Source organism: Streptomyces sp. NPDC050564 (assembly GCF_044457265.1).
Lineage (GTDB): Bacteria > Actinomycetota > Actinomycetes > Streptomycetales > Streptomycetaceae > Streptomyces.
In genome coordinates, this window is the sequence record NZ_JBITGS010000012.1 from 167,285 (window position 1) to 275,773 (window position 108,489).

A 108,489-nucleotide genomic window follows, 5' to 3' on the forward strand; every position below is an offset into this window, starting at 1 on the left:
CTGGTGGGCTGCTCAGCCTCTTGAGCGGGGGGCTCACGTGACTGAGCGGTCAGGCCTCGGTGCCGCCGGTTTCGATCGCGTCCTGTACCTCCGCGACCCGCTCCCGCTCCTCCGCCGCGAACCGTTCCGCGTCCAGCTGCTCCGCGATCTCCTCGTCCTGGGCCATGAGTTGGTCGAGGTTCGCGTTGCCCATCTCGAAGACACCCATGTCGACGTAGGCCTGTTGGAGACGCTTGCCCCACAGGCCGATGTCCTTGACGCAGGGGACGATCCGGGAGAACAGCAACTGGCGGAACAGGGCGAGGAATTCGGACTGTTCGCTGTATTCCTCGGCCTCGGCCTTCGGAATGCCGAAGTTCTCCAGCACCTCGACACCGCGCAGGCGATCACGCATCAAGTAGCAGCCCTCGATGACGAATTCCTCGCGTTCGCGGAGTTCGGCGTCGGAGAGTTGTTTGTAGTAGTCGCGGAGCGCCATCCTGCCGAAGGCGACGTGCCTGGCCTCGTCCTGCATCACGTACGCCAGGATCTGTTTCGGCAGAGGCTTGTCGGTCGTGTCCCTGATCATGCCGAAGGCCGCCAGGGCCAGGCCCTCGATCAGGACCTGCATGCCCAGGTACGGCATGTCCCAGCGGGAGTCACGGAGGGTGTCGCCGAGGAGGGACTGCAGGTTGTCGTTGATCGGGTAGAGCATCCCGATCTTCTCGTGCAGGAAGCGGCCGTAGATCTCGGCGTGCCGGGCCTCGTCCATGGTCTGGGTCGCCGAGTAGAACTTGGCGTCCAGGTCGGGGACCGATTCGACGATGCGCGCCGCACAGATCATCGCGCCCTGCTCGCCGTGCAGGAACTGGCTGAACTGCCAGGAGGCGTAGTGCTTGCGCAGTTCACCCTTGTCCCGGTCGGTCATCTTCGTCCAGTACGGGGTCCCGTACAGCGTCATCGCCTCATCCGGGGTACCGAGCGGGTCGTACGGGTCCACTTCGAGGTCCCAGTCGATCCGCCTCTGGCCGTCCCACTGCTTGTCCTTGCCCTTCTGGTACAGGGCGAGCAGCCGGTCACGACCGTCGTCGTACTCCCAGCTGAAACGTGCTGCCCCGGAGGCCGGTACTTGCCAGAGCGGGTCTCCCGAGTCCTTGGCGTACAGCTCATGCGTCGGCATACATCGCAGGCTCACACGGGGTAGACGCGTCGTCAACAAGTCGGACGCAGGGGATTGACGAGCTTGCTGACAAGCAGTCTCATAAGTCGTGACCGCCGGTAACCCCTGTAGATCCCGTACAACGAGGTGGGAACAGTCATGACGACGGTGACGGAAGACGGACTCGATGGTCTCCGCGACGCGCTCGGTCTGCTCAAGGACCGGGAGCAGGTGGCCGAGCGGTTGCTCGACTCTTCCGCCAAGCACTCCTTCGATCCGGACAAGGAGCTGGACTGGGACGCGCCCTTCGAGGAGGGCAAGTGGTTCTGGCCGCCGGAGCTGGTGTCGCTGTACGACACCCCGATGTGGCGGCGGATGAGCGAGGAGCAGCGGATCGCGCTGTCCCAGCACGAGGCCGCCGCGCTCGCTTCCCTGGGCATCTGGTTCGAGATCATCCTGATGCAGCTGCTGGTGCGGCACATCTACGACAAGCCGGCCACGAGCGCGCATGTGCGGTACGCGCTGACCGAGATCGAGGACGAGTGCCGGCACTCCAAGATGTTCGCCCGGCTGATCTCGCACGGCGGGACGCCGTACTACCCGGTGAGCCGGGCCCACCTGAACCTCGGGCGGCTCTTCAAGACCATCTCGACCACACCGGGGTCCTTCACGGCGACGCTGCTCGGCGAGGAGATCCTCGACTGGATGCAGCGGCTGACGTTCCCGGACGAGCGGGTCCAGACGCTCATCCGGGGGGTCACGCGCATCCATGTCGTGGAGGAGGCGCGGCATGTGCGGTACGCGCGGGAGGAGCTGCGCCGGCAGATGGTGACGGCGCCGCGCTGGTCCCAGGAGTTCACCCGGGTCACCTCCGGGGAGTTCGCGCGCGTCTTCTCGGTCGCGTTCATCAATCCCGAGGTCTACACGAATGTCGGGCTCGACAAGCGTGAGGCCATGGCGCAGGTCAAGGCGAGCGGGCACCGGCGAGAGGTGATGCAGACCGGGGCGAAGCGGTTGACGGACTTCCTGGACGACATCGGGGTGCTGCGGGGGGCCGGGCGGCGCCTGTGGAAGTCGTCGGGATTGCTGGCGTGAGGCCTTCGCCCCCTCCGCCCCTGCCCGTCCCGTGACGGGGGGCTCTGCCCCCAGACCCCCCTGGCTGTTTCCGGGTGCTGGGGGGCCGGGGTTTGTCGCGCAGTCCCCCGCGGCCCGGACGGGGCGCTGCCGCCCCCGTCCGGGACGGAATCGGTAGGGGCGGCGGGGGCGAATCCATGGATACGCTGCCGACATGACCTCCGAGACTCCCACCCGCGCGTACCGACGGCTGAGTGTCGAGGAGCGGCGCAGTCAGCTGCTCGAGGCGGCGCTGTCCCTCTTCGCGCACCGCGCGCCCGAGGAGGTCTCGCTGGACGACGTGGCGGAGGCGGCCGGGGTGTCGCGGCCGCTGGTGTACCGCTACTTCCCGGGCGGCAAGCAGCAGCTGTACGAGGCCGCCCTGCGGTCCGCGGCCGAGGAACTGGAGCACTGTTTCGCGGAGCCCCCGCAGGGACCGCTCACCCAGCGGCTGTCCCGGGCGCTCGACCGCTATCTCGCGTTCGTGGACCAGCACGACGCCGGGTTCAGCGCCTTGCTGCAGGGCGGAAGCGTCGTCGAGACGTCCCGGACCACGGCCATAGTGGACGGGGTGCGGCGCGCCGCCGCCGAGCACATTCTCGATCATCTGGCGGTCGCCGATCCCGGGCCGCGGTTGCGGATGACCGTACGGATGTGGATCACCGCCGTGGAGGCCGCCTCGCTGATCTGGCTCGACGAGGACAAGGAGCCGCCGCTCGACGAGCTGCGGGACTGGCTCGTCGAACAGTTCGTGGTGGCGCTCGCAGCGACCGCGGGCCGGGATCCGCAGGCCGCGGGGGTGGTGAAGGCCGCGCTCGCGCTGGAGACGGCGGACGGGGCCGTGGGAGCGATGGCCCGCCGGCTGCTCCCGGTGATCGGGGAAGCGGCACACCTGCTGTGACGGCGGTGACCGTGGCGTTTGTGACACTGGTTGAGTGAAGAGCGAAGACACTCCCTTTGTAGGCGGCCCGCTGGACGGCCGTGTGCTGCCCGTCCTGCTCGGCCCCACCGGACATCCGCCGAAGACCTACCGCGTTCCGGTGCCGGACGCGAACGGCGGGCCGCCCACCGTGCTCGTCTACCGGCGCGTCCAGTCGAGCCGCAGCAAGCGGCTCGGGCTGCACCAAGGGTGGAGGTACGAGTACGACCCCGAGGGGAAGCAGGGGCGCGGCCTGAAGTGGCCCTGGTCGAAGACCGACGCCCAGGCCGATGGGCAGAGCGATGCCACGCCGGACCCCCACGCCGACGAGTGATCTTCTTGGGCTGAACCGACCAGCCCGCGCGCACTCGGAATGCGCGCACTCGATCCTGCCGGTGCGAGGTGGACGCACCACCCCCGCACCGGAGGTGACGATATGTCAGGAAGACTTCTGCGTCTGGTCTGTACAGCGGCGGTGACGGCCGGGGCGCTGCTCGCGCCCGCGCCCGCGATGGCCGCCCCGGCTCCCGGCCCGGCGACGGGCACAGCCGTCGATGAGCCCGGACAGCGGTCCGTCGCCGCATTGCTGACGGACCTTCAGCGGCTGTACCGGGATGCCGAGCGGGCCACCGAGACGTACAACGCGACCGCGGAGAAGCTGAAGAAGCAGCGCGCCGAGGCCGCCCGGCTCGACGCCGGCCTCGCCAAGGCCCGCCTCTCGCTGCACGACAGCCGCGGTGCCGCGGGGCGGCTCGCCCGGCAGCAGTACCAGAACAGCGGCGAGTTCTCCTCCTACGTACGACTGCTCCTCGCCCGCGATCCGCAGCACGCCCTCGACGAGGGGCACCTGATCGGGCAGTTGTCGCAGGAACGGGTCGAGACCGCGAAACGGGTGGCCGGGAGCGAGCGGAGGGCCGATGCGCTCGCGCGTGCGGCCCGGAAGGCGCTCGACGGTCAACTCACCCTCGCCGTACAGAAGAAGAAGGAGCGCGACACCGCACAAAAGCGACTCAAGGACGTCGAGCAAGTGCTCGCCTCACTGACCGTCGATCAGGTCGCCGACCTGGACAAATCCGAGAAGTCGGGGGCGGCCGAGACGCAGAAGGAGTTCATGGCCTCGAGGGCGCTCAGCAGCGAGCGGCGCCCCTCGCAGGAGGGCGAGGAAGCGCTGCGGTACGCCGTGCACCAGATCGGGAAGCCGTACCAGTGGGGCGCGGAGGGCCCGAAGTCGTACGACTGCTCGGGGCTGACCTCGCAGGCGTGGCAGCGCGCCGGGCAGCCCATCCCCCGCACCAGCCAGGAGCAGTGGGCCCAGCTCCCGAGAATCCCGCTGAGCAAACTGCGCCCCGGCGACCTGGTGATCTACTTCCCCGAGGCCACGCATGTGGCGATGTACCTCGGCGGCGGCATGGTCGTACAGGCACCGCGACCGGGAACGAAGATCAAGGTCTCGCCGATCGCCGCCAATCCACTGCTGGGCGCGGTCCGCCCCGACCCCCGCGGGGAGCCCGTGCGGCGCTACACGCCGCCGAAGCTCCCCCAGGCGGCCACGAGCGGATCGAACGCGGGCTACAGAAGCGCCCGGTAAGGGGCATGGGGGTCGTGACAGCACTCCGCCCCGTGAGCGCGACCGTCTCGCTCTGTTCGGCGACACCCGGACCACTCCCCCTAGGAATTCAACGTCCGGTTGTACCGTTATCGCCCATGAACACCCGGTTGCCGTTGTCCGCCGTGCCTCGACTTGCCGGTGCAGTGGTCGTCGGAGTGGCGACCGGCGCGACCGTAGGATTTCTGGCCGATGCCCTGCTGGGAATTCTCGCCGGCATCGCTGCCACGGAGACGTTTTTCGTCGTGACGGGCTTGAAGGTGTTGTGGCCGATGGACGCAACCACCACTCACCGAAATGCCCGCCGCGAGAACTTCCGCCCTCTGGCCGAGGAAACCATCGTTGTCACGGCGGCCCTGTTCGCGCTGGTCAGCATTATTGTCCTGCTCCTGCGCGGTAAATCCGCGGACAGTCACGCGGCAGCCGGGGCAGCGCTGGCGGGCGTGTTCATGGGCTGGGCATCACTGCACCTGATGTACTCCACCCGCTACGCGTATCTCTTCTACGCGAAGCCGACAGGTGGTATCGACTTCAACTCCGAACACCCACCCGCCTACGCCGACTTCCTTTATTTCAGTTACAACCTCGGGATGACCTACCAGGTCTCCGACACCAGCGTCTCGAGTGCACAAATCCGCACCGTAGTGCTCCGTCACTGCCTGCTGTCCTATGTCTTCGGCACCAGCATCCTGGCCACCACGATCAACCTTGTGACCGGAATCGTCACCAGCTGACCGCTGTACGCTCGAACATCTCGGAAACAGCCTAGCCGCGCGGTGACGGGGGAAGATTGTCGAGGAAATCCACGGTCGGTACATAAAAAAGGCAGCCGGTGGTGGCCTTCGAGTAGTCGAGGATCCGGTCGTGGATCCCGGGACGGTCGCCGAGAAACATGTTCCGCAGCATCCGTTCGGTTACCTCAGGCGTGCGCGAATAGCCGATGAAATAGGTGCCGAATTCCCTCTTTCCGATCGTCCCGAACGGCATGTTCTCCCGCACGATCTTCTGCTCGTTGCCGTCCTTGTCCGTGATGGTGTTGAGGGCGACATGAGAATCCGGGGGCTTCACGTCGTCGGGCATTTCGATGTTGGCCGACTTGCTTCGGCCGATGACGTTCTCCTGCTCCTGTGTGGTCAACGCGTTCCAGGCCGCGAGATCGTGGAGGTACTTCTGGACGATCACGTAGCTGCCACCCATGAAGTCCTCGTCCTCGGCACCGACGAACACCGCGTCGGCGGCCGCCCGGTCTCCGGGACTCTCGCTGCCATCGACGAAACCCAGCAGGTCGCGCTCGTCGAAGTACCTGAAGGCGTGCACCTCGTCGACCATCGTGACCGCTCCGACGAGGCGTGCGGCGATCAACCGGGCCAGTTCGAAGCAGAGGTCCATCTCGTGGGCGCGCAGATGGAAGAGGACGTCCCCCGGCGTCGACGGAGCCTTGTGGGCGGCCCCCTCCAAGGACACGAAGGGATGCAGGTCACGGGGGCGCGGACCGGCGAAGAGCCGGTCCCAGGCGTGGGAACCGACCCCGACGACACAGCTGAGCTCGGCATACGGGGCGCGATAGCCCACCGACCGCAGCAGACCTGCCACGTCTTCGAGCAGCTCACGGACGGTGGCCTCGCCGCCGGGGGCGATCGTCGCCACGAGGAACATGGCGGTCTTGGCCGGCGGAGCGATCACACGCTGCGACTCGAACACGAAGCCTGCCTCCTGCCTATCGCGCTAACGACGCTACGCCCTGTCGGCCGATCTCGCGCTCCGCAGCCGCCTGGTCACCAGCAGACGGGCAGGTCGGGGCCGACCGGGCTGGTGCGGCAAAACTGTGGCCGTTCGCGATCCGTCCTCGGACTGATCACAAACGGCCACAACGACCAGGAAGAGCGGCCGGGCTGCAGGTCAGGGGGTTGTCAGGCTCCGGTCACCGAGGCCAGGTACGCCTCGGTCTTCGCCGGCTCGAAGAAGAAGTTCTCGAAGTCGGCCGGGTCGTTGAACCCGTTGGCGAACCGATCCGCCACAGGGGGGAGCTGCCCCGCGGCACCGATCAGGTTGAGCACGTGCTCCGGAGGAACGCCGAGCATCGCGTTCGTCCACTTGGTCACGTGCTGCGCCGTGTCCCAGTACCGGTCGAACGCGGCCTGCATCCACTCCTCGTCGAAAGGCTTGTCGCCCTGTTCGAGGATCGAGGCGAGGTACGCGGCCGCGCACTTGGAGGCCGAGTTGGACCCCTGCCCGGTGATCGGGTCGTTCGCGACGACCACGTCGGCGACGCCCAGGACCAGACCGCCGCCGGGGAGGCGACCGATCGGGTTGCGGACGGTGGGGGCGTACCGTCCCGACAACGTGCCGTTCGCGTCGGTCAGTTCCACCTTCGTGGCCCGCGCGTACTCCCACGGCGTGAACCGCTCCATGAGTTCCAGGGTCAGGGAGAGGTGTTCGGCCGGGTCCTTGACGCCGTTGAAGACGTCGAGCGGGCCGCCGGGTATGCCCTCCCAGAAGAGGATGTCCGCACGCCCCGAGGTGGTGAGCGTCGGCATGACGAAGAGCTCGCCGACGCCGGGGACCAGGTTGCAGCGGACCGCGTCGTAGTCCGGGTGTTCCGGGCGCGGGCCCAGACCGTGGACGTACGCGACCGCCAGCGCCCGCTGCGGCTCGCTGTACGGCGAACGGGAGGCGTCCCGGCCGAACATGGACACGAGCTCGCCCTTGCCGGCCGACACCAGCACCAGGTCGTAGGTACGGGAGAAGTAGTCGAGGTCGGAGACCGCGGCACCGTGGATGACCAGCTGGCCGCCACGCTGCGCGAACGTCTCCATCCAGCCGGCCATCTTCACCCGCTGGTCGACCGACTGCGCGTACCCGTCGAGCCTGCCCACCCAGTCGATCGCCCGCTGGGTCGGACCGGGGTCGTGCGAGCCCGGGGCCGCGACCGAGACGCCGAGTCCCTCGATCTTCGGGGCCTGGGACTCCCAGAAGTTCAGCTGGAGATCGCGCTCGTGCTGGAGTGCCGTGTCGAACATGCACTGCGTCGACATGACGCGGCCGGTACGGATCTCGTCCGCCGTCCGGTTCGACATCAGGGTGACCTCGTACCCGTGCGACTGGAGGCCGAGGGCGAGCTGGAGTCCGGACTGGCCGGCTCCGACGACGAGTATCTTCCGCATGCGCGTCCTAACTCTGCGTACGTCTTATTCGGGGCTCACGTCGAGCGCGTGCCCCACCAGCGCGAGCAGGGTCTCGACAACCGAGATCCGGCGCCTGGCATCCATGATCATGACAGGTATGTGCGGGGGCACTGTGAGGGCCTCGCGTACGTCCTGGGGCTCGAACCGCTCGCTGCCGTCGAAGTGGTTGACGGCGACGACGTACGGCAGTCCGCAGCTCTCGAAGTAGTCGAGCGCCGGGAAGCAGTCCGACAGGCGGCGGGTGTCGGCGAGGACCACCGCGCCGATCGCGCCGCGCACCAGGTCGTCCCACATGAACCAGAACCGCTGCTGGCCCGGCGTGCCGAAGAGGTAGAGCACCAGGTCGTCGTCGAGCGTGATGCGGCCGAAGTCCATGGCCACCGTGGTGGTCAGCTTGTCCGGCGTACCGGTGAGGTCGTCGGTCTCCTCGCTGGCCTGGGTCATCAGCGCCTCCGTCTGGAGGGGCGTGATCTCGGAGACCGCGGTGACCAGCGTGGTCTTGCCCACGCCGAAGCCACCCGCTACAACGATCTTGGTGGCTATCGGCGCGCGGCTGCGATCCGTCTGCCAGGCCTGCAGATTCTCCTCTTCGTCGAGGAGGGGGGCGACGCCAGGCGCGGCGTCAGAGACGACGGAGTCCACTCAGCACCCTTTCCAGCAGAGCGCGGTCCGGCTGTCCCGGGCCGTGACCTGTTCCGTACACACGGATCTTTCCCTGGTCCGCCAGGTCGCTCAGGAGCACGCGGACCACGCCGAGCGGCATCCTGAGGAGGGCGGCGATCTCGGCCACCGTACGCATCCGGCGGCAGAGCTCGACGATGGCCCGCATCTCGGGCATCACCCGGTGGGAGAGCGGGCCTCCCCCGGTCAGCTCCTTGCGCTCGTCGGGGGCTTCGAGCGCCGCCACGAACGTCTCCACCAGGAGGACGTGCCCGAAGCGGGTACGGCCGCCGGTGAGCGAGTAGGGGCGTACCCGGGCGGGTTTGCGGTCGCCGCCGCGGACCGGCAGCTTGTTGGGGGTACTCATCGGGTGCTCCCCATTGACTCGGTCTCCAGGGATTTTCGGAGCTCACTGCGCAGTTCGGGGGTCAGGACGTGTCCGGCGCGGCCGACGAAGAGCGCCATGTGGTACGCCACCACGCTCATGTCGCAGTCCGGGGAGCCGTGCACGCCGAGCAGCGAGCCGTCGCTGATCGACATGACGAAGAGGCTGCCCTCGTCCATCGCGACCATCGTCTGCTTGACGTTGCCGCCGTCCATCAGCTTGGCGGCGCCGATAGTGAGGCTGCCGATGCCGGAGACGATGGTGGCGAGGTCGGCGGAGGAGCCCTTGGGGCCCGTGGGCCGGTCCGTCTCGGCCGTCCTCGCCTCCGCGTTTCTGCCCGGGTCGGAGGAGAGCAGCAGCAGGCCGTCGGAGGAGACGACCGCGACCGACAGGAGGCCCGGCACCTCCTCGACGAGATTCGTCAGCAGCCAGTGCAGATTGCGGGCTTCACTGCTCAGACCGAAGGTACTGGGCGCGGTCAACTGCTTGCCTCCTCGACTGTGCCCCCCGATGCTTCTACGTCCTGTGCGTGCGCGTTGGACGTGGGTCCTGCGGGCGCGTGCGCTGCCGGCCCCTGTGCTGCGGGTGCGTTCATCTCGGCCGTCTGTTCGGCGATCTCCGCCTCCACATCGCGGCGGCCCTCCATCGCGCCCCGGTGGAAACCGCCAAGCCTGCGGCGCAGGGCCTCGGCGTCCACACCGCCCGTGCGCGGCCTCGGGACCGGCGGGGGCGCGGAGATCTTGGGCGTCCGCTTGGGCAGGCCCTTGTCGGTGAGCCGCGGGCCCTCGTCCGGGACACGCTCGTGGGTGTCGGGGCCGATGGCGTACGGATCAGTGGTGGTCTGGGCGGGGATGCGGACTTCCGGGGCGGGCTGGACCGGGGCCGCTTCCGGGGCACGTTCGGGAGCGGGCGCTTCCGCCAGGAGCTCCGGGAGCAGAAGCTCCATCGTGGTCTCGGGAGCGAGTTCCGGCTCGGGCGTGGGCTCCGGCTCGGAGGCGAACTCCGGCTCGAGCGTGGGCTCCGGCTCGGACGGGGGTTCGTACGACGCCTCGGACTCGGCAGTCGCCGCTTCCGCGCCGGGCTCCTGGGCGTCCTCGCGTACCGCCTCTTCATCCGCGGAGGCCGCCCGTGGGGCCTCTTCCGCCGCAGCAGGCTCCCGTACCGCCTCTTCGTCCGCGGAAGCCTCCCGGACCGCCTCTTCCGCCGCGGCGATCAGGGGGTCCTCGTCGCCGGCGGGTTCCGATGCCGCCAACACCGAACGGCCCCGTAGGACATTGGAGTTGGCCTCCGCGTCGGCGCCCGGCAGCGACACCGAGGACGCGCTGCCGACCAGCCGGGTGGCCGTGGGGGTGGTGATCGCGGGCGCGGCGGCGAACATCGCCTTCGGCAGGACGACCACGGCGGCGACACCGCCCTGCTTCTGCTCGCGCAACTGCACCCGCACGCCGTGCCGGTGGGCGAGCCGGGCGACCACGTACAGGCCCAGCCCGAGACCGTCGCCGCCCTCCAGGTCGTACGCGTCCTCCGGGTCGAAGTCCGAGAGGCGGGAGTTGAGCTGGCTCATCCGCTCGGCGGTCATGCCGATGCCCTCGTCCTGGACGGAGAGCATCACCTCGCCGCTCTCCAGGAGCCAGCCGGAGACCTCGACGGCGAGGTCGGGCGGCGAGAACGACGAGGCGTTCTCCAGGAGTTCGGCCACGAGGTGACTGATGTCGTCGGCGGCGAAGCCGGCGAGGTGCGCGTGCGGCGGAAGCGCGGCGATACGGACCCGCTCGTACCGCTCGATCTCACTCACCGCGGCGCGCACGACGTCGACGAGCGGGACGGGACCCGCGTGGTGCTGGACGTGCTCGGCGCCCGCGAGGACGAGCAGGTTCTCGCTGTGCCGCCGCATGACGGTGGCGAAGTGGTCGAGTTTGAAGAGCGTGGCGAGGCGGTCCGGGTCCTGCTCGCGCTCCTCCAGTCCCTCGATGACGCCGAGCTGGCGCTCCACGAGGCCGAGGGTGCGCAGCGCGAGGTTGACGAAGGTGCCGTGGATGGTGCCGCGCACCTGCTCCAAGTGGGCGGCCGCATCCGCGAGCTCGGCACGCAGCCGGTCGCGCTCGTCGGCCATCAGCTGACGCTGCCCGATGAGGTGCTTGCGGTCGCCTTCGAGCGTCGCGAGCCGCTCGTGGAGTGCGGCGGCGTGCGCGTGCAGCGCGTTGACGGAGCGGACGACCTGCGCGAACTCGTCGTTGCGGCCGGTGAACTTGACCGGTTCCTGGGCGCCCGGGTCGGCGGCCAGGCGGGCCGAGCCGAGCCGCAGTACGGCCAGCGGGCGGGTGAGGCTGCGGGCCATGGCCATCGAGACGCCGACCGCGACGAGCAGCAGCGTGCCGATGAGGGCGATCCGGATCTCCAGCGCGGTGACGTCGTCGTCCCGCAGCCGTTCGAGGTCCTTGGTGCGGTGGTCGTTGAGGGAGGCCTCGGCGCCGCGCATCAGCTCGACACGGGCCGACAGGGCCGCGTCCAGCCTCTTGGTGCTGGTGTCGAGTTCGGCGTCGGAGAGCGTCGGCTGGTCGGTGAGGCTCGCGAGGTACTTGTCGGCACTGCCGACGTCGGGCCCGGTGACCGTGGAGTCGTACGAGGACGTGGCGGCCTTGGGCGCCGTCTCACGGAAGTCGGCGAGGGCCGCGTCCGAGCGGAGCCGGGCCTGCTGGGCCGCGGCACTCAGCGCGTCGCGCTGCTTGGTGTCGGCGGCCGAGGAGACGCTCGTGGTGGTCGGCAGACCGGTGACCGGGTTGATGGTGGTCTGGGTGGTGCGCGGGATGCTGAGGGCGGCCAGGAGCAGTCCGCGGGCGGCGGCGGACTGCTGGACCGCGGAGTCCAGCTCGGCGAGGGCGTGTGCGCCGGAGCCCGCTCGGGGCGGCAACTGGTCGGCCAGGTCCTCGGCGAGGGCGTGGAGTTCGCTGATGGCGCCGGAGTACGCCTGATGCGCTTCGAGAGCGGAGCTCTTTCCGGTGAGCGCCGCTCTGCGCAGGGAGGCGATGGAGTCGAGGTCCTTGAGCAGCGGTGCGGGGGCGTCCTCGTCCGCCCGCAACTCCTCGACCTGCCGGTCGACGCGGGCGCCGCGCTGCTCGGAGGGCGCTTTGGCCTTGGGCCTCCCGGCGGCGATGTACGAGGTGACCTCGTCCCGTTCGTCGGCCAGTGAGTGCGCCAGGGTCAGCGCCTGCTGGGTCCGCTGGGCGAGCGTCACCAGGTTCTGGGAGTCGTTCAGTTGCCCCGAGGCGGCCAGCACCGTGGGGGCTCCGGCACCGGCGATGGCCGCCGCGACGACCGCCACGGCAACGATCAGCCGGTTGCGTACGTGGGCGGGTCGGCCCCTGCCCGGGGAGTCGGCGATGTCGCCGGTGGCACCGCCCCCGGTTGAGCTGGAGGCCGTCTGCTTGCCTGTGCGCCTCGGCCGCGTCTTCTGCACCGGTGCTCGCATTCCTGACTCGTGTACCCATGGGCCCGGGTGATGACGTCCTGTCAATGGGGGCGTCCGCCCGGTACGGCTCCCGACCCTCCCAGTGCCGGTGGGCAGTGGTCCCGCATCATCTGGCCCGCCACCCGAAGGAGTGAACCTCGGACGGGAGTTGGCGGGCAAGTTCCTCCGGCGTGTTCGACAGCCTTGACCGGCGGGCCGGTTGGACGTCGGCGACGCGCTTTGGCAGTATTCGCCGTCACGCTTCACCGGAGTCGATCATTCCATGCCAAACCCGGCGCCTGAGCTGGTGGTCCGCACCTGTTCGGCAATGGATGCCAGCCTTTTGTGGACCTTGTGAAGGACTCGTGCAAACTGGCCGGATGCGCACTGAACTCGTCTCGGAGCCCGGTGACCCGGACCGCCCCAATGAGGACTTCGCATCGGTCGGCCTTCCCGCCTCAGGACAGGGGGGTTCGCTGGTCGTCCTGGACGGCGTGACGCCCCCTCGGGGCGACTACGGCTGTCTGCATTCCGTCGCCTGGTTCTCCGCACGCCTCGGCGGATCCCTGACCGAACTGTCCCTTTCCCGCCGGGATCTGACCCTGCCGGAGGTCCTTTCCGGGGCCATAAGCCGGGTGGCCGACGCCCATGCCGACACCTGTGACCTTTCTCACCCACGGACACCTCAGGCAACCGTGGTCCTCGCCAGATGGTCCGCCGCCGAGGTCGAGTACCTGGTCCTCTCGGACTCCGCCCTGCTGGTGGAGTCCCCTTCGGGCGAGGTGACCGCACTCCTGGACGACCGCCTCTCCCGGCTCCCCCGCGCCTCCCTCGCCACGGACGCCGTCGCCGACGCGACCGTTCGCAACAAGGAGGGCGGCTTCTTCACGGCGGCGGCGGATCCCTCGGTGGCCTCCCGCGCGGTGACCGGCACGCTGCCCCGCACGTCCGTCCGCACCCTGACCGCCCTCACGGACGGCGCCACCCGCTGGGTGGAGAAGTTCCACGAGGGCGACTGGGCCGCCCTGTTCACCCTTGTACGGAAGGAGGGCGCACAGGCGCTCGTCAACCGCATACGCGCACTGGAGACCGCGGACGCGGAGGAGAGGGTGCATTTGCGACGGAGCAAGACGCATGACGACGCGACGGTGGTGTTCGTGGAGCTGTGAGCCGACGGGCCCGGCCGCCCGGGCGGGGAAGCATGCGCCGGACCGGGGCGGCCCGGGAAGCCTGAGCCGGACCGGGGCCGTCCGCGGGGCGTGAGCCGGCCCAGGAGCCGTGAGCCGGGCCGGCGGGGCCTAGCGCTGCTGTTCCATCCCCGTGTTGAGCTGGTGCAGCAGCCTGGCCAGTTCCGCGACCTCGCGGGGGTCCCAACCCGCGAGCTGTCGGACGTAGCGGGCCCGGCGGGCCTGCCGGACCTTCCGGAAGCGCTCCCGGCCCTCCTCCGTGAGGTGGACGAGCCAGGCGCGGCCGTCGGCGGGGTCGGGCTCGCGGGCCACCAGGCCGAGGTCTTCGAGGGCGCGGAGCTGACGGGACATCGTGGCCTTGCCGACGCCGATGTAGGCGGCGAGCTCCGTGGCGCGCTGTCGGCCGCACTCCTCCAGCCGGAAGAGGAGCCCGTACGCGGAGGACTCCAGGTCGGGATGGACCTCGCGGGCCATCTCGCCGGAGGAGGCGCGGGCGCGCCGCAGGAACACGGTCAACTCGCGTTCCAGCGCCGGGAATTCCTGGTCCACACCACTTCCCGACGCCGCGGATTCGACACGCTGCCCGCCGTCGTTTCCGTTGTCGTGCACGTCAGCACCCCTGACCCGGTTTCCCGATACTGAAAGTTTCCGCCAAAATCCGCCATTGCCGCAGCTCCGCCAGTATTTCGCAGGCGTAGACCATCGGCAGCCTCCGGGCCCTCTTCCCACGCCGTCTTCTACGTGCGTAGCTTCTTTATCAGGCAATCAGTGGCATGCGCACGCCATCAACAGGTCGACGCGGACCTGACCCCCCACCCGAGCGTGCGCGTGCGTCAGCGTTCCCCCCACCGAGCACCACCGTGCACCACCGATCTCTTCGGAGGCACGACATGCCCGTGCACAGACACAGACCCGCAACAACCCACCGCCTGCGCCCGCTCGCGGTAGGAATCCTGCTCGCCGCCTTCTCCCTCCTCTTCACCCTCCCCTCCTCCGCGGCCGACACCCCCGCCCGGGGCTCCGCCCGCATGGGTGTGGGCGTCGTCGCGCACGACGGTCAGGACGGCACACCGAGCAGCTCGGACGCCACGCAGACGGAAGGCGTGGACGTCTCCGGCTACCAGGGCAACGTCGCCTGGTCGACCCTGTGGAGCAGCGGGGTCAGGTGGGCCTACACCAAGGCGACCGAGGGCACTTACTACACGAACCCGTACTTCGCCCAGCAGTACAACGGCTCGTACAACGTCGGCATGATCCGCGGCGCGTACCACTTCGCGACCCCGGACACCACGACCGGCGCCACCCAGGCGAACTACTTCGTGGACCACGGCGGCGGCTGGTCGAAGGACGGCAAGACGCTGCCGGGCACGCTCGACATCGAATGGAATCCGTACGGGGCCGCCTGCTACGGCAAGACGCAGAGCGCCATGGTCAGCTGGATCAGCAGCTTCCTCGCCCAGTACAAGGCGCGCACCGGGCGCGACGCGGTGATCTACACGGCCACCAGCTGGTGGACCCAGTGCACGGGCAACTACGGCGGCTTCGCCTCCGCCAACCCGCTGTGGATCGCGCGCTACGCCTCCGACGCGGGGACGCTGCCGGCGGGGTGGAGTTACTACACCATGTGGCAGTACACGTCGTCAGGACCGACCGTCGGCGACCACGACAAGTTCAACGGGGCACTCGACCGGGTCGTGGCATTGGCCAACGGCTGACACGGCCGCGCGCAGACACCGCGCGCACGGTGAAGGCCCGGGCCTCCCTCACGGGACCCGGGCCTTACCTTTCCGGTCGCGTCCGTCACGCCGCCACCGGAACCTCCGGCGTCGCGCCGTTCGTCGCCGGCGTCAGCGCCAACTCCAGGACCTGTCGGACGTCCGTGACGGCGTGGACGTCGAGCTTCTCCAGGACCTCGGCCGGGACGTCGTCCAGGTCGGGCTCGTTGCGCTTCGGGATGATGACCGTCGTGACACCCGCGCGGTGCGCGGCGAGCAGCTTCTGCTTCACCCCGCCGATGGGCAGGACACGACCCGTCAGCGAGACCTCACCCGTCATCGCCACGTCGGTGCGGACCGGGCGGCCGGACAGGAGCGAGGCCAGCGCCGTCGTCATGGTGACGCCCGCGCTCGGTCCGTCCTTGGGGACCGCGCCCGCCGGGAAGTGGATGTGCACGCCCCGGTCCTTCAGGTCACCGACCGGCAGTTCGAGCTCGGCACCGTGCGACCTGAGGAAGCTCAGCGCGATCTGCGCCGACTCCTTCATCACGTCGCCCAGCTGACCTGTCAGGGTCAGACCCGCCGCGCCCGTCTCCGGGTCGGCCAGCGACGCCTCGACGTAGAGCACGTCTCCGCCGGCGCCCGTGACGGCCAGACCGGTGGCGACACCGGGCACCGCGGTGCGGCGCTCGGCCGGGTCCTGCGCGGACTCGGGCACATGGTGCGGCCGTCCGATCAGACCACGCAGATCCGCGTCCGTGACCGTGTACGGCAGCTTCCGCTCGCCCAGTTCGTGCTGGGCCGCCACCTTGCGCAGCAGCCGTGCGACGGCCCGCTCCAGGTTTCGTACACCCGCTTCCCGCGTGTACTCGCCGGCGAGCTTGCGCAGTGCGCCCTCGTCCAGTGTGACCTCGTCGGACTGCAGACCGGCCCGCTCCAGCTGGCGCGGCAGCAGGTGGTCCCGGGCGATGACGACCTTCTCGTCCTCGGTGTAGCCGTCCAGGCGGACCAGCTCCATACGGTCGAGCAGCGCCTCCGGGATGGCCTCCAGGACGTTCGCCGTCGCGAGGAACACGACGTCGCTCAGGTCGAGTTCGACCTCCAGGTAGTGGTCGCGGAAGGTGTGGTTCTGCGCCGGGTCGAGGACCTCGAGCAGGGCCGCGGCCGGGTCGCCGCGGAAGTCGGAGCCGACCTTGTCGATCTCGTCCAGCAGGACCACCGGGTTCATGGACCCGGCCTCCTTGATGGCACGGACGACACGGCCGGGCAGCGCCCCCACGTACGTACGCCGGTGGCCGCGGATCTCGGCCTCGTCCCGTACGCCACCGAGGGCGACACGGACGAACTTGCGGCCCATGGCGTGCGCGACCGACTCGCCGAGCGAGGTCTTGCCGACACCGGGCGGGCCGACCAGCGCGAGCACGGCACCGCCGCGCCGCCCGCCGACCACGCCGAGCCCGCGCTCGGAGCGCCGCTTGCGCACCGCGAGGTACTCGGTGATCCGCTCCTTCACGTCCTCCAGACCGGCGTGCTCGGCGTCCAGGATGGCCTTGGCGCCCTGGATGTCGTACTCGTCCTCGGTCCGCTCGTTCCACGGCAGTTCGAGCACGGTGTCGAGCCAGGTCCGGATCCAGCTGCCCTCGGGCGACTGGTCGCTGGACCGCTCCAGCTTGTCGACCTCCTTGAGCGCGGCCTCGCGGACCTTCTCGGGGAGGTCGGCGGCCTCGACACGGGCGCGGTAGTCGTCGGACTCCTCCGCGTCCGAGGACTCGCCGTTCAGCTCGCGCAGCTCCTTGCGGACGGCTTCGAGCTGGCGCCGCAGCAGGAACTCGCGCTGCTGCTTGTCGACGCCTTCCTGGACGTCCTTGGCGATGGACTCGGCGACATCCTGCTCGGCGAGGTGCTCACGGAGCTGTTCGGTGGCGAGCTTCAGCCGGGCGACCGGGTCGGCGGTCTCCAGCAGCTCCACCTTCTGTTCGAGGGACAGGAACGGAGAGTAACCGGAATTGTCGGCAAGGGCGGAAACGTCATCGATCTGCGCGACGCGGTCCACGACCTGCCAGGCGCCGCGCTTGCGCAGCCAGCTGGTGGCGAGGGCCTTGTACTCCTTGACCAGGTCGGCGACCCGGCCGGGCAGCGGGTCGGGCACGGTCTCGTCGACCCGGGTGCCCTCCACCCACAGTGCGGCACCGGGACCCGTGGTCCCCGCGCCGACCTTCACGCGCCCACGGCCGCGGATCAGCGCGCCCGGGTCGCCGTCGGCCAGGCGGCCGACCTGCTCGACGGTGCCGAGCACACCGGTGCTCGCGTACGTCCCGTCGATGCGTGGCACCAGCAGCACCTGTGGCTTGCCCGGCGTCGAACGGGCGGCGGCCTGGGCGGCCTCCACCGCTGCGCGTACATCGGTGTCGTTCAGGTCCAGCGGAACCACCATCCCGGGCAGGACGACCTCATCGTCGAGCGGCAGCACGGGCAGGGTGAGCGGTGTGGACGTCGAAGCCATGATCTCCCCTTCGGCAGTCAAGTTGAGTTACACGCACTCAATGCATGTGCGCCTTGGATTGTTCCCCGGGGGTTGTTCGCTGTCAGCGATCACCGCTGCGATCACCTCTCCACACGCCCGGACATGGCTCGCGCCCGGGAATGAACGTCGCGCACGGCCCGGGCGTCACAGGTGCGGCGTCGGATTCGGCTCCACTCCACCGTCTGCCTCCGGGGGGCATCATGCGGTCCGTCAAACTGCTGGTCGTACTCGGCCTGGTCGCCGCCGCAGCCGTCGGATGCGGCGACGAGACGACACCCGGCGGGGGCGACAAGGTCCGTGACGGGGACACCGCCGCCGGCTCGGAGCGCGCCCGCCGGGTCGCCGCCGCCTGGGCGGGTTCCGAGGCGGCGCGGGTGTGGCAGCGGGGCTACCACCCGCTCGGCGATGCCGTGCAGTTGCCCGAAGGGGCGTTCCACAACGACGCCGACAAGCGCGCTTACCTCACCCAGAACTTCGAACTGCGCGGCTCTCTTCCCGACGCGCCGAAGAAGAAGGGAGAGATCCGGTGGCGCGACGGCTCATCGCTCGCCCTCCCGGTCACCTCGGCGCGAGCGGCGTACGAGAAGCTCGACCGGGGCGGGAACTCCGGTCCCGCCCTCACGGTGACCGGTGCCCGGCTCGGCGACATGACGCTGCTGACCAGCCGGGGGGCGGCGACGGTGCCCGCCTGGCACTTCACGATCAAGGGCTACGACACCGCGCTCAAGCGCGTCGCGGTCACCCCCGCGAAACTCCCCCGGCCCCCGATCGGGCCCGTGCGGCAGCAGACGGCCGAGCTGGGGCCGCTCGCCGGGCTGGACACGATCGCGGAGGACGGCCGGACGGTCACCCTGCGCGCCGAGCACGGAGCGTGTGACGACGGCCCCGCCGTCGACGTACTGGAGACCGCGGGCAGCGTGGTGTTCTCGGCCTCGGTCCGCGGCGTCTCCGACGGCCCCTGCACGTCCGAACTGCGCATCGAGAAGGTGACGGTGAAACTGGACCGCCCGGTCGGCGACCGCATGCTCCTCGACGCGTTCACGGGCAGGCCCGTGCCCCACGAGCAGCCCCGCTCCACCTCTCCGACCTGGAGCTGACTCCGCCCGGAGGGCACAGGGCGAGCCGGGCACCGTCACGCCTTCGCAAGGTCACCGCCACACCACCGCGACGGCGTTCACAGGCAACCGTTCCTACAGACTGAGCGGGAGTGAGTCCTGTTGCCAGAACCCATGCTCAGCCGAACGCCCCGAACGGTGTTGGGCGTTCTGATTCCCCGCGTTCGCTCCGCTGCCGGGCGGCACGCATCTGGTGCGTGGTCCGGGGATACGGGGGCGGGGTCCCTCACGCCGTCGGGCCTCCGGTCGGGCCTGGGCGGTCCGATGCCTGTATCCATCGCTCTGGTGGGTACGGGGCGGTGTCGTCCGTCGCCGGATCGGATGTCCGAGGGCGCGTCGCCCGATCGCGATGCAGGCCGCATCGTGCCGGGAAACCTTACGGTTGCTACTGGTCAAGGGTTGCTGCCAGTGCTGGGCGCCCCACCGGGAGGTGTAGGCGGGATCGACCGCGACAATCGTGATGTCCTGCTCGGCGGCCATCGCCACCAGCCGGGCCTTCAGCTTCGCGGTGGGGAAGCGGGAGATGAGGCGGCGGAAGCGTTTGTTGCGGCCGTGCTTCTCCCGGCAGCGGCCGTCGGTGAAGTCCAGGTCCTCGATCGCCACCGCCACCGCCCCAGTGGCGCGGGTGTGGTGCAGCAGCCTCGTCAGGGCATGCCGGATCTGCGCGTCACGGTGCGCGGCGGACCCGGTCAGGTCGTAGCAGAAGCGGTGGGGCTCGCCCACCGGGTTGCCGTGCACGTCGAGCCGCCAGGCGGCGAGGTGATCGTCGTTCATGTCCACGGCGACCACGCCCCGGGCCAGCGCCGCCTCCAGCGGCAGGACGGGGGCGGGGGTGCGTTGCCAGGAGGCGGTCACATACCAGCGGCCGCGCACCACGTCGTGGTGGATGCGGTAGGCCACCGCCCGGTTCGCGGTGATCCGGTCCAGCCACTCCTGGCCGCGGTGCCGGAACGTCACGGTCGCGTCCAGCACGTAGCGGCCGTGCGAGGCATTGGCCAGCTGTGCCAGCGCGGCCGGAAGCTTGAGGGTCAGCTGTCCGGTGTCGGTGATGGGGATGGTCTCGTTGCCGAAGCGTTTGCCCGACTCCCCGTCAGCGGCCAGGAACATCCGGGCCGCCTGCCACCGCTCCCTCCACCCCTGCTCGTCCAGCCCGGCCACCTCCAGGTGGTGGCGCAGCCGGGCGAGCCGTTTGCCGCCGCGCACCACGTGCACCCGGCCCGCCGCCCAGTCCGCCTCCACCCCCGCCAACCGGGACTTCAGCGCGTACAGGCGGCGGGACTTGGCATGCCACTCAGAACGGGACCCGTACCCCCGTGCCAGCCCCTCCCGCTTGTCCGCCTTCGCGCCCAGCGGACGCGCCAGCCGCGCCTGGATCGACGTGATCTGCCCGCGCAGCCACGCCATCTCCGCCGCCTGCCCGCGCCGGGCCAACGCCCACTGATCATGCGTGGCCTTCGTGAGACTGCCCGCCCACCTGGCCGAGGAGACCCCGGTCAACTCCCGCTTGCGGGTCGCCCACGCGGCCGCATCATGCGCCAGCCCCTGCCGGGAACGCACCGTGAGATCCCCGGCCGCGAGGGAACCGAGGAACACGCCGACCTCGCCCAGCACCGCCGCATCCGCCTCGGATACCCGCAGCCGGTCCCGGATCGCCACCCCCGCGGGGCCGGGCACCACGAACGGCGCCGCCAACGCCCGCAGCCCGCCCATCCCTTCACCCCCACCCGGCGTCGAAGACCCCCTCACCGCCTCCAACGAGCACCCTCCTCAAAGGTCACCCATTCGACATAAGAACTCTCGTTCCCACTCCAGAAGGCGTGCGCGCACGCCGCATCCAGATCACCGACGCTCACTCATGCACGCCAGAACACACTCGCACCCAGTCAAGTCGCAGCAGTTCCCAACCCCTGCACAGTGCAAGCTCATTCACAGCCAACGGGGACCGCACGACGGGGGCGAAGGCACCACGGGGGACGAAATGCGCGAGGAGCGTCCGGGCCGGCGCGGGGTGATCGCCGGAGCCGGGGCGGTGGTGGCGGCGGGGGTCGGCGCGGTGGCGGTCCGGGCGGCGGCAGGTGGAGACGGGGCCGGGGGGAAGCCTCTGGTGGCGCCTACGGCCTCGCCGGTCGTCGGCCGGGTCGCGCACCGGCGACAGCGCGGCGTTGGTCTTCCGCGAGTACTACGACCTGCGCCGCGACCCCTACCAGCTCACGAACGAGCTCCACGGGGCGAGCGCCGCTCGGGAGCGCCGACTCGGCATCCCGGAGCCGGCACGACGCCTCGCGGCGGTCCGGAAGGACTGACCGACGAGGGCATGCGTGCCGTCCGCCGGCGCCGCACCAGCGGCCACGTCGAAATGCCGATCGTCAGGGACATCAGGTGGCCCCAGTCGGTCATCGGGTCGGTGAAGGCGAGGAGATCGCCGACGAGCATCGCGGCGAAGCCGATCAGTACCGGCCAGCGCAGCCAGGGCGACAGCAGTCCCGCGAGCGCACCGACGCTCGCGGCGACGCCGAAGCTGATGCCGTAGTCGAGGCGGTGCAGGGAGCTGTCCGGCAGATGGCCGGCCAGCACCGCGAGCCCGACGGGCACTTCGGTGGCCAGCGTGGCGACCACATGCCCGAGCAGGAAGACAGCGGCCGCCCGCGTCCCGCCTGTCCGCCGCTCCAGCGCGGTCAGGACGACCAGGAACGCCACCGCGTACGGCGAGGTCATCCCGCCGACGATCCACAGCGCGCTCGCGACCAGCACCAGCACCGGGTGCTGCACGAGGTGCGCGACGTCCGTGCTGGATGCCTGGTGCAGCGCGTGCACGAGCGTGGGGTCCGCGTGCTCGGTGACGACCGAGGTGACGGCGAGGACAGCCGCGTACCCGAAAGTGAAGGGCGTCCCGAGGGGAGTGGGGAACAGCCGCCAGGGGCGGAGGGCCCGGAGCCGCCCGGCGAGCGCACCCAGGGCGGACACACGGCCGGCAGCCCGCCCGGCGGCCGGCTCGGCCGTCGCGACCGGAATCGGTGCCCCCGGGCCCAGTGCCGGCGTCGCGACGGGAACCGCTGCCGCCATGCCCGATCCGGGTGTCGCGACCGGAACCGCTGCCCCCGTGACCGGCCCGGGCGTCGCGACCGGAGCCGGTGCCTGCGCGGCCGCGCGGGAGGGCGGGGTGACCGGGCCGCCGCGCTGACGGGGCATCCCGTCCAGAAGATCGTCGAGGAGAGGCGCGCCCGTCTCGGGGTCGGTCGGCACGGCGTCAGCACGTGCGGTGGTGCTCCGGTCCACGGTGAGGCGCTCCTTCCGTCGCACCCCACCCTTCGTGTCCCACGCGTCGCTGTCTATGACCGACGCCACGCGAGAGCCGATTCACAGCAACTTCCAAGGCGTGTCAGGCATCCGCCGGCAGGCCGCCCCCGTCGAGCTCGCGGGGCTGCGCCTGCGCACCCCGTCCGAGAAGCGCCCCGGGGTCTTCGGGTCCTTCCTTCTTCCACCCCGGTTCGCTCGCCTTCCCCGAGGACGGGCTGTAAGGAGGTCCTGCGGCTCCTGAAGACGGTGCCGACGCTGGTGCGCGTCAACCTCGAACGACCCGCTGTACTCCCGGAGATCGCCGAGAAGGCGGCCGCCCTGGTCGCCGACCACGCGCCTCGGACGCCGCCCTGCTCGACGTCGCCTTCGGGCGGCAGGGGCCGAGGGGCGCCTGCCGTTCGAACTGCCGCGCTCCACGGCGGCGGTGGCGGCGTCCCGGCCGGACGTGCCCAACGACACCGAGGACCCGGTGTTCCGGTACGGGCACGGGATCGCGCTCAAGGGTCAATTCGGCTGCCCGTCCTGATGAAACTGCCAGGATGGGAGCCATGCCTGCCTCGTACGACACCCCTGTGGTCATCGACCGTCGCCAGGGCCCGTACGGCGAGGTCGTGCTGCGGCGACACGGCGCGCTGCTGCAGATCATCGCCAACGGGTGCTTCCTGATGGACACCTCCGACGGCCGCTCGGAGCGGCTGCTCGTGGACGCCGCGTACGACGCGCTGGACGGGCGCGCGCAGCCGAGTGTGCTGATCGGAGGTCTCGGCGTCGGGTTCTCGCTCGCGCACGCCGCCGCCGATCCGCGCTGGGGGCGCATCACGGTCGTCGAACGCGAGCCGGCCGTCATCGACTGGCACCTTCGCGGACCGCTCTCCGCGATCTCCGCCGAGGCCCTCGCCGACCCGCGCACGGAAATCGTCGATAACGATCTGGTCGCCTACGTCAATGAGATGTCCGCCACGTACGACGCGCTCTGTCTCGACATCGACAACGGGCCCGGCTGGACGGTCACCGAGGGCAACGAAGGCCTGTACTCGAAGGCCGGACTGGCAAGCTGCGCAAGGGTGTTGAGGCCCGGCGGGGTGCTCGCCGTATGGTCGGCACAGCCCTCTCCGGAATTTGAAGGATCCCTATGGAATGCCGGGTTCCAGCGGGTGCGTACCGAAGAGATCCCCGTTGCCCGGGGCGTTCCGGACGTCGTGCACCTCGCAGTCAGGGCTGGATAGCCGAGGCACGGTGACTGCCCGTACTCTGCTTCCCTGACGCCGATCATTCAAGCGTCAAGCGCAGTCATGGGATCACCCCACGGATTCCGGAAAGCACACTTCAGGGGCGGGCGATGGAGCAGACACACACCTCCCACAACGGCACGGCGGCGACCCCGGGCGCTCAACGCCGGGTGTTGGTGGTCGAGGACGACCCGACGATCGTCGACGCCATCGCGGCCCGCCTGCGTGCCGAGGGATTCCTGGTGCAAACCGCGGGCGACGGCCCTGCCGCCGTCGACACCGCCGAGGCCTGGCAGCCCGACCTGCTGATCCTCGACATCATGCTGCCCGGCTTCGACGGCCTGGAGGTCTGCCGCCGCGTGCAGGCCCAGCGCCCGGTGCCGGTGCTCATGCTCACCGCGCGCGACGACGAGACCGACATGCTGGTCGGGCTCGGCGTCGGCGCCGACGACTACATGACGAAGCCGTTCTCGATGCGCGAGCTGGCCGCCCGCGTGCACGTCCTGCTGCGGCGGGTCGAGCGCGCCGTCGTGGCCGCCTCGACGCCGCGCAGCGGAATCCTGCGCCTCGGCGAGCTGGAGATCGACCACGCGCAGCGCCGGGTGCGGGTGCGCTCGGAGGACGTCCATCTGACGCCCACCGAGTTCGACCTGCTGGTGTGCCTCGCGAACACCCCCCGTGCCGTACTCTCGCGCGAACAGCTGCTCGCCGAGGTGTGGGACTGGGCGGATGCCTCCGGTACCCGGACCGTGGACAGCCACATCAAGGCGCTGCGCCGGAAGATCGGCGCCGAGCGGATCCGCACGGTCCACGGCGTGGGCTATGCGCTGGAGACCCCGACTCCCTGAGCCGGGCCTTCGTCGGGAGCTTCTTGAGGGGGCTGATGTGATGAGCGGGCTCGGGCAGCGCGGGACCGACGCGCCTGGTTTCGGGGAGCGCGGGAGCGCGGGTCCCTGGGGCGGCGTACGGCCCTTCTCCATCAAGACGAAGCTCGGCACGCTGGTCGTCGTCTCGGTCTTCATCACCACCGGTCTGCTGATGATCGCGGTGCGCACCGAGACCGAGCTGCGCTTCATCACGGTCTTCTCGATGATCGCCACACTGTTGATAACGCAGTTCGTGGCGCATTCGCTCACCGCACCGCTGGACGAGATGAACGCGGTGGCCCGGTCCATCTCGCACGGCGACTACACACGCCGGGTGAGCGACAGCCGCCGCGACGAGCTGGGCGACCTGGCCGAGACGATCAACCTCATGGCCGACGAGCTGGAGGCCCAGGACCGTCAGCGCAAGGAACTCGTGGCGAATGTCTCGCACGAGCTGCGCACGCCCATCGCGGGCCTGCGCGCGGTCCTGGAGAACGTCGTGGACGGCGTCTCCGCCGCCGACCCCGAGACGATGCGTACGGCACTGAAGCAGACGGAGCGCCTCGGCCGGCTGGTCGAGACGCTGCTGGACCTGTCGAGGCTGGACAACGGCGTCGTACCGCTGCGCAAGCGGCGTTTCGAGGTCTGGCCGTACCTGTCGGGCGTGCTCAAGGAGGCCAATATGGTCGCCTCCGCGCGCGCGGGCATCGCCTCGGGCTCCGGCAGCCACACCCGCACCGACGTCCATCTGCACCTCGATGTGTCCCCGCCGGAGCTGACCGCGCACGCGGACCCGGAGCGGATCCACCAGGTCATGGCGAATCTCATCGACAACGCGGTCAAGCACAGCCCGCCGCACGGCCGCGTGACCGTGAAGGCCAGGCGGGGCGACCTCCCGGAGTCGCTGGCCCTGGAGGTCCTGGACGAGGGGCCCGGCATTCCGAAGTCGGAGTGGCACCGGGTCTTCGAGCGGTTCAACCGCGGCGGGGTCCCCTCGCCGCACGGCCCTGGCAGCGACGGCGGTACGGGGCTCGGCCTGGCCATCGCGCGCTGGGCGGTCGATCTGCACGGCGGCCGGATCGGTGTGGCCGAATCCCAGCGGGGTTGCCGGATCCAGGTCACCCTTCCGGGACTTCCATCTCTGCCAAGTTGACGTAAAGTTCGAACCGGAGCCGCAAGATCCATCGGTGTCCGCACTGGCGGACACGTGTGATCAGGCACAGGGGCCGCGTGAGTCGTACCGCGACCCGGAGTCGACGTACCCGGACGTGTCCATTCAGCACCGGAACCACGCTTGTTTCCCGCCATTTCCACAGCCGAAACACGGTTTCCCAGGCGATGCGATGTGACTTGCACGACGTTGGACCGGCCCGACCTGACCTTCTCGGCCATGGGGGCGTAGCCTTTATTTCCGCTGTCCATCACCTTGTGAAGCGGAAGAGGGCGGTTGCCGCCGTGTCGCCACAGTCCCCCAGTAACTCGAGCATCTCGACCGATGACCAAGCCGGGAAGAACCCCGCCGCTGCGTTCGGTCCCAATGAGTGGCTCGTCGACGAGATCTATCAGCAGTACCTCCAGGACCCGAATTCGGTAGACCGAGCCTGGTGGGACTTCTTCGCCGATTACAAGCCGGGCGCCGCTGCCGCCTCGGCTCCGGCGGGTACTGCGGCCGCGGGGGCCGCAGGGACCACCACGGCGGCTCCGGCCGCGCCCGCAGCCCCTGCGGCGCCCGTGACGCCCCCGGCTCCGGCTCAGGCCGCTCCGGCGGCTCCTGCCGCGCCCGCGCCCGCCCCAGTGGCCGCTCCCGCGGCACCGAAGCCCGCTGCCGCCGCCCCGGCTCCCGCGAAGGCCGCTCCGGCCCCCGCGAAGCCGCAGGCCGCCCCGGCGGCGGAGGGCCCCGAGTTCGTCACGCTGCGCGGCCCCGCGGCCGCGGTCGCGAAGAACATGAACGCCTCGATCGAGGTCCCCACGGCCACGTCCGTGCGCGCGGTCCCGGTCAAGCTGCTCTTCGACAACCGCATCGTGATCAACAACCACCTGAAGCGCGCCCGGGGCGGGAAGATCTCCTTCACCCACCTCATCGGGTACGCGATGGTGCAGGCCATCAAGGCCATGCCGTCGATGAACCACTCCTTCCAGGAGAAGGACGGCAAGCCGACCCTGGTCAAGCCCGAGCACATCAACTTCGGCCTCGCCATCGACCTGGTGAAGCCGAACGGTGACCGTCAGCTGGTCGTCGCGGGCATCAAGAAGGCCGAGACGCTGAACTTCTTCGAGTTCTGGCAGGCCTACGAGGACATCGTCCGCCGCGCCCGTGACGGCAAGCTGACGATGGACGACTTCACCGGTGTCACGGTCTCCCTGACCAACCCCGGCGGCCTCGGCACCGTCCACTCGGTCCCGCGTCTGATGCCCGGCCAGTCGGTCATCATGGGCGTCGGCTCCATGGACTACCCGGCCGAGTTCCAGGGCACCTCCCAGGACACCCTCAACAAGCTCGGCATCTCGAAGGTCATGACGCTCACGTCGACCTACGACCACCGAGTGATCCAGGGCGCCGCCTCCGGCGAGTTCCTGCGGATCGTCGCGAACCTCCTCCTCGGCGAGAACGGCTTCTTCGACGAGATCTTCGAGGCCCTGCGCATCCCCTACGAGCCGGTCCGCTGGCTCAAGGACATCGACGCCTCGCACGACGACGACGTCACCAAGGCCGCCCGTGTCTTCGAGCTGATCCACTCCTACCGGGTCCGCGGCCACGTCATGGCCGACACCGACCCGCTGGAGTACCGCCAGCGCAAGCACCCCGACCTGGACATCACCGAGCACGGCCTCACGCTGTGGGACCTGGAGCGCGAGTTCGCCGTCGGCGGCTTCTCCGGCAAGTCCCTGATGAAGCTGCGCGACATCCTCGGCGTGCTGCGCGACTCGTACTGCCGCACCACCGGCATCGAGTTCATGCACATTCAGGACCCGAAGCAGCGCAAGTGGATCCAGGACCGCATCGAGCGCCCGCACTCCAAGCCGGAGCGCGAGGAGCAGCTGCGCATCCTGCGCCGGCTGAACGCGGCCGAGGCCTTCGAGACCTTCCTGCAGACGAAGTACGTCGGCCAGAAGCGCTTCTCCCTGGAGGGCGGCGAGTCCGTCATCCCGCTGCTCGACGCGGTGATCGACTCCGCCGCCGAGTCGCGCCTGGACGAGGTCGTCATCGGCATGGCCCACCGCGGCCGCCTGAACGTCCTCGCGAACATCGTCGGCAAGTCGTACGCGCAGATCTTCCGCGAGTTCGAGGGCAACCTCGACCCGAAGTCGATGCACGGCTCCGGCGACGTGAAGTACCACCTGGGCGCCCAGGGCACCTTCACCGGCCTGGACGGCGAGCAGATCAAGGTCTCGCTGGCCGCCAACCCGTCCCACCTGGAGACGGTCGACCCAGTCATCGAGGGCATCGTCCGCGCCAAGCAGGACATCATCAACAAGGGCGGCACGGACTTCACGGTCCTGCCGGTCGCCCTGCACGGTGACGCGGCCTTCGCGGGCCAGGGCGTGGTGGCCGAGACCCTGAACATGTCGCAGCTGCGCGGCTACCGCACCGGCGGCACGGTCCACATCGTCATCAACAACCAGGTCGGCTTCACGGCGGCGCCCGAGTCCTCGCGTTCTTCCATGTACGCGACCGACGTGGCCCGCATGATCGAGGCCCCGATCTTCCACGTGAACGGTGACGACCCCGAGGCCGTCGTCCGCGTCGCGCGTCTGGCCTTCGAGTTCCGCCAGGCGTTCAACAAGGACGTCGTCATCGACCTGATCTGCTACCGCCGCCGCGGACACAACGAGTCCGACAACCCGGCGTTCACGCAGCCGCTGATGTACGACCTGATCGACAAGAAGCGCTCGGTGCGCAAGCTGTACACCGAGTCCCTGATCGGCCGCGGCGACATCACGCTCGAAGAGGCCGAGCAGGCGCTGCAGGACTTCCAGGGCCAGCTGGAGAAGGTCTTCACCGAGGTCCGCGAGGCCGTCTCGCAGGCGCCCGAGGCCCCTGCCCCGGACACACAGGCCCAGTTCCCGGTCGCCGTGTCCACCGCGGTCTCCCAGGAGGTCGTGAAGCGGATCGCCGAGTCCCAGGTCAACATCCCCGACCACGTCACCGTGCACCCGCGTCTGCTCCCGCAGCTGCAGCGCCGGGCGGCGATGATCGAGGACGCCACGATCGACTGGGGCATGGGCGAGACTCTCGCCATCGGCTCGCTGCTCCTCGAAGGCACTCCTGTCCGTCTCTCCGGCCAGGACTCCCGCCGCGGCACCTTCGGCCAGCGTCACGCGGTGCTGATCGACCGGGTCACGGGCGAGGACTTCACCCCGCTCCAGTACCTCTCGGACGACCAGGCGCGCCTGAACGTCTACGACTCCCTGCTCTCCGAGTACGCGGTCATGGGCTTCGAGTACGGCTACTCGCTGGCCCGCCCCGACGCGCTGGTGATGTGGGAGGCGCAGTTCGGCGACTTCGTCAACGGCGCGCAGACGGTCGTGGACGAGTACATCTCGGCCGCCGAGCAGAAGTGGGGCCAGACGTCCGGCGTCACCCTGCTCCTCCCGCACGGCTACGAGGGCCAGGGCCCGGACCACTCCTCGGCCCGTATCGAGCGCTTCCTCCAGCTCTGCGCGCAGAACAACATGACGGTCGCCCAGCCGACGCTTCCGTCGAACTACTTCCACCTCCTGCGGTGGCAGGTGCACAACCCGCACCACAAGCCTCTGGTTGTCTTCACCCCGAAGTCGATGCTGCGCCTCAAGGCCGCCGCGTCGAAGGCGGAGGAGTTCATCACGGGCGCCTTCCGCCCCGTCATCGGCGACGACTCGGTCGACGCCGCGGCGGTCCGCAAGGTCGTCTTCTGCGCCGGCAAGCTGTACTACGACCTCGAGGCCGAGCGGAAGAAGCGCGGCAGCACGGACACGGCCATCATCCGCATCGAGCGCCTGTACCCGCTGCCGGGTGCCGAGCTCCAGGCGGAGGTCAACAAGTACCCGAACGCCGAGAAGTACCTGTGGGCCCAGGAAGAGCCGGCGAACCAGGGCGCCTGGCCCTTCATCGCCCTCAACCTGATCGACCACCTCGACCTGGCGGTCGGCGCCGACGTCCCGCACGGCGAGCGCCTGCGCCGTATCTCGCGCCCGCACTCCTCGTCCCCCGCCGTGGGTTCCGCCAAGCGGCACCAGGCGGAGCAGGAGCAGTTGGTGCGGGAGGTGTTCGAGGCGTAGGTCTCGGCGCGCGGTCGATTACGACCGTTTCCTGTACTGCGGCGGAGGCCCGGTTTCCTTTCGAGGAGCCGGGCCTTCGGCGTGTGCGGAGGTCAGGTGGTCCGGGGTTCGAAGTCCCGGTAGGGGCGCTCGCGGTGTCGGGCGGCGCGGGTGCGGGGGTGATCGGCGCCGAGCGTCGCCGCCAGGTTATTGAGGGCGACCTCTTCCAGCCGCTCGGCCTCCCTGCGTTCGCCGGTGGCCCGAAGGTCGGCGGCGAGAGCGATGCGCGCCGACAGCGTCAAGGGGTGTGCGGGGCCGAGGACTTCGTCGGCCCCGGCCCTGGCCTCCGTGTCCAGGCTCGTCGCGGGGCTCTCTGGCGTTCACCGGCGAGGGCAGCCGCCGCGGCGGCATCGAGGGCGCAGCCGAGCGCCCAGGAGTGGCCGGACCCCACGGCCCGCTCCCTGTCGGCACGGGCTCGGTCGGCGAAGAAGCGGGATTCTTCCCGTGCGCCGACGGCACGCAGGATCAGGGCCCGATTGGCGTGGACGCCGACGACGTAGGGACGGCCCTCCCGCCGGAGAGCTTGGTCATTCCCCGGCGCGCGGAGGGCTGTGCGCACCGGGGCGAGCGTCTCAGGGTCAGGTCGACAGAGGTTCGAAGTCCCAGTAGGGCCGGTTGCGGGAACGGGCCGAGATGGTGTGGACGTGCTGGGCACCCAGGGTGGCGACCAGGTCGGAGAGGGCCTCCTGCTCGATCTTCTCGGCCTGTTGACGGTCTCTCAGGCCGCGCAGGTCGGCGGCGAGGGCGATGCGGGCGGACAGGGTCAGCGGGTGGGTGCGGCCGAGTGCCTCAGTGGCCCGGGTGACCGTCTGCTGGCTGAGCGCGGCGGCCCCCTCGGGGTCACCGACAAGATTGCGCAGGGCGGCGGCGTTGATGGCGCAGCCCAGGGTCCAGGGGTGGTTCTCGCCCACCGCCTCGGTCATGTCGGTCAGCGACTGTTCGATGAGGACATGGGCGTGGTCCCGCTCGCCGACACTGCGCAGCACCAAGGCGTGGTTGGCACGGACCCCGGCGACGTAGGGATGTCCCTCGGCGAGCATCACCTCGTAGCGGGCGACGACGGACTCGCCGAGTTCCCGGGCCTGGTCGATATCGCCGTGCTCTCGCAGGAAACAGCTGGTGGTGGCGGCGAACCTCAGGGTCTGCGGGTCGGACTCGCCCAGGACGCGCTCACACCGCTCCAGCACACGGGTGAGCAGCGTGCCCGCCGCGGCGCGGTCTCCGCTGCGGTAGTGGCACAGGGCGAGATTGTGTTCGGCCTCCAGGGTCCGCGGTGTGTCGGCCCCCATGACGAGACGGTACTCACGCACGTTCTTGGTCTGGATCGACTCGGCCTCGGTGTAACGGCCGAGGAGGCGCAGATCCGTCGCGTAGGACCACTCGGAACTCAGCGCCCACGGGTGGCGTGCCCGCAGCAATAGCCTGCGCGCCTCCATCGTCCGCCGGTCGATGTCCAGCGCCTCCTCGTAGCGGCCGAGCAACCGCAGCGACACCGCCAGGTTGTTCTGGGCGCCGAGGGTCCGCGAGTCCTGTTCGCCCAGGAGGTCGCGGTACATCACCACGAGCCGCTGGGAGAGTTCCAGCGCCTCGTCGTAGCGGGCGAGGCCGCGCAGGTCCGCGCCCAGGCCGCTGACCGCGCGCAGGTGGTCCAGGTCCTGCTCCCCCCGCTGTTCGCGCAGATGGTCGACGGCTGCGCGCTCGATCGTCTCGGTGCGCTGGTAGTCGCCGAGCGCGCGCAGCAGGTTGGCGTAGTGGTGCGTCAGCTCCCAGATCCTCGGATGGTTCTCGCCGAGCAGTGTCCGCCAGGCCTTCAGCGCGCGTTCGCCGAGTTTGATGCCCGCCCGGTACTCGCCCGAAATGTACATGTACCGAAGGCAGTTGAAGACCAGCGTCTGCACCGCCGGGTCCTTGCTCTTCAGTACGTCCGCGTACTTCAGGTGCGGGACGATCTCCGCGTAACCGGGCCACAGCCGGGTGTCGGTGGGGCGGCGCGGATCGGCGGCGGCCAATGCCCGGCGTACGACGTCGATGAACTCGCCACGGTCCGCGTCCGGCATGTCCTTGTGGACGATCTGGTGGACCATTCGGTGGAGGTACAGGGACTCGCCGGAGGACACGGCCTCGTCGGTGGCCGCCTCGTGGGACTCCAGACGGACGACGGAGTACTGGCGGAGCTGGTTGATCGCCTTGTTCCACAGCAGCGGGTCGTTGAGAAGGCCCGCGATCTGTTCGGGCAGCTCGTCGTGCGGCATCTCCTTCAGGAGACGTACGGGGATGAAGCCCGGCGCGAAGAAGGTGCACAGGCGGAGCAGGTCGACGGACTCCGGGACGGTGTCGCGGAGCTTGTTCAGCAGTATCGACCAGGCGGTCTGGAAGGCGACCGGGAAGTCGGCGGAGATCTTGACGACGTCCTGATCGATGCCGCCTTCCAGGAGGGCGATGTACTCCTGGACGGAGAGGTCGGAGTCGTTGAGCCAGCCCGCCGTCTGGTCCAGCAGGAGGGGCAGGTCCTCCAGCGCCTCGGCGAGTTGGTCGGCCTCGGGCTCACTGAGGCGGGGCGCCCGGCGGCGGATGAAGGCGACCGACTCGTCACGGCCGTAGACCGGCACCTCCAGCAACTTGCTGTTGTGCTCGCTCCACTCGGGGTTGCGCGAGGTGATCAGGACATGGCCGGGACCGTTGGGGACGAGGTCGTAGATCTGGTCCGGCTCGTCCGCGCCGTCCAGGATCAGCAGCCAGCGGGCGTACGGGTCGCCGCGGCGCAGCGAGTCCCGCACGGCACGCAGCCGCTCGCCGTACTCCGCACCGGTCGACAGCCCCAACTGCGGTGCGAGTTCGGCCAGTCGGCGCCGGTAGGTGACCCGTTTCTCGGCGTTGACCCACCACACCACGTCGTACTCGGAGCCGAAGCGGTACGCATACTCCGCCGCGAGCTGTGTCTTACCCACGCCCGACATGCCGTGCAGGGTGACCACGCCGGCGCCCGACTCGGCGCCCTGGAGGAGGTGGTAGGCGTCGTTCAGCAGCGGCTCACGGCCGGTGAAGCGGGTGTTGCGGCGGGGCACGCCGCCCCACACCTCGGGCATGGCCGCAGGAAAGCGCGGGCCCCGGCGGGCGCCCTCGACGGACTCCGGCAGGGGGTCGGCGGGCAGGTCGAGACGGTCCAGGACGCGACGCTCGGCCTCGTCGGCGCCCATGTTGTTGAGCTCGACCGCACCGAGTACGGCGGCGGCGGTCGGCACCGGGCTGGTGGTGACGGAGACGGCCGCGAAACGGGCCGGGTCGGGGGCGACGACCTCGCGCAGCGCGGTGTTCCACTCGTCGTGGGTGCGTGGGCCCAGCTGGAAATACCACTCACTGACGATGATCAGAATCCGGCCCTGGGCGAGCATCAGGTCGCGCAGCAGGTCCACGAGCGGTACTTCGGCGGGGGAATCCCAGCGCTGGTACACGACACGATGGCCACGCCGCTCCAGACGGTCCCCGATCCAGGCCGCCCAGGCCCGGTTGAAACCGGCGAAGCTGATCGTGACGGTCTGTTTCGCGGCCCCCCTCTCGGTTGGCCCGACCGGCGTACGAGCTCCAGACATGCAGCGGCCTCCCCGCGCGAAATTTTAGAACCGCTGCGAGGTCCGGCGATAGGCACTGACGGATACCAGTCGCTTGCTTCACGGTTCCTTTTCCATCCTTGTCCAGCGACGATCTTGGCGCACTGATCGTCCCGCGTCCGGGAACCCGTGGCTTTCGGCGAGGATGGCTCAATCGAGCCGGTGGCGCGGCGCGTTCGGCGGGTGTGCGACGCGTCCGGTGCGCGTCGCGCACGGCTGGTTCACCCCCCGCTCCCGGCTCATTCGCCCGGCGCGTGGCGCTGCGTCCACAGCGCGCGGGCCGCCCGTATGTACGCCTGCGCGCGCGCCGTCTGTCCGCGCGGCGCTGGATGCTCGGCGAGCCGTTCGTAGACCGCGATCATCTGGTCCACGAACCGGCGCCCCTGTGCGGTGAGGTCCCCCGATCCGACGAGGGTCGGCAGTACGGCCCCGACCTGCTCCCGGTAGCGGGCGTGCTGGGCCCACGCGGAGTCCCGGTGGGCGGGGTGGGTGGTGACGAGCGCGGTGCGCTGGAAGAACTCCGCCAGCGCGAGGTGGGAGTACGCGCCCTGCAGCAGGCCGTCGTACGGGCGCGGGTCGGGCCGCCAGGGCGCGAAGTAACGTGCCTGCGATCCTGCGTGGTGAAGCGTCAGCATGTCGCTGAGTGCCGCCAGTTTGGTGTGCTGCAGTTCGTGCACCAGCATGGCCGCGAAGGTCACGGGTGTCGGTGGGGTGCTGCTGAGGAGGGCGCCGAAGGCTTCGCGCCGGGTGCCGCTGCAGCTGCCGGTGGTCCGCCCGCCGGCCGTCGAGCCGGGCGGCGCGGACAGCGGGACCAGACAGCGCAGCAGGGCGAGGGCCTCCGTGACGCGGTGCTCGCCACCGAGCCGGAGCACGGACGCGATGCCCGACCACGACTGCAGCCAGCGCTTGCGCTCGGCGTCGTCGAGGGCGACCGGTCCGCTGAGCTCCTGGTGCTGGGGGCCGCCGCGCGCGGTGCGGTACGGGTCGAGGTCGTCCAGGGGTACGGGGTCCGAGCCGGGCAGGAGACCGGGCAGCGCGTACGCGGGTGCCCACGCGGCCGCTTCGGACCAGGCGCCGAAGCCGTCGCTCTGCAAGCGCACGACGATGTCCTTCTCGCCACGCCGGCGCAGCGTCAGACTCCCCCGGCGGTGCACGACGTCGACCGGGACGTCCCCGGACGCGGCCACGCGCAGCGCGCCGAGGGACGGCAGGGTCAACACGCCGTCGCGCGCGGTCAGCCGTACCGCGTAGGACACCCCCGCGCGGGCGGCGACGACTGCGGCGAGCGCCCCGAAGTAGGCCAGATCACGGCTGAGTTCGCGCGCGTCCCGCCCCGTTCGCGGCCCGGCTCCCGCGCCGAGCCCGCGCAGACAGTGCCGGGCCCACGGTCCGACGAAGGGGTGCAGGAGCTGGGTGCGGACCGGTGAGAGCGCGACTCCGGCGAGGGCGCGCACGCCCCCGGCCTTGGACACCGGGCCGACCTGGGCGCCGCCCTCGGACACCGGCGCCCCGACGGCTCGGTACGCCATTGGCGCCGGGCCGCCGACGCGGGAATCGCCGTTCGACGCCGCCGCCTCCACGTCCGGGTACGCACCCGGCCCTTCCGGGTCCGGAGACGCACCCGGCCGTGGAGCGACACGGGGGCCGCCCCCGGGTGCCACCGTCTCCACGTGCCCGTACGCGGCGGACGCCGGGCCGGCCCCGGGACGATCGACAGGCGCCCGCGTCTCCGCGCCGGCAGCCCCCGCACCGGTCCAGGATCCGGTACCGCTCACGGGGGCGGCATCCCAACCGCCCCGCCGGACCGGCGCCTCTACCCGGTCCGCCTCCTCCAGCAGCCTCCAGTCCTCCCGCAGCCGCATCCGGGCGTCGGCGGAGCAGACCCCGGGGTCGGCCGCCTCCACCGCGTCGAGCACCGCGCGCAGCAGCAGCAACCGGCGCGTGTACTGGTCGCGTACGAGCAGACCCAGGGTCTCGGGGCCACCCTCGGTGCGGCCGAGTTCGATCAGGGCCCGGTCCGGGACCACCGGCAGGATCACGGGGTGCCTCCTTCGAGAGAGGCGGTGACGGGCGCGGCGGCCCCGGCGAGCCGTCCCGCCACATGACCGATGAAGCGCTGGAGGTCGGCGCAGTAGACGGAGGGGTTGGCGAAGCCGTGTCCGGCCCGGTAGCGGTGGGCGTAGTGGCCGCCGCCGCAGACGGAGAGGAGCGGGCAGGCACGGCAGCGCGCGGCGAGCGAGGCGGCGCCCGCCTGCCGGGCCGCGACGCCGGGGTGGCGCAGCGCCTCGTCGAAGCTGTGCCGGAAGACGTCGAGGCCGGTCTCCGCCGCTCCCTCGTAGCAGGACTTCAGGGAGTCGACCTGCTCGATCGACCCGTCCGTCTCCACGACGACGGCGTCGAACGGGGCCAGCCCCAGTGACTCGGTGGCGGCGGGCAGCCCGAACAGCAGCGCCAGGCACTCCTCGAAGAGCCGCACGCGCGTCTCCCGTCGCCCGGCCCCCCACCAGCGGTCGAAGACGGCACACAGCCAGTCCCCGTACGCGGCATCGGCGCCGTCCCCACGCGGCGGCGGTGCCGACCAGTTGCCGTGCGGCAGCAGCAGATCCAGGGCCGGTGGCCGCAGGGCGAGGAGCGACTCGTACAGCTCGACCGGGTCCGTCGTGGGATCCACGACGGTGAGGATCCCGGCGTACGCCTCGGGAAAGCGGTCGGCGATCAGGCGGGCGCCGCGCGAGGCGGCGGGCCAGGACGGGCGCCCCGCGCGGTCGGTGCGCAGTCTGTTGTGCGTGGGCAGGCCGCCGTCGAGACTGATGCCGACGCGGATGCCGTGCCCGGCCAGCACGGCGAGCCGCCGCTCGGTGAGCAGGGTGGCGTTGGTCTGGACGGTGGCGTGCACGGTGCAGGAGTCCGGGACCCGGTCGCGTACGAGATCGGTGAAGCGGGCGAGTGTGTCCGCGCCGGCGAGCAGCGGCTCGCCGCCGTGCAGGACGAGGGAGAGCGCCGTCATGCTGTGGGCGCGCGCGTGTTCGCCGATCCGCAGCGCGGTCCGGGCCAGCACCTCGGGCGGGGCGGCGGCGGGGCGGCCGCGCCAGGTGTGATCGGGGCCCTCGTAGAGGTAGCAGTAGCGGCAGGCCAGGTTGCAGCGGCCGTGTGCCTTGACGATGAACTGCCGGAAGGGGAACGGCGGTTCGAGCGCCCGGACGGCTGTGATCGAGGTCGCGGAGGTCATCTCGTCAGACACTCCGGCACCCCCATGCTCTACGGCCCGCGATCCCACGGTACGGTCCGCGTCACGGCCCCCTGCCCGTACGGGGCGGCATTCCCTGGCGGGGGCCGGACGCAAACGCGACACGATCGAACTTGTCCGGTTCAACCACAGAGTCGACCGGAACTGACGCCTCACGAACGGAGGTTGACCGTTTCTACATTCACCTCGACCTTCAGAGCGCCCCTCAGAACGCGTTGTTGAACCCCCAGAGCATCTCGCTCGGCTGCCCGGCCCGCTCCCTCAGCTCCTCCAACACCTCGGTCAGTACCGGGTGTTGAATCGTCCTGAGGTCCGCGAGGTCCAGCTCCAGCAGGTCCGGCAGAATCTGCGGGTCCGGCAGATCCCGCAGCCGCTCCCCGGCGACATCGCACTCCAGTGCGTCGTCCCGTGCACCCATGTCCTCCCCCTTTTCCCTCACTCCGCTCCGGCACCAGCCGGGCAGGCGTTCCCTCACCCCGCCCCGGCGGCCGCCGGGCAGGCGCTCCCTCACTCCAGCTCGGCCAGCCGCTGTGCCGTCTGCCGGGCCGTCGGCTCACCCGTACCGACGGCGCCGTCCGGCAGCCTGGACCACTCGGCCCTGGCAGCCCGGTAGGCCTCGCGTGCGGCACGCGGGCGCGCCGCCGCCTCGTAGGACATACCCCGCCAGTGATGCGCCTGCGCACCCAGCCCCACGGCCTCCTCGCGGCGACGGTCCGTCGCCGCCTCCTCCTCGGCGTCACGCGCCGACTCGGCCGCGGCGCGGAAGGCGTCGACCGCGTCGTCGAGCCGGGCGGGCCTGCCCAGGCTCTGGTAGGCCTCGAACTGCGCCTGCCCGAGCTCCAGCCAGCAGCGCGCGGCCGTCAGCGGTTCACCGGCCTCCAGCGCCGCGAGCCCGAAGAGGTGCTCGGCCTCGCGCAGATCCACCCGGTCGCCCCGGGCCCGGTAGCGCAGCATCAGGGCGCGGCCGAGCAGCAGCAGACGGTGAGCGAGCTCCGCGCTGCCCGCGGGGGTTTCGGTACGGCAGTCGCGCAGCACCCGGATGGCCTGGGACAGGGAGTCGCGCGTACCGGGGCCGCCCGCGGGAACCGCCCGGCGCAGCAGCACTTCGCCCCATTCGGCGAGGACGTCCGCGTGCGCGGGTGCGTCCCGTGGCACGCCCCGGGAGGCCTGCTCGAACCGTTCGGCGGCGTCCTGGAGCTCGCGCGGGTCGCCCGACTCGGCGTATCGCGCCACCTTGATACGCCCCGAGCGCACCAACAGCGCCGCGCGCAGGCCCTGTTCGCGGGTCAGGCCGAGCGCCTCGTCGACGTGCGCCTGGGCGTCGTCCAGCACGCCGCCCGACTTCAGGATCGCGTCGACGAGGTCCAGGAGGATGCGCACCCGGGACGGCTCACCGGTGGCCGGCAGCCCGGGCTCGGAGCCGGGTTCCAGGGCGGCGCGCAAGGAGTGCGCGCCCTGTTCCGCGTACAGCCGGGCCTGTTCGTGGTCGGCGGTGGCGCCGGACAGACGCAGCAGGACGCGGCCGTGCGCCAGCGGCAGTTCGGGCGGTCGGTGGCGCCGGTCGGGCCAGGCGTCGGCGAACGCCTCCAGCATGCCGACCGCGCCCTGGAGCAGCGCGCTGTCGCCGCCGAGGCGCCACTGGGCCTCCAGCGCGCGCACCCGCTCCAGCGTGAGCCGCAGGGCTTCCGCGGCGTCCAGGTCGGGCGCGGCGCAGGCCACCGCGTACTCGCGGTCGGCGCGTTGCAGCAGATCGAGTGCGCCGCGCCGGTCGCCGCGGCGCCTGCGGTCGATGGCGGCGGCGTGCAACACCCGTGCCAGTACGGCCCGTTCACGCAGCGCGCGCGGGTGCGCGACGGCCCGCTCGGCGGCCGCCTCCGCCTCGCGCAACAGCTCAGCGCCGCCCTGCACCTCCCACAGCCGCAGCACACAGTTGGCGTACTCGGCCCACAGCTGCGGGTCGGCGCCCGCGGGCAGTTCGTGCTCGGTGGCACCGCGCAGCAGCTGTACGGCGTCGATGAGGTCCTGCACCATGCCGTCGGTGTCGAACTGTCCGACCAGGGAGTGGGCCCGGATCACCGCCGCGTGGGTGGGCCGCTCGTCGGGCAGATCGTCGCGCCCCCGGCCGCCGTACAGCGCGAACTGCTCCGGCAGCGGCATGAAGCGCTCCAGGACCCGCGCGGCGACCTCGGCGAAGGGCTGCGGGACCAAAGTGGCGCCGCCGTTGTCGCCGTTCTCGCCCGGATATCCGGCGCCCGGCGCGTACGGCCGCCCGCCGCCGCCCTCGCCGAGCTGCGCGAGCGCGAGGGCCGGGAAGTTGGGGCCGCCCTTGCCGAAGCGGTACTCGATGTACTCCGAGCAGTGCTTGAGCACCAGCATGGCCTCGTCGCGGCCCAGCGGCGACAGGAGCGCCTCCTGCACGCCGGGCGCGAACTCGTACCACTGGGCGCCGTCCGCGCCGAAGTCCTCCGCCTTGGCGCGTGACACCAGGCCGCTGAGCAGGACCTCGGCCAGTTCGGACGGTCCGGAGTCAGGCAGCATGGTGCGCTGCACGAGCTGCATCACGGGGAGGCTGAGCGGCGCCGCCGCCAGATAGCCGGCCAGGCGTCCGGCCGTCTTCGAGGCGTTGGAGCGGAACCGGCTGACCAGTTCGAGCGCGGACAGCCGGCGTCCGGCGCGGGCGGCCCGCGCGGGCGGATGGTCGTGGCGCACCCAGCCGACGGCACCGGCCACGGGCCCCGCACCGGTCCCGGACAGCAGCCGCGCCCAGGCGCCCAGCGCGGCGGGCTCCGGCGGCAGTACCGGCACGGGAAGCGCACCGGCGCGGGCCTCCGGCGGGGCGCCGGTCGGCAGCCGGACCTTCAGGGTGGCCGCGCCCGCGAGCGCCTCGCCACGCGTCAACTCGCCGTACGACACGGGCAGTCGGGTGCGGTTCCACATGCGCTGCGGCAGCGGCTGGAGCACGGCGGCGGGACCGAGCCGGGACAGGTGGTGCAGTAGCCGGTGGGCGTGGCCGCTGTGCCACAGCGGGCCCGCGCAGTCGCTGACGAGGAGGGTGATCCGGCGGCCCGTGGGATCGCTCAGCCGGTCGGCGGAGTGCAGCGGGGCCGCGCCGGGCTCGGGACTGCGGCTGACGGCGGGCTCGCCGTCCGGGCCCTGGTGCAGATGGCTGACCTCGATGTCCCAGAAGGCGCCCAACTGGCCGAAGACCTGCTCCAGTTCGGCGAACATCCGGTCCCACACCCGCATCGACGAGGAGGCGTCCATCACCAGCTGGAGTGCCGCGTCGGCCCGCGTCACCCCACGGAACACCGGCAGGACCAGACCGCCCGCCCGGGCGCTCAGTTCCGCGGTCGCCGTTTCGTCGAGGACCGTGCGCAGGGGCGGCGCCGCGGTCCGGTAGCCCTGCAGCGGCCGTAACGCGCGCTGGAGTTCGAGCGGGGCGGGGAACGCGGCCGCGGCGGGCACCCCGATCGGCAGCACCGTCACCCGGCCCTGCCCGTGCCCCTGCGGCGCGCCGTCCCGCGGCACGGGATACAAAGCGACACGCCGGTCCCCTCCCCCGTCCTGCGGCGGCGGTTCACCGCCGTCGCCGGGCGGCTCCGCAGCGGTGGCGGAGAAGTCCGTGCGCTCCGGGACCGGGGCGCACCCGGCCCCGGGCAGCGAGCCGGGCGCCGGGGCGCCGCCCTCGGCCGACTCGAGCGCATCCGTCGGGCGCGCCCAGCGGGCCAGCCAGAGACTGTCGCACAGCTGCTGGGCGTCGGGGTCGAGTCCGATCTGCCGCATCCGAACGATGAGTTCGGCGATCAAGTCGCCGCCGTGCGGGACGGCGTCTCCCGGGTCACCGGGAGTGTCTGGACCATGGCGCGCCGCGGCATCAGGCATCGGGCCTCACCTCGGACGGTCGAGTCGCTGGATGAGCAGGTCCGCGAGCCGGTCGCGACTGGGCGGGGCGGCCGCGTCGGTGAGGTAGATGGCGTTCAACAGCTGGTCTGCCGCGACCAGCTCGCTGCGCGAGCGCTCCAGGAAGTGGGTGATGAGATCGTCCCCGGCCCGTGCGGCCTCGTCGCCGAGATGGGCGCGTACGAAGGTGGCGAGCCGCTTGTGGTCCGGGCGCCCCAGTTCCAGGTGGATGCAGCGGCGCATGAGAGGGGCGGGGAAATCGCGCTCGCCGTTGCTGGTGAGCACCACGAAGGGGAAGGAGCGGCAGCGCACCCGGCCGTCGCGCACCCGCGCCTTGGTGCCGTCGGCGGTGAGCACCTCGGCCTCACCGCCGGGCAGCCGGTCGGCGACGCGCTCCAGCTCGGGAAGGGCGAACTCGCCCTCTTCGAGCACGTTGAGCAGGTCGTTGGGCAGGTCGATGTCGCTCTTGTCCAGCTCGTCGATGAGCAGCACGCGCGGGGTGTCGGACGGCAGCAGCGCGGTGCCGAGGGGGCCGAGCCGGATATAGCTGCCGATGCCTTCGACGGAGCCGGGAGCCCCGGGAGTGGCCGGATCGGTGCCCTGCGGGGCGGCGATCTGCACGTCCTGGAGCCGGGCGATCGCGTCGTAGTGGTACAGCCCGTCCTGCAGTGTGGACCGGCTGACGATCGGCCAGCGCAGCACATTTCCCAGCCCCAGTTCGTACGCCACCGAGTGCGCGAGCGTGCTCTTGCCCGCGCCCGGGCTGCCGGTGACCAGCAGGGGACGGCGCAGATAGAGCGCCGCGTTGATCATTTCGAGTTCCTCGGCGCCCGGCCGGTGCAGCTCGGCCAGATGCCGGTGTGCGCCCAGCCTGCGGTCCTCGGAGCCGTCACCGTTCCTCCCGGCCGCGTCCCGGCTCGCGAAGTCGCGCCAGGGGGGTGGGGCCGGGAGGCGGTCTATGCCGTCGTGGGGTTCACCGGCGCCTCGGTAGATGAGCCACTCGCTGGATTCGGTCATTGCCCAGTCCTCGTCGTCACTCGTCCACCATGGCCGCCGTCGAACATGCGGGAGCGTGCATCACCGTATCGACCCTCGGGGGGCCTCGAAAGGGCCCGGTACAGGCTCGTAACGGCCCAATTCAGTGCCGTAAAAGCCCAGTTCGACTTCATGGGCGCCCGGTAGGGCAGAGCGCCGGGTGCCGCGGTCATGGCGCCTCCAACAGGTCACCGGCCCCGGGCAGAGGCCGGCTGGGATCGTCGTAGAACAGGGCGATGCCGTCGGCCCAAAAAGTTTCCCGCAAACCCGCGCGCAGCCCCACCCGCAGCGCGTGGACGACTTCGGGAAGCCGCTCGGCGCTGCCCGCTTCCGCGATGGTGTCGCCCACACGCCGGTGGAACTCCCCACAGACGGCCTCTGGTTGGTCCGGCCGGCGCCGCCACAGCGCGACGCTGTAGCCGCCGTGCACGATCCGCAACAGCGCGAGCGGGTCGTCCTCGAAGCGGTGGTCGCCGTAACGGCACAGCACCGGCACCGTGGTGTGGGGCAGTCCGCGCAACGACTCCGCGGGCGGTACGGGTACCCGTCGCCCGTCCTCGCAGTCCAGGACTTCGGCCTTCGCGCCGTACGCGTGGATCCGCCGCCAGCGGGCCGCGCGCTCGTACTGCTCCTCGTCGGCGGACATCTGCCGGTCGACGAAGTCGCCCTCGTCCGGCAGCTGCTCCCGGTCGGCGCAGCGCACGACGACCGGCCGGTGTGCGCCGAGCGGCGGCGCGTCCGGCGCGAACCGCCAGGCGTCGACGTCCAGGCCGAGCAGCTGATGGGGCAGCGCCACCTGGAGAACCGCGGGCCGCCAGGGCTGGTCACACTGCCGAAAGGCTTCCGCCAGGGGCGCCGCGAGGCTGCCGGTGAGCTCGGTGAGCGGAATGCGCCCGGCCTCGCCCAGTCGCACCACCTCCCCGTCCGGACGGCCCACGGAGACCCGCCAGTCGCAGCGGTCCGGTTCCCAGCCCCGCTGCTCCAGTTCGAGCAGGGCGTAGGGGCGGGGCGCACCCTCGGCGACATGCGCCAGGGCGCGCGCCCTCTGTGCCTCCGCCTGATGCTCCGCACGGTTCAGCAAAGGCCGGAGGCCCTCGACCGGCTGCTGAGCAAGTTGGCGGCGGTACCTGACGCCAAGGTCCTCCGCGGCCCGCCACGCCCACCGCCACAAGGCCCGCTCCGCGCTCTCGGTATCGGCGTCGACGAAGGGGCGCTCGGCGCTCATGACCCGCACCACATAGTCGATGACCAGTTCCAACGCGCCGTCCTGGCGCGAGCTCTCGTACAGCGCCCCGAGGCCGTCGCGCCAGGCGCGCGGCGCCGGGTGCGGAATCGCCGCATGGCTGCCCAGCAGGGATTCAAGGATGCCGAACAGCTCGCCGGTACTGGCTGGAGGCGGCAGATCGGCGAGCCTGCCGAGCAACCGGGTCCGCTCGAACGGGCTGAAGGCGCGGCCGGGGCGCGCGCCGACCTGGCCCTGCACGTCGGCCCAGGTGTTGCCGTCGTAGTCGGGATGGCGCTGCCGGTCGCGGTGATAGCGGTCGTGGGCACGGAAGACGGCCTGGTACAGATCTTCGTGCTCGCCGCGCACCTCACCCGCCGGCACCGGCAGGGACCGTAATTGCTCCACCGCCGTGCAGGTACCACCGAGCCCCCGGTCCGCCTGCGACTTCAGGACGCCGACGACCTCACCCCGTACGGGATCGACGACCGGCCCTCCCGAGACGCCGGGCGGCAGCACATCGCCGCCCAGCCGGATCTGCTCGTCCTCGGACCAGCCGCCGAGGGTGCCCTGCACCGTGCAGGTCCCGTTCAGCCGGCGCAGCTCACCGCCCACCACGGACCATCCCGAGTACAGGACCTTCGCCTCTTCGTAGTACGCCACCGGTCGCTCGGTGACATAAGCGCAGTCGTGGTCGACGGACTCGCGCAGCCGGACGAGCGCAAGGTCCGGGGCCGGCCAACTGCCGCGCACGACAGCCTCGACATGCTGCGGGAGCGTCGTCGCCACCTCGCCCGCGACGGCGGACGTACCGCGGCCCGGCCCCGTCTCATAGACCACGGTCACCTCGCCCCCCTCCCCGCTCCGAGCCACATGCGCGCAGGTCAGAACCCAGTTCGGAGCGACGAAAAAGCCACTCCCGAGGAACGTGCCGGGCTCGTCCAGGGCATACCCGGACCCCGCGCGATGGATGCGCACCGTCGCCGCCGTGACGAGATCACGCAGCGCACGGTGAGCGTTCCCGGGGCCGCCCGGTGCGCCCGGGGCGTGCCCGTCCGTCATGCCCCGCCCCCGACGGAGGCGTCACCGGAGCCGCCGTGCGCCGGGGCGCCGGGGGACGCGCCCGCTTGCGGGTCTGCCGGTGGGTTCGCCTGCGTGTTCCGGCCGGTCGGGCCCGGCTGCGTGTGTCCGCCGGTGACGGTCGGGTGCGTGTGGTCGGTGGTGCTGGACCGCGCGTTCTCGTCGGTGGCTGCGAGGTCCGGTGGGCCGCCGTTCCAGGTGAGCGTCACCGTGATGCCGGCCTTGGCCTCGCCGTCCGCGAGGAGGCCGACCACCTTGCCTGCCTTGGCCGTCAGCTCGATCCCGAACTCGACACTGACCTCGTCGGGCCGCACCGCCCGCAGGGGCGCGGCCAGCGAACGAGCGACGCTGGTGATCACCGACTGCAGGCTCTCGACCTGCGCCTCCACCCGGTCGCCGAACCCTGTGTCCGTGTACGACAGCCCGCCGGACGGTTCCTCCAGCTCCTCGGCCCCCGAGATCCGGGCCCAGACCGGCGTCCCGTCCGGCATCTCGATCCGTGCGATCCGGGTCGCTGCGTCACCCATGGCATCCCCCGTTCCCCCACGCCCCCGTGGTACCGCCGACCTCGCAGGCTAGCCGCAGGGAAGCGGCCACGACAGAGGACCTCCGCGCGCAGCCCACCCCACCTATCCTTTTCCCAGCGTTCCACTTCACTTTCACCGACGGAGCACCATCCATGTACTTCACCGACCGTGGCATCGAGGAACTTGAGAAGCGGCGGGGCGAGGAAGAGGTCACCTTCGAGTGGCTCGCCGAGCAACTGCGGACGTTCGTCGACCTCAACCCGGACTTCGAGGTACCGGTGGAGCGACTGGCGACGTGGCTGGCGCGGCTGGACGACGAGGACGACGAGGAGTAGGGCACCCTTCGGGGCTTCGCACGCGTTGGACGTCACCTCTGGGGGCTTCGCACGCGTTGGACGTCACCCCTCGGGCCTGCGTACGCGTGGGCGTCACCTCCGGGGACGTCGTGCTCGTCGGTTCGTCCCTCGGGTCTCACGTCTCGTGCTCGCGGGCGTCAGTCGTAGGCGCGCAGGTGGCTGTATGCCAGGCCCAGGACGCCGTGGATCACCAGGAGCGTGCCGGCGGCGATCCAGCCGGCACTGCGGCGCCGTACGCCCCAGACGGTGAGCGGGAGCCCGGCGGCCAGCTCGGCCGTGGCGAGGTCACGGGCCTTCGAGCCGCGGAACCAGGACCCCAGGCTGCCGCCTTCCACCACGTCGAGTTCCGCGCGGACGGCGGCGCGCCACCCCGACCACTCGATCTGCTCGGCACCGGGCTGGATCCGGGCCACCTCACGGAGCCGGTCGGTCGGTTCACCCGGGCTGATACCGGCCGGAAGCACCATCCCCGCGCGCGTGAGGACGGCGAGCAGAGCTCGCACGCGCGTGCGCGCGTCCGCACCGGGGTCGGGCTTCGTCAACTGCTCCAGGGACTGCATGTCCAGCACCGGATCGAGACCGAGCCGCGCGGCCAAGGTGCGCATCGCCTCGTCCTCGCCGACCGGGGTGCCGTTCGCCAGCCATTCGTAGCCGACGGTGCGACGGAAGCCCGAGGCGAGAGTGCAGCCGCTGTGGTCGGCGTCCCACCACAGGGCCAGTACGGGCCAGGGGGCGCCGACGGCGAGGGCCGCCGCCCAGCCGGAGAGCACACGGTCGACGGGTTCCGCGCCGTGCTGCCAGGGCTTGCCCTCGGGAACCAGCACGCTCCACTCGGCACCGGCCCCGGTGAGCAGCATCCGCTCGCGCAACAGCTGGGCGGCGGGACTGACGGACTCGGGGTGCGCCCGGCACAGGAGCAGAGCGCCGGGGGCCGTGGCCGAGGACTCGCCGGGCACAGTCGACATGGCCCCACTTTAGGACGTTTTGCCCCCGCATCCCGCTCATGATCCCCAGAACAGGCGTCTTGACTTTCCGTAACCGCGATATATCGTGAATGACGAAGACGCGATATGGCGCGTCGAGTCCGGATTCGGCGGGGGTCCGGTCCGGTCGAGGAGGTCTGCACCATGCCCGAGTGGTCCGTCACAGAGCCGAGGAAGCTCACCTTCGACGACCCCGTGACGGCGCTGCATGTACGCGTCGTCAATGGAACTGTCAACGTCGTGGGCACCGACGAGGGTTCCGCCCGGCTCGAGGTGTCCGAAGTCGAGGGCCCGCCGCTGCAGGTGACCCAGAAGGACGGCACCCTCACCGTGGCGTACGAGGACCTGCCCTGGAAGGGCTTCCTCAAGTGGCTCGACAGCAAGGGCTGGCGCCGCCATGTGGTGGTCTCGCTGGCCGTCCCCACCGGCACCCGGGTCGAGGTCGGCGTGGTCGGCGCCGCCGCCGTGGTCTCCGGGGTGGACGCACGCGTGGAGGTCAAGGGCGTCACGGGCGACACGACACTCGTCCGCATCGCGGGTCCCGTACGGGTGGGCACGGTGTCCGGAAGCCTGGAGGCCCAGGCCGTCACCGGCGACCTCCGGTTCAACTCCGTCTCCGGCGACCTGACCGTCGTCGAGGGCTCGGGCTCCTCCGTGCGGGCCGACTCGGTGAGCGGCTCGATGATCGTCGACCTCGACGCCACGGGCACCCCGACCGACGTCCAGCTGACCAACGTCTCGGGCGAGATCGCCATCCGGCTCCCGCATCCGGCGGACGCGGAGGTCGAGGCGAACACCGCGAGCGGCACCGTCTCCAGCGCCTTCGAGGACCTTCGGGTCAGTGGACAGTGGGGAGCCAAGAAGATCACCGGCCGGCTGGGCGCGGGCAACGGCAGGCTGAAGGCGATGACCGCCTCCGGCTCCATCGCACTGCTCCGCAGGCCACCGACGGAGGACGGGCCGTACGACGACGATCCGGCACCCCAGGACGCGGCCCCGGCCGACGGTCCGATCGGCGACTCGACAAACACCCCGACCGACGGCCCGACCGACAAGAAGGTGCTCTGAAATGCCCCCCGTCTTCGCTCATGGCCGCCTTCGCCTCTACCTCCTCAAGCTGTTGGACGAGGCGCCGCGCCACGGGTACGAGGTGATCCGGCTCCTGGAGGAGCGCTTCCAGGGCCTGTACGCGCCCTCGGCGGGCACCGTCTACCCCCGGCTGGCGAAACTGGAGGCCGAGGGACTCGTCACGCACACCACCGAGGGCGGCCGGAAGGTGTACGCGATCACGGACGCCGGCCGCGCCGAACTGGCCGACCGCAGTGGCGAACTGGCCGATCTGGAGCTGGAGATCCGCGAGTCCGTGGCGGAGCTCGCGGCCGAGATCCGGGCCGATGTACGGGGCGCGGCGGGGGATCTGCGCCGCGAGATGCGGGCGGCCGCCACAGAGGCCCGGAGGGGCCCCAAGGGCGGCACGGGGGCCAAGGAACACGACGCGGAGACGGGCGACTTCGGGGACATCGGCGACTACCAGGACAAGGAGTCGTGGCGGGCGGCGAAGGAGGAGATGCGGCGCGTCCGGCAGGAGTGGAAGGAACAGGCCCGCCGCGCGAAGGACGAGAGCCGCCGCGCCCGCGACGAGGCCCAGCGCGCCCGCCGCCAGGCCAAGGAGGCCCAGGAGCGAGCCCGCGCCCAGGCCCAGGAGGAGATGCAGCGGATGGCCAAGCGCGTCCAGGAGCAGGTCCAGGACCACTTCGCGCGGGGCGACTGGCCGACCGGCGTGCGCGAGGGACTGACCGAACTGGCCAAGGAATTCAGCGACTTCGGCAAGAACTTCGGAAAGGACCTGGGCAAGGACTTCGGCAAGGACTTCGGCTTCGGCCGCACGGACACGAAGGCCGGTGCGACCGCGGAACCGGAGTACACGGTCACCCGCGAGGACTTCCCCGCCGACTACGAACCCTCCTGGGCCCACGAGGACTTCACCGGCAATCCCGCCCGCGACCTCGACCGCCTCCTGGACCGCTTCCGCGACGACATCCGCGACGCGGCCCGCGACCACGGCGTGACGGATGACCAACTACGCGAGACCCGCCGCCACTTGTCGACGGCGGCGGCACATATCGGGGCGGCGCTGCGCAAGCGTGTGTAGCCCGTCCGGCGGATGAGGACGAGCGCGAGGCGCGATACGAGGGCGGTCCGGGGGCGCAGCCCCCGGAGACGGGAAGGGTGGGGGCGGAGGGGCGACAAACGCCCCCACGCCCCACCCCGCGCACCTTCACCCCGCCTCGGCCACCCCGCCCCCGCCGCCGTACAGCACCCGCGTCACCGCCTCGTACGTAACCCCGTGATCGGCAAGCACCTCCGCCAGAACCCCGGGCCGCACGGTGAGCGCCATGAGCAGATGCTCGTCACCGATGTGCCGCTCACGTCGAGCGAGAGCGATCCGCAGGGACTGCGTCAGCACCTCCTTCGCCCCCTGGGCGAAGGGTCGCCGCCGGGCCCACCGGCCACCCCCACTCCCCTTCCCCGACCCCAATGCCCCTTCCCCGTGCGCCTCTTCGACCCGGGAGACGATCTCCGACAGGTCGATGCCCAGCCCGGAGAGGGCGTCCGCATCGGCACGGGAGAGACCGCCGCGCCGCCGCGCCTCGGCGAGGTCCCGCTCCACCGAGTCCCACCGACCGGCCAGCCCGAGCGACGCCAGGGCGAACGACCCCCGGCTCCCCTCCCGATCGAGGAGGGCGCACAGCATGTGCTCCGCCTCCACCGTCCCGGCCCCCGCCCGCTCGGCCTGGAGCACCGCCCCCTCGACGACAGCACGCGCATCCTTGGTGAACCGCTCGAACATCACTGCCTCCCGTACTTCTTGTGCACGGCCTGCCTGCTCACTCCGAGTTCCGCGGCGATCTCCTGCCACGACCAGCCCTGATTGCGCGCACTGCGCACCTGCACCGCTTCCAGCTGCTCCAGCAGCCTCCGCAGCGCGGAGACGGCCCGCAGCCCGACCCGCGGATCGCGATCACCCGCGCGCTCGGCAAGATCCGTTGCCTCGGTCATGATGTCAACCTACGTTGACACCCTCCGCCTGTCAACCACAGTTGACGCGCGACAACGGCCCGGAAACACGACAACGGCCGGCCCGGAAAACCGGACCGGCCGTTGTCGACAGAGCAACCCGCTAGGAGTTCGTCAGCACGATCTTCCCGAACTGATCGCCCGCCTCCAGCCGTTCGAACCCTTCGCGGGCCCGGTCGAGCGGCAGCACCTCGTCGATGACGGGGCGTACGCCGGTGGCGGCGCAGAAGGACAGCAGGTCCTCCAACTCGTCCTTGGTGCCCATCGTGGAGCCGACGATCTTCAGCTCCAGGAAGAAGACCCGGGTCAGTTCGGCGTGCGAGGGCCGGTCGCCGCTGGTCGCCCCCGAGATGACCACGGTGCCGCCGGGCCGCAGCGACTTGATGGAGTGCGACCAAGTGGCGGCACCCACCGTCTCGATGACGGCGTCGACCCGCTGCGGCAACCGCGCCCCGGACTCGAGCGCCTCCACGGCCCCCAGCTCGACGGCCCGCTTCCGCTTGGCCTCGTCGCGACTGGTGGCGAACACCCGAAGCCCGGCGGCCTTCCCCAGCACGATCGCGGCGGTGGCCACCCCGCCACCCGCGCCCTGCACGAGGACGGAGTCACCGGGCCGGACCCCGGCGTTGGTGAACAGCATCCGGTACGCCGTCAGCCAGGCTGTGGGCAGACAGGCGGCCTCTTCGAAGGACAGTTCCTTGGGCTTGGGGAGGATGTTCCACGTCGGTACGCAGACCTGCTCGGCGAAGGTGCCCTGGTAGCGCTCGGTGAGGATGGACCGCGGCTCCTTGGGGCCGACGCCGTGGCCGGTCTGGCCGATGACGGAGTGCAGCACCACCTCGTTGCCGTCCTCGTCGATGCCGGCGGCGTCGCAGCCGAGGATCATCGGGAGCTTGTCCTCGGCCAGGCCGACTCCGCGGAGGGACCACAGGTCGTGGTGGTTGAGCGAGGCGGCGCGTACGTTCACGGTCGTCCAGCCCGGCCTCTTCTCGGGGGTCGGGCGCTCCCCCAATTCCAGGCCGTTCAGCGGCTGGTCACGGTCGATTCGGGCGGCATAGGCAGCGAACATGACCTTGACGATAGGCTCCGCCCCCGGCCGGGGGAACCATGTCCCCCTGTGACACACGTCCCGCCGTCCCCGGCGCGGGGGTGAGCCCAGGGGATGTTGTTCCGTCCTCCGCCCGACCCGACCCGCACCCGCGGACCACGCCCGTCAGGGGCGCGGGGAACTGCGCGGCAACCCCCCACCGTCGCACACCAGAAGAACCACTCAGCGGGCTCTGGGGCGCAGCCGCAGATACGGGACGGGCAGGGGCGGAGGGGGCGAAAAACCACCCACCTGGACGCCTCCACGTAAAAAAATGGCCCCGCCGGGAAACCCGGCGGGGCCACCACGCACACCGCGTCAGCGGCGAGCAACCCCCTCGGCCCGAGCAGCCGCGGCCACCGCCGCAGTCACCGCCGGAGCCACCCGCTCATCAAAGGGCGAGGGAATCACATAGTCCGCCGCAAGATCGTCCCCGACGACCGCGGCCAGCGCATCGGCCGCCGCGATCTTCATGCCCTCGGTGATCCGGGACGCCCGCACCTGCAGCGCGCCCGCGAAGATCCCGGGGAACGCCAGCACGTTGTTGATCTGGTTCGGGAAGTCGGACCGCCCGGTCGCGACGACGGCCGCGTACTTGTGGGCGATGTCGGGGTGCACCTCGGGGGTCGGGTTGGCCATCGCGAAGACGAAAGCCCCCTCCGCCATCGATGCCACCGCCGGCTCCGGCACCGTACCGCCTGAGACGCCGATGAAGACGTCGGCGCCCGCGAGCGCGGACTCCAGCGACCCCGTCAGACCGGCCTTGTTGGTGATCTCCGCGAGCTCACGCTTGACGTCCGTCAGGTCGTCCCGGTCCTTGGACACGACGCCCTTGCGGTCCGCGACGGCGACATCCCCGAGCCCCGCCTCCAGCAGGAACTTGGCGATGGCGACCCCGGCTGCACCCGCGCCGGAGATGACCGCGCGCAGGTCGCCCAGCGACCGGCCGGTCAGCTTCGCGGCGTTGCGAAGCGCCGCCAGCGTCACGACCGCGGTCCCGTGCTGGTCGTCATGGAAGACGGGAATGTCCAGCCGCTCCTGGAGCTTCCGCTCGATCTCGAAGCACCGCGGCGCCGAGATGTCCTCCAGGTTGACGCCGCCGAAGGACGGCGCGAGCCGGGCCACGGTCTCGACGATCTCGTCGACGCCCGTGCAGTCGAGCGCGATCGGCACCGCGTCCACGCCGCCGAACTGCTTGAACAGAATCGCCTTGCCCTCCATGACGGGGAGCGAGGCCTCCGGGCCGATGTCGCCGAGTCCGAGGACCGCCGTCCCGTCCGTCACCACAGCGACGACGGACGACTTCCACGTGTAGTCGTGGACGAGCTCGGGCTGCTCGGCGATCGCGCTGCACACCTTCGCGACGCCGGGCGTGTACGCCAGGGACAGGTCGTCCTTGTCACGGACGGGCACGGTGGCCTGCACGGCCATCTTGCCGCCACGATGCAGCGCGAATGCCGGGTCGAAGGAATCGAGGGGCTCGGCCCCGCCTTCCTGATCCGTACTGCTGTCGCTGCGAGGATTGACGATCTCCGCTGCCACTTTGTTTTACCCCTTAAGTCTTCATTGTTTGAGGGTGACCACTCCTGGTTGAGGGGTGGGCGGGCACCGCACAAGCCCAGCCGCCGTGGTTGCGTACGGGCGTTTGCGCGACGGGCGCGCCGCACACGCGCCCTGAGCCCCGGATGAGGGGTGTAAAGAACCTTCTTACCCGACGGATGGTGTCGAGGACGAGTCCATAACGCGAAGGTCACACGCCGGTGACATGACTCATACCTGAATATATGGACAAGTCCGCGACTTGCCCCCATCTCGTCATGAGTGCCGCGTAGTGGCCGCCCGCATCCCGAGATGCACCGAAGATCTTCCGGCCGGAAGGACCGATTCCCGCATAAGGTCCGGCCTTGATGTACCGGCGAGTAGCGGTTTGGGGGTCACCCGTTATCCGATTTTGACATAGCGAGTCCCCTGAATGGCGCAGTCCAAATGGCAGGATGCCGTCATCACACGAGGTCGCGGCACCCGATGGTGTGTGTTCTCGTCGACCTATCGGCTCCCTCATCCGCCGGAGGAACCCAACATGACCGCAAGCTCCACCCGTCGTACGACCGCCATGCGCTCCCGGACAGCTGCGGTCGGTGCGATCGCGGTCGCTGGCGCCCTGATCCTCACCGGCTGCGGTGACCAGACGAAGGACAACTCGGGCAGCTCGACCGCGAGCACGAGCTCCGCGCCGCTGTCCGACAAGCTGCCCAAGGCGATCCGTGACGCGGGCGTCATCAAGGTCGGCTCGGACATCGCGTACGCGCCGGTCGAGTTCAAGGACAGCTCCGGCAAGACGGTCGGCATCGACCCCGACCTGGCGGACGCGATGGGCAAGCAGCTCGGAGTGAAGTTCGAGTTCCAGAACGGCACCTTCGACACCCTGATCACGGGCCTGCGCTCCAAGCGGTACGACATCGCGATGTCCGCGATGACGGACACCAAGGACCGCCAGGAGGGCATCGACTCCGACACCGGCAAGAAGGTCGGCGAGGGCGTCGACTTCGTCGACTACTTCACCGCCGGTGTCTCGATCTACACCCCCAAGGGCAAGACCCAGAACATCAAGACCTGGTCCGACCTGTGCGGCAAGAAGATCGTGGTGCAGCGCGGCACGGTCTCCGAGGACCTCGCCAAGGCCGAGTCCAAGAAGTGCACCGGCGGCAAGAAGATCGCCATCGAGTCGTACGACAACGACCAGCAGGCCCAGACCCGGCTGCGCGGCGGTGGCGCCGACGCCGGCTCCTCGGACTTCCCGGTCGCCGCGTACGCGGTGAAGACCTCCGGCGGCGGCAAGGACTTCGAGCTCGTCGGCGAGCAGGTCGAGGCCGCGCCGTACGGCATCGCGGTCGCCAAGTCCAACACCCAGCTGCGGGACGCCCTCCAGGCCGCGCTGGACGCCATCATCAAGAACGGCGAGTACGACAAGGTCATCTCCAAGTGGGGCGTCGAGGCCGGTGCCGTCAAGACGGCCACGGTCAACGGCGGCAAGTGACCGCAGATCCGAGCGGGCACTGAAAGGCAACAACACCCGTGACTGTTGACATCGACAAGACGGCGGGCCCGGAGGACACTCCCCCGGCCGGACCGGAAGCCATCAAGGCGATCCCGGTCCGGCACTACGGGCGGTACGTCTCCGCGGTCGTCGCGATCGCGCTCCTGGTCGCCGTGGTCTACGCGTTCTCCCAGGGCAAGATCAACTGGGGTGCGATCCCCGACTACTTCTTCGACCACCGCATCATCAACGGCGTACTCAAGACGCTGCTGCTGACGGTGCTCTCGATGCTGATCGGCGTCGTCGGCGGCGTGCTCCTCGCCGTCATGCGGCTGTCGAAAAACCCGGTGACCTCGTCCATCGCGTGGTTCTACATCTGGTTCTTCCGCGGCACGCCCGTCCTCGTGCAGCTGGTGGTCTGGTTCAACCTGGGCCTGGTCTTCACGTACATCAACCTCGGTCCGATCTACAAGGACTACTGGTCCAGCTTCATGACGCCGCTGCTGACGGCGCTGCTGGGCCTGGGCCTGAACGAGGCCGCGTACATGGCCGAGATCTGCCGGGCCGGTCTGCTCTCGGTCGACGAGGGCCAGACCGAGGCCAGCCACGCGCTGGGCATGAGCCACAGCAAGACCCTGCGCCGGATCGTGATCCCGCAGGCGATGCGCGTGATCGTGCCGCCCACGGGCAACGAAGTCATCAACATGCTGAAGACGACCTCGCTGGTCGCCGTGATTCAGTACTCCGAGCTGTTCCGCGTCGCCCAGGACATCGGCCAGACGTCCGGCGCCCCGGCGGAGATGCTCTTCCTCGCCGCGGCCTGGTACCTGCTGCTGACCTCGGTGTTCAGCGTCGGCCAGTACTACCTGGAGCGGTACTACGCTCGGGGTAGTAGCCGCACCCTCCCGGCCACCCCGTTCCAGAAGATCAAGGCCAGCCTGCTGTCGCTGGGCCGTCCGAGGGGAGGCATGGCATGACCGCCAATGTGACCAAGGCGGACTCCGCCACCACGACGATGGTCAAGTCCGAAGGCGTGCACAAGTCCTTCGGCCCCGTCGAGGTCCTCAAGGGCATCGACCTGGAGGTGAAGTCCGGCGAGGTCTTCTGCCTCATCGGCCCCTCCGGCTCCGGCAAGTCGACCTTCCTCAGGTGCATCAACCACCTCGAGAAGATCAACGCCGGTCGTCTGTACGTCGACGGTGAGCTGGTCGGCTACCGGCAGCACGGCGACAAGCTGTACGAGCTGCGCGACCGCGAGGTCGCGATGAAGCGCCGGGACATCGGCATGGTCTTCCAGCGCTTCAACCTGTTCCCGCACATGACGGCGCTCGAGAACGTCATGGAGGCGCCGGTCCAGGTCAAGGGCGTCAGCAAGTCCCAGGCCCGGGATCGCGCGGGCCAGCTCCTGGAGCGCGTGGGTCTTGCCGACAAGGCGAAGAACTACCCCTCGCAGCTCTCCGGCGGCCAGCAGCAGCGCGTCGCCATCGCCCGTGCGCTGGCGATGGACCCGAAGCTGATGCTCTTCGACGAGCCGACCTCGGCCCTCGACCCGGAGCTGGTCGGTGACGTCCTCGACGTCATGCGCGACCTCGCCGAGTCCGGCATGACGATGATCGTCGTCACGCACGAAATGGGCTTCGCCCGCGAGGTGGGCGACTCGCTGGTCTTCATGGACGGCGGTGTGGTGGTCGAGGCCGGCAACCCCCGTGACGTACTGACGGACCCGCAGCACGAGCGGACGAAGTCGTTCCTGTCCAAGGTGCTCTAGCGGCGCGCGGACCACGGCGGAGGGGCGGTACGGAGTTCTGTACCGCCCCTCTTTCATGCCCTCCCGGCTACGGCAGCAGCTCCGGGTTCAGGATCAGCTTGTGCAGCTGGTCCCGGGTCAGCGGCGGTGCCTTCAGCAGCGGCCCCAGCTGGCCCTTGCCCTGGAAGCCGCCGAAGTCCCGCACGAACAGGGCCCTGCCGTCCTTCAGCTTCAGAACCGCGGCGAACTCCGGCCCCATGGTCGGATACGAAAAGGAGCCGGGCTCGGGCTCGCCCGTCTGCCAGATGCCCAGAAGGCTGCCGTGGGACAGCTTCTGGGAGGTGCAGCCCACGCGCCCGCCCTTGGGTGCGTCCTTGCACGGGTCCTCGATCCCCTTGCCACCCGTCTTCGCCTGGATCTGCTTGGTGGTGGCCACGCGCACCGTGATGTATCCGACGCCGCCGTCCCGGCTCACGGCGTAGTCACCGTCGTAGGGCCCGACGGGCTTGGGCAGCGGGGCCTTCGGCACCTGCTTGATCAGCCGCATCAGCGAGACCTCGCTGATCTTGCCGGTCCCGGCGGGGAGCAGCTTCTGGAACCGGCCCGCCTTGGTGGTGAACTCGCCCGCGGTGGGCGCGCCGGCCACGCTCGCCCCCCGGCCGTCGTCGAGCACACCGGGCCCGAAGACCAGGCCGGTCGCGACGGCCGCCGCCGCGACGCCGGTCGCCGCCGCGCGCCGCCGCCACCGCACCCGCGCGGCCTGCGCGAACACGGCCTCGCTGCCGCGGCTCCTGGGAGCCGGCACCTGGTCCACTGCCCGCCCGAGCAGTTCCCTGACGTGCTCGGCCTCAACTTCCTTCTGGTTCATGCGTATTCCTCCCGCACCGCGGCCCTGAGCGCCGCGAGTCCCCTGGCCGTGTGGCTCTTGACCGTGCTCTCCCGCATCCCGAGCAGCTGGGCCGTTGCGGCCACGCTCAGGTCCTCCCAGTAGCGCAGCACGAGCACGGCCCGTTGCTTGGGCGCGAGCTGCGCGAGAGCGGCCCGCACCATGAGTCCGGTGTCGCTGTCGATCAACTCCCCCGCCACGTCCGGCACTTCGCCGTACGCCTGCTCGCGCCGCCAGAACCGGCGGCGGGCGGAGATGAAGGTGTTGACCAGCGTCTTGCGCGCATAGGCCTCGAGGTTTTCGAGGCGTCCGTGCCGTCGTGCGCCGAGGACGATCTTCACCAGGGTCGTCTGCACGAGATCCTCCGCCTCGTCGCGGTTGCCGCACAGCAGATAGGCGCTCCGGTACAGCGCCGTGCGTCTGCCCTCCACGAAGACGTGCAGAGCGGCTTCCTCGCCGCGCGTCATCGCGCCCCCTTCCCCGGCCCGCGGTCGCGGACCGTCTCACCCTTCCAGTGCGGTGGGGAGTTCCAAGGGACGCAGAAGAGGCGGTACGGATTTTCCGTACCGCCTCGATCGCCGCTCCGCCGGGGTTACTTGAGTGCGAGGAGAAGCGTGTCCGAGGGCGAGCACCACACCGGCCGGGCCTCTCCGAAGCCCTTCTCGCGCAGCACGCGCGCGTGCCAGGCGGCGGACGGCGTATCGCCGTCGGCGTGCTCGCCGTAGATCTCGAAGCGGCGGGCGGTGGGTGCGGCGAGGACGGGATCCTTCGCGGCCAGCTCCCACCATTCGGCCCAGTCGAGGGCGCCGTTCTTCTTGGCCTGATCCATATGGGCGTGCCGCTGCGCACGCTCGGCCGCGTTGATCCTGGGCGTCGTCTCGTCGATCATGTGGTCGGCGTTCATGAAGACACCGCCGTCGCGGACGAGTTCCGCGACCTGACCGTAGAGGGCCGCGAGGGATTCGCTGTGCAGCCAGTGCAGGGCCGTGGCGGTCAGGACGGCGTCGTAGGAGTCGTACGGCAGCAGCGTGGGCCACTGCGGGTCCTTGAGGTCGGCTGTGACGAACGAGACCCGGTCGTCGCCCTCGAAGGTGCCCTCGGCGATGGTGAGCAGCGCGGGGTCGAGGTCGACGCCCGTACTGGTGGCGCCGGGGAGGCGGGCGAGCAGCCGGGCCGTGATGGTGCCGGTGCCACAGGCGAGGTCGAGGACGCGCGGCTCGGGGCCCACCAGGGCCTCGAGCATGTCGAGCATCACCCGGAAGCGCTCCTCGCGGTCCGGCATGTACCACTCCTGCTGCCGATCCCAGCTCTCCTGCCAGGCGCGCCAGTCGGTTCCGGTGCTGACGGTCATGGAAGCCCCTTACTTCGCTCGCCCACGTAATACCCTGGAAGCACGATCATCTGTTACCTGACCGCAGCCACGACGATAGAGCGCGCCCGTAAGGACTACAAGTGGAACTGGCCTATTACTCGGATTACGCTGTCCGTCTCGTCAACAGCGAGGAGCCGGCCCGGGGGAAGGACTCGCTGACCTCGGTCGAGGCCGTCCGCGACCTCTTCGGGGGCAACTCGTCGGCGGCCCGCCGCGCCACCGACGCGGACGTCACCCGGTTCCGCTCCGTACGGGGCCGGCTGCGCGCGGTCTTCGAAGCGGCCGACGGCGGCAACGAGACCCTCGCCGTGGACCTGCTGAACTCACTCCTCCTGGAGTTCCCGGTGAGCCCGCAGATCTCCGGCCACGACTACCGGGACGACGACGGGCGCCCCCTGTGGCACATGCACCTGGCGGACCACCCGTCGAACGCGACGGCGGGCTACGCGGCCATCGCGGCGATGGGCCTGGCCTTCCACCTGACGGAGTACGGCGTCGACCGCCTCGGCCTGTGCGAGGCGTCTCCCTGCCGCAACGCCTTCCTGGACACCTCGACCAACCGCTCCCGGCGCTACTGCTCGGACCGCTGTGCGACCCGCGCCAACGTGGCGGCCTACCGCGCCCGCAAGCGCCTGGAGGCGGACCGGTCGGACAGCACAGGCCTGGCGGCCCCTGCCACCCAGCGGACGACGGCGACCGGCGACCGCTGACCGCCCTTCAGGGGCCGGTACCGGAACCGCACCTTCCCGAGGACGAGTTCCTCGGGAACGGTCCCGTAATCAGTGCTGTCGCCCCCGGCGAACGCGTTGTCCCCGAGCACCCACCAGCCCCCCTCCCGGCGTTCCGCGATCCGCTTGACGACCAGCAGATCCTGCTGGAACGGATGCCGCAGGACGACGACGTCACCGGGCCTGACCCGCGCCCCCCACTGCACGACGAGCCGATCCCCGTGCTGAAGCGTGGGAACCATGGACGGTCCCGTCACCTCGGCCGCCCCGAACGGCAGCACGGCCCTCCCGCGCTCGGTCTCCTGCGACAGCTCCGGCATCACCGGCACCTCCCCGGTCCTATCCTCCACCAGTCCCAGTTTCACCCTGGACTTTTGTCCTAAGCCCATGGGGGCACTCGCGAAAACCCGTCCCTCACGGAGTAATGTCCCACCTGAGAAGACGATCACGAGGAAGGACAGCTCAATGCTCTCCCGCCTGTTTGCCCCCAAGGTCAAGGTCAGCGCGCACTGCGACCTGCCCTGCGGTGTGTACGACCCGGCCCAGGCCCGCATCGAGGCGGAGTCGGTGAAGGCCGTCCAGGAAAAGATGGCCGGCAACGACGACCCGCACTACCAGGCTCGCGCCACCGTCATCAAGGAGCAGCGCGCCGAGCTCGCCAAGCACCACGTGTCGGTGCTCTGGAGCGACTACTTCAAGCCCCCGCACTTCGAGAAGTACCCGGAGCTGCACCAGCTGGTCAACGACACCCTGAAGGCCCTCTCGGCCGCCAAGGCGTCCACGGACCCGGCGACGGGCCAGAAGGCGCTGGACTACATCGCCCAGATCGACAAGATCTTCTGGGAGACCAAGAAGGCCTGACCCAGGCCGCGTTACCGGTTCGCCTTGACCGGCGAGCGGTGCACCCTCGCAGGTCAGCGAGTCTTCTGAAGGGGCTCGGCCGAACCCTCGGCCGGGCCCCTTCGGCGTTCCTCGAAGGGCGGGTTTCACGCCGCGCGGGCTCCCCCGCCCCCATGAAACCGCCGTAAAACCGCGGTAAGTCCGCAGCCCCGCACGCTGCTGCCATGACAACGCCTCGGGCTCACCGTCCTCGGCTACTTCTGGGCGCGCTCTGCGTACGACCGCGCCCGCTGAGCGGCTTCGAGGAAGTGGGGTGCGTTTCCGCGTCGTCCGGTGCGGTGCAGGTGTGCCGCCCCGTCGCCCTCGTACTGGATGTACTGGGTGATGTGGCAGTGCGGCGAGGTGTCGTGCGGAGGTGTCGTGCGGCGTGGGGGCGTGCCCCGCTTCCCCGAGACCGCTTGGACCGTCGGCCCGCTAGCGGGCCCGCTCCCGCAACAGCTCCAGCGCCGCACCCCGCAACTCCTCGCCCTCCAGGGCGCATACGCCGACACCGCGTCGTCGTACGCCGCCCGGTCGGCGCGTCCGGCCGCCTCCCCGAGGCGAGCCGAGGACATCGTCGGCTGGAAGCCACGCAGGCAGCGGAACCGCGAGCAGGACGGCGGAGCTGTCCACCTGTGTCTCGTCCATGGGTGAGGCGGTAGCCCGTGGCGGTGCCGCCGATCAGCTCGGCACCGAGCTGGGAACGGGCCCGCGAGACAAGGACCTGCAGCGCCTTCGTCGGATTCTCCGCGCGGGTGCCGGGAGCGCGGGACGTGGGATCCCTCCGGTCTCAGCGCTCCGGGCCCTCGTGTCGGCGCCGGATGTCATCCTGGTGCGGTGACTCTCGAGGACTTGGTCCGGCTGCGCCGGGCCCGCGACCGGATGGACCGTGAGTACGCGGAGCCGCTGGACATCGCTACGCTCGCGCGCAGCGCGCTGATGTCGCCCGGCCACTTCCAGCGGAGCTTTCGCGCGGCCTTCGGCGAGACGCCGTACACCTATCTCATGACCCGCAGGATCGAGCGCGCCAAGGCCCTGCTGCGCCGCGGCGACATGACGGTCACGGAGGTGTGCTTCGCCGTGGGCTGCACCTCGCTCGGCTCCTTCAGCTCCCGCTTCACAGAGCTGGTCGGCGAGACGCCGAGCGCGTACCGGGCCCGCCCGCACGACCACGGCGCCCCCATCCCGTCCTGCGTGACCCGGCGCCTGACCCGCCCGGCCCGCCACCCGAACCCGGAGGCGGAACCGGGCTCGCGCCTCTAGGGCCTGATCCGAACGACAGGCCCTGACGCCCGTGCCGCGGTCCGGGCCGACGGGCCCCCGGTTCTGCACGGCGGATCGGGGCAGCAGGCCCTAGCGTGAGGCGTATGGACCTGAAACTCTCCCAATGCTTCATCGCCGTGGACGACCACGACAAGGCGCTCGCCTTCTACCGGGACGTACTGGGCCTGGAGGTCCGCAACGACGTGGGGTTCGAGGGCATGCGCTGGGTGACGGTCGGCTCGCCGCTCCAGCCGGACGTGGAGATCGTCCTGGAGCCACCCGCGGCGAGCCCCGACACCTCCCCCGCGGACAAGCAGGCCATGGCCGAGCTGCTGGCCAAGGGCGTCCTGCGCGGTGTCATCTTCTCCACGGCCGACTGCGACGCCCTCTACGAACGCGTCCACGCCTCAGGCGCCGAAGTCCTCCAGGAACCCATGGACCAGCCCTACGGCCTCCGCGACTGCGCCTTCCGCGACCCGGCGGGCAACGTCCTCCGCTTCACCGAACGCTCCGATGCCTGACCCGGACTACCGCTACATCGGCCCCGGGGACCTCTTCACCACCGGCTCCCCGGGGCGCGCCATCACTGCGCCGTCCGACCTCGTCACCTGGCTCGCGGACCGCCCCGCGGAAGAACGGGCCGAGCCCTTCACCTTCGTCGTGGACCTGCAGGGCACCCTCCGCCTCGCCACGCGCCGCAGCGAGCACGTGGCCTGTGCCGGGGGCGAGCGGGTGCCGGCAGCCGGTGAGATCGGGTTCGGGCGGGAGGGCGAGGTCTGGGTGGTGGACGAGGTCAGCAATCAGTCGACCGGATACTGCCCCGACGTGACGTCCTGGACGGCCGTCTCCGCCGCCCTGCGCCGGGCGGGGCTCGAGCACCCGCCGGCCTTCACCCACGCAATGGTCTTCAGGCGCTGCACGGGGTGCCGGGAGGTCGGAATCGTGCGGGAGGGAGACTACGTCTGTGTGTTCTACGGGTGCGATCTGCCCGTGGAGTGGAACGTCTGAGGAATGTCCGAGGAGTCACCCATGCCGTCCGCCCGCCCCCATGTCCTGTACGTCAGCGATCTGGCCTATCCGGCCAAGGGGCGCCGTTACTGCGACGAGGACATCCTTCTCACCTCGCGGCTGCGCGAGGAGTTCGACGTCGCCGTGTGTCATCCGCTGGACGCGGCCGGGTTGATGGACGGCTTCGACGTCGTGGTCGTGCGGAACAGCGGGCCGGTGCTGAACTACCGGGCGGAGTACGACGCGTTCCGGGAGCGGGCGGTCGCGGACGGTGTGCGCGTGTACAACGAGCTGTCGGGGAAGGGGGACATGGCGGGGAAGGGGTACCTGCTGGAGCTGACCTCGGCCGGGTACCCGGTCATCCCCACCATCGACCGCGCACAGGACCTGGGGCGGCTGCCCGACGTCGACACGTACGTGGTGAAGCCGAAGCTGGGGGCCGACTCCATAGGGCTGGAGTTCGTGGCGCGCGAGCGGCTCCCCGAGCTGGCGTACGGCGACGTCCTGGTCCAGCCGCGCATCGACTTCCGCTACGAGGTCTCCTTCTACTTCGTCGACCGCGCCTTCCAGTACGCCCTGTACGCGCCCCGCCCGGACCGGCGCTGGGCCCTGGAACCGTACGAACCGACCGTGCAGGACCTGGAGTTCGCTCAGCGGTTCGTCGACTGGAACGACATCGAGCACGGGATCCAGCGCGTGGACGCCTGCCGGGCCCCCGGCGGCGAGCTGCTTCTCGTCGAGCTGGAGGACCTCAACCCGTATCTGTCCCTGGACGTCCTCGCCCCCGACGTCCAGGGCGCCTTCGTCGCGAGCATGAAAACCTCGTTGCGCGCGCTGATCGGGCGGGAGACGGTACGAGCCGTACCGGCCGTCCGACAGGGAGCGCCCCGATGACCGCACCATCGATCCGGTGGACCTACGCCTTCGTCGACCGGCCCATGAAGGAGTTCGGGCCGGCCACCGATTTCTGGACCGCGGTCACAGGGACACGGCTGTCGCAACCCCGCGGCGACCAGGGCGAGTTCGTCACTCTGCTGCACGAAGGCGCCGACGCGTGTGTGAAGGCGCAGGGTGTCGGGTCGGGTGACGGCGGCGCGCATCTCGACCTCGCCGTCGAGGACGTACCGGCGCTGGTGGAGGCGGCGCTGCGGCGGGGCGCGACACTCGTCGCCGAGTACGACGGGTGGGCCGTACTGCGTTCCCCCGGCGGGCAGTTGTTCTGTGCGGTGCCATGGCACGGGGAGTCGGCTCGGCCGCCCGTGGTCGAGGGACCGAGCGGCGCGACCAGCCGGCTCGACCAGGTGTGCGTCGACCTGGCTCCGTCCGTGTACGGCGCCGAGATCACCTTCTGGAGCGAGCTCACCGGCTGGGACTCCCACCCCGGCGCCCTCCCGGAGTTCCACCTGGTCAAGCCTCCCGCCGCCCTCCCCTTCCGCATCCTCCTGCAACGCCTGGACAGCGACCGCCCCGCCTCCGCCCACCTCGACATCGCCTGCTCGGACATCGAGGCGGTGCGGGCCCGGCACGAAGGTCTTGGTGCCACCCTGGTCGACCGCGGCGCCCTCTGGGCGGTGATGCGGGACCCGGTCGGCGGCACCTACTGCCTGACACCCCGCGACCCCGGAACGGGCAGCCTTCACCAGCCAAGGGTCGCGTACGCGCAGATGCCGTCCTCCCCGTCCTCGACGCGCGGACAGGACGAGGGCAGGTCGTCGTAGCGAAGGAGCGGGGCCGGGACCTTCCGGTGGTCCTTGTTCTGCTCCCAGACGCGCGGTCCCTGCGGCTCCGCCGAGTCCTGCAGCCACAGCGTGAGTCCGCCGCCCACGACCACGGCCACCGTCCACACCGCCGCCGCCCATCGCCACACCCGGCGCCGTCGCCCCGCTGTCGTCGTCACGCCGGCGTCACCTCGCCCTGGTGCCACGAGCGCTCGGTGAGGTGCGGAAGAGGTTCGGCCATGCCGCAAACGCTACGGCTTGAGGCGTGCGGACCGCGCGTGCAGATAGCGCTGTTCGGGAAGGCTGAGGGACTTGCGGGCCGCGGACTCGTACGCGGCACGGGCCGCCGCCGGGTCGCCCGCGCGTTCCAGCAGGTGGCCGCGGACCGCGTCCAGCCGGTGACCGGCCGCCAACTCGTCCTCCAACGCGTCGAGTTCGGCCAGGCCCGCCCGCGGCCCGTGCACCATGGCCACCGCCACCGCCCGGTTCAGGCGCTCGACGGGGCCGGGGACCCGACGGATCAGCACGTCGTACAGGCCGAGGATCTCGCGCCAGTCCGTCGCCTCCGGGGACGGCGCCTCGTCGTGCACTGCGGCGATGGCGGCCCGGAGTTGGTAGGGCCCCGCCCGCCCTCGCGACGACGACAGCGCCTGCGTCACCAGGGCCACACCCTCTTCGATCGCTGCCTTGTCCCACAGATCGCGGTCCTGCTCGTCGAGGGGCACCAGCTCGCCGTGCGGGCCCGTCCGGGCGGCACGGCGGGCGTCGGTCAGCAGCATCAGCGCCAGCAGCCCCGTCACCTCGTGGTCCTCGGGCAGCAGCCGGTGCACGGTTCGCGTCAACCGGATGGCCTCGCCGGCGAGCTCGGCCCGCCGGAGCACCGTTCCGGACGTCGCCGTATAGCCCTCGTTGAAGATCAGATACAGGGTGTGGAGGACAGCCGGCAGTCGCTCCTCCCACCGGTCCGGGCGCCCGAATCGGACCCCCTTCACCCGCTGCTTGGCTCTGCTGACCCGCTGGGCCATCGTCGCCTCGGGCACGAGGTACGCCCGCGCGATCTCCGCCGTGGTCAGACCGCCGACGGCCCGCAGGGTGAGCGCGATCTGCGCGGGCGCGGTCAGATCGGGGTGGCAGCAGAGGAAGAGGAGCGAGAGCGTGTCGTCCTCGCTCGGCGCCCGGTCCACCGTCGGTGGCGGTGCCGTGAAGGCGTCCCGGGGAGTCAGCGCCGCCGCCCTCTCCTCCCGCAGCCGCCGCGCCTCCTCACTGCGCAGGGCATCCGTCAGCCGCCGCGAGGCGACCTTGATCAGCCAGCCGCGCGGATTGTCGGGCACGCCCTTGTCGGCCCACTGCCCGGCCGCCGCGAGCAACGCCTCCTGTACGGCGTCCTCGGCGGCGTCGAAATGCCCGTACCGGCGGACGAGCGCGCCGAGGACCTGCGGCGCGTGCCGGCGCAGCAGATCCTCGATCTCGATGCTCATGCCGGTCAGATGTCCCCGGCGCCGTCCATGATGGGCCGGATGACGACCGGGTAGTCGGTGGCACCCTCCGGGCACGGGCACCGCGTGACGCGCTCGGCGATCTCGGTGACCCGCTCCAGGCTCGCGCACTCCAGGACCCAGTAGCCGGCCATCAGCTCCTTGGTCTCGCTGTACGGGCCATCGGTGATCACGGCCTTGCCGTCCTTGCCCAGGGCGACCAGGCGGGTCTGCGCCGGCTCGGCCAGCCCCTGCCCGTCGATCAGCTCCCCGGTCTCGGACAGGTCGTCGTTGATCGCGCCCATGTACGCGTACATGGCCTGCAGTTCCTGCTCGCTCCAGGCCGGGGCCTGCGCGGATGCCTTGCCACGCATGGCCTCGTAGTCGGCCTGCGTGCCCTGCACCATCACCAGGTACTTCATGAGTCCGCTCCTTCGGCTCCCGCCGCCCACGGTGGGCGGCTCTCGCAGGAGACGTCGGAGCCGACCCTCGATTCTCTACGCGGTCACGCGATTTCGGTCAGGATTTCTCCGTGGCCGACTCCTCCCGCTCGTCCGGGGACTCCTCCGCGGACTCGCCGAGGTACGCAGCGCACTTCGGATTCCGGCAGGGCCCGGGCCTCCAGAGGGGAACCCACGCACCCAGCGTCTTGTGACGCCGTACGACCGTGGCGACCGGCTGCCCGCATTGGGGACATACATACTCATCGGTGCCCATGCCTTCAGGGTAGGACGGCAGGACCCTCAGCGCTTCCTGCTGTACGTCCGCACGAGCACCCCGCTCTTGAACACCCGCACCCCGTCGAGAGCGAACTCGGCGACGTCGAACCCGGAGCCGAACATCGGCATGCCGGAGCCCAGCACCACCGGGTAGGTCTTGATGACGAGCTCGTCCACCTCGTCGATCAGCGCCCCCGCGAGCTGCGAGCCACCGCACAGATAGATGCCGAACTCGCCGTCCTCCGCCTTGAGTTCGCGCACCCTGCCGAGGACGTCGTCCGCGACGATCTCCACATGCGGATCGGGCGACTCCTTGAGGCTGCGCGAGGCGACGTACTCGCGCAGATGGGCGTAGGGGCTGGTGACGCCGGCCTCCAGCGCCAGGTCGTAGCTGGCGCGGCCCTGGATGATCGTGTCGAAGTGCCGGTTCCCCAGATCGTCGATGCCGAGCGGGCGGCGGCCGTGGGTCGCCAGTGTCTCCGGGTACTCCGCCTTGAGGAAGTCCTCCAGGAACTCCTCGTCGACGAACGGCATGAAGCACTGCGCGTCGCCGTCCGGGGCTCCGATGAAGCCGTCGATCGAGCAGGCGATGAAGTACGTGAGCTTGCGCAAGCGGGTCTCTTTTCGTCAGTCGTCAGGCACTCGGCTCGCAACCACTCCAGTTATAGTGCTTCACCTGTAGTGGTTACAAGGGACTTATGGAGGTTGCGCGATGGCAAGGAATCCCGAGCGCAGAGCGGCCCTCGTCGACGCGGCCGTGGAGGTCCTGGCCCGCGAGGGAGCGCGCGGGCTGACGTTCCGCGCCGTGGACGCCGAGGCCGCCGTCCCGGTGGGCACCTCGTCGAACTACTTCACCGACCGCGACGACCTGCTGAGCCAGGTCGACACCCACCTCCACCTGCGCCTCGCCCCCGACCCTGCCGTGCTCGCCGAGTTGCTGAAGGGGCCGAAGGACCGCTTGCTGGTGCTGGAGTTCATGCGCGACCTGCTGGCCCGCGCGACGCGTGACCGCACGGGCTATCTCGCCCTCTTCGAGATGCGCCTGGAGGCCACCCGCCGCCCCGCCCTGCGCGCCTCGTACACCGAGTCGGTACGCGGCGACCTGGAGCAGGGCATGGAGTTCCACCGGGACGCCGGGCTGCCCGGCGGCGACGAGACCGTGACGGTGCTCTATCTCGCCGTACTCGGGCTGCTCCTGGAGCACCTGACCCTGCCCGGGGTTCTGGACGGCGTACTGCCGGGAGTCGCCGTCCCGGACGATCTGCTCGAACGGATCGTGACGACGATCGTCCCGGCGAGCTGAGCGGCTCCCCGGAGTCGCTCAGCCCTCCTGCCCGGGCCGCGGCTCGCGCCACATGGGCCACATCTGCGGACCGTCCGGCAGATCGAGGGGACGCCCGACAAGGTCGAATCCGAGACGCTCGTACAGCGCCCGGCTGCGGGCGTTGCTCGCCTCCAGATACGCGGGCAGGCCCTCGCGGTCGCAGCGGGCGAGAACCGACTGGATGAGTGCGGTGCCCAGACCCTCACCCTGCCGCTCCGGCGCCACGGCGATCATCCACAGATACTCGTGGTCGCGGCCCGCGGGGTGGACGTCCGCCGTCAGCCGCCCGATCAGCTCGACGCGCTCGTTGTCCGGGTCGACCGCCTCGCGCAGCTGTACGGCACCGTCCTCGTCGCCATGCGCTTCGGCGGGAACCGGCACCCAGAGGGCACACGCCACACCGTCCTCCGCCAGATCGACCCGCCCCTCGGCGAGCACGACATCAAGAAACGCGGCCATCAACTTCTGGTGCGTCGCCCGCCGGTGTGCCTCGTCCGGAAACACCCAGCCGCTCACCGGATCATCCAGGAAGGCCGCATCGAGCAACCGGACGACCAGCTCCCGGTCCCCCTCGCCCGCCGTACGGATCGCCACGCCCATGTGCCCGCTCCCCTTCGCCCCAACTGACGTTGATCGTATGGCGGTTGAAGCGTAACCGCTGGGACCTACCGCTTCAGGTCCGACAGGCACCCTCAGCCCGTCCAGCACATGAGCACGAGCCGGAGAGCCGCCCCCGCCCCGCAGCCCTGTCCAGCCCGTCCGGCTCTTCCAGCCCCTCCGGCTCTTCCAGCCCGTCCGGCGTTCGAGGACGAGGCCGTTCAGACCGAAGCGGGGGCCTGGGGGCGGCAGCCCAATGCAATTGCCTTGGTGTCCCGGCCACGTAGTACCCATGGCGACGAGCGCGCCGGATGTCCGTGAGTGTGGCTGGCACGAAGGGGATGCGGGCGCTGAGGTCATGGATCCGGCCGACGCACACCATCCGCCTCGCCCCACCGCTCTGCGCTGACGCATACAGCCGTTCCGGTGGCACGAGGGATGACCGGGAAACGGCACCGCCCGAGCGATCCGAGGCCGGCCACGCTGTGCAGCCGTCGTCAGCCGGGCAACGGGATCGGCGAGTCCGTGCGGCCGCTCGCTGGCGCCGTCACCCCGGCGGCCTCCCGCACACCGCCCGCGAGCACCGCGCACGTGAACACGATCACCGGGGCCTTCCAGTCCCAGGAGGCGAACGCAATCACCGGTAGGACGAACATCGAATGGACGGCGGAGACGGCAAACGCCGCCCCCGCCCAACCTCCGCCGATAGCCGGCCGACGTACGGTCGCCCAGTGGCGCCACCACAGTCCGGCAGCCACCGCCGCGATGACGGCCATCACGGCAGCGCCCAGTCGGGCCAGATCAGCATCGGTCACACTGTCAGGGTCCGGTGCGGTCGAACCGGTCGTGTGCACGCTCAGCGCAACCGCAGTCCATCCGAGGGCCGCCGCACCCAGCAAGGAAGCCAGAACTGCTGCGCGTCGCCGGCCCCAACTCGTCCCGGAATGCGTCAAGTTCGAATTCATGCCTCATCCTAGGGGCAGTGTTGCTGGTTTTCAGTAGGCACCGTCGACCGAGGAGAATGGCGCCGCATGACCGTCTTTCGCTGTGCCAACTGCCGGCAGCGAAGCCGCGGTCGGCGATGACGAGCCGGGCTCGCGCCCGGCACAACGAGGACCGGTTCACCCCCGCCGGGGTCCGGCTGCCCGGGATACCCCGTCACACGCGGGGCACCGATCTCCGCAGCTCAAAAGCAACTGCATCGGGGGCGTCAGCCCCCAGGTACGGGACGGGCAGGGGCGGAGGGGGCGGAAAAGACGGGCCCCGCACACCGTGGGGATGTGCGGGACCCGCCCGGCCGGAGCCCGGCGCCGTACGGAGGTCAGGTGCCGTACGGAACCGGAGGCTCCGGGGTCTTCGGCCGGCGCACCGGCCCGGTCAGTTGCTCCGCCGTGTCACGAACTCCGCCAGCGCGAGGAGCCCACCCGCCGCATCCGGATCGGGCACCGCCCGGGACAGCTCATGCATCGCCCGGGACATCCGGTCGACCGCCTGAGCCTGCGCCCAGTCGCGACCACCCGCCCGCTCGACGGCGAGGGCCGTACGCTCCAACTCCCCTTCTTCATAGGGAACTCCGTACAGCTCGGCCAGTTCATCGGCCGCCGGCGTGCCCGAGGCGAGCGCGGCGACCACGGGCAGTGACTTCTTGCGGGCGATGAGATCCGCCCCGGCCGGCTTGCCGGTACGGCTCGGGTCCCCCCAGATCCCGATCACGTCGTCGATCAGCTGGAACGCGAGCCCGGCCTCCCGGCCGAACGCGTCCAACGCCTCGACGTCCTTCTCGTCCGCCCCCGCGTACAGCGCCCCGAGTGCACAGGCGCCGCCGATCAGGGCACCCGTCTTCGCCTCGGCCATGGCGAGGCACTCGTCGAGGGTGACCTCGTCGGGGCCGCGCTTCTCCATGGCCATGTCCGCGTACTGTCCCGCGCACAGCTCGACCACGCAGGACGCGAGCCGGGCGGCGGCCGCCGCCGACGCCGGGTGCGGATCCTCGGCGAGCAGCCGCTGGGCGAGCGCCTGCAGAGCGTCCCCGGCGAGGATCACGTCGGCGTCGCCGAACACGGTCCAGGCGGTGGGGCGGTGCCTGCGGGTGGTGTCCCGGTCCATGACGTCGTCGTGCAGCAAGGTGAAGTTGTGGATCAGCTCCACGGCGGCGGCCGCCCGCACGGCCGTCGTGTGCTGTCCGCCGAGCGCCCGGACCGCGGTCAGCACGAGCGCGGGCCGGATCGCCTTGCCCGCGTGGCCCGCCGCCGGTGTGCCGTCCGCGTGCTCCCAGCCGAAGTGGTAGAGCGCGATCCGGCGCATCGAGCCGGGCAGCGATTCGATGGCCCCGCGCAGTTCGGGGTCGACCGACGCCCGGGCGCGCTCCAGAATGCCCGCCGCTTCCTGCCCGTCGAGCGGGCTCGGTGGCCCCTTCCTGGCCGTAGGCCTCCCGATGGGGCTCCGCCTGTGCAGGATCTCGGTCGGGCTCTGCGTCGCCTCCGTCATGAACTCACCCGTGAACTCCCCCTGCACACCTCACCCATGGAATCGCCCCGGAGAGTCCGCGGACGGTGGCGCTTCCGCGGCCGCTGGGCGCGTAACCCCTCGGTGTACCCGCCCCGAGGGGCGGGAACACGGCGACCGCCGGCTCGCGGAAGGTCACCGCCAGCGGCCGATCTCGACGTTCTCCAGGATGCCGAGAGCGTCCGGCACGAGCACCGCGGCCGAGTAGTACGCCGTCACCAGGTAGGAGACGATCGCCTGCTCGTTGATGCCCATGAAGCGCACCGACAGGCTCGGCTCGATCTCGTCCGGGATGCCCGCCTGCTGGAGCCCGATCACGCCCTGCTCGGCCTCGCCGGTACGCATGGCGATGATCGAGGTCGTACGGGTGTCGCTGACCGGGATCTTGTTGCACGGGAAGAGCGGCACGCCGCGCCAGGTCGGGATGCGGTTGCCCGCGATCTCGACGCTCTCGGGGACGAGTCCGCGCTTGTTGCACTCGCGGCCGAACGCGGAGATCGCACGTGGGTGGGCGAGGAACAGCTTGGTGCCGCGCCTGCGGCTGAGTAGTTCGTCGAGGTCGTCGGGGCCGGGAACGCCGTCGTGCGGTTGCAGCCGCTGGTCGTACTCGCAGTTGTTGAGCAGCCCGAACTCCCGGTTGTTGATGAGCTCGTGCTCCTGGCGCTCCTTCAACGCCTCTACGGTGAGCCTCAGTTGCTGCTCGGTCTGATTCATGGGCTGGTTGTAGAGGTCGGCCACGCGTGTGTGCAGACGCAGTACGGTCTGGGCGATGCTCAGTTCGTACTCGCGCGGCGCGGCCTCGTAGTCGACGAAGGTGCCGGGGATGTCCGGCTCTCCGGTGTGGCCGGCCGAGAGGTCGATCTCCTTCTCGCCGTACTTGTTGGCGCGCTGCTCCGGGATCGCGCGCAGCTCCTGGAGGTGGGTGCGCAGGGACTCCGCGCGCTCCGCGACCTGTTCGAGATCCTGGCGGGGCAGCGTGAGCACGGTGACCGCGGTGACGGCGCGGGCCGTGTACTCCCAGATGGCGTCCGGGTCGATGAGCGCCTGCTCCCCGAAGTACGCGCCATCGGCGAGGACACCGAGCACCGCGTCGTCCCCGTAGGGGCCGGTGCCGATCTTCTCGACCTTGCCGTGCGCCAGCAGGAACACCTCGTCGGCCTGGCTGCCGAACGAGGCGAGCACCTCCCCCGGCGCGAACTCCCGCTGCCCGCAGCGCTGGGCGAGCTCGCCGAGCACCTCCTGATCCTCGTACGACCGCAGTACGGACAGTTCACCGAGTTCCGCGGGGATGACCTGGACGCGGTCACCGGTCTTCACGAACGTCACGCGGCCGTCGCCCACGGAGTAGCTGAGCCGCCGGTTCACGCGGTACGTGCCACCCTGCACGTTCACCCACGGCAGCATGCGCAGCAGCCACCGTGAGCTGATCTCCTGCATCTGGGGTGCGGACTTGGTGGTGGTGGCCAGGTTCCGCGCGGCGGATGTGCCGAGACTCTGCTGCGGCCTACCCTGGTCCGCGCGGACCTCTTCGCCTACCGACATGAAAATTGCCCTCCCGGTCGTGCACTGATCTGCGGGGACAAGCCTTCCATCACGGAACGTGGCTGTGCCATTACACGAATGAGCGGGAATGGATCATCCGAGACTTGGGCACGCGGCGTACTTCTGTCCAGGGAACTCCAAGATCCGGCCAACCGTTTGCCCCTTTGACGGACAACGACAGGAGACAGCAGTGGCAGGCTTCCTGGACCGTGCGAAAGAACAGGCACAGCGCGGCCTCACACAGGGCAAGCAGAAGATCGACGACGTGCAGGCGCAGCGCGCCGGTGGCGACCTCCTCAAGAAACTGGGCGCGGCGTACTACGCGGAGCGGCGCGGCAGCGGCTCCCCCGAGGCGACACAACAGGCCCTGCAGGCCCTGGAAAGCCACATAGCGACGCACGGGGACGCGTTCCTGCGCGCCTGAGGGGCCCCTTGCCCGCCTGACCGGATCGGCTCGCACGCTGTGCGAACGAGTAGGCCCGGCCGCCCGATCACGGGTACAAGCTGCGGTACGAGACGGCCGCGACAGGGCGGCCGGCGTGCAGCGCGAAGGAGGCGGCCATGGCCCCACCCATGTCCGCGGGCAGTTTCCTGGACCGGCTCAGGGAGGCAGGAGTCACCGTCGTCGAGGTCGGCGACTGGGAGCATCACAACCGCAATCACCAGGGCCCGTGGGGTCCGGTCTACGGCGTGATGATCCACCACACGGTGACCTCGGGCAGCGAGCGCACCGTCGAGATCTGCCGCGAGGGCTACCAGGGGCTGCCCGGGCCGCTGTGCCACGGCGTCATCACCAAGGACGGCGTCCTCCACCTCGTCGGCTACGGCAGGGCCAACCACGCGGGCATGGGCGACGACGACGTCCTGCGCGCGGTGATCGCGGAGAAGGCGCTTCCGCACGACAACGAGGCGAACACCGACGGCAACCGCCACTTCTACGGCTTCGAGTGCGAGAACCTCGGCGACGGAAAGGACCCCTGGCCCGAGGCGCAACTGGACACCATCGAGAAGGTCTCCGCCGCGATCTGCCGCCACCACCACTGGACCGAGCGCTCGGTCATCGGCCACCTCGAGTGGCAGCCCGGAAAGGTGGACCCCAGAGGATTCACGATGGCCCACCTGCGGGAGCGCATCCGCGACCGCCTGAAGTGACGTGCGGGCACGGGTGGCTGCCCCGCCCCCGGACAGATGTCCGACAATGGCCGGGTGACCAGCCCCGACGTCCCTGACGCTCCCGAAGCGCTCGGCCCGACGGCCCTGCGGCCGCGACTCCCGTCGCCGCTGCGCGAGGCCGCGGACGAGCGCTTCGCCCGCCATGGCGTCCGACTGCTGCTCAAGCGGGACGATCTGATCCACCCGGAGCTGATCGGCAACAAGTGGCGGAAGCTGGCCCCGAACCTGGAGGCGGCGGCGGGCCGCACGGTGGTCACCTTCGGCGGGGCGTACTCGAACCATCTGCGCGCCACAGCCGCCGCGGGCCGCCTCCTGGGCCTGCCCACCCTGGGCGTGATCCGCGGCCAGGAGCTGGCCGACCGTCCCTTCAACCCCTCGCTCGCCCGGTGCGCGGCCGACGGCATGCGGCTGCACTTCATCGACAGATCGACATACCGCCGCAAAGCGGAGCCGGAGACGCTGGCCGCCATCCTGCGAACAGCGGGCGCCGAGGACGCGTACGTCGTGCCCGAGGGCGGCAGCAACTCCCTCGCCGTGCACGGTTGCCGGGCGCTCGGCGAGGAACTGCGCGACCACGGCGGCATCGACGTGGCCGCCCTCGCCTGCGGCACCGGCGGCACTCTCGCAGGCCTGGCCGCCGGACTCGGCCCCGACCAACGGGCCCTTGGCTTCCCCGTCCTCAAGGGCGGTTTCCTCAGCGCCGACATACAGGCCCTCCAGCAGGCCGCCTTCGGCACCCGTCGCGGCATCTGGTCCCTCGATGACCGCTTCCACTTCGGCGGCTACGCCCGCACCACCGCCGAACTCGACGCCTTCGCCGAGGACTTCGAGCACCGCCACAGTCTGCCTGTCGAACGTCTCTATGTCGCCAAGGTGCTGTATGGGCTTGCCGTCCTGGCCCAGGAGGGCGCTTTCGCGCGGGGGACGACGGTAGCGGCCGTGATCACGGGAGCACCGTTCCAGGCGTGACGGGCCAAGTGGGGAGAACGCGTCGGCTTCAGAGATGATCAGGCCTTCGTCAGCCTCTTGGCGGCGGAGCCGGCACGCCCTCCGGCAGGGTGGCGAACCCTCACCTGGGACGCCTTGATCATCGGCAGCCGGGCGCGGGACTTCGTCACCCGGACCGGCGATGTGCTGCCGGCGGACACCCGCCAGGCGGCCGAGCCGCACTTCGCCGGGATCGGGGAATCATTCGACGCGCTGCTCCTCGGCACCGCGGAAGCACAGGCGGGACCGGCCTAGGGTTCCCGGGCTCGCGGGCTCACGAGCTCACGAGCTCCGGGGCCCGGGACTCCGGGACTCCGGAGCAGTACTCACGCCGCCTCCCGATAGGCCGCCGCCTCCTCCAGGTCCAGTCGGCGCAGCAGGGTCCGCAGCATCTCGTCGTCGATGTAGCGCAGGTCCCGGAGCTTCACGAAGACCTCGCGTTCGGCGCCGATCATCTCGCCGGACAGCCGGCGGTAGGTGTCGTCGGCGGTCTCGCCGGTGACCGGGTTGACCGCGCCGAGGCGCTCCCAGACGGCGTTGCGCCGCCGTTCCAGGACGCTGCGCAGGCGGTCGGCGAGGGGCGGAGGCAGGGCGTTGCGCTCGTCGGCGAGAAGTTCGTCGAGGCGTTGTTCCGCGGCCCGGGAGGCCTGCGCCTGAGCATTGGCCTCGGCGAGCGTCTCAGCCTGCGTGTCGCGCCCCGGCAGCTTCAGGAGGCGGATCAGCGGGGGCAGCGTCAGCCCCTGCACGACCAGGGTCCCGATGACGGTCGTGAAGGTCAGGAAGAGGATCAGGTTGCGATCGGGAAAGGCCCCGCCGCCATGCACCGTGAGCGGGATGGAGAAGGCGATGGCGAGCGAGACCACTCCGCGCATACCGGCCCAGCCGATGATGAACGGCGCCTTCCAGGTGGGGTTCTTCTCGCGCCCCCGGATCCGCGCCGACAACAGCCGCGGCAGGAACGTCGCCGGATACACCCACACGAACCGGGACGCGACCACTACGAAGAAGAGGGCCACCGCGTACCACGCGGCGCTGGTGCCCTCGTACTGTCCGAGTCCCTTGAGGACGACCGGCAGCTGCAGTCCGATCAGTGCGAACACCGCCGACTCCAGGATGAACGCGACCATCTTCCAGACCGCCTCCTCCTGGAGCCGGGTCGCGAAGTCGACCTCCCAGGAACGGTGTCCGAGGTAGAGAGCGACGACGACCACCGCGAGCACCCCGGAGGCGTGCACCTGCTCGGCGATCCCGTACGCGACGAAGGGGATCAGCAAGGAGAGGGTGTTCTGGAGAAGCGCCTCCTTCAGGTGCGTGCGCAGCCAGTGCAGCGGCAGCATCAGGACGAGCCCGACAGCCACGCCGCCGACCGACGCGAGCAGGAACTCGCCGACGCCGCCCGCCCACGTCGCGCCCTCGCCGACCGCGGCGGCGAGCGCCACCTTGTAGGCGGTGATCGCGGTCGCGTCGTTCACCAGGGACTCGCCCTGGAGGATGGTGGTGATCTTCGAGGGCAGACCCACGCGGCGTGCGACCGCGGTGGCGGCGACCGCGTCCGGCGGAGCCACCACGGCCCCGAGCACCAGCGCTGCCGGAAGCGGCAGGCTGGGCACGATCAGATACGCGGCCCAGCCGACCACGAGGGTTGCGAAGAGGACGTACCCGACCGACAACAGCGCGACCGGCCGCAGTTGCGCCCGCAGATCGAGATACGAACTGTCGGTGGCCGCCGTATACAGCAGCGGGGGCAGCAGCAGCGGGAGCACGACCTCGGGGTTGAGCTCGTAAGGGGGCACGCCCGGCACGTACGAGACCGCCAGGCCCACCGCGACGAGCAGGAGCGGTGCGGGGATCGGTGTGCGGCGAGCGGCCCCGGCGACCGCCGCGCTCCCCGCGACCAGCAACAGCAGTGGCAAAACGTGCATCGTCTTCCGCCCGCCCTCGTTTTCGCGCGGCTTCCCGCACACCCGACGTAACCTGGCAATCATGAAACAGTGCACGCACGCCGACGCGCTGCCTCACCCCGAGCCAGAGCCCCTGAGTGAGACCTGTCTGGAGTGTCTGGCCGCCGGCACGCATCCGGTGCAGCTTCGCCTGTGCCTGGAGTGCGGGCACCTGGGTTGCTGCGATTCCTCACCGCTGCGTCACGCGACGGAGCACTTCAAGGACACCGGCCACCCGATCATGCGCACGTTCGAGCCCGGGGAGAACTGGCGTTGGTGCTTCACCGACCACGTCCTCGTATGACGCGTGGACGGCATACTGAAAGAACTCGTGGATCACGAACGCGGGTGACCCTCGATCCCGACGGTTCGACGGTCTGACGCCTGGGTACGTCAACCCGGCGCGCGCTCTTCCTATTTGGGCCCGCAGACCCCTAGCCACTGTCCGTACTCATAGGCTTACTATGAGTGACAGCAAGGGAGCGGGGTCCCCAGGACAGGAAACTTGGGAGCGCGGTAGCGTCACCGCTGAACCACATATCGCGTTACCCCGGGGGGCGACCCTCGGCCCCGAGAGAGCTCGAATGAGCTTGTACCACCATGGAGGTGAGGGTGTCCCAGATCGCAGGCGAGCCCGCGACGAAGGACTTCGTGGAAGTCCGGCTGCCGGCCGCGGGTGCCTACCTGTCGGTGCTGCGCACGGCCACGGCCGGGCTTGCGGCCCGTTTGGACTTCACCCTCGACGAGATCGAGGACCTGCGCATCGCGGTCGACGAGGCCTGCGCAATCCTGCTGCAACAGGCCGTCCCCGGCTCGGTGCTCAGCTGTGTCTTCCGGCTCATCGACGACTCTCTGGAGGTCACGGTCTCGGCCCCGACCACGGACGGTCACGCCCCCTCCCGGGACACCTTCGCGTGGACCGTCCTCTCGGCCCTCGCCGGCAAGGTCGACTCGACCGTCGCCGAGGACAAGACCGTTTCGATCAGCCTCTACAAACAGCGCGGCGCGGGACCCGGGCCGGCGTGAGGAACGGGGACGGGCCGGTGCGGGACGAAGAGCGCGGCACACGGGAGCTTCCTGCCGAGCGTGTCGACGGCCTCGGTGGGCCGCGGCGCACGGCGGAAGGCGTCGACGGCATCCCCGAGCAGGCCCGACCGCACCCGGAGGACGGCGCCTCCTCGGCCGTATCCGCAGCGCCGATCGACGAGCACGAACGGGAGAAGCTCTCCGGCCAGGACGACGGGCAACGGGATCCGGAGGGTGCCGCGCGGAGCACGTCCTCGGAGGGGCGACGGCTGGTGACGGGCGGGACTATGAGCGAGCACGAGCGAGACGACGAGCTGGGAGCGCAGAGCGTGCAGGGCGCGCAGCACGGGCCGAGCGCCCAGCACATCCAGCACGACCCCCAGGACCGCAGCGGGGCACGGGCGATGTTCATCGAGCTGCGCAAGCTGAAGGAGGGCAGCGCCGAGTACGCCGAGCTGCGCAACCAGCTGGTCCGCATGCATCTGCCCCTCGTCGAGCATCTGGCACGCCGCTTCCGCAACCGCGGGGAGCCGCTGGACGACCTCACCCAGGTCGCCACCATCGGCCTGATCAAGTCGGTCGACCGCTTCGACCCGGAGCGCGGCGTCGAATTCTCGACGTACGCGACGCCCACTGTCGTCGGCGAGATCAAGCGGCACTTCCGCGACAAGGGCTGGGCGGTGCGGGTGCCGCGCCGGCTGCAGGAGCTGCGGCTCGCGCTCACCACGGCGACCGCCGAGCTCTCGCAGCTGCACGGCCGCTCCCCCACGGTCCACGAACTGGCCGAGAAGCTGGCCATCTCGGAGGAGGAGGTTCTGGAGGGCCTGGAGTCCGCCAACGCGTACTCCACGCTGTCCCTGGACGTCCCCGACACGGACGACGAGTCCCCGGCCGTCGCGGACACCCTGGGCGCCGAGGACGAGGCCCTGGAGGGCGTCGAGTACCGGGAATCGTTGAAACCGCTGCTCGAAGACCTCCCCCCGCGCGAGAAGCGCATCCTGCTGCTGCGCTTCTTCGGCAACATGACGCAGTCGCAGATCGCGCAGGAGGTCGGCATCTCCCAGATGCACGTGTCGCGGCTGCTGGCTCGCACGCTGGCGCAGCTGCGGGAGAAGCTCCTCGTGGAGGAGTGAGACGAGCCGAAGGGGGACCAGCGGAACAAGCCGGAGTGAGACCGGCTACTTCTGGTCCTGTGCGTCCCCGCCAGGCGCTCGGATTCCGAGGGCCCGCGTCGTTGCCGGGTTCACCAGCAACACCAGCGCCGCGATCGCGACGACCGCCAGGGCGATGCCGCCGGGGATCGCGATGCTGTCGGCCTGGAGCAGGTTGTAGGCCACGGGCAGCGCCATGATCTGGGTGATGACGGCCGGGCCCCGGCTCCAGCCGCGGCGCAGCAGCAGTCCGCGCGCGGCCAGCAGGGGCAGCAGGGCGAGCACGATCAGCGTGACACCGCCGGTGACGGCCTGCTGCCGGTCGTCGGGGTCGCCCGTGAGGCCCAGGACGAGCATGTAGCCGCCGCCCGCCACGAGGGCGAGCCCCTCCAGTGCGGCCAGCGCCGCCGCGGCGGTCAGCCGTCCGGGGCGGGATTCTGCGGTGGGGGCGTCGGGGGTGGGGTTCTGCTCAGGGCTCACCCCTGAAGGGTAGCCGCCGACCCTGCGCCGCCGACGGCACCCGGTATACGGACTCACGTCACCGGGTGGGCAGACTCACGTCCCCATCTCTTACCTGATCCCTACCTCGGTCTGGGATGAGTACCACCCAGTAGGTACGCTGCATCGCATGCGTGCACTTCTCGTGGTCAATCCGGCAGCAACCACCACAAGTGCGCGCACGCGTGACGTATTGATCCACGCACTGGCCAGTGAGATGAAGCTCGAGGCCGTCACCACCGAGTACCGCGGACACGCCCGGGACCTCGGCCGGCAGGCCGCGGAGAGCAAGGACATCGACCTGGTCGTGGCCCTCGGCGGCGACGGCACGGTCAACGAGGTCGTGAACGGCCTGCTGCACCACGGCCCCGATCCGGAGCGCCTGCCGCGCCTCGCCGTGGTCCCCGGCGGCTCCACCAATGTCTTCGCCCGCGCCCTCGGCCTGCCCAACGACGCGGTGGAGGCCACCGGCGCACTGCTGGACGCGCTGCGCGAGGAGCGCGAGCGCACGATCGGCTTGGGCCTGGCCGCGGGCACTCCCGGCACGGAGGACGAAGCCGTGCCGTCCCGCTGGTTCACGTTCTGCGCGGGACTCGGCTTCGACGCGGGCGTGATCGGCCGGGTCGAACAGCAGCGTGAACGCGGCAAGCGCTCCACGCATGCGCTGTATCTCCGCCAAGCGGTGCGCACATTTTTGGACGAACCTCACCGCAGACACGGAACGATCACATTGGAGCGCCCCGGCGCGGACCCGGTCACCGATCTGGTCCTGTCCATAATTTGCAATACCTCGCCGTGGACGTTTCTCGGCAATCGTCCGGTGTACGCGGCGCCTAAGGCCTCGTTCGATACCGGGCTCGACGTACTCGGTCTCAGCCGCATGTCGACGACCGCTGTTGCCCGGTATGCCACGCAGTTGCTCACTTCGTCCCCCGAGCGCGGTCCCCATGGCAAGCACGCCGCGTCTCTGCACGACTTGACAGACTTCACCTTGCATTCGAAGGTGCCGCTGCCCCTTCAGATGGACGGCGACCACCTCGGACTGCGCACCAGCGTGACGTTCACAGGCGTACGCCGTGCACTGCGTGTGATTGTGTGAGCGGAAGGGCTCAAAGTCCTTTCACTCGAACGTTTAGACCAGGATCCACCCCATGGAAGTACGGCTGTGACCTAGTCGACACCGAGGAATCAAAAAAAACTTTCCTGAAGGGGTTGTATCCGCCGCTGAGGTTTGCGAGTCTCTACGTGGCGCTCGGGACGGCCCGCAACATCGGCCACCACAGAGAGCCAGAACCCCTCCTCAAATCACAGGACCACGCCAGTCCGTCTGGTAGTCGGCCCTTCACTTGTTGAGGGATTCGTGAAAGCGTTCACATTCACAAGCAACCTGCATGTAATACCAAGGAGAGGTAGCAGCCATGGACTGGCGTCACAACGCCGTTTGCCGCGAGGAAGACCCCGAGCTCTTCTTCCCCATCGGCAACACCGGTCCTGCGCTGCTGCAGATCGAGGAAGCCAAGGCCGTCTGCCGCCGCTGCCCCGTCATGGAGCAGTGCCTGCAGTGGGCGCTCGAGTCCGGCCAGGACTCCGGCGTCTGGGGTGGCCTCAGCGAGGACGAGCGCCGTGCGATGAAGCGTCGCGCCGCCCGCAACCGGGCCCGTCAGGCCACCGCCTGACACCCCACCCCGCACGAGCCTGAGCTTGGCGGCGCGTACAGCGAGTACGCATCTCCCGCCCCCGAGCCGCAGCGCGCAGTACCCCCGATGCGCATAGCAACGTGAGCGTGAGCCCCGGACCACCCAGTGGTCCGGGGCTCATTGCTGTTTGCGGTCGCAGGGATTGCTACTGAGCCTTGGTCACTTGTGCGACCGCCTCGGTCACTTGTGGGCCCGCACCGGGATGTCCAGGATCACCTGGGTACCGCGCTCCGGGGCGGCCACCATGTCGAAGGTGCCGCCCAACTCGCCCTCCACCAGCGTCCGCACGATCTGCAGGCCGAGGTTGCCCGAGCGGTGCGGGTCGAAGCCCTCGGGCAGACCGACCCCGTCGTCCTGGACGGTGACCAGCAGACGGGCGTCCTTGGTGGTGCCGCCGCGCACGGCCGAGACCTCGACGGTGCCTCGGTCGCCCTCGCGAAAGCCGTGTTCCAGGGCGTTCTGCAGGATTTCGGTCAGGACCATGGAGAGCGGGGTCGCGACCTCGGCGTCCAGGATGCCGAAGCGGCCGGTGCGCCGGCCGGTGACCTTGCCGGGTGAGATCTCGGCGACCATGGCGAGCACCCGGTCGGCGATCTCGTCGAACTCCACGCGCTCGTCCAGGTTCTGGGAAAGCGTCTCGTGCACGATCGCGATCGAACCGACCCGGCGTACGGCTTCCTCCAGGGCTTCTCGGCCCTTGTCCGAGTCGATGCGCCGGGCCTGCAGCCGCAGAAGTGCCGCCACCGTCTGGAGGTTGTTCTTCACCCGGTGATGAATCTCCCGGATGGTCGCGTCCTTGGTGATCAACTCACGCTCGCGGCGGCGCAGTTCGGTGACGTCGCGCAGCAGTACGAGGGAACCGACACGCGTGCCCTTGGGCTTGAGCGGGATCGCACGCAGCTGGATCACCCCGTCGCCGCTCTCGATCTCGAACTCGCGGGGCGCCCAGCCGCTGGCGACCTTGGACAGTGCCTCGTCCACCGGGCCTCGGGACGGCGCCAGTTCGGCGGTGGTCACACCGAGGTTGTGGCCCACCAGGTCGGCGGCCAGGCCGAGGCGGTGGTACGCCGACAGCGCGTTCGGTGAGGCGTACTGGACGATGCCGTCCGCGTCGAGCCGGAGCAGCCCGTCACCCACCCGCGGCGAAGCATCCATGTCGACCTGCTGGTCGGGGAACGGGAAGGTGCCCGCCGCGATCATCTGGGCGAGATCGGAGGCGCTCTGGAGGTACGTCAGCTCCAGCCGGCTCGGGGTGCGCACGGTGAGGAGGTTGGTGTTCCGGGCGATGACACCGAGGACGCGCCCCTCGCGCCGTACGGGAATGGACTCGACCCGGACCGGAACCTCCTCGCGCCACTCCGGGTCACCCTCGCGCACGATCCGGCCCTCGTCGAGCGCCGCGTCCAGCATGGGCCGGCGGCCGCGCGGGACGAGGTGACCGACCATGTCGTCCTGGTACGAGGTGGGGCCGGTGTTGGGCCGCATCTGGGCGACGGAGACATAGCGGGTGCCGTCGCGCGTGGGGACCCACAGGACGAGGTCGGCGAAGGAGAGGTCGGAGAGCAGCTGCCACTCCGAGACCAGCAGATGCAGCCACTCGAGATCGGAGTCACCGAGGGCGGTGTGCTGGCGTACGAGGTCGTTCATGGAGGGCACGTCTGCGAGCGTACCCGGCGGATACGACATGCTCCGAAATCAGCCGTCGGCATCGGCTCCGGAAACACCCGCGGGCCGCGGCGCCTGGGAGGGACCCTCAACCCTCCCGGCACCGCAGCCCGGAGCAACAACGGCCGCGGGGTGTGCGGTCCCAATCGGCCGAAGAGAGGAGCCGGAGCAGTCAGGGCAGAGAGCGCCGGTTCCTCGGTCCGCCTTCCTGTGCGGGGAAGACGGAGGCTTGTTCACTTGCCTGCAATGCCTTCAGTTGCCAAAGCATTGTGGACTAGACCATGGTCCTGCGTCCATGCGCCTTCTGTCCATGCGTCGACGGATGTTTGTTGTTGTCTGCTTATCGAACATCCAAAGGCATCCATCACGCAGACTAACCCGCTTCGGTTCATGAACGGGCCGGATTGGCGGATGAGGCGGCCCGGATTGGCGCATGAAGGCGGCCGCCGCGGCTCATGGCCGGGGCCAGAGAGCCATGGCGAGCTCGGCGAGGGCCTCCAGTTGCTCCCTGGAGGCGCCGTCACGGGCCTGCTGGCTCATGCCTTGGATGATCGCTCCGGTGTACCGGGCGAGGGCGGCCGCGTTCGTGTCAGCGGGCAGTTCGCCCGCGGCGATCCCCGCTTTTATACGACTCTCGAACGCGGCGATGTTGGCGTTGCGCCGCTCGCGCAGGGACTCCTCCACCTCCGGTGAGGTGCAGTTGGTGGCCGCATGGATGACCAGACAGCCGTGCGGATGGCCCGGGGCGGTGTACTCGACCGCGGCCTCGCACAGCATCCGCTCGACCGCGCCACGGGCCGTGGGCTCCTCGGCCAGCGCGCGGTCGCCGAACGAGCCGTACCTCGTGCCGTACTCGCGCACGACCTCGTCGAAGAGCGACCGCTTGTCGCCGAACGCCGCGTACAGACTCGGGGCGCCGATGCCCATGACGCGCGTGAGGTCGGAGACGGAGGTCGCCTCGTACCCGTGCTCCCAGAACGCGAGGATCGCCTTCTCCAGCGCGGTCTCACGGTCGAAGGAGCGGGGGCGGCCGCGCTGCCTGGTCACGGCCTTGGCGTCCTCATGCCTGGTCACGGCCTTGGCGTCCTCATGCCGGGTCGCGCCCGCCTCGGTCTGCTGCCTGCTCACCATGAGGTGGATTTTATAGCGGGTGCTAGAGAAATGTCGGTGGGCTGTTGTACGGTTTTTCTGTAGCGGTCACTAGTGAAATGAGAAGGGGGCGCCGACATGGGCGTGCTCACGGGCAGGACGGCACTCGTCACGGGTGGCGGCAGGGGCATCGGGCGGGGCATCGCCGAGCGGCTCGGACGGGACGGTGCGCGAGTGGCCGTGCACTACGGCAGCAACGAGGCGGCGGCGAAGGAAACGGTCGCCTCGATCGAGGCGACGGGGGGATCGGCGTTCGCGATCGGGGTGGAGCTGGGACGGCCGGGCGACGCGAAGGCCCTGTGGGACGCCTTCGACGGGCAGTCGGACGGGCTGGACATCCTGGTGAACAACGCGGGGATCGGTACGTCGCGGTCCCTCGAGGAGATCGACGAGGCGGAGTACGACAGGGTCTTCGCGGTGAACGTGAAGGCGCCGCATTTCATCGTCAAGCACGGCCTGGACCGCCTGCGGGACGGCGGGCGGGTCATCAACATCTCCTCCGGGCTCGCACGGACCGCCGTCATGCCGGACAAGATGGCGTACGCGATGACCAAGGGCGCCCTGGATGTCTTCACCCGGGACCTTTCCAAGGTGCTGGGTCCTCGGGGGATCACTGTGAACTCGGTGGCGCCCGGCATCATCGACACCGACAACACCGCCGAGTTGCTGCACGGGACCGAGGGCGGATGGGCGCAGGCCTCGGCGATATCGGCGCTGGGCCGGGTGGGGGTGCCGGCCGATGTGGCCGACGTGGTGGCGTTCCTGGCCTCGGACGACGGGCGGTGGATCACGGGGAGTTGGGTGGATGCGACGGGGGGTTCGCTGACGTAGGGCCCGCCGCGGCCGAGGTGTTGGACCGGGCGGCATGCCGAAGCCGTGCCGACGGGGTGCCGGCGGGGTGCTGAGGGCCGTGCCGGCGGGGTGCCGATGTGCCGGGTCCGGCGGGCCCTGAGTCTCAGCGGGTCTCCGTCACCTTCGCGAGGGCGCGCGGCGCGTCCGGGTCCTGACCGCGGGCGACGGTGACCTCGTAGGCCAGGAGCTGGAGCGGGAGGATCTCCAGGATCGGCTGGACCTCTTCGGCGACGCCCTCGGTCGGCAGGACGAAACCGGCCGAGGCCTGTTCGACCTGGGCTCGGGGGCCGATGACGACGAGGTCGGCGCCGCGGCCGCGCAGCCGGTCGAGCACGGGCTGGAGCGCTTCGCCGCCATGGCCGTCGGTGACGACCGCGATGACCGGCGAGATGTTGTCGACCATGGCGAGGGGGCCGTGCAGGAGGTCGGCGCCGGAGTAGGAGAGGGCGGGGATGTAGCTGGTCTCCATCAGCTTCAGGGCGGCTTCCTTGGCGGTGGGATAGCCGTAGCCGCGCGAGGTGATCACCATGCGCTCGGCGAAGCGGTAGCGCGAGGCGAGGATCCTGACCTCGCTCTCGCGGGCGAGGAGACCGGCGGCGAGGTCGGGCAGCACCTTCGCGGGAGCGCCGTCGCCGCCGCGCAGACCTTCGACGAAGAGGTAGAGAGCGAGAAGGGAGGCCGTATAGGTCTTGGTGGCGGGGAGCGCCTTTTCCGGGCCGGCCATGATGTCGATGTGGTACTCGGAGACGGCGGCCAGCGGTGAGTCCGGGTTGTTGGTCACCGCGAGGGTGATGGCGCCGGCCGCGCGGGCGGCCCGGGTCGAGGCGACCAGGTCCGGGGAGCCGCCGGACTGACTGACGGTGACCACCAGGACGTCGGTGAGATCGGGGTGCGCGCCGTATGCCGTGGTCGTCGACATCGAGGTGAGCCCGCAGGGCAGGCCCAGGCGGATCTCCAGGAGGTACTTCGCGTACAGGGCGGCGTTGTCGGAGGTGCCGCGGGCCGTGAGCAGCACGAAGCGCGGCTTGCGGGAGGCGATCTGCCGGGCCACGTCCTGGATCCGGGGCGCGCCTGCGTCGAGGATCCGCCGCAGCACGTCGGGCTGTTCGGCCATCTCCCGGGCCATGATCCGGCCCGGGCGGTCGCTTTGGGATGCGCCGTGGGGAGCGTGCGGGGGCGTGGCGGTCATGGGTGCCTCCTTGTGCGCGGTGAGCCATGTGCGGTGTGCAGGGCGGTGTGCCGCGTGCGGCGTGAGTCGGTGTGCGCTGCGCTGGGTGCGGAGTCAGCCGTTGTGCGCTGCGCCGTGTGCGGGGTGCCTTGTGCGGCGTGAGTCGGTGTGCGCTGGGCCGTGTGCGGGGTGCCGTTTGCGGCGTGAGTCGGTGTGCGGTTTCCATTGCACTCCCCCGGGTGGGGGCGCGCGCGTCCGGGTGGGGCCTTCGGGGCGACGAGCGAGTGACGCTCTGCTAGATTGGTCTATACCACATGCGTCCCCCTTCGGGTTCCAGTTGAGTCCCCTGAGTCCCCTCTCCAGATCGGCAGGCCCAGCGTGGAAGTTGTCATCGTCCCGGATGCCAAGGCGGGCGGCGAGCTGATCGCCGAGGCCATGGCCGAGCTGCTCCGGCGCAAGCCCGACGCCCTGCTCGGCGTGGCCACCGGCTCGACTCCGCTGCCCATTTACGAGGCTCTGGCGGCCAAGGTGAGCTCCGGCGCCGTGGACGCCTCGGGCGCACGGATCGCGCAGCTCGACGAGTACGTGGGGCTGCCGGCCGAGCATCCCGAGTCGTACCGTTCGGTGCTGCGACGGGAGGTGCTCGAGCCGCTGGGCCTGGACATGGACGCGTTCATGGGGCCGGACGGCACCGCGCAGGACGTGCAGGCCGCGTGCGAGGCGTACGACAAGGCGCTGGCGGAGGCCGGTGGGGTGGATCTGCAGCTGCTCGGGATCGGGACGGACGGGCACATCGGGTTCAACGAGCCCTGCTCCTCGCTCGCCTCGCGGTCCCGGATCAAGACGCTGACGGAGCAGACCCGGGTCGACAACGCGCGGTTCTTCGAGGGCGACATCGAGCAGGTGCCGCACCACGTCATCACCCAGGGCATCGGCACGATTCTGGAAGCACGGCATCTGGTGCTGCTGGCGACGGGTGAGGGCAAGGCGGACGCGGTTGCCGCGACGGTGGAGGGTCCGGTTGCCGCGGTGTGCCCCGCTTCGGCCCTTCAGCTTCACCCGCACGCCACGGTCGTCGTGGACGAGGCGGCGGCTTCCAAGCTGAAGCTTGCGGACTACTTCCGGCATACGTTTGCCAACAAGCCGAGCTGGCAGGGGATTTAAGCCGGGTTGGTGTGTGCGAAGGCGCCGGGACTCCCGTTACAGGGGCCCCGGCGCCTTCGCATGTCGGGCTCACGGCCGTCGGACGGGTGCGGCCTGGCGGGCGGTGGCTGCTGCCCACCCTCCCCCAAGCTCTCGGCTTCCCCAGACCAGGGAGACCCATCGTCGAGCAGGGGCACCCCTAAAGCCCCTTGCGGAATGTCCGCCCACACACCACGGCCCTGCTCACACGGCAGCCTTGGCGAGCGCGCGCCGCACGGCCCTCTCCTGCCCGGCCCGCCGCGCGGCTCACGCCCCCGTGATGACCTCCGCCGCCGCCAGGCCGCACACCCTTGCCGCGCCATGGGTGGCGATGTGGAGGGCGCCACGGGGTGGGGCCTGGGGTACGCCCATCTCGACCACGATGGTGTCGGGGCGGGCCGCGAGGAGGGTGTCGAGGGCGGCCGCCATCCAGGGATGACGGTGTTCGTCCCGCACGACGGCGACGATGCGGCGGGAGTCCGCGGCGGCGAGGGCCGAGGGGCCCGCGTCCTCGCCGGTGAAGCTGCCGGTCTCCGTGCCGGGGAGCAGACGGGCCAGCTCCGCCGCGACGCCCCAGGGGGTCTCTTCGCCGACAGCGATGTTCGCGACCGGGGTGAGGGCGGCGACGTACGGGGCCTGGGTGAGCGGGGCGTACGTCTCGGAATGGGTCACCGTGAGCGCGCGCCGGGCGGCCACGAGGCCGACCTCGACACGATCACTCGCGCCCGCACCCACTCCCGTACCGGCACCGACGCCCGTATGCACGCCCGGTCCCCCGCCCGCACTCGCGCCCCCGGACGAGGCCGTCCAACGAGCCAGTTCCCGTACCCGGCTAGCCGCCTCCGCGAGTCGTTCCTCCGCGAGTTCACCGGTGCGGACGGCGGAGACGAGGGCGTCGCGCAGGCGGCGCACCGTGTCGTCGTCCGCCAGTCCCCCGCCCACGCAGATCGCGTCGGCGCCGGCGGCGATGGCGAGCACGCTGCCGCGTTCGATGCCGTAGGTCGCGGCGATGGCCTGCATCTCCATGCCGTCGGTGACGATGAGGCCTTCGTAGCCGAGTTCCTCGCGGAGCAAGCCGGTGAGAATGCGGCGGGAGAGGGTGGCCGGGCGGTCGGGGTCCAGAGCGGGGACCAGGATGTGCGCGCTCATCACGGCGCGGGTACCGGCGGCGATCGCGGCCCGGAACGGGGCGAGTTCGCGGCCCTCCAGCACCGACAACTCGGCGTCGATGCGCGGCAGCGCGTGGTGCGAGTCGACCGCCGTGTCGCCGTGGCCCGGGAAGTGCTTGGTGCAGGCCGCTACGCCGGCCGCCTGGAGTCCGGTGACGTAGGCCGCCGTGTGCCGGGCCACCAGATCGGTGTCGGCGCCGAAGGACCGCACGCCGATGACCGGGTTTCGCGGATTGGAGTTGACGTCGGCGGACGGGGCCCAGTTGAGGTTCACGCCGCAGGCGGCCAGGCGGCGGCCGAGCTCGAAGGCGACATCCCGCGTGAGCGATACGTCGTCCACGGCGCCCAGCGCGTGGTTGCCCGGAAAGGACGAACCCGTCCGCACCTCCAGGCGGGTGACATCACCCCCCTCCTCGTCGATCGCGACGAGCACGTCGTCGCGTTCGGCGCGCAACTGGGCGGTCAAGGCAGCCAGTTGCGCGGGCGAGGCGATGTTGCGGCCGAACAGGCCGACCGAGGCGAGGCCTTGGCCGAGGCGGCGCAGCAGCCAGTCGGGGGCCGTGGTCCCCGTGAAGCCGGGCTGGAGGACGGTCAGGGCGTCACGGGTCAGGCCATCTTTTTCTGAATTGGACGCAGCGGTACCACTGGCGAGTGTCGTCATCGGGGTGGCGTTATCCCTTCACGGCGCCTGCGACAAGGCCGCTGACGGCCCTCCGCTGCAGGAAGACGAAGAGGATCAGGATCGGTACGGCGAACAGCGAGGCCGCTGCCATGGTGGCACCCCAGTCGTCACCGAAGGTCGTCTGGAAGCTGGACAGCCACAGCGGGAGGGTCTGGGCCTCGATGTCCTTGTTCAGGATGAGGACCATGGGAAACTCGTTCCAGGCGGTGATGAACCCGAAGAGCGAGGTGGCCATCAGGCCGGGCGCGAGCAGCGGGAAGATCACCTTGATGAAGGCCTGGGTGCGGGTGCAGCCGTCGACCATGGCCGACTCCTCCAGCTCCTTCGGCACGGCGGCGACGTATCCGCGCAGGGTCAGGATGGTGAAGGGCAGCACCATGACCATGTAGAAGAAGGTCAGCGGGACCAGGCTGTTCAGCATCTCGCCGTCGCGCACGATCATGTAGATCGCGATGACCATGACCTCCCAGGGGGCCATCTGCGCGATCATGAACGTGATGATGAAGCCGCGCCGCCCCTTGAACCGCATCCGCGCGAGCGCGAAGGACGCGAGCAGCGCGATGACGAGCGACAGGAGAACCGACAGCACGGTAACCGTCACGGAGTTGCCGACCAGCGTCCAGAAGTGGTCCGCGTCCACGGCTTTCTTGAAGTGCTCGAACGTGACATCGGTCGGGAAGAAGACGGGGTCGTCGGCGATGATGTCGCCGGTCGGCTTGAAGGCCGTGGCGAACATCCAGTAGACGGGGAACGCGAAGACCACGAAGAGGACGATCGCTGTCGCGTTGGGCCACAGACGGCGGATCGATGAAGAAGCAGCGCGTTTCACAGCTCGTCCTCCTCCTGCTTGAGCACGGTGCGCAGGTAGTACGCGGTCAGGGCCAGCAGGATCAGGATGGTGAGGAACGAGATCGCCGCGCCCATCCCGAAGTGCTGGTTGCCGACACCTTCGACGAAGGCGTAGATCGGCAGGGTCTCGGTGAGCCGGTTGGGGCCGCCCTCGTTCATCACGAAGATCTGCGGGAACGCCTTGAAGATCCAGATGACCTCAAGGAACGTCGTGGCCCACAGGAACGGCCGCAGGAACGGGAAGGTCACCGAGGTGAAGGACTGCCAGGCGCCGGCACCGTCCAGCGAGGCGGCCTCGTACAGCTCCTTGGAGATCGTGGTCGTCGCGGCGTAGAGGTTGATCGCCACGAAGGGGATGGACTGCCAGACGATCAGCAGGGTGACCACGGAGAAGGTGGAGAACTGCGTGCCGAGCCAGTTGTAGTCGGCCATGGAGTGCCAGCCGAGTTTGTCCAGGACCCAGTTGACGACGCCGAAGCGCTGCGCGAAGAGCCACTGGTAGACGGTGGTGGCCGCGACCACGGGCATCGCCCAGGCCAGCACCAGGCCGAGCATCAGCGTCAGCCGCATGCGCCTGCCGAGCCGGGCCAGGAGCAGGCCGACGAGGGTGCCGAGCACCATGATGAGGACGACGTTGGCGGCGGTGAAGACGACCGACCGGCCGACGACCTTCCAGAAGTCGGAACCGGACAGCACGTCCCGGTAGTTGTCGATCCCGTTCCACTCGGTGAGGTGGAGGATCAGTTGCCGCGGGTTGAGGTTCTGGAACGACAGCATGCCGTTCTTCACCAGGGGCCAGCCCAGAAGCACCGCGGTGGCTGCCAACGCCGGCAGCAGGAGCAGATAGGGCGCGGACGCGCCGCCTCGTCCCTTCGTCCGGCTCTCCCCGTCTCCCGGTGGGGATGCGTCACTCTTGCGGATCCCGGCCGCCGGGACCGTGTCCGCGCGTTCGGTCTGCACTGACATGCTCGCCATCTCTCTGTGGCCCTACTGGTCGATGCACCACTGCTCGATGCACCACTGCGTCGGGGCGCCCTCTTCGGGGCGCCCCGGCACGGGTGATCAGCTCGTCTGCGAGAGACGCTTGTTGATCTCGGCCTCGACCTGCTTGGCGGCGTCGGCGGGCGACTTACCGTTCAGCACCGCGGTCATGTAGGTCTTGATCGGGTTCGGGGCGTTCTCGACGGCGGCCCATTCGGGGATCAGCGGCGTGGTGCCGCCGCCGGCCGCGGCCGGGGCGGCGGCCACGGCGGCGGGGTTGGCCGAGAGGTTGGTCTGCAGCGACTCCTTGTTCGGGATGACGCCGTTCTCCTTGGCGAGCGCGCCCTCGAACTTGTCGGACAGGGCCAGCTTCAGGAACTCCTTGGCCAGCTCCTGCTTCTTGCTGCCGGCGGCCACCGCGAAGTTGGAGCCACCCAGGAAGACGCCCTCGGGCTTGTCGGCCGTCTCACCCGGGATGGTGAAGTAGCCGATGTTCTTCTCGATGCTCTTGTTGGCCGCGATGGCCGTGCCGGCCTCCCAGCCCATGCCGATGAAGGCGCCGGTCTTGCCCTTGGCGAAGACCTCGGCCTGCTGCGGGGTCGCCTCGTCCTTGTCCTTGGGGGCCTTGGAGTAGGACTGGTACTCCTTGTAGATCTCCATGGCCTTGCCGACCTTCGGGTCGGCAAGGTTGGAGACGTACTTGTCGCCGTCCTTCTTCACCAGGTCGGCGCCCTGGCCGATGGTCAGACCGTCGAAGAAGTACCAGTTCTGGCCGGGCAGGTAGATCGGCTCGGCGTCGGTCTTCTTGTCGATGGTCTGAAGGTCCTTGAAGAACTCGTCCCGGGTCTTCGGGGTGTCCTTGATGCCGGCGTCGGCCCAGATCTTCTTGTTGTAGATGACGACGCGGTTGGCGAAGTACCACGGAGCCGCGTACTGCTTGCCCTGGTAGACCGAGGAATTGTTCAGGGCCGCCGTCCAGTCGGCCCCGATCTCCGACTTGAGGTCCGACAGGTCCGCGAGACCGCCGGTGGCCGCGTAGGCGGGGGTCTGGGTGTTGCCGACCTCAATGACGTCCGGCGGGTTGTCCTCGGAGAGCGCGGTGGTGATCTTCTGCTGGATGCCGTTCCACTGCTGGGTCTGGAACTTCAGCTTGGCGCCGGTCTTCTTCTCGAAGGCCGCCGTCAGATCCTTGGTCCAGCCGGGAGGCGTCGAGCCGTCCATCGCCCAGACGGTCAGGGTCTGCCCCTTGAAGCCGTCGGCACCCGCCTTCTTGCCACTGTCGCCGTCGTCGCCCCCGCACGCCGCGATGGAGACCATCATGCCCGCGATACCGATCGCGGCTATCAGCTTGCGCTTCACGCCACCCTCCTCAGGGATGCCACAAACCCCCCTGGCTCCCCGCGGTGACGTAAGACGTGTACCGCCCGTGGGGCCGGGACTGGACCAATGGTGTAGACCAGTACCGGGAGCTTGGCCTAGACCTGGAGGGGTGTCAAGGAGTTCGCGAGCCCTCCGACCGTCCGTTATGGGACCTACATATGCAGGGACCTTTAAGTAGGTAACCGGCATAATTCACGGCGCCGTTCGCGCGCCCACGGGTGGACCACTTCAGCGCGGTGGACTAGACCAACAGGTGCGCCGACGGTATATAGAGGGGATCACGGAGCGTGCGGGGGGACACTCGCACAAGAAGCCGTGCCACGATGTGAGCCGTGGCCGATGGGGATGTCGGCCGTTTCGGCATCCGGAGCCGGGAAGGCAGAGCATGAGCGCCGATGTCAGCAGTGCGGAGAACGAGGGTGGGGCCCCCATCCGTACCGCGCGCGTGCCCAAGTACTACCGCCTGAAGAAGCACCTGCTCGACATGACGGAGACACTGCCGCCCGGCACGCCGGTACCGCCCGAGCGCACCCTCGCCGCCGAGTTCGACACCTCGCGCACCACCGTGCGGCAGGCCCTTCAGGAACTGGTCGTCGAGGGCCGCCTCGAACGCATCCAGGGCAAGGGCACCTTCGTGGCCAAGCCCAAGGTCTCCCAGGCGCTGCAGCTCACCTCGTACACCGAGGACATGCGCGCCCAGGGCCTCGAACCCACCTCGCAGCTGCTGGACATCGGCTACATCACCGCCGACGAGACCCTCGCCGGGCTGCTCGACATCTCGGCCGGCGGCCGGGTGCTGCGCATCGAGCGCCTCCGCCTCGCCAGCGGCGAACCGATGGCCATCGAGACGACCCACCTCTCCGCGAAGCGCTTCCCCGCCCTGCGCAGGTCACTCGTCAAGTACACCTCCCTCTACACCGCCCTGGCCGAGGTGTACGACGTCCATCTCGCCGAGGCCGAGGAGACCATCGAGACCTCGCTGGCCACCCCGCGCGAGGCCGGACTGCTCGGCACCGACGTCGGCCTGCCCATGCTGATGCTCTCCCGGCACTCACTGGACAAGCAGGGCGAACCGGTGGAGTGGGTGCGCTCGGTGTACCGCGGCGACCGGTACAAGTTCGTGGCACGCCTGAAGCGCCCGCAGGAGTAGTGCCGTCCACGCGCCCGCAGGACTGTTGAGGCTCAAGCGCCTGCAGAAATAAGCCACTTGAGGTAGGCACGTGGTGTAGCGCGACTCCCCTTCCTGCTCTACGTTCCTCCCGTCACCGCATGGACGGGAGGACGAACGGTGCGTACCGCCAAGCCTCGAACCATCGCCATCTGGACCCTCGTCGCGCTGGTGGGCGCCGCGGGCTGGTCCGTACTCGCACTCGCGCGGGGCGAGAACGTGTCGGCCGCCTGGATGGTCGCCGCCGCGCTCGGCTCGTACGCCATCGCCTATCGCTTCTACGCGAAGTTCATCGCGCACAAGGTGCTCAAGGTCGACGGGACACGGGCCACCCCGGCGGAGCGGCTGAACAACGGCATCGACTTCCATCCCACGGACCGGCGCGTGCTGCTCGGCCACCACTTCGCGGCGATCGCGGGCGCGGGCCCGCTGGTCGGTCCGGTGCTGGCCGCGCAAATGGGCTATCTGCCCGGCACCATCTGGATCATCGCCGGAGTGATCTTCGCGGGCGCGGTCCAGGACATGGTGGTCCTGTTCTTCTCCACGCGCCGGGACGGGCGGTCGCTCGGGCAGATGGCCCGCGAGGAGATCGGCCCGTTCGGCGGGGCCGCGGCGCTGCTCGCCGCCTTCGCCATCATGATCATCCTGCTCGGGGTGCTCGCGCTGGTGATCGTGAACGCGCTCGCCGCCTCCCCCTGGGGCACCTTCTCCATCGGAATGACGATCCCGATCGCCCTGCTGATGGGCTTCTACCTGCGCGTCCTGCGCCCGGGACGGGTCACCGAGGTCTCGCTGATCGGCGTGGCGCTCCTGCTGGCGGCCCTCGTCGCGGGCCGCTGGGTCGCCGAGTCCTCCTGGGCCGACACCTTCACCCTCGCCCCCTCCACCCTGGTCATCTGGCTGGTGGCGTACGGATTCATCGCCTCGATCCTGCCGGTCTGGATGCTCCTCGCGCCCCGCGACTACCTCTCCACCTTCATGAAGATCGGCACGATCGCGCTGCTCGCGCTCGGCGTCGTCATCGCGCTGCCGACGCTGAAGATGGACGCGGTCACGGACTTCGCAGAGCGGGGCGACGGCCCGGTGTTCGCGGGCTCACTCTTCCCCTTCGTCTTCATCACCATCGCCTGCGGCGCCCTGTCCGGTTTCCACGCACTCATATCGTCCGGCACGACGCCCAAGATGATCCAGAAAGAGACGCAGGTCCGGATGATCGGGTACGGCTCGATGCTGATGGAGTCGTCGGTCGCGATCATGGCCCTGGTCGCCGCGTGCATCATCGACCCGGGCCTGTACTTCGCTATGAACGGGCCCGCGGGCGTCATCGGCACCACCGTCGAATCGGCTTCGCACGCGGTCGCCACCTTCGGGTACACCGTCTCCCCCGCGGACCTCGCGAAAGCCGCGCACCAGGTCGGGGAACAGAGCCTGCTCTCCCGCACCGGCGGCGCGCCCACGCTCGCCGTCGGCGTCTCGGAGATCTTCTCGAGGGTCACCGGCGGAAGCCTGCGCGCCTTCTGGTACCACTTCGCGATCATGTTCGAGGCGCTGTTCATCCTGACGGCGCTGGACGCGGGCACGCGCGTGGGCCGGTTCATGCTCCAGGACATGCTGGGGAACGTCTACCGCCCCTTCAAGCAGGTGAGCTGGAAGCCCGGACTGATCATCACCAGCGCCCTCGTGTGCGGGCTGTGGGGCTACTTCCTCTGGGTCGGCGTCCACGAACCCCTCGGCGGTATCAACCAGCTCTTCCCGATCTTCGGAATCTCGAACCAGCTGCTCGCGGCGGTCGCCCTGGCCGTCTGCACGACCCTGCTGGTGAAGTCGGGACGCCTCAAGTGGGCCTGGATCACCGGCATTCCACTCGTCTGGGACGCCACGGTGACTCTCACGGCCAGCTATCAGAAGGTGTTCTCCAGCGATCCACGCGTCGGCTTCTTCAAGCAGCGCAGTGTCTACCAGGACGGCATCGACGCCGGAAAGGTCCTGCCGCCCGCCAAGACCATGGACGACATGCACACCGTGGTCACCAACTCCACGGTGGACGGCGTCCTTTCGGCCGTGCTCGCCGTCCTCATAGTCGTCGTGATCGCCGACGCGGCCCGGGCGTGCGTCCGGCACGTACGCCGCCCGGCCCTCTCCACGCTGAGCGAGGCGCCGTACGTGGAGTCGGAGATCGTCGCTCCGGCCGGACTGATCCCCACGCAGCGAGAGAGGCAGGAGGAGCGGGATGCGATCGGCGCTGCACCGGGCAGCTAGCGGAATCCGTTGGTACATACGGGAGCTGACGGATGAATCCGCTTACGACCGTTATGTCGCACACCTCCGCAAGGATCATCCGGACGCCCCCGTACCCTCGCGCCGGGACTTCGAACGGGCACGCACGGACCGTCGGGAGGAGGATCCGCGTCAGGGCTTCCGCTGCTGCTGACCGCACGAAACCGGAGCCCACACGAATCCTCCACGTCCGCTATCCGGAGGGGGGTTCCATAAAGCGGAACCGTCGCCTAGATTGCCTGCGCGTTACACAGGTGATCAGTGAGGGGACGGAGCCGCCGTATGTCAGATGTGCCCGAAGTGAAGCCACCGGCGGTGACGCCGGTCCGCGTCGTGATAGCCCTGTGCCTGCTCGCCCCCTTCGCGGCGATGTTGTGGGTCGGCTCGTACGCGAAGACGGACCCGACCTTCATCGGCATCCCGTTCTTCTACTGGTACCAGATGCTGTGGGTGCTCATCTCCACGGCGCTGACGATGATCGCCTACAAGCTCTGGCAGCGTGACCAGCGCGCCCGAGCCACCACGAAGGGCGGTGCCGAGGCATGAAGGACGGCGTGAACGGCGTGGCACTCGCCGTCTTCATCTTCTTCTTCCTGGCCGTCACGGTCATGGGCTTCCTGGCCGCGCGCTGGCGCAGGCCCGACGACGAGCACAGCCTCGACGAATGGGGCCTGGGCGGACGCTCGTTCGGCACCTGGATCACCTGGTTCCTGCTCGGCGGCGACCTCTACACGGCGTACACCTTCGTCGCCGTACCCGCCGCGGTCTACGCGGCAGGCGCCGCCGGCTTCTTCGCGGTCCCGTACACCATCCTGGTCTACCCGCTGATCTTCACGTTCCTCCCCCGCCTGTGGTCGGTCTCCCACAAGCACGGATACGTGACGACGTCGGACTTCGTGCGCGGCCGCTTCGGCTCCAAGGGCCTGTCCCTCGCCGTGGCCGTCACGGGCATCCTGGCGACCATGCCGTACATCGCGCTCCAGCTGGTCGGCATCCAGGCCGTCCTGGACGTGATGGGCGTGGGCGGCGGAGAGAACACGAACTGGTTCGTGAAGGACCTCCCGCTCCTCATCGCCTTCGGCGTACTGGCCGCGTACACCTACTCTTCCGGCCTGCGCGCCCCGGCCCTGATCGCGTTCGTGAAGGACACCCTGATCTACATCGTGATCGCGGTGGCCATCATCTACATCCCGATCAAGCTCGGCGGGTTCGACGAGATCTTCAAGGCGGCGAGCGACAAGTACACGGCGGCGGGCGCGGGCGGAATCGTCCCCGCCGAAGCGGGCCAGTGGACCTATGCCACCCTCGCCCTGGGCTCGGCACTGGCGCTCTTCATGTACCCGCACTCGATCACGGCGACGCTGTCGAGCCGCAGCCGCGAGGTGATCCGCCGCAACACCACGATCCTGCCCCTGTACTCGCTGATGCTGGGCCTGCTCGCCCTGCTCGGGTTCATGGCGATCGCCGCCGGAGTGAAGGTCACGAACGGCCAGCTCGCCATCCCGCAGCTCTTCGAGACCATGTTCCCGGACTGGTTCGCGGGTGTGGCCTTCGCCGCCATCGGCATCGGCGCGCTGGTCCCCGCGGCCATCATGTCCATCGCGGCCGCGAACCTCTTCACGCGCAACATCTACAAGGACTTCATCAAGCCCGACGCGACGCCCCAGCAGGAGACCAAGGTCTCCAAGCTGGTCTCGCTCCTGGTGAAGGTCGGCGCGCTGGTCTTCGTCCTCACCATGGACAAGACGGTCGCGATCAACTTCCAGCTGCTCGGCGGCATCTGGATCCTGCAGACCTTCCCGGCCCTGGTCGGCGGCCTGTTCACCCGGTGGTTCCACCGCTGGGCGCTGCTCGCGGGCTGGGCCGTCGGCATGGTCTACGGCACGCTCGCGGCGTACGGGGTCGCCTCCCCGACGCAGAAGCACTTCGGCGGCAGCTCGAAGGAGATCCCCGGGATCGGGGAGATCGGCTACATCGGCCTCACGGCGTTCGTCCTCAACGTCGTGGTGACCGTCGTCCTCACCTTCGCCCTCCGGGCGTTCAAGGCTCCCGACGGCGTTGACGAGACGTCCCCCGAGGACTACACGGCGGACGCGGGCGACCCCGGGGTAGAGACGGAACTGCCCCCGGCCACGGCCGGAGCGACGCACTAGGCACCGGGCATGGCCTCGGGGTGAGTGCGCGTACCGGCACCCGCAGGGTGCCGGTACGCGCTCCCGTGGCTCCCCAGCGGGGAAAGGCGGGTGGGCCGCGGCCCATCGCGGTGCGCATGCCCGCAGCTGAGCCAGTACGCACCCACAGTCGCCGACGCACGGAAGGGGCCGTGCCGGTACATCACATGCCCCGTCGCTTACGTGGTTGCCGACAGGCAGAGCCATGAAAGCCAAGCGATCTGCCACCGGCGACGCAGGGCGGATGTACCGGCACAGCCCCGACCCACCCACCGGTCGCAGGCGGACCCACCCACCGGCGGACAGGCGGACCCACCCACCGGCGCAAACCCGCCCCACCCACCAGCCGCAAGCGCCGACGCGGCCACCACAGGACGGGCCGCCGGAAGGAAAACCGGCGGCCCGTCGCCGTACCCGTCCGGCACACTCCCCGCATGGACATCGTCATCAGACGGGCGCAGCCCGAGGAGTACCCCACCGTCGGCGAACTCACCGCGCAGGCCTACCTCGGAGACGGCCTGCTCGACTTCGGGGAGAACGACGAGTACCTCGGAGAGCTGCGGGACGTGCCCAAGCGGGCCGCCGCCGCGGACGTACTCGTCGCGGTGGCCCACGAGCGCGTACTCGGCGGCGTGACCTTCGTCCCGCAGGGCGGCCCCATGGCCGACATAGCCCGCCAGGGCGAGGCCGAGATCCGCATGCTCGCGGTCGCACCCGAGGCGCGGGGCAGGGGCGCAGGCGAAGCCCTCGTCCGCGCCTGCGTCGACCGCGCACGCAACACTGAAGGCTGCGTACGCATCGTCCTGTCCACCCAGCGCACGATGCACGCAGCCCACCGCATCTACGAACGCCTCGGTTTCACCCGCACTCCCGACCGCGACTGGAACCCGATCCCGGACATCGACAACATCCTGCTGCTCACCTACGAGTTGACGATCCAGCACACTCCGTAGCACTCCGCGAAGCCGACCCGACACAACATGTGGGGGTGCTCCCGCAGCCCGGCACAAGATGTATGCTCATGCTCGCTGTCGCCGCAGGGGAATCCGGTGCGAATCCGGAACTGTCCCGCAACGGTGTACTTGTACGTGTTCATGCCCTGCATGGCCGCGTACGAGTGTCAGTCCGAGGACCTGCCGACAGCGCGCCCCGGCCACCCGGCCCGGGCGCCGACGACGTCCGGGCCTCGCGGAATGGGCCGGTGGACGCGGTGCGCCGCTGCCCTGAAGCGCCCCCGTGTGCCCCGCTCCTCGCCAACAGGCCCCGTGCCGAGCGAGGGAGAGCCCCAAGTGACCATCGCGCCAGCCGACCCGGCTTCAGCTTCCGTTTCCGCGAAGCGGGCCCCGGTGGAGACGGACGGTCCCGGTACCACGCTGCTGCGTACCCTGACCGACCTCACCTCCGACCTCCCCGACGCCGACCCCGGCCGGGTCGCCGCCGCCGCGCTGCGCGGCCGGTCCGCCCGCGCGGACGACGAGGAGCTGCGCGAACTGGCCACCGAGGCCGCCGCCGGCCTCATCTCCGAGGACCCGGCGTACTCCCGCCTCGCCGCCCGCCTGCTGACGATCAGCATCGCGGCGGAGGCCGCCTCACAGGGGGTGCGATCCTTCGCCGAGTCCATCGCCACCGGCCACCGCGAGGGCCTGATCGCCGACCGCACGGCGGAATTCGTAAAGCTGCACACGGCCGGCCTGAACGAACTGATCGACGTGCACGCCGACGACCGCTTCGGCTACTTCGGCCTGCGCACCCTGCACAGCCGCTACCTGCTCCGGCACCCGATCACCCGCAAGGTCATCGAGACGCCCCAGCACTTCATGCTCCGGGTGGCGTCCGGCCTCGCCGAGGACGACACGACCAGAGCGCTCGACGAAGTCGCGGCCCTCTACCGGCTCATGAGCCGCCTCGACTACCTCCCCTCCTCCCCCACGCTCTTCAACTCCGGTACACGGCACCCGCAGATGTCGTCCTGCTACCTCCTTGACTCCCCGCTGGACGAGCTGGACTCCCTCTACGACCGCTACCACCAGGTCGCGCGTCTCTCGAAGCACGCGGGCGGCATCGGCCTGTCGTACAGCCGGATCCGTTCCCGCGGCTCCCTCATCCGCGGCACGAACGGGCACTCCAACGGCATCGTCCCGTTCCTGAAGACCCTCGACGCCTCGGTCGCCGCGGTGAACCAGGGCGGCCGGCGCAAGGGCGCCGCCGCGGTCTACCTGGAGACCTGGCACTCCGACATCGAGGAGTTCCTGGAGCTGCGCGACAACACCGGTGAGGACGCCCGGCGTACGCACAATCTGAACCTCGCGCACTGGATCCCGGACGAGTTCATGCGCCGGGTCAACGAGAACGGGATCTGGTCCCTGTTCTCCCCCTCCGACGTGCCGGAACTGGTCGACCTGTGGGGCGACGAGTTCGACGCGGCCTACCGCAAGGCGGAAGAGGCGGGCCTCGCCAAGAAGACCATCCCGGCCCGCGACCTCTACGGCCGCATGATGCGCACCCTCGCACAGACCGGCAACGGCTGGATGACCTTCAAGGACGCCGCCAACCGCACCGCCAACCAGACGGCGGAGCCGGGCCACACCGTTCACTCCTCGAACCTGTGCACCGAGATCCTGGAGGTCACGGACGACGGCGAGACGGCGGTCTGCAACCTCGGCTCGGTGAACCTGGGCGCCTTCGTCGACCGGGCGAGCGGCGACATCGACTGGGACCGCCTGGACGAGACGGTCCGCACGGCCGTCACCTTCCTGGACCGGGTCGTCGACATCAACTTCTACCCGACCGAGCAGGCGGGCCGCTCCAACGCCAAGTGGCGCCCGGTCGGCCTCGGCGCGATGGGCCTCCAGGACGTCTTCTTCAAGCTCCGCCTCCCCTTCGACTCGCCGGAGGCCCGCGCCCTCTCGACGCGCATCGCCGAGCGCATCATGCTCGCCGCGTACGAGGCCTCGGCCGACCTCGCCGAGCGCAACGGCCCGCTCCCGGCCTGGGAGAAGACCCGCACCGCCCGCGGTGTCCTCCACCCCGACCACTTCGACGTGGAGCTGACCTGGCCGGAGCGCTGGGCGGCCCTGCGGGAACGTATCGCCGCGGTAGGCATGCGCAACTCCCTCCTCCTCGCCATCGCGCCCACCGCGACGATCGCGTCCATCGCGGGCGTGTACGAGTGCATCGAGCCGCAGGTGTCGAACCTCTTCAAGCGCGAGACGCTGTCCGGAGAGTTCCTGCAGGTCAACTCCTATCTGGTGGACGAGCTGAAGAAGCTGGGTGTGTGGGACGCGCAGACCCGGGAGGCACTGCGCGAGTCCAACGGCTCGGTGCAGGGCTTCACCTGGGTGCCGCAGGACGTCCGCGACCTGTACCGGACGGCGTGGGAGATCCCGCAGCGCGGCCTCATCGACATGGCCGCCGCCCGGACCCCGTTCCTGGACCAGGCCCAGTCCCTGAACCTGTTCCTGGAGACGCCGACCATCGGCAAGCTCTCCTCGATGTACGCCTACGCCTGGAAGTCGGGCCTGAAGACGACGTACTACCTGCGCTCCCGCCCGGCGACCCGCATCGCCCGCGCCGCACAGGCCCAGGCGCAGCCCGAGAAGATCATCCCCGTCCAGCAGGCGACCGACCCCGACGCCGTCGCCTGCTCCCTGGAAAACCCCGAGTCCTGCGAGGCCTGCCAGTGATGACCCCCGCCCCCGAAAAAACCGAGAAGAACCTCCTCGACCCGGGCTTCGAACTCACCCTCCGCCCCATGCGGTACCCGGACTTCTACGAGCGCTACCGGGACGCCATCAAGAACACCTGGACCGTCGAGGAGGTCGACCTCCACTCGGACGTCGCCGACCTCGCGAAGCTGTCGCAGGGCGAGCAGCACATGATCGGCCGGCTGGTCGCGTTCTTCGCGACGGGCGACTCGATCGTGGCGAACAACCTCGTGCTGACGCTGTACAAGCACATCAACTCCCCCGAGGCGCGGCTGTATCTGTCCCGACAGCTCTTCGAGGAGGCCGTGCACGTCCAGTTCTACTTGACGCTGCTCGACACCTACCTTCCCGACCCGGAGGACCGCGCCGCCGCCTTCGCCGCCGTGGAGAACATCCCCTCCATCCGCGAGAAGGCCGAGTTCTGCTTCAAGTGGATGGACTCGGTGGAGAAGCTGGACCGGCTGGAGACCAAGGCCGACCGGCGCCGCTTCCTGCTCAACCTCATCTGCTTCGCCGCGTGCATCGAGGGGCTCTTCTTCTACGGGGCCTTCGCGTACGTCTACTGGTTCCGCAGCCGGGGTCTGCTGCACGGCCTGGCGACCGGTACCAACTGGGTGTTCCGCGACGAGACGATGCACATGAGCTTCGCCTTCGAGGTCGTCGACACCGTACGCAAGGAGGAGCCGGAGCTCTTCGACGACCTGCTCGGGCAGCAGGTGACGGACATGCTGCGAGAGGCCGTCGAGGCCGAGCTGCAGTTCGCGCGCGACCTGTGCGGTGACGGTCTGCCGGGCATGAACACCGACTCGATGCGGCAGTACCTGGAGTGCGTCGCCGACCAGCGCCTGCAGCGGCTGGGCTTCGCGCCGGTGTACGGATCCGAGAACCCCTTCTCCTTCATGGAGCTCCAGGGCGTTCAGGAACTGACCAACTTCTTCGAGCGGCGGCCGTCCGCGTACCAGGTCGCGGTGGAAGGAACCGTCGACCTCGACGAGGACTTCTGACGTCACCTCAGAAATGATGCCGGGCCGCGGGCGTGGCCCGGCATCATCGCGTCTCGTCCATGGACCGTCCATGGGTCGTCCATGGACCACCTATGGAGCGGCAAAGTTCTTCGGGCGCCGCTATCCGCGCCTCATCGGCCCCGGCTAGGTTCTGGCCGTCCTGACATGTCACACACAGCGGCATACCAGGAGAACTGATCTGGCATGCCCATGACACTCCCTTCATGTAGTCGCGCTACGCGCGTCACGGGCCTGCCACGCAACGCCGAGAACCCCCACTTCCGGCTGTGGAGCCGCGTACGGCCCTACCCCGGCCCACGCGGCACCGGCCTCAAACCGATGGAGGCAGCACCCCCATGCGTGAGACACGCTCCGTCAGACCCGCCCGGAGACTGCGAAGACTCCTGACCGCCGCCCTCCCTGCCCTCGCCCTCGGCGTCGCCGGGTTCGCCGCGGCCCCGCCCGCGGGTGCGCAGACAGCGCCCACCGCGCACATCTCCCGGGCCGCCCAGAACGCGAAAGCCCTGACCTCCCCCGCCGCCCAGGCCGTGCACCCGACCGGCAAGGCCGGCCAGAAGGTGCCCACCACGCATCTGTGCGGCACCCCGACCCCGGGTCATGCCGCCTGCTTCGCCCAGCGGCGCACGGACATCAAGCAGAAGCTGGCCGCGGCGATATCCCCGGACGCCGCCGCGGTGTCCGGCCTCAGCCCGGCCAACCTGCACAGCGCGTACAGCCTGCCCTCGATCGGAGGCTCCGGCCTGACGGTCGCCGTCGTCGACGCGTACAACGACCCCAACGCCGAGTCAGACCTGGCCACTTACCGCTCGCAGTTCGGCCTGTCGGCCTGCACCAAGGCCAACGGCTGCTTCAAGCAGGTCAGCCAGACCGGCTCGACCACCTCGCTGCCGACGAACGACACCGGCTGGGCGGGCGAGGAAGCGCTCGACATCGACATGGTCAGCGCGGTCTGCCCCAACTGCAACATCATCCTGGTCGAGGCCAACTCCGCGAACGACACCGACCTCGGGATCGCGGAGAACGAGGCGGTCTCGCTGGGCGCGAAGTTCGTGTCCAACAGCTGGGGCGGCGACGAGTCCTCCTCCCAGACCAGCGAGGACACCCAGTACTTCAAGCACCCGGGCGTCGCCATCACCGTCTCCGCCGGTGACTCCGGCTACGGCGCCGAGTACCCGGCGACTTCGCAGTACGTGACCGCCGTCGGCGGCACCGCGCTGTCCACGTCGTCCAACTCCCGCGGCTGGACCGAGTCCGTGTGGAAGACCAGCAGCACCGAGGGCACCGGCTCCGGCTGCTCCGCGTACGACACCAAGCCGAGCTGGCAGACCGACACCGGCTGCACCAAGCGCATGGAGTCGGACGTCTCCGCGGTCGCCGACCCCGCGACAGGTGTGGCCGTCTACGACACCTACGGCGGCTCCGGCTGGGCGGTCTACGGCGGCACGAGCGCCTCCGCGCCGATCATCGCGGGCGTGTACGCCCTCGCGGGCACCCCGGGCTCCAGCGACTACCCGGCGAAGTACCCGTACTCCCACACCTCGAACCTGTACGACGTCACCAGCGGCAACAACGGCTCCTGCTCGACCTCGTACTTCTGCACCGCGGCCACCGGCTACGACGGCCCGACCGGCTGGGGCACCCCCAACGGCACCACCGCCTTCACCTCGGGCACCAGCACCGGCAACACGGTGACCGTCACCAACCCGGGCAGCCAGTCCACCACGACCGGCGGCTCGGTCAGCCTGCAGATCTCGGCCTCCGACAGTGCGGGCGCGAGCCTCACGTACCGCGCGAGCGGCCTGCCCACCGGCCTGTCGATCAACAGCTCGACCGGCCTGATCTCCGGCACCGCGAGCACGGCGGGCACCTACAGCGTGACCGTCACCGCGTCGGACAGCACCGGCGCCTCCGGCTCGGCCTCCTTCACCTGGACCGTCAGCACATCCGGTGGCGGCACCTGCACCGCGGCGCAGCTGCTCGGCAACCAGGGCTTCGAGTCGGGCAACACCATCTGGAGCGCCTCCAGCGGAGTCATCACCAACGACAGCGGTGAGGCGGCGCACGGCGGCTCGTACAAGGCCTGGCTGGACGGCTACGGCTCCACTCACACCGACACGCTGTCCCAGTCGGTGACCATCCCGAGCGGCTGCAAGGCGTCGCTCACCTTCTACCTGCACATCGACACGGCCGAGACCAGCACCAGCACGGCCTACGACAAGCTCACCGTCACCGCCGGCTCCAACACGCTGGCGACCTACTCCAACCTCAACAAGGCTTCCGGCTACGCCCAGAAGACCTTCGACCTGTCCTCCTTCGCCGGCTCGACCGTCACGCTGAAGTTCAGCGGCGTCGAGGACTCCTCGCTCCAGACCAGCTTCGTCGTCGACGACACCGCCCTGACGACCAGCTGACCCACGAAAGCCCTGGCCGCCGTCGCGGCCAGGGCTTTTCCGTGCCCCGAAGTGGATCCTGATGCGGGGGTGGCACGTCCAAGCGATGAGGAGGCACCCCATGCGCCGAACGACCCACCACCGGACCATCGCCCTCGCGGCACTGACGCTTCTCGTGGCCGCGGGCTGCGGCACGCAGAGCGGAGGCGACGCGGGCGGCAGCGGCACCGTGTCGCCGTCCCCCACGACATCCCACAAGGGCTGTGCGCAGGCGAAGGCGGAGCTCGGCGCCGCCGACACCGGCCACACGTTCTGCCTGACGACGGGCGACGTGATCCGCATCAGCCTGGACGGCACCACCAGCCGGCCCTGGGCGCCCGTCAAGGTCGGCGGCAGCGGCCTGGAGGCCACCAACAGCGGCATCGTCCTGCAGGCGGGCGACGCCTCCTCCGCCTTCAAGGCGGTCTCGGCCGGGACGGCGCAGCTCACCTCGTCCCGCCCGTTGTGCCCCAGCGACCCGGCCAGGATCTCGTGCAAGGGCCTTCAGGATTGGACGGTCACGGTGGTGGTGACGAAGCCCTGAGGGCGGGAGGGGCGGTCGACCTCGGAGCGGGCGGCCCCGGCCTCCCTGAGCTGACGGTCGACGCGCCGCTCGTGGGTGAGCCCGATCAGCGAGGGGAGCGCCACTACCGCGAAGATCCCAAGGACGGTCAGGATTCCGACGAGGTTGTCCATGAGTGTGTTCATGAACACTACTGTCGCGCCCATTGCTCCCGACCGTCAGTGGCAGGACTGCCGCACACCCTCGAATTACTGCCACTTTCGAGGCACACTGGAGAACATGCTGCTGCGCCTTCCCGGGGCCAACCCCCAGGCCCCCGGCCGGAGAAGCAGGTCGGACAGGCCGGCCGAGGTCGCAAGGCGAGGTGAGCCGTGCTGAAGAACGTGGCCGCGGTCCTGCTGGACGGTGTGCACCCCTTCGAACTCGGCGTCGTCTGCGAGGTGTTCGGCCTCGACCGCAGCGACGAGGGGCTGCCCGTCTACGACTTCGCGATCGCCTCGGCCGAGGGCCCCACGCTCGCCACCCATGTCTCCGGGTTCACCGTCTCCACCCCGCACGGCCTCGACCGGCTCGACGAGGCCGACCTCGTCGTCGTGCCGGCCGGGGACACCTATGCGGTGCGCGACTATCCGCCCGAGCTGCTGGACGCGCTGCGCCGGGCCGTCGAGCGCGGTGCGCGGGTGCTCAGCGTCTGCTCCGGTGTCTTCGTGCTGGGCGCGGCCGGGCTCCTGGACGACCGACGGTGCGCGGTGCACTGGCATCACGCGCAGGCGCTCGCCCAGCAGTATCCGCGGGCGATCGTCGAGCCGGACGTGCTGTACGTCGACGAGGACCCGGTGATCACTTCGGCGGGCACCGCCGCCGGCATCGACGCCTGCCTCCACCTCGTCCGCAAGGAGCACGGCCCGGAGGTCGCCAACGCCATCGCCCGCCGCATGGTCGTACCGCCGCACCGCGACGGCGGCCAGGCCCAGTTCATCGAGCGCCCGCTGCCCCGCTCCCGGTGCGACACGGTCGGCGAGGTGCTGGTGTGGATGCAGCAGCACCTCGACGAGGAGGTGACCGTCGAGCAGCTCGCGGCCCGCGCGCACATGTCCCCGCGCACCTTCGCGCGCCGCTTCCAGCAGGAGACGGGGACGACTCCGTACCGCTGGATCCTGCGCCAACGGGTGCTGCTGGCCCAGGAGTTGCTGGAGGCCACGGACGAGACGATGGACGTGATCGCGGGCCGCGCCGGGTTCGGCAACGCGGCCGCGCTGCGCCATCAGTTCGTCCGGAGCCTGGGGACGACCCCGCAGGCGTACCGGCGCACGTTCAGGGGCCCGCGAGCGGCCTGAACGTGCGCCGGTAACCACGCACGGTCAGCGCGGCCGGGCCTTCAACAGCAGCTTGTGCGGTCGCAGCGTGATGCCGACGCGGGTGGCGTCCTTGGAGCCCGACACCTGCTCGAAGCGCCACCGCGACGCCACGGTCGCCGTGATCAGACTGAGCTGGGCCATCGAGAAGTGGTCACTGGGGCATTTCCGGTTGCCCACGCTGAACGGGCGCATCGCGTACTTCGGTATGTCCTTGGACCGTTCCGGAAGCCAGCGGTCGGGGTCGAAATCCTGGTGCTCCTGGTACGACCGGGGATCGCGCTGGATCGCGTACGGGCTGTAGACGATGTCGGCACCGGCCGGAATGCGATAGCCGCCCAGCTCGGTTTCGGTCACCGTGCGCCGCGTCAATATCCATACGGCGGGGTGCAAACGCATCGCCTCGACGATGACATTGTTCGTGTGCGACAGCTTCCGGACGTCGTCGAATCCGACGGGCCGGTCACCCGCGACGGATTCAACCTCCTTGCTCACCTTGTCCGCCTGTTCCGGGTGTTCGGTGAGGACTTGCAGGATCCACATGATCGTGGACGCGATGGTTTCGCTGCCGGGGGTGAGTATGGCGACGACTTGGTCGTGGATCTCCTGTTCGTCGATGGGGTCGCCGTTGTCGTCCTTCGCCTCCAGCAATGCCGTCAGCAAATCGTCCGGCTTTTGACCAGATGCCCGCCGCTCGTCGATGATCTCGTCGACGAGGTCATGCAAATCGGCCAATGCGCGGTCGAATTGACGGTGGGACGGAAGAGGCAGCCGATAGAGCGGTCCGGCCGGGATGACCATGCGCCGGTACATCCCGCGGAACACGGCGCCCAGCGCGATGCTCAGCCGCTCGGCCCGCTCGTCCATGAACTGGCCGCGCAGCAGACAGCGGGCCGCGATGCGGACGGCGACGCGGAACGACTCGGAGGTGCAGTCGATCGTCTCCCCCGGCACCATGCGCGCCGCGAACGCGCGTGCCTCCTCCTCCATGATCGGCCCGTACTCGTGGATGATGTCGGCCCGGAACGCGGGCTGGATCGTCCGCCGCTGGCGCCGGTGCTGCGGCCCGTTGGCGGTCGCGACCCCCTTCTTGCCGAGCAGCCCCTCGAGGGACTCCCACAGCGGGCCGCCGATCTCGTAGTCGGGGTTGAGCGCCAGCGCCCCGGTGAGCGCGGGGGTGGTGACGGCGTACACCGTCTTGGGGCCCAGCTTGAGCCGGACGACGTCGCCGTGGTCGCGCAGTTGGGCCAGGAAGCCCAGCGGGTCGCGGACCAGTTTCCAGCCGTGGCCGAGACCCGGCACGCCTCCGCCCGCGAGGGGCGGGGTGGACAACTCCAGCGTCTCAGGTACCTCGGGTCGCACTGACTCGACGGTCATTTCTCACCTGCCGCTTCATTGTTGACGTACGGGGGTGTGGAGCGGTCGTCCCAGCTGTCGACCATGTACCGGCCCGACTCGTGGTGGAACCAGTACACGGAGCTGAACCAGTTCCGCATATTGCCGAGGCAGTCCTTCACGGCAACGCTGCATTCCTTGCCCCGCATGGTCCCGTCCGCGAGGGTGTCGGCGAGCCGTAATACGTCCTTTTCGGCGACGAGGAATTCACGAATGGATTCCTCGACTCGTCGCCGTACTTCTGTGACGGCCTCTTCGAGAGTCAGCCCCTCATGGTGAATGAGACTGATTCCGAGATTGTGGACTTCGTCGCCCGCAATTTCCTTGGGGAGCGAGCACAGGTCGTTGTACCAGGCGGCGAATTCCTGGCTGAGCAGTGCCGCCTTCCGATATGCGGGGTGATTCCGCACCGCGGTGGGGAGTTCGTACCCCGCGCTGGGTTCCAGAAGGTCGGTCCAGATCCAGTGCGCGAATGTCAGCCGACGGAGTTCGAGATACTCCGCGACCGTTGGAACGGTGCCCGAGGCGCGATTTCGGAACTCCCGGTCGTACGCTTCGATCACCGCATGGAAGTGGAGTGCGAACCGCGCGTTCCACTTCTTGCTGAGGAACGAGTACAGCCGCACCATACTGTCCGCGAACCCCGCGACCAGGGGATCCTGGTGGTGCAGATGGTCCCTGGGGGAGTCGAGGGCCGCGTGCAGCTGGAACCTGAGCCTCCGCCAGGCACCGGTGCGGCCGTGGATGACGTCGCGGTCGTGGCGGTCGTCCCAGACGAAGAACCACGCGCTGTAGTCGGCTATCGCCTGCATGACCTCGTCGGGGGCGCCAATGTAGTAGCCCGCCATGAGGTCCGTGTAGCACAAGCCGTCGGCATATTCCTCGACCTTGTCCGCCGGCATGAGCCGTTTTTCGAGCAGCCAGGTCCTGGTCCTCTTCTGGAGCCTGGGCCAATACGGATGCAGTTGTCGAGGAAATGCCGTCTCGATCACCGGAAGAGAGAGCGCCGGTGGAACCGCGACCGCTGTCGGTGTCGATGAAGTGCCGTGTGAGAAAGCATGCACGAACAAACCCCTCTCAGCCGCCTGCTGGCGCTACACCCCTCCCGCTGTGCCGGGCGTGCGCCGTTGCGTATCCCCGCACTTCCCATTCAGCACCACAACTGACCGCTCTGGGAACGGATTTGCCCCACTCACTACCCCATGATGCCGAGAATCTCCCCTTGTGTGACTGAATATGGATCACTAGAGGAGCACAAGGGATCGAACGTGCGACGTACACACGAACGGCGCCTGGTCAGGAATGTTCCTGACCAGGCGCCGTTCGAGCAAGCTCACAAGAGGCTGCGAGCCCCACCTGTCATTTTCTGTCTCAGTCGTTCGCGAGGTCGGTCGCCGTCGCGTCTCAGTCGTTCGCGAGGTCGGTCGCCGTCGCGTCTCAGTCGTTCGCGAGGACGGTCGCCGTCACGTCTCAGTCGTTCGCCACGATCGGGTAGCGGGGCTCGTTCTCGGCCATCTGCCGCAACGCGTCCTTGCGCTCGCGCTTGGAGAGCCGGTCGATGTACAGGTAGCCGTACAGATGGTCCGTCTCGTGCTGGAGGCAGCGGGCGAAGTAGCCAGTGCCGCGCACCTTGATCGGGTTGCCCTTCTCGTCCTGCCCGGTGACCTCGGCGTAGTCCGGGCGGGCCAGCGGCGCGTACGCGGTCGGCACGGAGAGGCAGCCCTCGTTGCTGTCGTCCAGACGGCGCTGCTCGGCGGGCAGCTCGACCAGCACGGGGTTGCAGACGACGCCCACGTGCCGCTTGCCCTCGTCGTCCATGCAGTCGTAGACGAAGACCTTCAGGTCGACGCCGATCTGGTTGGCGGCCAGGCCCACGCCCTCGGCGGTGCGCTGGCTGGCGAACATGTCGGCGACCAGCTGGTCCAGCTCTTCCCCGAACTCGGTGACGTCCTTGCACTCCTTGTGCAGCACCGGGTTCCCGACGACCGTGATCGGCCGCGAGGTGCCCCGCCCGCGGTAGGCCTCCTCACGCTCCTCGCCGTCCTCGGTGTCGATGACGAAGCCCTCGTCGTCCACGGGGAGCACGCCCGCGTGCTGCTGATCGGTGTCCTGCTGCGCCATGACCGACGTATGCCTTCCTGAAAAACGGGGGTGTGATGCTGATACAGGGTACGGTCCCGGGCCCCCCCCGGGGGGCGGGGCCCGACCCGCGGGGGGGGGCCCCCCCCGGGGGGGGCCCCCCCCCCCCCACCAGCCGCCCGCCCGGCACCCCCCCCGAAACCAAA

Annotated in this window: 100 protein-coding genes and 1 riboswitch; of the genes, 48 read left to right on the plus strand and 52 right to left on the minus strand. The window is 70.0% G+C overall.

Features of this window, described 5'->3' with window-relative positions; all coding sequences use genetic code 11:
* Positions 1 to 49: 49 nt before the first annotated feature.
* A complete protein-coding gene (locus tag ACIBK0_RS20765; protein WP_399081713.1) occupies positions 50 to 1,159 on the minus strand; it encodes a ferritin-like domain-containing protein in 1,110 nt (369 codons plus the stop codon).
* Between the two features lie 138 nt (positions 1,160 to 1,297).
* On the opposite strand from ACIBK0_RS20765, the gene ACIBK0_RS20770 reads away from it, so the two are divergent.
* The 5 genes from ACIBK0_RS20770 (at position 1,298) to ACIBK0_RS20790 (ending at position 5,510) form a co-directional block, all read left to right on the plus strand.
* Positions 1,298 to 2,233 carry a diiron oxygenase gene (locus ACIBK0_RS20770; protein WP_399081715.1) on the plus strand — a complete coding sequence of 312 codons (936 nt, stop codon included), beginning with the start codon at positions 1,298 to 1,300 and terminating at the stop codon, positions 2,231 to 2,233.
* A 193-nt stretch (positions 2,234 to 2,426) separates the two neighbouring features.
* The gene (locus tag ACIBK0_RS20775; protein ID WP_399081717.1) at positions 2,427 to 3,152 is read left to right on the plus strand and encodes a TetR/AcrR family transcriptional regulator; all 726 of its coding nucleotides are present in this window, start codon (positions 2,427 to 2,429) and stop codon (positions 3,150 to 3,152) included.
* A 34-nt stretch (positions 3,153 to 3,186) separates the two neighbouring features.
* Entirely contained in the window at positions 3,187 to 3,504 is a 318-nt protein-coding gene (locus ACIBK0_RS20780; RefSeq protein ID WP_399081719.1) for a hypothetical protein, read from the plus strand.
* 102 nt (positions 3,505 to 3,606) lie between these two features.
* Complete coding sequence (locus ACIBK0_RS20785) at positions 3,607 to 4,758, plus strand: C40 family peptidase (protein ID WP_399081721.1); 1,152 nt, start codon at positions 3,607 to 3,609, stop codon at positions 4,756 to 4,758.
* Between the two features lie 116 nt (positions 4,759 to 4,874).
* A complete protein-coding gene (locus ACIBK0_RS20790; RefSeq protein ID WP_399081723.1) occupies positions 4,875 to 5,510 on the plus strand; it encodes a DUF1345 domain-containing protein in 636 nt (211 codons plus the stop codon).
* Positions 5,511 to 5,541: 31 nt separating this feature from the next.
* On the opposite strand, the gene ACIBK0_RS20795 is transcribed toward ACIBK0_RS20790, so the two are convergent.
* The 6 genes from ACIBK0_RS20795 to ACIBK0_RS20820 all read right to left on the minus strand — a co-directional run bounded on the left by ACIBK0_RS20795 (position 5,542) and on the right by ACIBK0_RS20820 (position 12,475).
* Entirely contained in the window at positions 5,542 to 6,477 is a 936-nt protein-coding gene (locus tag ACIBK0_RS20795) for a Dyp-type peroxidase (RefSeq protein WP_399081725.1), read from the minus strand.
* 209 nt (positions 6,478 to 6,686) lie between these two features.
* On the minus strand, positions 6,687 to 7,940 hold the full coding sequence (locus ACIBK0_RS20800) for a styrene monooxygenase/indole monooxygenase family protein (protein WP_399081728.1): 1,254 nt from the start codon (positions 7,938 to 7,940) through the stop codon (positions 6,687 to 6,689).
* A 24-nt stretch (positions 7,941 to 7,964) separates the two neighbouring features.
* Entirely contained in the window at positions 7,965 to 8,603 is a 639-nt protein-coding gene (locus ACIBK0_RS20805; RefSeq protein ID WP_399081730.1) for a GTP-binding protein, read from the minus strand.
* On the minus strand, positions 8,584 to 8,988 hold the full coding sequence (locus ACIBK0_RS20810; RefSeq protein ID WP_399081732.1) for a DUF742 domain-containing protein: 405 nt from the start codon (positions 8,986 to 8,988) through the stop codon (positions 8,584 to 8,586). The genes ACIBK0_RS20805 and ACIBK0_RS20810 overlap by 20 nt, the downstream gene beginning before the upstream one ends.
* On the minus strand, positions 8,985 to 9,488 hold the full coding sequence (locus tag ACIBK0_RS20815; RefSeq protein ID WP_399081734.1) for a roadblock/LC7 domain-containing protein: 504 nt from the start codon (positions 9,486 to 9,488) through the stop codon (positions 8,985 to 8,987). Before ACIBK0_RS20815 ends, ACIBK0_RS20810 begins: the two co-directional genes overlap by 4 nt.
* Positions 9,485 to 12,475 (minus strand): nitrate- and nitrite sensing domain-containing protein, encoded by a 2,991-nt coding sequence (locus tag ACIBK0_RS20820; RefSeq protein ID WP_399081736.1) that lies wholly within the window; start codon positions 12,473 to 12,475, stop codon positions 9,485 to 9,487. The genes ACIBK0_RS20815 and ACIBK0_RS20820 overlap by 4 nt, the downstream gene beginning before the upstream one ends.
* Positions 12,476 to 12,834: 359 nt before the next feature.
* Here ACIBK0_RS20820 and ACIBK0_RS20825 point away from each other — a divergent pair, with 359 nt between their 5' ends.
* Positions 12,835 to 13,623 (plus strand): protein phosphatase 2C domain-containing protein, encoded by a 789-nt coding sequence (locus ACIBK0_RS20825; protein ID WP_399081738.1) that lies wholly within the window; start codon positions 12,835 to 12,837, stop codon positions 13,621 to 13,623.
* Between the two features lie 129 nt (positions 13,624 to 13,752).
* On the opposite strand, the gene ACIBK0_RS20830 is transcribed toward ACIBK0_RS20825, so the two are convergent.
* Positions 13,753 to 14,250: a MarR family winged helix-turn-helix transcriptional regulator gene (locus ACIBK0_RS20830; protein ID WP_399081740.1), complete on the minus strand. Its 498-nt coding sequence runs from the start codon at positions 14,248 to 14,250 to the stop codon at positions 13,753 to 13,755.
* Between the two features lie 281 nt (positions 14,251 to 14,531).
* Here ACIBK0_RS20830 and ACIBK0_RS20835 point away from each other — a divergent pair, with 281 nt between their 5' ends.
* The gene (locus ACIBK0_RS20835) at positions 14,532 to 15,356 is read left to right on the plus strand and encodes a lysozyme (protein WP_399081742.1); all 825 of its coding nucleotides are present in this window, start codon (positions 14,532 to 14,534) and stop codon (positions 15,354 to 15,356) included.
* Positions 15,357 to 15,441: 85 nt separating this feature from the next.
* On the opposite strand, the gene lon is transcribed toward ACIBK0_RS20835, so the two are convergent.
* A complete protein-coding gene (gene lon / locus ACIBK0_RS20840) occupies positions 15,442 to 17,859 on the minus strand; it encodes an endopeptidase La (protein ID WP_399081744.1) in 2,418 nt (805 codons plus the stop codon).
* 221 nt (positions 17,860 to 18,080) lie between these two features.
* On the opposite strand from lon, the gene ACIBK0_RS20845 reads away from it, so the two are divergent.
* Positions 18,081 to 18,977, plus strand: coding sequence for a hypothetical protein (locus tag ACIBK0_RS20845; RefSeq protein WP_399081746.1), 897 nt, complete (start codon positions 18,081 to 18,083; stop codon positions 18,975 to 18,977).
* A gap of 93 nt (positions 18,978 to 19,070) precedes the next feature.
* On the opposite strand, the gene ACIBK0_RS20850 is transcribed toward ACIBK0_RS20845, so the two are convergent.
* Together ACIBK0_RS20850 and ACIBK0_RS20855 are read right to left on the minus strand one after the other, a co-directional pair.
* Positions 19,071 to 20,705: an IS200/IS605 family accessory protein TnpB-related protein gene (locus ACIBK0_RS20850; protein ID WP_399081748.1), complete on the minus strand. Its 1,635-nt coding sequence runs from the start codon at positions 20,703 to 20,705 to the stop codon at positions 19,071 to 19,073.
* A gap of 498 nt (positions 20,706 to 21,203) precedes the next feature.
* Positions 21,204 to 22,271 carry a rhomboid-like protein gene (locus ACIBK0_RS20855; RefSeq protein WP_399081750.1) on the minus strand — a complete coding sequence of 356 codons (1,068 nt, stop codon included), beginning with the start codon at positions 22,269 to 22,271 and terminating at the stop codon, positions 21,204 to 21,206.
* 569 nt (positions 22,272 to 22,840) lie between these two features.
* On the opposite strand from ACIBK0_RS20855, the gene ACIBK0_RS20860 reads away from it, so the two are divergent.
* From ACIBK0_RS20860 to ACIBK0_RS20875, 4 genes are all read left to right on the plus strand, one after another.
* Entirely contained in the window at positions 22,841 to 23,518 is a 678-nt protein-coding gene (locus ACIBK0_RS20860) for a spermidine synthase (RefSeq protein WP_399081913.1), read from the plus strand.
* Between the two features lie 113 nt (positions 23,519 to 23,631).
* Entirely contained in the window at positions 23,632 to 24,369 is a 738-nt protein-coding gene (locus ACIBK0_RS20865) for a response regulator transcription factor (protein ID WP_054236710.1), read from the plus strand.
* Positions 24,370 to 24,409: 40 nt separating this feature from the next.
* Positions 24,410 to 25,540 carry an ATP-binding protein gene (locus ACIBK0_RS20870; protein ID WP_399081752.1) on the plus strand — a complete coding sequence of 377 codons (1,131 nt, stop codon included), beginning with the start codon at positions 24,410 to 24,412 and terminating at the stop codon, positions 25,538 to 25,540.
* Between the two features lie 302 nt (positions 25,541 to 25,842).
* Entirely contained in the window at positions 25,843 to 29,646 is a 3,804-nt protein-coding gene (locus ACIBK0_RS20875; protein ID WP_399081754.1) for a multifunctional oxoglutarate decarboxylase/oxoglutarate dehydrogenase thiamine pyrophosphate-binding subunit/dihydrolipoyllysine-residue succinyltransferase subunit, read from the plus strand.
* A 92-nt stretch (positions 29,647 to 29,738) separates the two neighbouring features.
* Here the strand turns inward: ACIBK0_RS20875 and ACIBK0_RS20880 are convergent, their stop codons facing one another.
* From ACIBK0_RS20880 to ACIBK0_RS20920, 9 genes are all read right to left on the minus strand, one after another.
* Entirely contained in the window at positions 29,739 to 29,927 is a 189-nt protein-coding gene (locus ACIBK0_RS20880) for a hypothetical protein (RefSeq protein ID WP_399081756.1), read from the minus strand.
* A 336-nt stretch (positions 29,928 to 30,263) separates the two neighbouring features.
* Positions 30,264 to 33,275: an FxSxx-COOH system tetratricopeptide repeat protein gene (gene fxsT, locus ACIBK0_RS20885; RefSeq protein WP_399081758.1), complete on the minus strand. Its 3,012-nt coding sequence runs from the start codon at positions 33,273 to 33,275 to the stop codon at positions 30,264 to 30,266.
* A gap of 257 nt (positions 33,276 to 33,532) precedes the next feature.
* Positions 33,533 to 35,332 carry an aKG-HExxH-type peptide beta-hydroxylase gene (locus ACIBK0_RS20890; RefSeq protein ID WP_399081760.1) on the minus strand — a complete coding sequence of 600 codons (1,800 nt, stop codon included), beginning with the start codon at positions 35,330 to 35,332 and terminating at the stop codon, positions 33,533 to 33,535.
* On the minus strand, positions 35,329 to 36,522 hold the full coding sequence (locus ACIBK0_RS20895; RefSeq protein ID WP_399081915.1) for an FxsB family cyclophane-forming radical SAM/SPASM peptide maturase: 1,194 nt from the start codon (positions 36,520 to 36,522) through the stop codon (positions 35,329 to 35,331). Before ACIBK0_RS20895 ends, ACIBK0_RS20890 begins: the two co-directional genes overlap by 4 nt.
* A 223-nt stretch (positions 36,523 to 36,745) precedes the next feature.
* The gene (gene fxsA / locus ACIBK0_RS20900) at positions 36,746 to 36,958 is read right to left on the minus strand and encodes an FxSxx-COOH cyclophane-containing RiPP peptide (protein WP_399081762.1); all 213 of its coding nucleotides are present in this window, start codon (positions 36,956 to 36,958) and stop codon (positions 36,746 to 36,748) included.
* Positions 36,959 to 37,047: 89 nt separating this feature from the next.
* A complete protein-coding gene (locus ACIBK0_RS20905; RefSeq protein ID WP_399081764.1) occupies positions 37,048 to 40,422 on the minus strand; it encodes an SAV_2336 N-terminal domain-related protein in 3,375 nt (1,124 codons plus the stop codon).
* Positions 40,423 to 40,428: 6 nt separating this feature from the next.
* Positions 40,429 to 41,457 (minus strand): AAA family ATPase, encoded by a 1,029-nt coding sequence (locus ACIBK0_RS20910; protein WP_399081766.1) that lies wholly within the window; start codon positions 41,455 to 41,457, stop codon positions 40,429 to 40,431.
* Positions 41,458 to 41,644: 187 nt separating this feature from the next.
* Positions 41,645 to 43,759, minus strand: coding sequence for a trypsin-like peptidase domain-containing protein (locus tag ACIBK0_RS20915; protein ID WP_399081768.1), 2,115 nt, complete (start codon positions 43,757 to 43,759; stop codon positions 41,645 to 41,647).
* Positions 43,756 to 44,304: a CU044_2847 family protein gene (locus ACIBK0_RS20920; protein ID WP_399081770.1), complete on the minus strand. Its 549-nt coding sequence runs from the start codon at positions 44,302 to 44,304 to the stop codon at positions 43,756 to 43,758. The genes ACIBK0_RS20915 and ACIBK0_RS20920 overlap by 4 nt, the downstream gene beginning before the upstream one ends.
* A gap of 152 nt (positions 44,305 to 44,456) precedes the next feature.
* On the opposite strand from ACIBK0_RS20920, the gene ACIBK0_RS20925 reads away from it, so the two are divergent.
* Positions 44,457 to 44,639, plus strand: a complete 183-nt coding sequence (locus ACIBK0_RS20925; protein WP_005312030.1) for a DUF6104 family protein — start codon at positions 44,457 to 44,459, stop codon at positions 44,637 to 44,639.
* Between the two features lie 158 nt (positions 44,640 to 44,797).
* On the opposite strand, the gene ACIBK0_RS20930 is transcribed toward ACIBK0_RS20925, so the two are convergent.
* Complete coding sequence (locus ACIBK0_RS20930) at positions 44,798 to 45,625, minus strand: hypothetical protein (RefSeq protein ID WP_399081773.1); 828 nt, start codon at positions 45,623 to 45,625, stop codon at positions 44,798 to 44,800.
* A gap of 162 nt (positions 45,626 to 45,787) precedes the next feature.
* Here ACIBK0_RS20930 and ACIBK0_RS20935 point away from each other — a divergent pair, with 162 nt between their 5' ends.
* On the plus strand, positions 45,788 to 46,711 hold the full coding sequence (locus ACIBK0_RS20935; protein WP_399081775.1) for a DUF4097 family beta strand repeat-containing protein: 924 nt from the start codon (positions 45,788 to 45,790) through the stop codon (positions 46,709 to 46,711).
* A 1-nt stretch (position 46,712) separates the two neighbouring features.
* On the plus strand, positions 46,713 to 47,795 hold the full coding sequence (locus ACIBK0_RS20940) for a helix-turn-helix transcriptional regulator (RefSeq protein ID WP_399081777.1): 1,083 nt from the start codon (positions 46,713 to 46,715) through the stop codon (positions 47,793 to 47,795).
* A gap of 126 nt (positions 47,796 to 47,921) precedes the next feature.
* On the opposite strand, the gene ACIBK0_RS20945 is transcribed toward ACIBK0_RS20940, so the two are convergent.
* The 4 genes from ACIBK0_RS20945 to ACIBK0_RS20960 form a co-directional block, all read right to left on the minus strand.
* Entirely contained in the window at positions 47,922 to 48,494 is a 573-nt protein-coding gene (locus ACIBK0_RS20945; protein ID WP_399081779.1) for a Clp protease N-terminal domain-containing protein, read from the minus strand.
* Complete coding sequence (locus tag ACIBK0_RS20950; protein WP_121405930.1) at positions 48,494 to 48,703, minus strand: helix-turn-helix domain-containing protein; 210 nt, start codon at positions 48,701 to 48,703, stop codon at positions 48,494 to 48,496. Before ACIBK0_RS20950 ends, ACIBK0_RS20945 begins: the two co-directional genes overlap by 1 nt.
* Positions 48,704 to 48,824: 121 nt before the next feature.
* Positions 48,825 to 49,790, minus strand: coding sequence for a zinc-binding dehydrogenase (locus ACIBK0_RS20955; RefSeq protein ID WP_399081781.1), 966 nt, complete (start codon positions 49,788 to 49,790; stop codon positions 48,825 to 48,827).
* A gap of 336 nt (positions 49,791 to 50,126) precedes the next feature.
* Positions 50,127 to 51,350: an NADP-dependent malic enzyme gene (locus ACIBK0_RS20960; protein ID WP_399081783.1), complete on the minus strand. Its 1,224-nt coding sequence runs from the start codon at positions 51,348 to 51,350 to the stop codon at positions 50,127 to 50,129.
* Between the two features lie 538 nt (positions 51,351 to 51,888).
* On the opposite strand from ACIBK0_RS20960, the gene ACIBK0_RS20965 reads away from it, so the two are divergent.
* The 3 genes from ACIBK0_RS20965 to ACIBK0_RS20975 are packed head-to-tail and all read left to right on the plus strand — an operon-like array spanning position 51,889 to position 54,613.
* Complete coding sequence (locus ACIBK0_RS20965) at positions 51,889 to 52,845, plus strand: ABC transporter substrate-binding protein (RefSeq protein WP_399081785.1); 957 nt, start codon at positions 51,889 to 51,891, stop codon at positions 52,843 to 52,845.
* 38 nt (positions 52,846 to 52,883) lie between these two features.
* Complete coding sequence (locus ACIBK0_RS20970) at positions 52,884 to 53,822, plus strand: amino acid ABC transporter permease (protein WP_399081787.1); 939 nt, start codon at positions 52,884 to 52,886, stop codon at positions 53,820 to 53,822.
* Entirely contained in the window at positions 53,819 to 54,613 is a 795-nt protein-coding gene (locus ACIBK0_RS20975) for an amino acid ABC transporter ATP-binding protein (RefSeq protein ID WP_399081789.1), read from the plus strand. The genes ACIBK0_RS20970 and ACIBK0_RS20975 overlap by 4 nt, the downstream gene beginning before the upstream one ends.
* 67 nt (positions 54,614 to 54,680) lie before the next feature.
* Here ACIBK0_RS20975 and ACIBK0_RS20980 read toward each other — a convergent pair whose 3' ends face one another.
* From ACIBK0_RS20980 to ACIBK0_RS20990, 3 genes are all read right to left on the minus strand, one after another.
* A complete protein-coding gene (locus ACIBK0_RS20980) occupies positions 54,681 to 55,460 on the minus strand; it encodes a hypothetical protein (RefSeq protein ID WP_399081791.1) in 780 nt (259 codons plus the stop codon).
* A complete protein-coding gene (locus ACIBK0_RS20985; protein WP_399081793.1) occupies positions 55,457 to 55,945 on the minus strand; it encodes a sigma-70 family RNA polymerase sigma factor in 489 nt (162 codons plus the stop codon). The genes ACIBK0_RS20980 and ACIBK0_RS20985 overlap by 4 nt, the downstream gene beginning before the upstream one ends.
* 125 nt (positions 55,946 to 56,070) lie before the next feature.
* Complete coding sequence (locus ACIBK0_RS20990; RefSeq protein WP_399081795.1) at positions 56,071 to 56,829, minus strand: class I SAM-dependent methyltransferase; 759 nt, start codon at positions 56,827 to 56,829, stop codon at positions 56,071 to 56,073.
* Positions 56,830 to 56,930: 101 nt separating this feature from the next.
* Between ACIBK0_RS20990 and ACIBK0_RS20995 the strand changes: the two genes are divergently transcribed.
* Positions 56,931 to 57,560 carry a CGNR zinc finger domain-containing protein gene (locus ACIBK0_RS20995; RefSeq protein ID WP_399081797.1) on the plus strand — a complete coding sequence of 210 codons (630 nt, stop codon included), beginning with the start codon at positions 56,931 to 56,933 and terminating at the stop codon, positions 57,558 to 57,560.
* Here the strand turns inward: ACIBK0_RS20995 and sodX are convergent.
* A complete protein-coding gene (sodX, locus tag ACIBK0_RS21000; protein WP_399081917.1) occupies positions 57,464 to 57,898 on the minus strand; it encodes a nickel-type superoxide dismutase maturation protease in 435 nt (144 codons plus the stop codon). The two genes, ACIBK0_RS20995 and sodX, sit on opposite strands and share 97 nt — an antisense overlap.
* 145 nt (positions 57,899 to 58,043) lie before the next feature.
* On the opposite strand from sodX, the gene sodN reads away from it, so the two are divergent.
* On the plus strand, positions 58,044 to 58,439 hold the full coding sequence (gene sodN / locus ACIBK0_RS21005; protein WP_037937753.1) for a superoxide dismutase, Ni: 396 nt from the start codon (positions 58,044 to 58,046) through the stop codon (positions 58,437 to 58,439).
* A 453-nt stretch (positions 58,440 to 58,892) separates the two neighbouring features.
* Here sodN and ACIBK0_RS21010 read toward each other — a convergent pair whose 3' ends face one another.
* Complete coding sequence (locus ACIBK0_RS21010; RefSeq protein ID WP_399081799.1) at positions 58,893 to 59,105, minus strand: hypothetical protein; 213 nt, start codon at positions 59,103 to 59,105, stop codon at positions 58,893 to 58,895.
* A 189-nt stretch (positions 59,106 to 59,294) separates the two neighbouring features.
* Between ACIBK0_RS21010 and ACIBK0_RS21015 the strand changes: the two genes are divergently transcribed.
* The 5 genes from ACIBK0_RS21015 (at position 59,295) to ACIBK0_RS21035 (ending at position 62,446) form a co-directional block, all read left to right on the plus strand.
* Positions 59,295 to 59,720, plus strand: a complete 426-nt coding sequence (locus tag ACIBK0_RS21015) for a helix-turn-helix transcriptional regulator (protein ID WP_399081801.1) — start codon at positions 59,295 to 59,297, stop codon at positions 59,718 to 59,720.
* A 104-nt stretch (positions 59,721 to 59,824) separates the two neighbouring features.
* On the plus strand, positions 59,825 to 60,241 hold the full coding sequence (locus ACIBK0_RS21020; protein WP_399081803.1) for a VOC family protein: 417 nt from the start codon (positions 59,825 to 59,827) through the stop codon (positions 60,239 to 60,241).
* Positions 60,234 to 60,728: a hypothetical protein gene (locus ACIBK0_RS21025; RefSeq protein ID WP_399081805.1), complete on the plus strand. Its 495-nt coding sequence runs from the start codon at positions 60,234 to 60,236 to the stop codon at positions 60,726 to 60,728. Before ACIBK0_RS21020 ends, ACIBK0_RS21025 begins: the two co-directional genes overlap by 8 nt.
* 21 nt (positions 60,729 to 60,749) lie before the next feature.
* A complete protein-coding gene (locus tag ACIBK0_RS21030) occupies positions 60,750 to 61,622 on the plus strand; it encodes a hypothetical protein (protein ID WP_399081807.1) in 873 nt (290 codons plus the stop codon).
* A complete protein-coding gene (locus ACIBK0_RS21035) occupies positions 61,619 to 62,446 on the plus strand; it encodes a VOC family protein (RefSeq protein ID WP_399081809.1) in 828 nt (275 codons plus the stop codon). Before ACIBK0_RS21030 ends, ACIBK0_RS21035 begins: the two co-directional genes overlap by 4 nt.
* Here ACIBK0_RS21035 and ACIBK0_RS21040 read toward each other — a convergent pair.
* The 5 genes from ACIBK0_RS21040 to ACIBK0_RS21060 form a co-directional block, all read right to left on the minus strand.
* Complete coding sequence (locus ACIBK0_RS21040; protein WP_399081811.1) at positions 62,365 to 62,625, minus strand: hypothetical protein; 261 nt, start codon at positions 62,623 to 62,625, stop codon at positions 62,365 to 62,367. The two genes, ACIBK0_RS21035 and ACIBK0_RS21040, sit on opposite strands and share 82 nt — an antisense overlap.
* Positions 62,626 to 62,697: 72 nt before the next feature.
* Complete coding sequence (locus tag ACIBK0_RS21045; RefSeq protein ID WP_399081813.1) at positions 62,698 to 63,924, minus strand: RNA polymerase sigma factor; 1,227 nt, start codon at positions 63,922 to 63,924, stop codon at positions 62,698 to 62,700.
* Between the two features lie 5 nt (positions 63,925 to 63,929).
* Complete coding sequence (locus ACIBK0_RS21050; protein ID WP_399081815.1) at positions 63,930 to 64,343, minus strand: YciI family protein; 414 nt, start codon at positions 64,341 to 64,343, stop codon at positions 63,930 to 63,932.
* Positions 64,344 to 64,440: 97 nt separating this feature from the next.
* Positions 64,441 to 64,638 (minus strand): hypothetical protein, encoded by a 198-nt coding sequence (locus ACIBK0_RS21055; protein WP_399081817.1) that lies wholly within the window; start codon positions 64,636 to 64,638, stop codon positions 64,441 to 64,443.
* Positions 64,639 to 64,664: 26 nt separating this feature from the next.
* The gene (locus tag ACIBK0_RS21060; protein WP_399081819.1) at positions 64,665 to 65,252 is read right to left on the minus strand and encodes a dihydrofolate reductase family protein; all 588 of its coding nucleotides are present in this window, start codon (positions 65,250 to 65,252) and stop codon (positions 64,665 to 64,667) included.
* A 100-nt stretch (positions 65,253 to 65,352) separates the two neighbouring features.
* Between ACIBK0_RS21060 and ACIBK0_RS21065 the strand changes: the two genes are divergently transcribed.
* Positions 65,353 to 65,943, plus strand: coding sequence for a TetR/AcrR family transcriptional regulator (locus tag ACIBK0_RS21065; RefSeq protein ID WP_399081821.1), 591 nt, complete (start codon positions 65,353 to 65,355; stop codon positions 65,941 to 65,943).
* Positions 65,944 to 65,961: 18 nt separating this feature from the next.
* On the opposite strand, the gene ACIBK0_RS21070 is transcribed toward ACIBK0_RS21065, so the two are convergent.
* From ACIBK0_RS21070 to ACIBK0_RS21085, 4 genes are all read right to left on the minus strand, one after another.
* Positions 65,962 to 66,564 (minus strand): GNAT family N-acetyltransferase, encoded by a 603-nt coding sequence (locus ACIBK0_RS21070; RefSeq protein ID WP_399081823.1) that lies wholly within the window; start codon positions 66,562 to 66,564, stop codon positions 65,962 to 65,964.
* 494 nt (positions 66,565 to 67,058) lie between these two features.
* Positions 67,059 to 67,376: a hypothetical protein gene (locus ACIBK0_RS21075; RefSeq protein ID WP_399081825.1), complete on the minus strand. Its 318-nt coding sequence runs from the start codon at positions 67,374 to 67,376 to the stop codon at positions 67,059 to 67,061.
* A 562-nt stretch (positions 67,377 to 67,938) separates the two neighbouring features.
* Positions 67,939 to 69,048, minus strand: a complete 1,110-nt coding sequence (locus ACIBK0_RS21080) for a family 2 encapsulin nanocompartment cargo protein polyprenyl transferase (protein WP_399081827.1) — start codon at positions 69,046 to 69,048, stop codon at positions 67,939 to 67,941.
* A gap of 153 nt (positions 69,049 to 69,201) precedes the next feature.
* Entirely contained in the window at positions 69,202 to 70,608 is a 1,407-nt protein-coding gene (locus tag ACIBK0_RS21085) for a family 2B encapsulin nanocompartment shell protein (protein WP_399081829.1), read from the minus strand.
* 190 nt (positions 70,609 to 70,798) lie between these two features.
* Between ACIBK0_RS21085 and ACIBK0_RS21090 the strand changes: the two genes are divergently transcribed.
* From ACIBK0_RS21090 to ACIBK0_RS21105, 4 genes are all read left to right on the plus strand, one after another.
* Positions 70,799 to 71,032: a hypothetical protein gene (locus tag ACIBK0_RS21090; protein WP_399081831.1), complete on the plus strand. Its 234-nt coding sequence runs from the start codon at positions 70,799 to 70,801 to the stop codon at positions 71,030 to 71,032.
* Positions 71,033 to 71,169: 137 nt separating this feature from the next.
* The gene (locus tag ACIBK0_RS21095; protein WP_399081833.1) at positions 71,170 to 71,760 is read left to right on the plus strand and encodes an N-acetylmuramoyl-L-alanine amidase; all 591 of its coding nucleotides are present in this window, start codon (positions 71,170 to 71,172) and stop codon (positions 71,758 to 71,760) included.
* Positions 71,761 to 71,796: 36 nt separating this feature from the next.
* Positions 71,797 to 72,750: a 1-aminocyclopropane-1-carboxylate deaminase/D-cysteine desulfhydrase gene (locus ACIBK0_RS21100; RefSeq protein ID WP_399081836.1), complete on the plus strand. Its 954-nt coding sequence runs from the start codon at positions 71,797 to 71,799 to the stop codon at positions 72,748 to 72,750.
* 114 nt (positions 72,751 to 72,864) lie between these two features.
* Positions 72,865 to 73,023, plus strand: a complete 159-nt coding sequence (locus ACIBK0_RS21105; RefSeq protein ID WP_399081838.1) for a hypothetical protein — start codon at positions 72,865 to 72,867, stop codon at positions 73,021 to 73,023.
* A gap of 71 nt (positions 73,024 to 73,094) precedes the next feature.
* On the opposite strand, the gene ACIBK0_RS21110 is transcribed toward ACIBK0_RS21105, so the two are convergent.
* Positions 73,095 to 74,690 (minus strand): Na+/H+ antiporter, encoded by a 1,596-nt coding sequence (locus ACIBK0_RS21110; RefSeq protein ID WP_399081840.1) that lies wholly within the window; start codon positions 74,688 to 74,690, stop codon positions 73,095 to 73,097.
* Positions 74,691 to 74,751: 61 nt separating this feature from the next.
* Here ACIBK0_RS21110 and ACIBK0_RS21115 point away from each other — a divergent pair, with 61 nt between their 5' ends.
* The 3 genes from ACIBK0_RS21115 (at position 74,752) to ACIBK0_RS21125 (ending at position 76,867) form a co-directional block, all read left to right on the plus strand.
* Positions 74,752 to 75,012, plus strand: a complete 261-nt coding sequence (locus tag ACIBK0_RS21115; RefSeq protein ID WP_399081842.1) for a UBP-type zinc finger domain-containing protein — start codon at positions 74,752 to 74,754, stop codon at positions 75,010 to 75,012.
* Positions 75,013 to 75,320: 308 nt separating this feature from the next.
* Positions 75,321 to 75,734 (plus strand): anti-sigma regulatory factor, encoded by a 414-nt coding sequence (locus tag ACIBK0_RS21120; RefSeq protein WP_054228129.1) that lies wholly within the window; start codon positions 75,321 to 75,323, stop codon positions 75,732 to 75,734.
* Entirely contained in the window at positions 75,731 to 76,867 is a 1,137-nt protein-coding gene (locus ACIBK0_RS21125; RefSeq protein WP_399081844.1) for an RNA polymerase sigma factor SigF, read from the plus strand. The genes ACIBK0_RS21120 and ACIBK0_RS21125 overlap by 4 nt, the downstream gene beginning before the upstream one ends.
* A gap of 45 nt (positions 76,868 to 76,912) precedes the next feature.
* On the opposite strand, the gene ACIBK0_RS21130 is transcribed toward ACIBK0_RS21125, so the two are convergent.
* Entirely contained in the window at positions 76,913 to 77,365 is a 453-nt protein-coding gene (locus tag ACIBK0_RS21130; protein ID WP_399081846.1) for a hypothetical protein, read from the minus strand.
* A 148-nt stretch (positions 77,366 to 77,513) separates the two neighbouring features.
* On the opposite strand from ACIBK0_RS21130, the gene ACIBK0_RS21135 reads away from it, so the two are divergent.
* Entirely contained in the window at positions 77,514 to 78,482 is a 969-nt protein-coding gene (locus tag ACIBK0_RS21135; RefSeq protein WP_399081848.1) for a diacylglycerol/lipid kinase family protein, read from the plus strand.
* A gap of 319 nt (positions 78,483 to 78,801) precedes the next feature.
* Positions 78,802 to 79,059 carry a WhiB family transcriptional regulator gene (locus tag ACIBK0_RS21140; protein WP_006380970.1) on the plus strand — a complete coding sequence of 86 codons (258 nt, stop codon included), beginning with the start codon at positions 78,802 to 78,804 and terminating at the stop codon, positions 79,057 to 79,059.
* Positions 79,060 to 79,260: 201 nt separating this feature from the next.
* Here ACIBK0_RS21140 and ACIBK0_RS21145 read toward each other — a convergent pair whose 3' ends face one another.
* Both ACIBK0_RS21145 and ACIBK0_RS21150 read right to left on the minus strand, forming a co-directional pair.
* Positions 79,261 to 80,727, minus strand: coding sequence for a sensor histidine kinase (locus ACIBK0_RS21145; RefSeq protein WP_399081919.1), 1,467 nt, complete (start codon positions 80,725 to 80,727; stop codon positions 79,261 to 79,263).
* A 471-nt stretch (positions 80,728 to 81,198) separates the two neighbouring features.
* Positions 81,199 to 81,876, minus strand: coding sequence for a TetR/AcrR family transcriptional regulator (locus ACIBK0_RS21150; RefSeq protein WP_399081850.1), 678 nt, complete (start codon positions 81,874 to 81,876; stop codon positions 81,199 to 81,201).
* Positions 81,877 to 81,972: 96 nt separating this feature from the next.
* Between ACIBK0_RS21150 and ACIBK0_RS21155 the strand changes: the two genes are divergently transcribed.
* Positions 81,973 to 82,725, plus strand: a complete 753-nt coding sequence (locus tag ACIBK0_RS21155) for an SDR family oxidoreductase (RefSeq protein WP_399081852.1) — start codon at positions 81,973 to 81,975, stop codon at positions 82,723 to 82,725.
* Between the two features lie 124 nt (positions 82,726 to 82,849).
* Here ACIBK0_RS21155 and ACIBK0_RS21160 read toward each other — a convergent pair whose 3' ends face one another.
* The gene (locus ACIBK0_RS21160) at positions 82,850 to 83,935 is read right to left on the minus strand and encodes an SIS domain-containing protein (protein WP_399081854.1); all 1,086 of its coding nucleotides are present in this window, start codon (positions 83,933 to 83,935) and stop codon (positions 82,850 to 82,852) included.
* A gap of 357 nt (positions 83,936 to 84,292) precedes the next feature.
* Here ACIBK0_RS21160 and nagB point away from each other — a divergent pair, with 357 nt between their 5' ends.
* Complete coding sequence (gene nagB / locus ACIBK0_RS21165; protein WP_399081856.1) at positions 84,293 to 85,078, plus strand: glucosamine-6-phosphate deaminase; 786 nt, start codon at positions 84,293 to 84,295, stop codon at positions 85,076 to 85,078.
* 285 nt (positions 85,079 to 85,363) lie between these two features.
* Here the strand turns inward: nagB and ACIBK0_RS21170 are convergent, their stop codons facing one another.
* From ACIBK0_RS21170 to ACIBK0_RS21185, 4 genes are all read right to left on the minus strand, one after another.
* Positions 85,364 to 86,926: a glycoside hydrolase family 3 protein gene (locus ACIBK0_RS21170; protein WP_399081858.1), complete on the minus strand. Its 1,563-nt coding sequence runs from the start codon at positions 86,924 to 86,926 to the stop codon at positions 85,364 to 85,366.
* Between the two features lie 10 nt (positions 86,927 to 86,936).
* The gene (locus tag ACIBK0_RS21175; RefSeq protein WP_399081860.1) at positions 86,937 to 87,776 is read right to left on the minus strand and encodes a carbohydrate ABC transporter permease; all 840 of its coding nucleotides are present in this window, start codon (positions 87,774 to 87,776) and stop codon (positions 86,937 to 86,939) included.
* Positions 87,773 to 88,762 carry a carbohydrate ABC transporter permease gene (locus ACIBK0_RS21180; RefSeq protein WP_399081862.1) on the minus strand — a complete coding sequence of 330 codons (990 nt, stop codon included), beginning with the start codon at positions 88,760 to 88,762 and terminating at the stop codon, positions 87,773 to 87,775. The genes ACIBK0_RS21175 and ACIBK0_RS21180 overlap by 4 nt, the downstream gene beginning before the upstream one ends.
* Before the next feature lie 96 nt (positions 88,763 to 88,858).
* The gene (locus ACIBK0_RS21185; protein WP_399081864.1) at positions 88,859 to 90,136 is read right to left on the minus strand and encodes an extracellular solute-binding protein; all 1,278 of its coding nucleotides are present in this window, start codon (positions 90,134 to 90,136) and stop codon (positions 88,859 to 88,861) included.
* Positions 90,137 to 90,542: 406 nt separating this feature from the next.
* Here ACIBK0_RS21185 and ACIBK0_RS21190 point away from each other — a divergent pair, with 406 nt between their 5' ends.
* The 10 genes from ACIBK0_RS21190 (at position 90,543) to ACIBK0_RS21235 (ending at position 103,475) form a co-directional block, all read left to right on the plus strand.
* On the plus strand, positions 90,543 to 91,307 hold the full coding sequence (locus tag ACIBK0_RS21190; protein WP_189189334.1) for a GntR family transcriptional regulator: 765 nt from the start codon (positions 90,543 to 90,545) through the stop codon (positions 91,305 to 91,307).
* 138 nt (positions 91,308 to 91,445) lie between these two features.
* On the plus strand, positions 91,446 to 93,584 hold the full coding sequence (locus ACIBK0_RS21195; RefSeq protein ID WP_399081866.1) for a carbon starvation CstA family protein: 2,139 nt from the start codon (positions 91,446 to 91,448) through the stop codon (positions 93,582 to 93,584).
* Complete coding sequence (locus tag ACIBK0_RS21200; RefSeq protein WP_399081868.1) at positions 93,556 to 93,756, plus strand: YbdD/YjiX family protein; 201 nt, start codon at positions 93,556 to 93,558, stop codon at positions 93,754 to 93,756. Before ACIBK0_RS21195 ends, ACIBK0_RS21200 begins: the two co-directional genes overlap by 29 nt.
* Positions 93,757 to 93,884: 128 nt before the next feature.
* Entirely contained in the window at positions 93,885 to 94,148 is a 264-nt protein-coding gene (locus ACIBK0_RS21205) for a DUF3311 domain-containing protein (protein WP_399081870.1), read from the plus strand.
* The gene (gene mctP, locus ACIBK0_RS21210) at positions 94,145 to 95,755 is read left to right on the plus strand and encodes a monocarboxylate uptake permease MctP (protein ID WP_399081872.1); all 1,611 of its coding nucleotides are present in this window, start codon (positions 94,145 to 94,147) and stop codon (positions 95,753 to 95,755) included. Before ACIBK0_RS21205 ends, mctP begins: the two co-directional genes overlap by 4 nt.
* Positions 95,756 to 96,207: 452 nt before the next feature.
* On the plus strand, positions 96,208 to 96,726 hold the full coding sequence (locus ACIBK0_RS21215; RefSeq protein WP_399081874.1) for a GNAT family N-acetyltransferase: 519 nt from the start codon (positions 96,208 to 96,210) through the stop codon (positions 96,724 to 96,726).
* Between the two features lie 87 nt (positions 96,727 to 96,813).
* Positions 96,814 to 96,907, plus strand: a riboswitch (cobalamin riboswitch).
* A gap of 155 nt (positions 96,908 to 97,062) precedes the next feature.
* Positions 97,063 to 99,456 carry a ribonucleoside-diphosphate reductase subunit alpha gene (locus ACIBK0_RS21220; protein ID WP_399081876.1) on the plus strand — a complete coding sequence of 798 codons (2,394 nt, stop codon included), beginning with the start codon at positions 97,063 to 97,065 and terminating at the stop codon, positions 99,454 to 99,456.
* Positions 99,456 to 100,481 (plus strand): ribonucleotide-diphosphate reductase subunit beta, encoded by a 1,026-nt coding sequence (locus tag ACIBK0_RS21225; protein ID WP_399081878.1) that lies wholly within the window; start codon positions 99,456 to 99,458, stop codon positions 100,479 to 100,481. Before ACIBK0_RS21220 ends, ACIBK0_RS21225 begins: the two co-directional genes overlap by 1 nt.
* Before the next feature lie 356 nt (positions 100,482 to 100,837).
* Positions 100,838 to 102,913 (plus strand): putative Ig domain-containing protein, encoded by a 2,076-nt coding sequence (locus ACIBK0_RS21230; protein ID WP_399081880.1) that lies wholly within the window; start codon positions 100,838 to 100,840, stop codon positions 102,911 to 102,913.
* Between the two features lie 100 nt (positions 102,914 to 103,013).
* On the plus strand, positions 103,014 to 103,475 hold the full coding sequence (locus ACIBK0_RS21235) for a hypothetical protein (RefSeq protein WP_399081881.1): 462 nt from the start codon (positions 103,014 to 103,016) through the stop codon (positions 103,473 to 103,475).
* On the opposite strand, the gene ACIBK0_RS21240 is transcribed toward ACIBK0_RS21235, so the two are convergent.
* Positions 103,436 to 103,639 carry a hypothetical protein gene (locus ACIBK0_RS21240; RefSeq protein WP_399081883.1) on the minus strand — a complete coding sequence of 68 codons (204 nt, stop codon included), beginning with the start codon at positions 103,637 to 103,639 and terminating at the stop codon, positions 103,436 to 103,438. The two genes, ACIBK0_RS21235 and ACIBK0_RS21240, sit on opposite strands and share 40 nt — an antisense overlap.
* 186 nt (positions 103,640 to 103,825) lie before the next feature.
* On the opposite strand from ACIBK0_RS21240, the gene ACIBK0_RS21245 reads away from it, so the two are divergent.
* Positions 103,826 to 104,791 carry a GlxA family transcriptional regulator gene (locus tag ACIBK0_RS21245; protein ID WP_399081885.1) on the plus strand — a complete coding sequence of 322 codons (966 nt, stop codon included), beginning with the start codon at positions 103,826 to 103,828 and terminating at the stop codon, positions 104,789 to 104,791.
* A gap of 24 nt (positions 104,792 to 104,815) precedes the next feature.
* Here ACIBK0_RS21245 and ACIBK0_RS21250 read toward each other — a convergent pair whose 3' ends face one another.
* The 3 genes from ACIBK0_RS21250 to def all read right to left on the minus strand — a co-directional run bounded on the left by ACIBK0_RS21250 (position 104,816) and on the right by def (position 108,325).
* Complete coding sequence (locus ACIBK0_RS21250; RefSeq protein WP_399081888.1) at positions 104,816 to 106,186, minus strand: cytochrome P450; 1,371 nt, start codon at positions 106,184 to 106,186, stop codon at positions 104,816 to 104,818.
* Positions 106,183 to 107,268 (minus strand): epi-isozizaene synthase, encoded by a 1,086-nt coding sequence (gene cyc1, locus ACIBK0_RS21255; RefSeq protein ID WP_399081890.1) that lies wholly within the window; start codon positions 107,266 to 107,268, stop codon positions 106,183 to 106,185. The genes ACIBK0_RS21250 and cyc1 overlap by 4 nt, the downstream gene beginning before the upstream one ends.
* 406 nt (positions 107,269 to 107,674) lie before the next feature.
* Complete coding sequence (gene def, locus ACIBK0_RS21260) at positions 107,675 to 108,325, minus strand: peptide deformylase (RefSeq protein ID WP_399081892.1); 651 nt, start codon at positions 108,323 to 108,325, stop codon at positions 107,675 to 107,677.
* Between the last annotated feature and the right edge of the window lie 164 nt (positions 108,326 to 108,489).

Excerpts from the sequence above, each read along its gene's own strand:
- ACIBK0_RS20965 (WP_399081785.1), top strand. The coding sequence starts at position 51,889 with ATGACCGCAAGCTCCACCCGTCGTACGACCGCCATGCGCTCCCGGACA.
- ACIBK0_RS20850 (WP_399081748.1), bottom strand. The coding sequence starts at position 20,705 with ATGGGCGGGCTGCGGGCGTTGGCGGCGCCGTTCGTGGTGCCCGGCCCC.
- ACIBK0_RS21145 (WP_399081919.1), bottom strand. The coding sequence starts at position 80,727 with ATGAACGACCTCGTACGCCAGCACACCGCCCTCGGTGACTCCGATCTC.
- fxsT (WP_399081758.1), bottom strand. The coding sequence starts at position 33,275 with ATGTCTGGAGCTCGTACGCCGGTCGGGCCAACCGAGAGGGGGGCCGCG.
- ACIBK0_RS20950 (WP_121405930.1), bottom strand. The coding sequence starts at position 48,703 with ATGACCGAGGCAACGGATCTTGCCGAGCGCGCGGGTGATCGCGATCCG.
- ACIBK0_RS21085 (WP_399081829.1), bottom strand. The coding sequence starts at position 70,608 with ATGTCGGTAGGCGAAGAGGTCCGCGCGGACCAGGGTAGGCCGCAGCAG.
- ACIBK0_RS21065 (WP_399081821.1), top strand. The coding sequence starts at position 65,353 with ATGGCAAGGAATCCCGAGCGCAGAGCGGCCCTCGTCGACGCGGCCGTG.
- ACIBK0_RS21150 (WP_399081850.1), bottom strand. The coding sequence starts at position 81,876 with ATGGTGAGCAGGCAGCAGACCGAGGCGGGCGCGACCCGGCATGAGGAC.
- ACIBK0_RS20790 (WP_399081723.1), top strand. The coding sequence starts at position 4,875 with ATGAACACCCGGTTGCCGTTGTCCGCCGTGCCTCGACTTGCCGGTGCA.
- ACIBK0_RS21055 (WP_399081817.1), bottom strand. The coding sequence starts at position 64,638 with ATGGGCACCGATGAGTATGTATGTCCCCAATGCGGGCAGCCGGTCGCC.
- ACIBK0_RS20985 (WP_399081793.1), bottom strand. The coding sequence starts at position 55,945 with ATGACGCGCGGCGAGGAAGCCGCTCTGCACGTCTTCGTGGAGGGCAGA.
- ACIBK0_RS21010 (WP_399081799.1), bottom strand. The coding sequence starts at position 59,105 with ATGGACGAGACACAGGTGGACAGCTCCGCCGTCCTGCTCGCGGTTCCG.
- ACIBK0_RS21045 (WP_399081813.1), bottom strand. The coding sequence starts at position 63,924 with ATGAGCATCGAGATCGAGGATCTGCTGCGCCGGCACGCGCCGCAGGTC.
- ACIBK0_RS20825 (WP_399081738.1), top strand. The coding sequence starts at position 12,835 with ATGCGCACTGAACTCGTCTCGGAGCCCGGTGACCCGGACCGCCCCAAT.
- ACIBK0_RS21170 (WP_399081858.1), bottom strand. The coding sequence starts at position 86,926 with ATGACGACACTCGCCAGTGGTACCGCTGCGTCCAATTCAGAAAAAGAT.
- ACIBK0_RS21155 (WP_399081852.1), top strand. The coding sequence starts at position 81,973 with ATGGGCGTGCTCACGGGCAGGACGGCACTCGTCACGGGTGGCGGCAGG.
- sodX (WP_399081917.1), bottom strand. The coding sequence starts at position 57,898 with ATGCCGGAGCTGTCGCAGGAGACCGAGCGCGGGAGGGCCGTGCTGCCG.
- ACIBK0_RS21230 (WP_399081880.1), top strand. The coding sequence starts at position 100,838 with ATGCGTGAGACACGCTCCGTCAGACCCGCCCGGAGACTGCGAAGACTC.
- ACIBK0_RS20940 (WP_399081777.1), top strand. The coding sequence starts at position 46,713 with ATGCCCCCCGTCTTCGCTCATGGCCGCCTTCGCCTCTACCTCCTCAAG.
- ACIBK0_RS21025 (WP_399081805.1), top strand. The coding sequence starts at position 60,234 with ATGCCTGACCCGGACTACCGCTACATCGGCCCCGGGGACCTCTTCACC.
- ACIBK0_RS20930 (WP_399081773.1), bottom strand. The coding sequence starts at position 45,625 with ATGTCGACTGTGCCCGGCGAGTCCTCGGCCACGGCCCCCGGCGCTCTG.
- ACIBK0_RS21070 (WP_399081823.1), bottom strand. The coding sequence starts at position 66,564 with ATGGGCGTGGCGATCCGTACGGCGGGCGAGGGGGACCGGGAGCTGGTC.
- ACIBK0_RS20835 (WP_399081742.1), top strand. The coding sequence starts at position 14,532 with ATGCCCGTGCACAGACACAGACCCGCAACAACCCACCGCCTGCGCCCG.
- lon (WP_399081744.1), bottom strand. The coding sequence starts at position 17,859 with ATGGCTTCGACGTCCACACCGCTCACCCTGCCCGTGCTGCCGCTCGAC.
- ACIBK0_RS21205 (WP_399081870.1), top strand. The coding sequence starts at position 93,885 with ATGTCAGATGTGCCCGAAGTGAAGCCACCGGCGGTGACGCCGGTCCGC.
- fxsA (WP_399081762.1), bottom strand. The coding sequence starts at position 36,958 with ATGGGTGCACGGGACGACGCACTGGAGTGCGATGTCGCCGGGGAGCGG.
- ACIBK0_RS20980 (WP_399081791.1), bottom strand. The coding sequence starts at position 55,460 with ATGAACCAGAAGGAAGTTGAGGCCGAGCACGTCAGGGAACTGCTCGGG.
- ACIBK0_RS21180 (WP_399081862.1), bottom strand. The coding sequence starts at position 88,762 with ATGTCAGTGCAGACCGAACGCGCGGACACGGTCCCGGCGGCCGGGATC.
- ACIBK0_RS21200 (WP_399081868.1), top strand. The coding sequence starts at position 93,556 with ATGCGATCGGCGCTGCACCGGGCAGCTAGCGGAATCCGTTGGTACATA.
- ACIBK0_RS21030 (WP_399081807.1), top strand. The coding sequence starts at position 60,750 with ATGCCGTCCGCCCGCCCCCATGTCCTGTACGTCAGCGATCTGGCCTAT.
- mctP (WP_399081872.1), top strand. The coding sequence starts at position 94,145 with ATGAAGGACGGCGTGAACGGCGTGGCACTCGCCGTCTTCATCTTCTTC.
- sodN (WP_037937753.1), top strand. The coding sequence starts at position 58,044 with ATGCTCTCCCGCCTGTTTGCCCCCAAGGTCAAGGTCAGCGCGCACTGC.
- ACIBK0_RS20915 (WP_399081768.1), bottom strand. The coding sequence starts at position 43,759 with ATGACGGACGGGCACGCCCCGGGCGCACCGGGCGGCCCCGGGAACGCT.
- ACIBK0_RS20990 (WP_399081795.1), bottom strand. The coding sequence starts at position 56,829 with ATGACCGTCAGCACCGGAACCGACTGGCGCGCCTGGCAGGAGAGCTGG.
- ACIBK0_RS20870 (WP_399081752.1), top strand. The coding sequence starts at position 24,410 with ATGAGCGGGCTCGGGCAGCGCGGGACCGACGCGCCTGGTTTCGGGGAG.
- ACIBK0_RS20765 (WP_399081713.1), bottom strand. The coding sequence starts at position 1,159 with ATGCCGACGCATGAGCTGTACGCCAAGGACTCGGGAGACCCGCTCTGG.
- ACIBK0_RS21140 (WP_006380970.1), top strand. The coding sequence starts at position 78,802 with ATGGACTGGCGTCACAACGCCGTTTGCCGCGAGGAAGACCCCGAGCTC.
- ACIBK0_RS20935 (WP_399081775.1), top strand. The coding sequence starts at position 45,788 with ATGCCCGAGTGGTCCGTCACAGAGCCGAGGAAGCTCACCTTCGACGAC.
- ACIBK0_RS20945 (WP_399081779.1), bottom strand. The coding sequence starts at position 48,494 with ATGTTCGAGCGGTTCACCAAGGATGCGCGTGCTGTCGTCGAGGGGGCG.
- ACIBK0_RS20770 (WP_399081715.1), top strand. The coding sequence starts at position 1,298 with ATGACGACGGTGACGGAAGACGGACTCGATGGTCTCCGCGACGCGCTC.
- ACIBK0_RS21095 (WP_399081833.1), top strand. The coding sequence starts at position 71,170 with ATGGCCCCACCCATGTCCGCGGGCAGTTTCCTGGACCGGCTCAGGGAG.
- ACIBK0_RS21020 (WP_399081803.1), top strand. The coding sequence starts at position 59,825 with ATGGACCTGAAACTCTCCCAATGCTTCATCGCCGTGGACGACCACGAC.
- ACIBK0_RS20820 (WP_399081736.1), bottom strand. The coding sequence starts at position 12,475 with ATGCGAGCACCGGTGCAGAAGACGCGGCCGAGGCGCACAGGCAAGCAG.
- ACIBK0_RS20775 (WP_399081717.1), top strand. The coding sequence starts at position 2,427 with ATGACCTCCGAGACTCCCACCCGCGCGTACCGACGGCTGAGTGTCGAG.
- ACIBK0_RS20955 (WP_399081781.1), bottom strand. The coding sequence starts at position 49,790 with ATGTTCGCTGCCTATGCCGCCCGAATCGACCGTGACCAGCCGCTGAAC.
- ACIBK0_RS20810 (WP_399081732.1), bottom strand. The coding sequence starts at position 8,988 with ATGAGTACCCCCAACAAGCTGCCGGTCCGCGGCGGCGACCGCAAACCC.
- ACIBK0_RS21135 (WP_399081848.1), top strand. The coding sequence starts at position 77,514 with ATGCGTGCACTTCTCGTGGTCAATCCGGCAGCAACCACCACAAGTGCG.
- ACIBK0_RS21160 (WP_399081854.1), bottom strand. The coding sequence starts at position 83,935 with ATGACCGCCACGCCCCCGCACGCTCCCCACGGCGCATCCCAAAGCGAC.
- ACIBK0_RS20910 (WP_399081766.1), bottom strand. The coding sequence starts at position 41,457 with ATGACCGAATCCAGCGAGTGGCTCATCTACCGAGGCGCCGGTGAACCC.
- ACIBK0_RS21115 (WP_399081842.1), top strand. The coding sequence starts at position 74,752 with ATGAAACAGTGCACGCACGCCGACGCGCTGCCTCACCCCGAGCCAGAG.
- ACIBK0_RS20920 (WP_399081770.1), bottom strand. The coding sequence starts at position 44,304 with ATGGGTGACGCAGCGACCCGGATCGCACGGATCGAGATGCCGGACGGG.
- ACIBK0_RS21240 (WP_399081883.1), bottom strand. The coding sequence starts at position 103,639 with ATGAACACACTCATGGACAACCTCGTCGGAATCCTGACCGTCCTTGGG.
- ACIBK0_RS20895 (WP_399081915.1), bottom strand. The coding sequence starts at position 36,522 with ATGACCTCCGCGACCTCGATCACAGCCGTCCGGGCGCTCGAACCGCCG.
- ACIBK0_RS20925 (WP_005312030.1), top strand. The coding sequence starts at position 44,457 with ATGTACTTCACCGACCGTGGCATCGAGGAACTTGAGAAGCGGCGGGGC.
- ACIBK0_RS20865 (WP_054236710.1), top strand. The coding sequence starts at position 23,632 with ATGGAGCAGACACACACCTCCCACAACGGCACGGCGGCGACCCCGGGC.
- ACIBK0_RS20975 (WP_399081789.1), top strand. The coding sequence starts at position 53,819 with ATGACCGCCAATGTGACCAAGGCGGACTCCGCCACCACGACGATGGTC.
- def (WP_399081892.1), bottom strand. The coding sequence starts at position 108,325 with ATGGCGCAGCAGGACACCGATCAGCAGCACGCGGGCGTGCTCCCCGTG.
- ACIBK0_RS21235 (WP_399081881.1), top strand. The coding sequence starts at position 103,014 with ATGCGCCGAACGACCCACCACCGGACCATCGCCCTCGCGGCACTGACG.
- ACIBK0_RS20905 (WP_399081764.1), bottom strand. The coding sequence starts at position 40,422 with ATGCCTGATGCCGCGGCGCGCCATGGTCCAGACACTCCCGGTGACCCG.
- ACIBK0_RS20785 (WP_399081721.1), top strand. The coding sequence starts at position 3,607 with ATGTCAGGAAGACTTCTGCGTCTGGTCTGTACAGCGGCGGTGACGGCC.
- ACIBK0_RS20860 (WP_399081913.1), top strand. The coding sequence starts at position 22,841 with ATGCCTGCCTCGTACGACACCCCTGTGGTCATCGACCGTCGCCAGGGC.
- ACIBK0_RS21035 (WP_399081809.1), top strand. The coding sequence starts at position 61,619 with ATGACCGCACCATCGATCCGGTGGACCTACGCCTTCGTCGACCGGCCC.
- ACIBK0_RS21100 (WP_399081836.1), top strand. The coding sequence starts at position 71,797 with ATGTCCGACAATGGCCGGGTGACCAGCCCCGACGTCCCTGACGCTCCC.
- ACIBK0_RS21110 (WP_399081840.1), bottom strand. The coding sequence starts at position 74,690 with ATGCACGTTTTGCCACTGCTGTTGCTGGTCGCGGGGAGCGCGGCGGTC.
- ACIBK0_RS21190 (WP_189189334.1), top strand. The coding sequence starts at position 90,543 with ATGAGCGCCGATGTCAGCAGTGCGGAGAACGAGGGTGGGGCCCCCATC.
- ACIBK0_RS21225 (WP_399081878.1), top strand. The coding sequence starts at position 99,456 with ATGACCCCCGCCCCCGAAAAAACCGAGAAGAACCTCCTCGACCCGGGC.
- ACIBK0_RS21215 (WP_399081874.1), top strand. The coding sequence starts at position 96,208 with ATGGACATCGTCATCAGACGGGCGCAGCCCGAGGAGTACCCCACCGTC.
- ACIBK0_RS21050 (WP_399081815.1), bottom strand. The coding sequence starts at position 64,343 with ATGAAGTACCTGGTGATGGTGCAGGGCACGCAGGCCGACTACGAGGCC.
- ACIBK0_RS21250 (WP_399081888.1), bottom strand. The coding sequence starts at position 106,186 with ATGACCGTCGAGTCAGTGCGACCCGAGGTACCTGAGACGCTGGAGTTG.
- ACIBK0_RS20800 (WP_399081728.1), bottom strand. The coding sequence starts at position 7,940 with ATGCGGAAGATACTCGTCGTCGGAGCCGGCCAGTCCGGACTCCAGCTC.
- ACIBK0_RS20845 (WP_399081746.1), top strand. The coding sequence starts at position 18,081 with ATGCGGTCCGTCAAACTGCTGGTCGTACTCGGCCTGGTCGCCGCCGCA.
- ACIBK0_RS21080 (WP_399081827.1), bottom strand. The coding sequence starts at position 69,048 with ATGACGGAGGCGACGCAGAGCCCGACCGAGATCCTGCACAGGCGGAGC.